We start from the raw sequence: 113,651 nt of genomic DNA, 5'->3' as shown, positions 1-113,651 counted from the left end.
TCTGCCATCAACGCGCCTTCGTTGATCAGCACAAGGTCTACGACGAACTCACCGCGAAACTGGCGAAGCACGGCGCGACGTTCACCGCGCTCGAAGTGCCGGAAAGCGAAGTCAGCGTGGATGATGCGGTGTCGTCGTATTTGTTCAACAGTCAGTTGTTGTCGCGCGCGGACGGCACGCAAGTGCTGGTGGTGCCGCAGGAATGCCGCGAAAACGCGCGCGTCGCCGCTTATCTCGATGCGCTCGGCACGCGCAAGACGCCCATCGACGAAGTGCTGGTGTTCGATCTGCGCGAGAGCATGAAGAACGGCGGCGGCCCGGCGTGCCTGCGGCTGCGTGTCGTGCTGAACGAAGCGGAGCAGGCGGCAGTCAATCCGAACGTGTGGATGAACGACGCGCTGTTCAACAAGCTCGATACATGGATCGACACGCATTATCGCGATCAACTCGCATCCGCCGATCTCGCCGATCCGCAATTGCTGAACGAATCGCGCACGGCGCTGGATGAATTGACGAAGCTGTTAGGACTGGGCGCGATCTATGACTTCCAACGCTGATCTTCTTCTGGACGATTTTCTGGCGTTTTCGCTGAAGGGCGAGACGCCATCGATCACGCAAGGCACGACGCGCTCCGGCGTGCGATGGACGTGGCAATCGCACGGCATCGCGCTGTTCGAACCGGCGCACGCGCCGACGCATAGCGTGCTCGCATCGGCGGGCATTCATGGCGATGAAACCGCGCCGATCGAAATGCTCTCGCGCCTGGTCGCGGATATCGCCAATGGACGCGCGCCGCTTGCTGCGCGCATGCTCGTGATCCTCGGCAATATCGATGCAATGCGCGGCGGCACGCGCTATATCAACGACGATTTGAATCGCCTGTTCAGCGGCCGATACAAAAGCCTGCCGCAGAGTCACGAAGCACCGCGCGCCGCCGAACTCGAAGCACAGGCGCTTCAATTTTTCGATGGCGCGACGCACGCGAAGTGGCATATCGATATGCATACGGCGATCCGCGCCTCGGTGTTCGAGCAATTCGCGCTGCTGCCGCACACCGGCGCGCCGCTCGCCCGCGCGATGTTCGACTGGCTGCGCGATGCGCGGCTTCAGGCGGTCTTGCTGCATAAGGAAAAGAGCAACACCTTCGTGCACTTCACCGCGCAGCACGCCAACGCGCTCGCCTGCACGCTGGAACTCGGCAAAGTGAGGCCGTTCGGCGAGAACGATCTCGCGCGCTTCGCGGCATCGGATGCGGCTTTGCGGCGTTTGATTGCTGACGAAGCCTTGAAGGAGCAAGCGCCATTGCGCGTGTTCACCGTGGTCGCCCAAATCGACAAACAGAGCGAGCACTTCGTCCTTAACGTCGCCAGCGATGTGCCGAATTTCACCGCGTTTCCATCGGGCACCGAACTCGCGCACGATGGCGCGTATCGGTATCGCGTATCGCACGATGAGGAGCGCATCGTGTTTCCGAATCCGCGCGTGAAGCCGGGATTGCGTGCGGGTCTGATGGTTATCGATACGACCGACGCCACGTTCGCCTCGCTTGCCTGAGTTGTCTTGACGCGACATCCGCTTGCCAATTCCCTTTGCCTGACCGATGCAAGGAGCGCGCTACAATCGCGCCCTTGTCGTTGATGCATCGCATCAAAACGGACGCGCTCATTTGAGCGTGTTTTTTTGTGCCGCGATGCTTCCCATACGACAACACGAAATTACTCGGAAGGAGATTGAAGTCGATGAAACTGCATTGGGTATTTGCCGCGTTCGCCGCGTTTGCCTTGGTCGGCACCGCACATGCCGCTGACAGCACGAAAGAACTACGCTTTGGCGTGGAGGCGTCTTACGCGCCGTTTGAATCGAAGACGCCTGCGGGACAATTGACGGGCTTCGATATCAATATCGGCAATGCGGTGTGCGCGAAGCTGAAGATGAAATGCGTGTGGGTCGAAAATTCCTTCGACGGTCTGATTCCCGCACTCCAGGCGCGCAAGTTCGATGGCATCAATTCGGACATGACGATCACCGACAAGCGCAAACTCGCCATCGACTTCACCGATCCGATCTACACGATTCCCAACCAGTTGATCGCGAAGAAGGGCAGCACGGTTCTGCCGACGGTCGAAGGGCTGAAGGGCAAGCACGTCGGCGTGCTGCAAGGCTCGATTCAGGAGACGTACGCGAAGGCGAAATGGGCGACGGCGGGCATCGATGTGCAGTCGTATCAGGCGCAGGATCAGGTTTATGCGGACCTCGCATCGGGTCGGCTCGATGCGGCGTTTCAGGATGCCGAAGCGGCATCGAAGGGATTTTTGAAGCAGCCGCAGGGCGCGGGGTTTGCGTTCGCGGGACCGGCTGTATCGGATGATAAGTTGCTGGGCTCGGGCGTTGGCTTTGGCGTGCGCAAGAATGATAAGGCGCTGAAGGATGCGCTCAATCAGGCGCTTAAAGAGCTGAAGGCCGATGGGTCCATCGATAAGATGGCGGCTAAGTATTTTGATGTGAAGGTGGTGTTGAAGTAAGTGTCAAAACCCCGTCTTGGCTTTTTGCCAGACGGGGTTTTTGTTTTACATCGACGGCGCAATCACCACCGTCGCCGTCGTTCCCGCCGACAGCAACATCCCGTCCGGCACCTCATCGATCTTCAATCGCACCGGCACGCGCTGCGCCAGTCGCACCCAGCTGAACGTCGGGTTCACATCGGCGAGAAGCTCACGGCTCTGCGGATTGTCGCGATCGTAAATGCCGCGCGAAATGCTTTCGACGTGTCCCTTCAACTCGCCGCCGCTCATCAGCCGAATCTGCGCGCGGTCCCCGATGCGCACATGCGGCAGTTTCGTCTCTTCGAAATAGCCGTAGACCCAGAACGAATGGCTATCGACGATAGCGAGTTTCGCCGTGCCAGCCGTCGCATAGTCACCGCGAAACACGCTCAGATTCGTGACGTAGCCATCGACCGGTGAATACACTTTCGTGCGTTCGAGATTGAGCTTCGCGGCATCCAAAGCGGCCTGCGCCTGTTGCAACTGCGCGGCTGCGGTGGACGCCGTTTGCATCGCGTTATCGCGCTGTTCCTTCGATACCACCTGGCTGTCCATATCCGCCCGGCGAGCGGCATCGGCGCGGCGCATTTTCAGTTCAGCCGCGCGCGCCGCGACATTCGCCTCGGCTTGTTCCACGGCAATCTGATAATGCGACGGATCGATTTCCATCAGCAGATCGCCTTTCTTGACCATCTGATTGTCGTGCACCGGCATCTGCACCACCGCGCCCGATACGTCCGGCGCGACATTGACCACATCGGCGCGCACGCGGCCATCGCGCGTCCAGGGGTCGTCCATGTAATGCACCCAGAGCAGGCGGCCGACGATCAGCGCCGCCGCGAAAATGGCTATCGTCAACACGAAGCCGATGAGTTTGCGAAGCATCATGATTTGCTTTCCTGAATATTCGTATTTCTGCGTATTTATCGATACACCACCAGCCCGATCACGCTGCACACGCACACGAGCAGACTCGCGCGAAACAGCGACGGGTGCCAGACGACGCGATACAACCCTGTCATGGCGAGCAGTCGATCGATCACCCACGTGGCCATCGCGCCGGCGATAAACAGCAGCAGAATGGTCGGCACATAGGCTTCGAGGATCGCGGTATCACGCGGCATGGGGCGCTCCTTCTTGATGCGATACGTTCGATGCGAACGGCGATTCCGGATCGAGCAGCGCCGTGCGAATGAAATGCAGGTGACTGACCACGCGCTGCAAACCTGGCACGTTTTGCGTGTCTGCGATGGCGCGTTCCGTCGCGGCGAGCGCATCGGCGAAACGGGCGGGCTTTGGGCGGTCGAATAACTTGGCGACGGCGTCGAGTGTTTTCTCGACTGAATCGCGCGGCGGTTCGCGGCGCAGATCGATCACCGCGTTGCCGAATTCCAGCACGGCGAACAGCCATTGCAATGCCTCGCGTTGCAAAGCAGGCTGATCGGCGGCCAAAGCGTTGATTTGCGACAGCAGATCACGCGTGCGGCTTTCGAAGTGCGTCGATACACGCGCGGGGCGACCGCTGCGCGCATGCACGACTTCGCGGCGCAGATCGGCGAGCAGCAGACGACGCAGCCACGGCGCATCGGTTGGCAGCAGCACGGCGAAGGCGATCGCGGCGACGATCATCGACAGCACGAGCGCGAGGGCATCGTTCATAAAGCCGGTCGGATCGTAATGAACGAGGTTGTCCGGACCCGCGAGAAAGCAGAAGAAGATGCAATAGCCGATCCCCACGCCCGCCAGCGTACGGCGCGTCGTGAGGTAAGAACCGAGCATCAGCGCGGGCACGAGTGCGGCGCTCATCAGCACGAAGCCGTCCATATGCGGGAACACGCCGAACACCACGAGCATGCCGGTGATCGCGGCGAGCATGGTGCCGACGGCCATTTGCGCCGCCATCACACTCGGTTTCGGCGATGACGACGCCAGCGCGCACACCGCAGCGGCGTTGAGCACCATCGTGCCGCCGCTCGGCCAGGCGCTGGCCATCCAAAACGCGGAAAGCACGAACATCACCACCGCGCCGCGCAGACCGGAAATGCCCGCTGCGAACATGTTGGTCTTCGGCACGTAACGCGCGACCCAGCGTTCGCGTTCATGCGATGGCGCGGCCAGCGACGCATACGTTTCGGCATAGGCGAGCATGTCATCGGCGAAACGGTAGAGCAGTTCGCATGCCGTATCGAATTCGAGCGCAACGAACTCAGCATTCGTTTCGAGCGATGCGCGTTTTACATGAACGCGCTCCGGCAAAGCGGCTTTGTATTCACGCAATTGCTGGGCAGCAAGCGCGGCGTCGGCGGCATTGCGCACGGGTTCGCCACGCACCAGCAGCAACGGCGGCACTTCGCGAAAGAACGGCTCCAGCGCGTCGATCGTCGTCGCCGATGCGCTTGCACGCAGCCGGTTCATCAACTGATGCAGCGCGTGAAAGCGTGTCGATGCGCTCATGAACTCGCTGTTCAAGCGCGCCAGCCGTCCGCTGCGCATCCGCGATTCAGGGTTCTCAAACACCGCGACACTGCGCGCCGCCTCGAAGCCGACGATATCCGCGACAAACGCCAGATTGGTCTTCTCGATCTGCGCGCGTTCCATGTTGCCCGACAGCGCGCGACACACGTAATCGACGAAATGCGTAAAGCGCCGCCGCACGGTATTGCGCACCTGTTCGCCCGCGTGCTGCGGAAACACCAGCGCGCTCACCGCGCCCGCGCACAGAATGCCGAGCGACACTTCGCCCACGCGCGTCAGCGCCGACAGATACGCGCCATCGGGATGCTGCGCCGCCGGAATACCGATCAGCGCCGCCGTGTATCCCGCGAGCACGAAGCCATACGAACGGAAATTGCGATTGCGCGCCGCGCCTGCCGTGCAGACGCCGACCCACAGCGCCGTCGCGGAGAGAAACAGCACGGGCTGCTGCGAGAACAGACTGATCAACGCGAGCATCACGATCAGACCGACCATCGTGCCGCAGAAACGATAAAAGCTTTTCGCGAGCACCATGCCGCTTTGCGGCTGCATCACGACGAAAACCGTCGTCATGGCGGTGCGCGGTTGCTGCATATCGAGCCGCATGGCGATCCACAAGGCGAGCAGGGCGGCGAGCACGGCCTTGAAAATGTAGATCCACGCGAGGCCATCGGTGCGCGCCCAGTCTTGCAGAGACTGAACGAGCGATGCGCGTTTTATCGGGGCAATCGCAGCCATCACTTCACCGCCTTCGCAAACGGCCCGATATGCTTCGCCGGCGCCAGCGATGCCTCTTCCGGCCCGTTCGACGGATCGTCGATTCCACCGCCGAGCGCGGCCGTCAGCGTCGCGTACACGCCCAGACGTTGCGCCCGCACGCGCGCTTCGCCGTCCTGCGCGCGCAGCAATTGCGTCTGCGCGGCGAGCACATTCAGATAATCGGTGAGACCGCGTCGGTAGCCTTCGTTCGCCAGTTCGTAGTTTCGGCGCGCGGCTGCGACCGACCGGCCCGACGCTTCGAGCTGCGTATCGAGCGAATGCACGCGCACGACCTGATCGGCGATGTCCTTCAATGCCGCGACGATCGTGCCGTTGTAGTGATCGACCGCCTGATCGTATTGCGCCGATGCCGCGCCCAATTGCGCACGCAACGCGCCGCCTTCGAAAATCGGCAGGGAGATGGCGGGGCCGAACGTATAGCCGGTCGCCTTGCTCGTGAGGAAGGAGAACAGCGCGCCGCCCGCAAACGCCTGCGTCAGCGATGCAGCCAGGTTGATATTCGGATAAAAGCCCGCCTTGGCGACATCGATCCCGCGCGCCTGTCCCGCCACCACCCATCGCGCCGCCACCACGTCCGGACGATGACCGACGAGATCAGCGGGCAGCGATGTCGGCAAAGGCAGCGGCGTCGCGAGTGACAAAGCGGGACGCGTCAGCGATTCGCCCGCGCCCGGACCTTCGCCTGCCAGCGCCGCCAGTTGATTGCGGGCCAGCGCGATCTCTTCCTTATGGATATCGACCTGACGTTCGTACTCGGGCAGCGGCGTTTCTGCCTGACTCAATTCGAGCTGCGTGCCAAGCCCCCCTTTCAGCCGACGACGCGCGTAATCGGCGACATGCTGTTGCTGCTCGAGCGTCTGCTGCGCGATATCCAGCAGCGCATAAGCCTGCGACAAACCGATATACGCACGCACCACGCCCGTTTCCAGCGATAACCGCGCCGCCCGCGCATCGGCGGCGCGCACATGGGCGACATCGAGCGCGCGTTCGGCGGCGTTGTCATCGCGGCCGAACAGGTCGAGGTTATAGGAGAGCTTGAGGCCCGCGGTGTTGTCCCACGTGGTCGTGCCGCCGTAGTAGCCGGGACCGTAGAAATCGTTCTCGGGCCAGTTGTGGCGCGTCACGGCCATTTCGCCGTCGATATGCGGCAGCAGTTCCGAATGCACCAGCCGCGCGGTTTCGTTGGCTTCGCGCACACGGGCGGCGGCCATCGCGAGCGTCGGATTACCCGCTGTCGCGCGGGCGATCCACGCATCGAGCTGCGGATCGCGATAGGCGCGCCACCAGTCCTGATCGGGCCAGGCGGCGTCGGCATCGGCGGCGCGGATGGCGCTGCCGACATCGAGCGTCGCGGGCGCTTTGATCGCGTCCTGCGGCGCTTCCTTTCCCATGTTCGCGCACCCGGCGATTGTCAACAATGCTGCAAGAACCGCAGCGCACGCAGCGCTTCTGGACACCCGGCCCGTCACGATTCACCCCCAAATTGGAATTAGACTTTAGGGATGGATTATATTTTTGCGTGTATTGTCGAAAAACACGTAAGGATGTAAAGGATTCTTACGGAGACTGTGATAATCGTCGTTACGAAACGTGTAAGAATCCAGCTCAACACTTCTTTGCAACTTGATAAAGCGCTATGGATACGCTTCAAAACATGCGCGTGTTCGTCCGCGTGGTGGAAGCCGGCAGCTTCACAGCCGCCGCGCAGCATCTCAATACGACGACCGCCTACGCTTCGCGCGCGGTGTCCGATCTGGAAGCGCATTTGCGCACGCGGCTGCTCAATCGCACGACGCGGCGGATCGCGCTGACGGAGGCGGGCGAGCGATATCTGCAACGTTGCGAGCAGATTCTGGCCTATGTCGATCAGGCCGAAGCCGAAGCCAGCGATGCCCACGCGCGTCCGTCCGGCAAGCTCAAGGTGCATTCCATGACCAGCTTCGGCCAGCACTACGTCGTGCCGATGATCTCGCGCTATCAGCAGCGTCATTCGTCGGTGCAGGTCGATCTGACGCTGGCTCAGCGCGTACCGGATTTGCTCGACGAAGGCTACGACGTGGCGATCGTGCTTGCGCAGGATTTGCCGGATTCGGGCCTCGTGTCGGCGCGGCTCGGGACCATGTTCAGCATCGTGTGTGCGTCGCCGGCTTATATCGATAAGCATGGCGCGCCGCATGTGCTGAGCGATCTCGTGCGCCACAACTGCCTGCAACTGATTACGCCGACGCTTTCGCCCGACCGCTGGGTGTTCGACGGTCCGAACGGGCAGGAGGAGACCGTGAGTCTCGGCGCGGCATCGTTTACGGTGAATGTGGCGGATGCGATGGTCGCGGCGATCGGCGCGGGCATGGGTATCGGCGTATTGCCGATGTCGTCGGCGTTGCCGGCTTTGCGCGCGGGCACGCTGGTGCGCGTGCTGCCGCAATACACCATGCAGGAATTGAGCGTCTACGCGCTGTATCCGTCGCGCCAGTATCTCGACGCGAAAATCCGCACGTGGGTGGAATTCTTACGCGAAGCCTTGCCCGATACGCTCGCCGCCGATACCGAGTCTTTGAAGGAATTCGTGGCCGTCGCCTGAGTAGTCAAATGAGCGCTCCGATGTGGCGCGCCGCACGCTCCGGCACCTCTGTTACGAAAAAAAGTGCGGCGCAACACTTGCTTACTCCCGGTTTGTCCGTAGCTTGTTACTGTCTGCACATGTTCACTGCATCTTTACCGGGAAAGACACATGGCCACGCCTCTTTTACTCGCACTTGCCGCGCTGATGGTTCTGATCGCCGTGCCCGCTTCGCGCGATCTGTTCAACGCGATGCGCGAACGCAATGACCGCGACGCCAAGACGCGTCTCGTGCCCATCCGTATCGACGACGACCGTCCGCGTCGCCGTTAATTACGCTTCGATTGGCTCGATCAGGCGCGGCTCATCATTGGTCGCGCGATTCACATCCGTCGAGACGCGATGCCACACGAATTGCGATGCCGGCACGCCATCGGATTTGACGAGCTTGTCGAGGTCTTCGGGTGACGCGTCGGGATCGAGCCAGCGTAGTGCGGTCGTCGGCGAGAAGACGAGCGGGCGGCGGTCGTGGACATCGACCAGGCCTTCGTCTGCGGCGGAAGTCACGATAACGAATCCCGCGCCGGGTTCCGCCGCGTCGGTCTCGCGCAGGATGCTGGTGAGTGCGGCGAGGAACATCGGCTCGCCGTCTGCGCGTTGGATGTAATACGGCTGCTTGAAGGGTTTGGATGGCATGGATGCGGCATCGTCCGCGCGCGGCTCGATGCGCCATTCGAACCAGCCATCGGCGGGAATCAGGATGCGCGCTTTCTTCCACAGATTCCGAAAATACGCACTGGTCGATGCCGTCTCCACGCGCGCATTGATGGTCTGCGGCAACTTCTTCTGCAACGCCCACGGCGGGCAATAACCCCAGTGCACCGCGCGGACGGTTTCATCCGGATACACCGCCAGCGGATGCGTGCCTGGCGACAGGTTATAGCCGGGCCGCCTGTCGGCTTCATCGACGAGAACGAATGGATTCTTCAGATGCAGGCGCTGCACGTAATGCTTCGGCATTCGGTACTGGCTGATACGACCGCACATGGGTTGTCCCCCCGATGTCGATAACGATAACGATCAATTCCCGGCCTCAGATCTCCACGACTTTATCCCACGCGAACGCCGGGTTTTCCCACTGATTGCTGCGCTTGTCGAAGTAACCGCGCGGATTGCAGACGATCCGCGCGCCGTTCGCCACGTAATCGAACGATGTATGCGTGTGGCCGTGAATCCATAACGCGACGGGTTCGCGCGCGAGCGACGGTAAATGGTTCACGAATCCGGCTGAGACGACATCGTTCGCGTATCGTGGCGCAAGGCTCTCGCGCAACGGCGCGTGATGCGTGACCACGATGGTCTGACCGGCGAACGGCTTCGCCAGTTCGCTTTCCAGCCACGCGCGCGCCTGATGATGGAGCGCGAGGGAATCGTCGGGCGTGAAGGCGTGGGGTTCGCCTTCCGGTTCCGGCCACGCAAGCTGGATCAACCCTTTGTAGTCGAGCATGACTTTTTCGCACGCGGCTTGAGCGGCGGCGAGTTCGGCATCGGATGCGCCGAATAGGGCGAAGTCCGTCCATAGCGTCGTGCCAAGCACGCGCCACTTGCCGTAGCGATCCACCAGCGTCGTATTGTTCAGAAAGTGCACGTTATCGACACTGCGCGAGGCGTCGTGCATGGCCATTTCCATCGCGCCGAATTCCGCGTCGTAGTACTCGTGATTGCCGGGCACGTAGACCACGGGCACGTCGGAATCGAAATTCTCGGCGGCCCAGCGCGGGCCTTCGGCGTGATTGTGAATGTCGCCCGCGAGCACGATGAGATCGGCTTCAGCGTAGGGAATCGCCAGCGGTTCGTCGTGTTCCAGATGCAGGTCCGACAGCACGCGAATCTTCATTGCGCGTTCTCCTTCCAGCGCACCACCTTGCCCGGATTCATCAGATTGTCGGGATCGAGCGCGGCCTTGATGGTCTGCATCAACCGGATTTCGACGGGCGATTTATAGTGCGCGGCTTCATCCACCTTCAGTTGGCCGATGCCATGCTCCGCGCTGATGCTGCCGCGATGCTTGTGCACCTGGTCATACACCGCGGCATTGACCGGATGCTGGAATTCGTCCAGAAACTGCTTCGGATCGACGCCTTCGGGCGCTTGCACGTTGTAGTGCAGATTGCCGTCGCCGAGATGGCCGAACGTCACCATGCGCGCGCCGGGCGCGGCCTTCGCGACCAACACGTCCGTCTCTTCGATAAAACGTCCGATGCTAGAAATCGGCACCGCGATGTCGTGCTTGATGTTGAGCCCTTCCTCCGCCTGCGCGAGCGGAATATGCTCGCGCAAATCCCAGAACGCCTGCGATTGCGCGAGGCTTTCCGCGACCACCGCGTTTTCCACGATGCCACGTTCCAGCGCCTGTTCCATCAGCCGTTCGAACAGAGCGCGCGCGTGTTCCTCGCTTTCCGCATCGAATAATTCGAGCAGCACGGTCTGCGCGTGCGGCTCGCCGAACGGATAGCGTAACTGCGGATAATGACGACCGACGAGGCGCATCGAAAAGTCGGACATCAGTTCGAAGCCGGTCAACAGCGCGCCTGCGTGATGCTGCGCCATCGACAGAAAATCGAGCGCCGCGTGCGATGAAGCGAGGCCCGCGAGCGCCGTGACTTTTGCAACCGGCGCGGGATGCAGCTTCATCACGGCCGCGGTAATGATGCCAAGCGTGCCTTCCGCGCCGATGTACAGATCGCGCAAGTCGTAGCCCGTGTTGTCCTTGCGCAGACCGCGCAGGCCGTCCCAGATTTCGCCTTGCGGCGTGACGACTTCGAGACCGAGGCATAACTCGCGCGTGTTGCCGTATCGAAGCACGCCGGTGCCGCCCGCGTTGGTGGACAGATTCCCGCCGATCGTGCAACTGCCTTCCGCCGCGAGACTGAGCGGAAACAGGCGCTGTTCGCTTTCGGCGCGCGATTGGATGTCAGCGAGCACGACGCCGGCTTCCACGGTGATGGTGTTGTTATGTGTATCGATACCGCGAATGCGGTTCAGCCGCTTCAGGCTGATGACGACTTGCGCACCGCTCGAATCCGGCGTGCCGCCTCCGACGAGGCCCGTGTTGCCACCCTGCGGCACGATCGCCACGCGATATTCACGCGCGAGTTTGACGAGCGCGGCGACTTCGTTCGTATCGGCAGGAAGGAGCACGCCGCACGCTTCGCCGCGATAGCGCTTGCGCCAGTCGGTGAGAAACGGCGCGGTGTCGTGCACATCGGTCAGAACGTGCGATGCGCCGATGGCTTCGGTACAAGCGGCGATGAATCGGGCTTGGGCAGTCATAGGATGTGTGAGGCTGAGGCGTTGTCAACAGTATCGCGCAGAGTGGCGGCGCGCGAATCTCGGCCGAATGGCATAGGCCGCGCGTTGGGCATTGAATCGTGCTACAAAGCATCACGTCGCGGATGGAAAGACGTGAGAATCGCGCCAGGCTCAGCTTTTTTTCGCACGTGCGTTCATGCGGGCGGCGCGTTTGAAAGGCGCGACGAAAGCGAGCGCGCACACGAAGAACACGAGCGACAGCAGCGCTTCGAGCCAGGCGAGACGCGCGGACAGACCGATATCGGACATGCCGCGCACGATGCCTTCCGCGAGGTAAAGCAGCACGAGCATCGACGCCCATTGCAAGGTGTACACGCTTTTCTTCGCGACGCCCGGCAGCGCGAACGCGAGCGGCACGGCTTTGAGCGCCAGCGCCCACGCGCCGGGGCGCACGGGCGCGAGCCACAGCTCCCACAGGAGCGACAGCGCTATCAGCGCGATCAGGCTTGCAAGTGCGACGCGTGCGTAGATGCGCGTCATGCCGCTTGCGCACCGCGCACGAGGTCGAGCGCAGTACGCGCAAGCCGTGCGCCCAGCGCGACGGCGAGCGCTTTTTCATCGGCGCTGATGCCGGAGCGCGAAGATTCATCGCCGTGGCGCGCGTGATGCGATGCGCCGTAGGGCGTACCGCCGGTTGAAGTCGTGGTCAGGCGCGATTCGGTGTACGGAATGCCGACGATCATCATGCCGTGATGCAGAAGCGGCAGCATCATCGAAAGCAGGGTGCTTTCCTGGCCGCCGTGCAGGCTGCCGGTTGACGTGAAAACGCAGGCCGGTTTGCCCGACAGCGCACCCGACAACCACTGCGGCATGGTGCCGTCGAGAAAGTATTTGAGCGATGCCGCCATATTGCCGAAGCGCGTCGGCGAACCGAGTGCGAGACCGGCGCATTCTTCGAGATCGCGCAGTTCGCAGTAAGGCGGGCCGTCGGCGGGAATGTCGGGCTGGGTGGCTTCGCAAACGGTGGAAACCGGCGGCACCGTGCGCACGCGCGCCTGCATGCCGGGCACGCTGTCCACGCCCTGCGCGATGGCGAGCGCAAGCTCGCGCGTCGCGCCGTGGCGGCTGTAGTAAAGCACGAGGATGTCGTTCATAAGGCTCGATTTGGTGAACGGCTATTATAGGGATTGGGTTCAAATTCGTGGCCGCGCGCCACGATTCGGAGAAGGCCTTTGCAGCAACTTTCCATCGACTTGGCCAGGATTCGTCGTCTGGCCGGTTTCGTCGGTCAGCGTTTCGGCGAGGATCGCGTCGCGCAGGTGGCGGGCAGTCTGACGTTCACGAGCGTCTTGTCGCTGGTGCCGCTGGCGACCGTTGCGTTCGCGCTGTTTACCGCGTTTCCGATCTTCGGTTCGTTTCAATCGTCGTTGCAGGATTTTCTGGCGGTGCATCTGATGCCGCCGCAGATCAACGATCAGATTTTCAAGTATCTGAACCAGTTCGCATCGAAAGCGAAAGGGCTGACCACGGTCGGCATGATCATCCTGTTCGTCACCGCCGTCATGACGATGATGACCGTCGAATCCGCGTTCAACGTGATCTGGCGCGTGAAAAAGGCGCGGCCGCTCGCGCAGCGCGTGCTGGTCTACTGGGCGATCATCACGCTCGGGCCCGCGCTGTTCGGTTGCAGTCTGTCGATCTCGTCGTATGTGTTCGCGCATTCGGTGGCGTTCGCGGGTTCGCATAATTTGCTGCCGCCAATCGCCGAATGGCTGCTCACCGGCGTCTCTTTGCCGATCACCGTGTTCGGCTTCACGATCATTTACGTGTACATGCCAAACTGCAAGGTCGAATGGCGCGATGCGGTGGTCGGCGGTCTGATCGCGGCGATCGCGTTCGAGTTGTGCAAGCGTGGTTTCGGCCTGTATATCCGACGCATTCCGACTTACACCGCTGTGTACGGCGCGTTCGCCGCGATGCCCGTGTTCCTGCTCTGGGTCTATCTCTGCTGGCTGATCGCGCTGGTCGGTGCGATGGTCACGTCGGCGCTGCCCGCGATTCGCATAGGGCAGTTTCATCGGCGGGCGTTTCCGGGCAGCGATTTGCTGGATGCGCTGGAAATTCTCGCGCGGCTGGTTGACTCGCGCGAGGCGGGCAAGCCGGGTTATACGGCGATGGAGCTATCGAAGCTCGCGCGCTGCGATCTCGATACGTCCACGCGTCTGATTGCCCGGCTGGACGCGCTCGGCTGGATCGGCCGATTGGAAGATACGCGCATGCCGCGTTATGTGATGATCGCCAATCCGAATCAAATCACGCTGACCATGCTGTTCGATCAGTTCGTGATCGATCGTGAAGAGTTGGATTATCAGTTGCGGCTCGATGCCGCGCAGATCGATCGCAATGCGCTGATGAGCGCGCTCGATAGCGACACGCTCGACGTCACGCTGACATCGCTGATTGCGGCGCGTGCGGCCGCCCTGACGGATGCGCGCTTGCGCGATGCGCCGCTGACATCGCTACCTGCATCGACTTAAAGCGAAATCAAAGCGAAATCCTGCCGATGCAGATGTCCTTGAACATCACCCAGTCACCCATCAGGCTGTAGAGCGGATGGCGGAACGTGGCGGGCCGGTTCTTCTCGAAGAAGAAATGGCCGATCCACGCAAAGCCGTAGCCGCATACGACGGCGGCGGGCAGCCAGAGCCAGTCGCCGGTGGCGAGCGCCATTGCCAGACAGCCGATCACGCCGAGCGAACCGACGAAATGCAGCCTGCGCGACGTGTCGTTGCGATGCTCGTTCAGATAGAACGGATAGAACTCTGCGAAGTTCGCGAAGTGTTCCTCATGTTCGTGCTTATGTTCGTGGCTGGTGTGGCCCATGACTGCCTCCGACTTTCTTTCATACGCTCGTGACTCATTCTGCGGCGGCGCGGGCGCGCGTGCAAGCGTCGAGCGCGAAGGCAAATAAGGTGTCGAGAACGGCGTCGGGTTGTTCGGACATCAGCGCGTGGCCGCCGTCCAGTTCGGTCGTTTTCACGGATTTGAAGGCATCGATCAAAGCGCGGGCGGCGCGGGGCGGTGTCATGACGTCGCGCTTTCCTGCAATGACCTGGACAGGGCAACGAACGTCGGCGGCGCGCGTGAGTGCGTCGGCGTAAGCGTTGCAGGCGCTGAAATCGGTGTGAAAGAGTTGGGCTTCACCGAGCGCGCTCACGCGTTCCATCAGGCGCTGATTCATGCCTTGCAGCCAGAATCCCGGCGCGGGCGCGGAGGGCTTGGCGGCAAGCGTCGAATGCGACCACTGATTCACCATGTCGATGGCTTGCGGCTCGTGTTCGCGCGCGGCATCGAGCAGGGTGTCGGAGACGTTCATGGGCGCGGCGGTGCAGATCAGCGCGAGGCCCATCGCGCGGTCGGCATAACGCGCGGCGGTATCGAGCGCGATCAAGGAGCCCATGCTGTGGCCGACGAAGATCGCTTTCCCGACGCTCGCCTGATCGAGCACGCCGATCACCCAATCCGCCAATTCACCGATGCTCGCGCGCGCCGGGCCATCGCTGCGGCCGTGCGCGGGAAGATCGAGCGCGAGCACGCCGAATCCGTGATGCGCGAAGTAGCGCGTCTGCAAGGCCCAGACGCTGTGATCGTGCTGCGCGCCGTGGATGAAGACGATGGTCGGCTTCGCGGCATCGAAGGGTTTGCCGCCGGTGTAGGCATACACGTGCTTATCGAGTCCGAGGATCATGCGCGGCTCCCGAGCGTCGCACCGCTTTCCGTGGCCTTTTGCGCCGCTTTCAGACCGCGTTTCAGATCGTCGATCAGATCGTCCGGATCTTCGAGTCCGATCGACAGCCGGATGCGTCCCGGACCGATACCCGCCGCTTCGAGCGCGGCGGCATCCATGCGGAAATGCGTCGTCGAAGCGGGATGGATCACGAGCGAACGCGCATCGCCGACATTGGCGAGATGCGAAAACAGCGACAGCGATTCGATAAAGCGACGCGCCGCCGGCATGCCACCGCGCACATCGAAGCTGAACACCGCGCCTGCGCCGCGTGGCAGCAGACGTTGCGCCAGCGCGTGATCGCGATGCGTCGGCAGTTCGGGATAAGCCACGCCATCGACGGCGGGCGGACTCAGCAGAAAATCGATCACGCGCCGCGTATTCGCCACATGCCGATCCATGCGCAACGGCAAGGTTTCGATGCCCTGAAGCAACTGCCACGCCGCCTGCGGATGCAGACACGCGCCGAAATCGCGGAGTCCTTCGCGTCGCGCGCGCAGCAGGAAGGGCGCGACGGTGCTTTCTTCCGCGAAGACCATGCCGTGGAAGCCATCGTAAGGCTCGGTGAATTCGGGGAAACGGCCGCTCACAGCGAAGTCGAACGTGCCGCCATCGACCAATACGCCGCCGATGGTCGTGCCGTGGCCGCCCAGAAATTTGGTCGCGGAGTGATAGACGAGGTCCGCGCCATGTTCGAACGGCCGCAGCAGATAAGGCGTGGTGAAGGTCGAATCGACCAACAACGGCGCACCATGCTCGTGCGCGATTTCCGCGACGCCCGCGATATCCAGCACATCGAGTCCCGGATTGCCGAGCGTTTCGCCGAAGAAGAGGCGCGTATTCGGCCGCGCCGCCGCGCGCCAGGCATCGAGATCGTGCGGCGGCACGAAAGTCGTCTCGATACCGAAGCGCTTCAGCGTGTAATGCAGCAGATTGTGCGAGCCGCCATACAGCGCAGTCGATGCGACGATATGCGATCCCGCGCCCATCAGCGTGGCGATCGCCAGATGCAGCGCGGCCTGGCCGCTCGCGGTGCCGATCGCGCCCGCGCCGCCTTCGAGCGCCGCGACGCGTTCTTCGAACACCGCGACGGTCGGATTCGAAATGCGCGAATACACGTGCCCGGAGCGCTCCATGTTGAACAGCGCGGCGGCGTGATCGGTATCGCGGAAGGTGAACGATGTGGTCTGATAAATCGGCGTGGCGCGCGCACCGGTGACGGGATCGGGCGCGGCGCCCGCGTGCAGCGCGAGCGTATCGAAACGATTGGCGGGCATGCTGGGGCTTCCGGCGGAGTTCGGTGAATCATCGTAACATCGGGATTGCACTGGAGGACTATCCGGGAAAGCTTTATCCGTTCGGCCTGAGCGGGCGTCGGGCCGGTGAGCGCGCTTTCTTTTTGCGGGCCTTTCCGATAGCATCGAAATAACATTTCTAACCGTTTCGGCATCGGAACAGGCATTTCGCGAGGAGACAGCCATGCGAGTCAGCGACATTCTGAAAGTGAAGGGCAACGCGTTATTCACCGTCACGCCCGATACCCCGCTCGCCGACGCTGTCGATGCCATGGCCGCCCATGACATCGGTTCGCTCGTCGTGATGGAGTATGGCGATCTGGTCGGCATGCTGACCTTTCGCGAGATCATCGTCACGCTGCGTGACAACGGCGGCACGGTCGGCACCACGACCATCCGCAAGATCATGGACGACCACCCGGTCACGTGCACGCCGGAAACCGACGTCAACGAAATCCGCCGCATGATGCTCGAGCATCATGTGCGCTATCTGCCGGTGCTGGAAAAGCGCCAGTTGATGGGCGTGATTTCGTTCTACGACGTGGCGAAGGCGGTGGTCGAAGAACAGGGTTTCGAGAATCGCATGCTGAAGGCGTATATCCGCGACTGGCCGGAAGAGGAGCAGCAGCAGGAAGCGCGCTGAATCTCGCGCTAAATCTGATCGCGGCTTCAACGAAGTATCGAAAAACGCTCCTCGACGGAGCGTTTTTCGCTTCTGGTCCGACAAAAAATGTCTCGTGTCAGACTGGGTTGCACATGGCTCGCGTACCATCCGTTTTGCCGTGTGAGCCAACGCGTTCGCGGCAACTCTGCCACTACCAAAACGATAAAACATGAGTGACCAATCGACGCGCGCCACCCGTCGCGCGCAGGCCGAAAGCGAAGGGCAATTCAGACTCCTGAGCGAACGACGTTTCGCGCCGTTCTTCTGGACGCAGTTTCTCGGCGCAATGAACGACAACGTGTTCAAAGTCGGCTTTACGTCGCTGGTGACGTTTCAGGCCGCGCGCTTTTCCGGTGTCGATCCGAAAACTGCGGCGTTTCTGATCTCCGCGATTTTCATCGTGCCGTTCGTACTGTTTTCCGCGACGTCCGGACAGATCGCCGACAAGTACGATAAAGCCGTGCTCGCGCGCTTCGTGAAGACTTTCGAGATTGTCGTGATGTTGATCGGCGGGGCGGGATTCATGCTGCATAGCGCGCCTTTGCTTTATCTCTGCACGTTCCTGATGGGCGTGCATTCGACCGTCTTCGGACCGGTGAAGTACGCGTATCTGCCGCAGCATCTGAATTCGCATGAACTGGTCGGCGGTAACGGACTCGTGGAAATGGGCACGTTCGTGGCGATTCTGATCGGCACGATCATCGGCGGGGCGGCGGCGGGTGCTTCGGCGTACGGCGCGATGCTGCTCGCGGCCGCGTGTCTCGCGTTTGCGCTGATCGGGCGCGTTGCGTCGAGCTTTATTCCGAAGTCGGAGGCATCGCAGAAGGATTTGCGGATCAACTGGAATCCGGTTTCCGAGACGTGGCGCAATCTGAAGCTCGCGAAGCAGGACCGGACTGTGTTTCTGAGCTTGCTCGGGATTTCGTGGCTGTGGTTCGTCGGCGCGACTTTTCTCACTTCGTTTTTCAATTTCGCGAAGGACGTGCTGAGCGCGAATCCCGATGTCGTAACCATTTTGCTAGCGACGTTTTCCATCGGCATCGGCACGGGGTCGATGTTGTGCGAGACGCTGTCGAAGAAGCGCGTGGAGATTGGATTGGTGCCGCTTGGCTCGATCGGCATCAGCGTGTTTGCGATCGATCTGTTTTTCGCGAGCCATCGGATTGCGCCTGCGGATCACTTGTTGAGCGTGTCGGAGTTTTTGCTCGCGTGGCCGCACTGGCGCATTCTGATCGATCTGTTTTTGCTCGCCATGTTCGGCGGCTTCTACAGCGTGCCGCTCTACGCGCTGATTCAGGCGCGCAGTCAGCCGACGCATCGCGCGCGCATTATCGCGGCAAACAATATCCTGAACTCGTTCTTCATGATCGTTTCGTCGCTGATGGCGCTTGCGCTCACCTCGATGGGCATCGGCATTCCGGGTCTGTTTCTCACCACAGCGCTGCTCAACGTGGTCGTCGCCGTGTATATCTATTCGCTGGTGCCGGAGTTTCTGCTGCGCTTCGTCGCGTGGATTCTGGTGCACACGTTCTACCGCATCCGTCTGCTCGATGCGCAGCGCATTCCGGCGCATGGCGCAGCGGTGCTGGTCTGCAATCACGTCAGTTTCGTCGATGCCGTCGTCATCATGGCCGAAAGCCCACGTCCGATTCGCTTCGTGATGGATCATCGGATTTTCCGCACGCCGGCGCTCGGCCGATTGTTCCGCCGCGTGAAGGCGATTCCGATTGCGCCCGCACATGAAGATGCGCAGATGCTCGAACGCGCTTACGCAGAATGCGCGAAGGCGCTGGAAGAGGGCGATCTGGTCTGCATCTTTCCGGAAGGCAAGCTCACGCGCGATGGCGAGATGAATCCGTTCAAACACGGCATCACGCAAATTCTGAAGCGTCATCCCGCGCCCGTCGTGCCGATGGCATTGCGCGGACTCTGGGGCAGCGTGTTTTCGCGTCACGAAGACGCACAGTGGCCGCGCCCGATGCATCGCGGAGCGATGACGCGTCTGACGCTCGCAGTCGGCGAACCGCTCGCGCCGGAAGAGGCGACGCCGCAGCGCTTGCAGGAAATCGTCACGGCTTTGCGCGGCGCGCGACGCTAGACAGCGCTGGCATAATAGCGGTTTCCCCGACACTTTTTTTCAGGTCGACGCTCATGTCCGGCAACACCCTTGGCACGCTTTTCACCGTCACGAATTTCGGCGAGTCGCACGGTCCCGCGATCGGCTGCGTGATCGACGGCTGCCCGCCGGGCATGGCGCTCACGGAAGCCGATATCCAGATCGAACTCGATCGCCGCCGTCCGGGCACGTCGCGTCACGTCACGCAGCGTCAGGAGCCGGATCAGGTCGAGATTCTTTCCGGCGTGTTCGAAGGTGTGACCACCGGCACGCCCATCGCGCTGCTGATCCGCAATACCGATCAGCGCAGCAAGGACTACGGCAATATCGCGCAGACTTTCCGCCCCGGTCACGCGGATTACACCTACTGGCAGAAGTACGGCGTGCGCGATTATCGCGGTGGCGGCCGTTCATCGGCGCGTCTGACTGCGCCGACGGTCGCGGCGGGCGCGGTGGCGAAGAAGTGGTTGCGTGAGAAGTTCGGGCTGGAAACGCGCGGCTGTATGAGCGCGCTGGGTGAAATCGACATTCCGTTCGTCGATTGGAAGCATGTGCGCGAGAATCCGTTTTTCTCGCCGAACGACGAGATCGTCCCGCAGCTCGAGGAGTACATGGACAATTTGCGTCGCGATGGCGATTCGGTCGGCGCGCGGATCGAAGTGACGGCGACGGGCGTGCCGGTCGGTCTCGGTGAACCGCTTTACGATCGGCTCGATGCCGATATCGCCCACGCGATGATGGGCCTGAACGCGGTGAAGGCCGTCGAAATCGGCGCGGGCTTTGCGAGCGTCGCGCAACGCGGCTCGCAACACGGCGACGAAATGACGCCCGAAGGTTTCGCCTCCAATAACGCGGGCGGCATTCTCGGCGGTATTTCGAGCGGGCAGGACATTACCGTGACCATCGCGATCAAGCCGACGTCGAGCATCCGTACGCCGCGGCAGTCGATCGACAAGGAAGGGACGGCGGCGACCGTCGAAACCTTCGGCCGACATGATCCGTGCGTGGGCATCCGCGCGACGCCGATCGCGGAAGCGCTGCTGGCGCTGGTGCTGATGGATCACGCGTTGCGGCATCGCGCCCAATGCGGCGACGTGGCGGTCGATACACCGAAGATCGCGGCGCAAATGCCGAGCAAATAAAGTTAAAGGGCACCTCGGTGCCCTTTAACTTTTCACGCATCACATATTCGGATAGTTCGGCCCGCCGCCACCTTCCGGCGTCACCCAGACGATATTCTGCGTCGGATCTTTAATGTCGCAAGTCTTGCAATGCACGCAGTTCTGAGCGTTGATTTGCAGGCGCTCGCTGCCGTCATCGGCTTTCACGAACTCATAGACGGCGGCCGGGCAATAACGGCTTTCCGGTCCTGCATACGTACGCAGATTCACGTTCACCGGCACGCTCGGGTCCTTCAGCGTCAAATGCGCGGGCTGATTCTCTTCGTGATTCGTGTTCGAGATGAACACGGACGAGAGACGATCGAACGTGAGCTTGCCATCCGGCTTCGGATAAACAATCGGCTTGCTCTGCGACGCCGGCTTCAACATCTCATGATCGCGATGCTGATGATGCAGCGTCCACGGCACATTGCCGCCCATCAGCTTCTGCTCCAGCCCGACCATAAACGTGCCGAGATACAGGCCCTTGCTCATCCACTGCTTGAAATTGCGCGCGCGATACAGCTCGGTCTTGAGCCATGAACTGTCGAACGCTTCCGGATACGCGGTGAGTTCGTCGTTCTGACGACCGGCTTGCACGGCATCGAACGCGGCTTCGGCGGCCATCTTGCCGGACTTGGTCGCCGCATGACTGCCCTTGATACGCGATGCGTTCAGGAAGCCCGCGTCATCGCCCGCAAGCGCGCCGCCGGGGAACGTGAGCTTGGGCAGCGACATCAGGCCGCCTGCGGTAATGGCGCGCGCCCCATACGAAATGCGCTTGCCGCCTTCGAGAAACGCGCGAATCGACGGATGCGTTTTGTAGCGCTGAAATTCCTCGAACGGCGACAGATACGGATTCGAATAACCCAGTCCGACCACGAAGCCGACCATCACCTGGTTATTGTCCATGTGATAGAGGAACGAGCCGCCGTAGGTGTCAGGATCGAGCGGCCAGCCGGCGGTGTGAATCACCAGACCCGGCTTGTGCTTGACCGGATCGATCTCCCACAATTCCTTGATGCCGATGCCGTACACCTGCGGATCGGCGTTTTGATTCAGCTTGAACTTGTCCATCAGCTGACGGCCGAGATGCCCGCGCGCGCCTTCGCAGAACAGCGTGTATTTCGCGTGCAATTCCATGCCGAGCTGGAAATTCTCGGTCGGCTCACCATCCTTGCCGACGCCCATATTGCCGGTAACGACGCCTTTCACGCTGCCATCGTCGCCATACAGCACTTCGGCTGCGGGAAAGCCGGGGAAAATTTCGACGCCCAGCGCTTCGGCCTGCACGCCAAGCCAGCGCGTGACGTTCGCCAGCGAAATCACGTAATTGCCGTGATTCTTGAAGTTGTCGGGAAGCAGCCAGTTTGGCACTTGCTTCGCGCTGTCCTGCGACAAAAAGAGGAAGCGGTCTTCGGTCACTTCGACGTCCAGCGGCGCGCCTTTTTCCTTCCAGTCGGGAATCAGTTCCGACAGCCCGCGCGGGTCCATGACGGCGCCCGAAAGAATATGCGCGCCGATCTCCGAGCCTTTTTCCAGCACGCATACGCCGATCTCGACGCCTTTCTCTTCCGCCAGTTGCTTCAGGCGGATCGCCGCCGACAGGCCGGCCGGGCCGCCGCCGACGATTACGACGTCGTATTCCATCGACTCGCGGGGACCGTATTGCTCGATGAGGCTCGCCGGGGTCATCAATGCTCCTATGTACCGTTAGAATGGCCTTCTTGGGGATCGCGTATTGTCAGCGAACGACAGGCGGGCCGCAACCGACCCCACCCGTTTTGGCACGATCGTAATATTATTTGCCGCACTGCGGTATCCGTGCCGACGCTAGTGCCGTGAAGGCGTATCCCCACGCGCCTCGCAGGCAGAACCCACCATAAAACGAGGAAGCACAATGGGCCGTTCGATCAACCTGGAAGGCAAGGTTGCGCTGATCACAGGCGCATCCAGTGGACTTGGCAAGCGTTTCGCGCAGGTGTTGTCGCAGGCGGGGGCGAAGGTGGTGCTGGCAAGCCGCCGCACCGAGCGTCTGAAGGAACTGCGCGCGGAAATCGAGTCATCGGGCGGCGCGGCGCATGTCGTCGCACTGGACGTGACCGACTACCAGAGCATCAAGTCCGCGATTGCGCATGCGGAGACGGAAGCCGGTACCATCGATATCCTCGTGAATAACTCGGGCGTTTCGACGCAGCAGAAGCTGACCGAAGTCACGCCTTCGGACTTCGAATTCGTGTTCGGCACGAACGTGCGCGGCGCGTTCTTCGTCGCGCAGGAAGTGGCCAAGCGCATGATCATGCGCGGCAACGGGCCTTCGAAACCGCTGTATCGGATCATCAATATTGCTTCGGTGGCGGGTCTGCGGCCATTTCCGCAACTCGGCATCTATTCGATGAGCAAGGCCGCCGTCGTGCAGATGACCAAGGCGATGGCGCTGGACTGGGGCCGTCACGGCATCAACGTGAACGCGATCTGTCCGGGTTATATCGACACCGAAATCAACCATCACCACTGGAAAACCGAGCAGGGCCAAAAGCTTATTTCGATGCTGCCGCGCCGCCGTGTCGGTTCGCCCGGCGATCTCGACGGTTTGCTGCTGCTGCTCGCGGCGGATGAATCGCAATTCATCAACGGCTCGGTCATTTCCGCGGACGACGGGTTTTCGCTCTAAACCTTATTTGACGTTACGCAATGACCACTTTTCACCCTGTTTTCGAACTCTCGATGCCCATTCGCTGGGGCGATATGGACGCCTTCGGCCACGTCAACAACACCGTCTATTTCCGCTACATGGAACAGGTGCGGATTTCGTGGTTCGAGCAGATTGGCATCGCGGGCGGGAACGGGGAGGGCCAGGGGCCGGTGATCGTGAATGCGTCGATGGAGTTTCTGCGGCAGTTGCATTACCCCGGCGATATCATCGGCCGCATGTCGGTCGGTGCGCCGGGGCGCAGCAGTTTCGAAACGCACTTCGAGCTGGTTCGCGCGGACGATGCGGACACGCTCTATGCGCGTGGCGCGGCCAAGGTCGTGTGGATCGATTACGCGAAGGGCAAGTCGGTGCCCGTGCCGGATTTGCTGCGTGAAATCATCGAAACAGGCCGGCTTGTGACTCAGGTGCCGAGCAGTCGCTGAAGCAGTTCGGTGGCGTTGCCGGTGTCGTACTTGCGCATGAGGCGCGCGCGGTAGATATCGACCGTGCGCGGGCTGATATCGAGCACGCGTCCGATTTGCTTGCTGGTTTTACCCGTAACAAGCTGCGCGGCGATTTCCCGCTCGCGCGGCGTGAGTTCGATTGCTACGCGCCGCGTCGCGCTCAGGTCTTCGAATGTCCAGACGCCGGCGGCGTGGGGCGCGGCGCGGTCCAGCGCGCGGCCTGTGACGTGGCACCAGAACAGATCACCGTCATGGCGCTTCATGATGCGGTCATCGCTATACGTGCCTTGCCCGCTGATGGTCGCTGCAATCCGTTCGCCGATGCGCGCGAATTCGTCCGGCGTCGGATAAAGCACCTCGAACGATTTTCCGATCAGCGCTTCGCGCGCGAAACCGAACATCGCGCAAAGCTGCTCGTTGCAGTCCTCGATGATGCGCTCGCGCGAAAGCACCAGCCCGACGGGCGCGAGATGAAACGCGGTTTGATAGTCCAGTGAGCGCATGGGAATTCGAAGGACCCGGCGCGCTGGAAGATGCGGAACCAAAGCGCGCGGGGAAAGACTTATGTATTTTTGCGTATTGTGCCGGATCAGCCGCGCATCGTAATCTTTTCGCCACATCATATCGGTGCTGACCGCCTTGCCGAAGCAGACGAATAACGGGGCAGGTCGAGCCAATTTCTCGGTTCATTCATGGAAGGGACACACAGATGAACAAGGTCTATCCCAGCGCGAAAGCGGCGCTCGAGGACATCGTCAAGAACGGTCAGACGTTCGCGGTCGGTGGTTTCGGGCTGTGCGGCATTCCCGAAGCGCTGATCGCGGCATTGCGCGATTCGGGCGTGAAGGACATCACCTGCATCAGCAATAACGCGGGTGTCGATGGCTTCGGGCTCGGGCTGTTGCTCGAAACGCGTCAGGTCAAGAAGATGATTTCGTCGTATGTGGGCGAGAATAAGGAATTCGAGCGGCAATATCTGGCCGGCGAACTCGAACTCGAATTCACGCCGCAAGGCACGCTGGCCGAAAAGCTGCGCGCGGGCGGCGCGGGCATTCCGGCGTTCTTCACCAACACCGGCTTCGGCACGGTGATCGCGGAAGGCAAGGAAACGCGTCAATTCGGCGAGAACCATTACGTGCTCGAACACTCGCTGACGGCGGATGTCGGTCTCGTGAAGGCATGGAAGGCCGACAAGTCGGGCAACCTGATCTATCGCCGCACGGCGCGCAACTTCAACCCCATGTGCGCGATGGCCGGCAAGATCACGGTCGCGGAAGTGGAGGAGATCGTCGAAGTGGGCGAACTCGATCCCGATCATATCCATACGCCCGGTATTTTCGTGCAGCGTCTGGTCCTGAATGCGCATCCTGAAAAGCGCATCGAACAACGTATCGTCCGCGCGAAAGGAGCGTAATCATGGCTTGGAATCGTGATCAGATGGCCGCACGCGCGGCGAAGGAATTGCAGGACGGTTTCTATGTGAACCTCGGCATCGGCTTGCCGACGCTGGTGGCCAATCATGTGCCGGACGGCATGGAAGTGTGGCTGCAATCGGAGAACGGGCTGCTGGGTATCGGACCGTCGCCGTATGAAGATGAAGTCGATGCCGATCTCATCAACGCGGGCAAGCAGACTGTGACCACGCTGCCGGGCTCGTCGATTTTTTCATCGGCGGATTCGTTCGCGATGATCCGCGGCGGCCATATCAACCTCGCCATTCTTGGCGCGATGCAGATCAGCAAGTCCGGCGACCTGGCCAACTGGATGATCCCCGGCAAGATGATCAAGGGCATGGGCGGCGCGATGGACCTCGTCGCGGGCGTGAAGAAGGTCGTCGTGCTGATGGAACACGTCGCCAAGGGCGATCAGCACAAGATTCTCGATGCGTGCACCTTGCCGCTGACGGGCGTGGGCGTGGTCGATCGCATCATCACGGATCTCGGCGTGATCGATGTCACCGACAAGGGTTTGAAGCTGGTCGAACTGGCGGATGGCGTATCGGCGGAAGAGATTCAGCAGAAGACGGGCGCGCCGCTGGATGTATCCGGCGTGAAGTGATGCGCTGATTCTTCAGTGCTGATGCGGGCGAGGCTTTCCAAGGCTTCGCCCGTTTTTATTTGCGCCTTGTGAAATTGCGTTTGAGCAGCAAATTTGGAAGGGGTCGTCCGAATGGCTAATGCCCGTTCAGACCCGCGCCAGGCGCTTTACAATCGATCGAACTACTTTCTCACGATCGCGAGGAATTCATTCATGACCGCATCCATCGTCGTCGAAGCGCCGCATTCCGATTTCAGCGAACCGCGCCAGCGATTCGTGCAGTGCGCGAGTCCTGCGGGCTTGCATCGCATCGCTTATACGGAGTGGGGCGATCCGGCGAATCCGCGCGTGCTGTTGTGCGTGCATGGCTTGACGCGCTCGGGCCGCGATTTCGATGCCATCGCGCGTGCATTCGCCGCCGAATATCGCGTGGTGTGTCCGGATGTGGTCGGGCGCGGCCTGTCCGACTGGCTCGCCGATCCGCGTTATTACGGCGTGCCGCAATACGTCGCGGATATGGTCACGCTGATCGCGCGTCTGAACGTGGAAACGGTCGATTGGTTCGGCACGTCGATGGGCGGTCTGATCGGCATGGCGCTCGGCGGACTGCCGAATACGCCGATCCGCAAGATGCTGCTCAATGACGTCGGGCCGCATATCGAACCGATCGCGTTGAAGCGGATCGGCGACTATCTCGGCAAGCCGGCACGTTTTGCATCGCTCGATGAAGGCGTGAGGCACGCGGCGGCGCTGGCGTCGTCCTTCGGCCCGCTGACGGACGAGGAATGGACCGCGATCAACACGCCGCTGCTGCACGAACGCGATGGCGCGTGGACCTTCCGCTACGATCCGGGCATCGCGACACCGTTCACCGCTGCAACCGACGAGCAGAACGCCGCCGGTGAGGCGTATCTCTGGCACGCGCTTGCATCGATCAAAACGCCGGTGCTGGTCGTGCGCGGTCAAAGCTCGGACTTGCTTTCGCGCGAGACCGTGCAATTGATGATCGAAAAAGGGCAGGCCGTCACGGGCGCCGAAGTGCCGAACGCGGGACACGCGCCCGCGTTTTTATCGGCGGATCAGATTGCCGTCGCCACGGGCTTCTTTCTCGGAAAAGACGCGGGCGGGGCATAATATCGGGCTGAGCGCCCGGCGCTTTTATCCCGATTTTCAATTTCAGGAGTCAGGCATTTATGGCAGTCATCCGTCATCACGTCGGCGCACGGCTTTCCGAAATCGCGGTTCACAACGGCACCGTTTATCTCGCGGGCCAGATCGCCGAAGACACCGATCAGGACATCACCGGCCAGACGCGTGAAGTGCTCGGCCATATCGATCGTCTGCTCGGCGAAGCAAACAGCGACAAGGCGCACTTGCTGTCGGTGCAAATCTATATCTCCGACATGGTGCATTTTGCCGGCATGAACGCCGTGTGGGACGCGTGGGTTGCACAGGGCAACACGCCGCCGCGCGCGACCGTCGAGTCGAAGCTGGCGAACCCGGCGTGCCTGGTCGAAATCTGCGTCGTGGCTGCGCAGCGCGATTAATGATCCTGTAGTGGCAACACCAGTGGCAAGACCCGCATGACCGAGTCCGACGACCTCAACGAATCGCATCCGGAGCCGTCCATCGACGACGCGCTCGCGTTCGTGCGCGAGCACGCCAAGGACGTGCGCGTGTCCACGGGCGAACTGCTCGCGGACCACGCGACCGGCACCGCGCGCATCATGCAGACGCTCGATATCGATCCGTACGCGGTCGTCGCTGCGGCCTTGTTCGTGCTCGCGCCGCATCTGGACGATCCGGACAAGGTCATTTCCGAGCGCTTTGGCCCGGAAGTGCAGAAGCTCGTCGCCGATGTACGCAAGCTGTTGCGTTTAGGCTCGCTCAGCTCGCGCGCCACGATGGCGGACTTGCCCGACAACTCGCGCGATGCACAGGCCGCGCGTCGCGCGCAGGTCGAAGCGCTGCGCAAGATGCTGCTGGCGTTTGCGCAGGATATTCGCGTGGTGCTGATTCGGTTGGCGTCGCGTTTGCAGACGCTGCGCTATCACGCCGCGACGAAGACCGAGCCATCACCGGACGTGCCGCGCGAAACGCTCGAAATCTACGCGCCGCTCGCCAACCGGCTCGGCATCTGGCAACTGAAGTGGGAACTCGAAGACTTGTCGTTCCGCTTCGAGGATGCGGTCACGTACAAGCGCATCGCCAAGTTGCTGGACGAGAAGCGCGTCGAGCGTGAATCGTATGTGACGTCGGCCATCGCGCGGCTGCAAAAGGAACTCGATACCGCGCAGATCAAGGCCGAAGTCAGCGGCCGGCCCAAGCATATCTACAGCATCTGGAAGAAGATGCGCGGCAAGCATCTCGACTTCTCCGAACTGAACGATGTGCGCGCGTTTCGCGTGATCGTCGGCGATATCAAGGATTGTTATACGGTGCTGGGCATCGTCCACAATCTCTGGCAGCCGGTGCCGCGCGAGTTCGATGACTACATCTCGCGGCCCAAGCCGAACGGCTATAAATCGCTGCATACGGTGGTCGTCGGTGACGACGGGCGCGCGTTCGAAGTGCAGATTCGTACGCACGAGATGCATCAGTTCGCCGAATATGGCGTGGCTGCGCACTGGCGCTACAAGGAAGCGGGCGCGCGCGGTTACGCGGGCGCGGTGACCGCGAGCGAGAAGTACGACGAGAAGATCGCCTGGCTGCGTCAGTTGCTCGCGTGGAAGGACGATGTCGAAGGCGAGCAGCCCGGCTGGCAACATCTGCGCGATGCCACGCTCGATGACGACCACATCTACGTGCTGACGCCGCAGGCGCGCGTGATCGCGTTGCCGCACGGCGCGACGCCGGTCGATTTCGCGTATCACCTGCATAGCGAACTGGGGCATCGGTGCCGCGGCGCGCGCGTCGATGGTGCGATGGTGCCGCTCAACACGCCGCTGCAGAACGGGCAGACGGTGGAAATCGTCGCGGTGAAAGAGGGCGGGCCGTCGCGTGACTGGCTCAATCCGCAGCTCGGCTATCTGCAAAGCGGGCGCGCGCGGCAGAAGGTGCGTGCGTGGTTCCATTCGGCCGATGCGGCGGAGAACATCGCGGAAGGACGCGCGATCGTCGAAAAGACCTTGCAGCGGGAAGGCAAGACATCGGTCAATCTGGATCAGCTCGCGGCCAAACTCGGCTTCAAGGCAACGGAAGATTTGTATTCGTCCGTCGCCAAGGAAGAGTTCAGCGTGCGCAATATCGAGCACGCCCTCTCCGATACCCCGCCGCCCGAGCCGGAGCCCGAAGCTCCCGAGCAGTTCGAGAAGCGCAGTAGCGGGCAGAGCGTGGCGCATGGGGCATCGACGGGCGTGCTGGTCGTCGGTGTCGATGCGCTGCTGACCCAACTCGCGCGATGCTGCCGTCCCGCACCGCCCGACGCCATCGCCGGTTTTGTCACGCGCGGCAAGGGCATGTCGATCCATCGGCGCGATTGCACGACGTTTCAGCGCATGGCGCAGCGATCGCCGGAGCGCGTGCTCCATACGACGTGGTCCGCCGAGGTGATGAACGGGCGCGGCTCGTCGGTGTATCCGGTGGATCTGTCGGTGGAGTCGGCGGATCGGCAGGGCTTGTTGCGCGATATCTCGGAAGTGTTCGCGCGCGAGAAGATCAATGTGATCGGCGTGAAAAGTCAGAGCCGGCGCAATATCGCCTATATGCAGTTCACGGTGGAAGTGTCGAATGCCGAGCAAATTCAGCGCGCGTGTACGTTGTTGGGCGAAGTGGGCGGGGTGATTCGCGCATCGCGTCGTGCTTAGCTGCGTGCTTCCTTGCGTGCGTGAATTTTGTGAAACTGCGAAATCTTCTGCATTTTTGATCGGCGAACCCTTGCCAAGATTCGAAACACTCCATATAATCTCACTTCTTTCAGGCTCGTAGCTCAGCTGGTTAGAGCACCACCTTGACATGGTGGGGGTCGTTGGTTCGAGTCCAATCGAGCCTACCAACGAAAAGCGAAGTTTCGGCATCCGCCGCAGCTTCAATCCGCGAAATCGCGCAGCAGCGCTGGCGCAAAAGGCGATACGAAAATGGCACGTCGAACGTTGACCGAAACAACTTCGGAGCGACGCTAGTCGAGGACCTAATTCGCCTTCTGCCAATTTGATTCGCGGTATGTGTGAAAAGTGAATGCGGCCCCTCGAATAGCGGGGCCGCATTTTTTTTGGCCCTCGGTTTTCATGGCGAATACCGTGTGGCATTGCTTAAATGAATTCGTCCGGCGTGCGCCGGCGTCCTGGAGAGCGATATGGTTTCGATACGTTTGCCTGATGGATCGGTCCGTCAATACGACCACCCCGTCACTGTCGCGGAAGTTGCGGCTTCGATCGGCACGGGCCTCGCCAAGGCGGCGCTCGCCGGCAAGCTGAACGGCGAACTCGTCGATACCTCGTTCGTCATTGACAAGGACGCGTCACTCGCCATCGTCACCGACAAAGACCCGGAAGGCGTGGATGTCGTGCGCCACTCGACCGCGCACTTGCTGGCCTACGCGGTGAAGGACTTGTTCCCTGAGGCGCAGGTGACCATCGGACCGGTGATCGATAACGGCTTCTACTACGACTTCTCGTATAGCCGTCCTTTCACGCCCGAAGATCTCGAAAAGATCGAGAAGCGCATGCAGGAACTCGTGCAGAAGAACGAGCCGGTGTCGCGTCGTGTCGTCTCGCGCGATGAGGCCGTCGAGTACTTCAAGAGTATCGGCGAGGCGTACAAGGCCGAGATCATTTCGTCGATTCCCGAAAGCGACGAGATTCGCCTGTACTCGCACGGCAATTTCATCGACTTGTGCCGTGGGCCGCATGTGCCGTCCACCGGCAAGCTGAAGGTCTTCAAGCTCATGAAGGTCGCGGGCGCGTACTGGCGCGGCGACTCGAAGAACGAGCAGCTTCAGCGTATCTACGGCACCGCCTGGACCAAGAAGGAAGATCAGGACCAGTACCTGCACATGCTTGAAGAAGCCGAGAAGCGCGATCACCGCAAGCTCGGCAAGCAACTCGACCTGTTTCATTTGCAGGACGAAGCGCCGGGCATGGTGTTCTGGCATCCGAAGGGCTGGTCGCTGTGGCAGCAGGTCGAGCAGTACATGCGCCGTCGCGTGAACGAGGCCGGTTACCTCGAAATCAAGACGCCGCAAGTCATGGACCGTTCGCTGTGGGAGGCGTCGGGTCACTGGCAGAACTATCGTGAAAATATGTTCACGACCGAGTCGGAGAAGCGCGACTACGCCATCAAGCCGATGAACTGCCCGGGTCACGTGCAGGTGTTCAATCACGGACTGCGTTCCTATCGCGATCTGCCGCTGCGTTACGCGGAATTCGGTGCGTGCCACCGTAACGAACCGTCGGGCGCGCTGCACGGTCTGATGCGCGTGCGCGGTTTCGTTCAGGACGACGCGCATATTTTCTGTACCGAAGACCAGTTCATCGCGGAATCCATTGCCTTCAATACGCTGGCGATGAGCGTGTACAAGGATTTCGGCTTCGATCACATCGACATCAAGCTGTCGCTGCGTCCGGAACAACGCGCGGGCACCGATGAAACCTGGGATCGCGCGGAGCAGGGTCTGCGTGACGCGCTGACCGCGTGCGGGCTGAAGTGGGAAGAACTTGCTGGCGAAGGCGCGTTCTACGGTCCGAAGATCGAGTACCACATCAAGGACGCGCTCGGTCGTTCGTGGCAGTGCGGCACGCTCCAGCTCGATATGGTGCTGCCGGAGCGTCTGGGCGCGGAATTCGTCGCGGAAGACAACAGCCGCCGCCGTCCTGTCATGCTTCACCGCGCGATCGTCGGTTCGATGGAGCGTTTCCTCGGCATTCTGATCGAGCACCACGCCGGTGCGATGCCGCCGTGGCTCGCGCCGACGCAAGCCATCGTGCTGAATATTGCTGAAAGTCAGGCAGAATACGCGTCTTCTTTGGCCCAATCGTTGCAAAAACAAGGGCTTAGAGTGGAGTGCGATTTGCGCAATGAGAAGATTAGCTATAAAATACGGGAGCACACGCTGCAAAAGGTCCCGTATTTGCTGGTCGTCGGCGACAAAGAGCGTGAGGCGCAAACCGTAGCCGTGCGTGCTCGTGGCGGTGTCGATCTGGGCGTGATGCCGGTCGACGCATTCCTCGAACGTCTGCAGCAGGAAGTGCGGGCGTTCAAGTAAGTCACTCGCAGCGCGGCTTGTTTTTTAATTTTTAGAGGAACCGTAACATCGCTACTGATAAGTCGTCACATCGCATCAACGGTGAAATTACCGCACCCGAGGTGCGCTTGGTCGGAGTGGACAACGAGCCGCTCGGAATCGTGAAGCTGGCCGAAGCGTTCCGTCAGTCGGAACAGCTCGACGTGGATCTCGTCGAAATCGCGCCGCAGGCGTCTCCGCCTGTTTGCCGGTTGATGGATTACGGCAAGTTCAAGTACTCGGAAGCGAAGAAGCAGCACGAGGCAAAACTGAAGCAGAAGATCGTGCAGGTGAAGGAAGTCAAATTCCGCCCCGGCACGGACGACGGTGACTACAACGTCAAGCTTCGTAACCTCACGCGCTTCCTCGAAGACGGCGACAAGACGAAAATCACGTTGCGTTTCCGGGGCCGCGAAATGGCGCACCAGGAAATCGGCATGCGCATGCTCGAACGCCTGAAGACCGATCTCGATGAATTCGGTCAGGTCGAGCAGATGCCGAAGATGGAAGGGCGTCAGATGATCATGGTGCTTGCGCCGAAGAAGAAGGCCAAGTAACCGCAGTAATTTTGGCAGTGGATCGCGCGCCATCGAATTGGTGGAAGGTGCGGCATTGCCGGCAGGTTCGGAGCGGCGTCATTTCGGTGACGCGGCTCACGAAAAGCAGCGGTTCTTCACCGAGCCGTTTGCACACAAGTGGAGCGTGGGTTTCGAAGGGCGGAAAGCGGTCTGTGTCGAAAGACAGGGATCAACCGCACACCCATGACCATCTAATAAATTGGAGTTGTCATGCCGAAGATGAAGACCAAGAAGAGCGCTGCGAAGCGCTTCGTGGTGCGTCCGGGCGGTACCGTCAAGCGCGGTCAAGCGTTCAAGCGCCACATTCTTACCAAGAAAACCACGAAGAACAAACGCCATCTGCGTGGCGCAACGGCCGTTCATGATTCCGATCTGAACTCCGTCCGCGCAATGCTGCCGTTCGCTTAACCTCAACTTAACTTTAGGAGCGCAATATGCCTCGAGTAAAACGTGGGGTTACCGCACGGGCCCGTCACAAGAAGATCATTCGTCTGGCCAAGGGTTACCGCGGCCGTCGTAATAACGTCTATCGCATCGCCAAGCAGGCGGTCATGCGCGCAGGCCAATACGCCTATCGCGATCGCCGCAACAAGAAGCGTGTGTTCCGCGCACTGTGGATCACGCGTATCAATGCAGCGGTGCGTCAGCACGACATGACCTACAGCGTGTTCATCAACGGCCTGAAGAAGGCTTCGATCGAACTCGACCGTAAGGTGCTGGCTGACATGGCTGTGTTCGACAAGGCTGCTTTTGCTGCGATCGTGAAGCAAGTGAAAGCCGCCGTTGCAGCCTAATTGCGAAATTAGTACTGCGTGGTTCGCCGCTTCGTCGCCGGGTAGTTGAAGGCGGCGAAAAGGCAGAAAACGGGGCTCTCACCGAGCCCCGTTTTTGTTGGTCGGACGGTTTTGTGTGTGGCTTGTGTCGCAACGTGACAGGACACGCCCAAAACCGAACCTCAGTCAGAACTTCGAAAAGATGGGATCAATGGATCTGGACCAGATTGTCGCCGACGCGAAAAGCGCCTTTGCAAACGCCACTGATGTCAACACGCTGGAGAACGAGAAAGCGCGCTTTCTCGGCAAATCCGGCGCGCTGACCGAGTTGCTCAAAGGCTTGGGCAAACTCGATCCGGAAACGAAGAAGACCGAAGGCGCGCGCATCAATCAGGCGAAGCAACAGGTCGAAGCGGCGCTGAACGCGCGTCGTCAGGCGCTCGCCGATGAACTGCTGAACCAGCGTCTCGCGGCGGAAGCCATCGACGTGACGCTGCCGGGTCGCGGCACGGGCAAGGGCACGCTGCATCCGGTGATGCAGACGTGGGAGCGCGTCGAGAAGATCTTCGGCACGATCGGCTTCGACGTGGCCGATGGTCCCGAGATCGAAACCGACTGGTACAACTTCAGCGCGCTCAACAGTCCTGAAAATCATCCGGCGCGTTCGATGCAGGACACGTTTTACGTCGATGCCAAAGACACCGACGGCCGTCCGCTGCTTTTGCGCACGCACACCAGCCCGATGCAGGTGCGCTACGCGCGCATGAACAAACCGCCGATCAAGGTGATCGTGCCGGGCCGGACGTATCGCGTGGACAGCGACGCTACGCATTCGCCGATGTTCAATCAGGTCGAAGGGCTGTGGATCGAAGAGAACATCAGCTTTGCCGATCTGAAAGGCGTCTACACCGATTTCCTCAAAAAGTTTTTCGAGCGCGACGACATTCTCGTGCGCTTCCGTCCGTCGTATTTTCCGTTCACAGAGCCGTCCGCCGAGATCGACATGATGTTCGAGCATGGCAAGAACGCGGGCAAATGGCTGGAGATTTCTGGCTCGGGTCAGGTGCATCCGACCGTGATCCGCAACATGGGTCTGGACCCGGAGCGCTATATCGGCTTCGCGTTCGGCAGTGGGCTCGAGCGTCTGACCATGCTGCGCTACAGCGTGCAGGATCTGCGTCTGTTCTTCGAGAACGATCTGCGATTCCTGCGTCAATTCGCCTGAAGGCCGCGTGTTCGGCCTTCGAAAACGGCTGAACGAGACTCCAAACATTTCGAACGAAGACGAAGACACACATGCAATTCCCCGAATCCTGGCTCCGAAGTTTCGTCGATCCCAAGCTCTCCACGGACGAACTCGCGCATGCTCTGACCATGGCCGGTCTCGAAGTCGAAGACCTGCGTCCGGTCGCGCCGCCGACCACGAAGATCGTCGTGGGCCAAGTGCTCGAAGTGGCCAAGCATCCGAATGCGGACAAGCTCAACGTCTGTCAGGTCGATGCCGGCACGGGCGAGCAATTGAATATCGTGTGCGGCGCGCCGAATGTGGCGCCGGGCATCAAGGTGCCGGTCGCGTTGATCGGCGCGGTGCTGCCGCCGGTCGAAGCGGGCGGCGAGCCGTTCGCCATCAAGCCGACCAAGCTGCGCGGTGTCGATAGCCAGGGCATGTTGTGCTCGGCACGCGAACTGAAGCTGTCGGAAGATCACAGCGGCTTGCTGATATTGTCGGCGGATGCGAAGGTCGGTCAGGACATCCGCGAAGCATTGAACCTCGACGACACCGTGTTCGAAATCAAGCTCACGCCGAACAAGGCGGATTGCTTGTCGGTGTTCGGCGTGGCGCGCGAAACGGCGGCGATCACCGGCGCTACGCTGAAGTCGCCGGAGACGCCCGCCGTCGAAGTGAAGCTCGATGAAAAGCTGCCGGTCAAGATTCTCGCGCCGGACCTTTGCGGCCGTTTCTCCGGTCGTGTGATTCGCGGTGTGAACGCGCACGCGAAGACGCCGCAGTGGATGGTCGAGCGTCTCGAACGCGCGGGTCAGCGCAGCATTTCCGCGCTCGTCGATATCTCGAATTACGTGATGCTCGAACTCGGCCGTCCGTCGCACGTGTTCGATCTGGACAAAATCCACGGCGCGGTCGAAGTGCGCTGGGGCAAGAAGGGCGAATCGCTCAAGCTGCTGAACGGCAACACCGTCGAACTCGATGAAACCGTCGGCGTGATCGCGGACGATCGCCATGTCGAAAGTCTCGCGGGCATCATGGGCGGCGACAGCACGGCGGTATCGCTCGATACGACCAACATCTATCTCGAAGCCGCGTTCTGGTGGCCGGACTCGATTCGTGGCCGCGCGCGCAAGTACAACTTCTCGACGGACGCGGCGCATCGCTTCGAGCGCGGTGTCGATTACGCGACGACCGTCGAGCATCTCGAACGCATCTCGCGCCTGATTCTGGATATCTGCGGCGGCCAGGCCGGTCCGGTCGATGACCAGATCGTCAACGTGCCCGAGCGCCATCCTGTGACCATGCGCGTGGCGCGCGCGCATCGCATTATCGGCGTGGAGATTGGCGCGGAAGAGATCGCGCAGATTTTCACGCGCATGAACCTCGCGTTCGAACGTGATGGCGATAGCTTCAAGGTGACGCCGCCGCCGTATCGCTTCGATATCGAGATCGAGGAAGATCTGATCGAGGAAGTCGCGCGCATTTACGGCTTCGAAAAGATTCCGGCGCGTCCGCCGGTGGCGCGCAGCGAAATGCGTGCGACCAACGAAACCAAGCGCTCGATCCACGCGCTGCGTCACGCCGTGGCCGCGCGTGATTACGCCGAAACCGTCAACTTCAGTTTTGTCGATGCCGCGTGGGAGCAAGACTTCGCGGGCAACGACAACCCGATCAAGCTGCTGAACCCGATCGCGAGCCAGTTGTCGGTCATGCGCACGACCATTTTCGGCAGCCTGATCGAAGTGCTGCGTCACAACCTGAATCGCCGCGCGGAACGTATTCGAGTGTTCGAAGCAGGGCGCGCGTTCCTGCGCGATGCATCGGTGAAGGCGGGCGAGTTGAGCATCGAAGGCTTCGAGCAGCCGAAGATGATCGGCGGTCTTGCCTACGGTCCGGCGCTCGAAGAGCAATGGGGCGCGGCCACGCGCACCGTCGATTTCTTCGACGTGAAGGGCGACGTCGAAGCGCTGTTCGCGCCGGTCGTGCCGCGCTTCGTGAAGGCCGAGCATGCAGCGCTGCATCCGGGGCGCTCGGCGCGTATCGAAGTGGCGGGGCGCGCGGTCGGCTGGATCGGTGAACTGCATCCACGCTGGCTGCAAAAATACGACCTGCCGAATGCGCCGATCCTGTTCGAAATCGAAGCGGACGCGCTGATGGATCGCGCGTTGCCGACGCCTTCGGAAGTATCGAAATTCCCGCCGGTTCGTCGTGATATCGCGCTTGTCGTGGATCAAAACGTGGCGGTTCAGGCGCTCCTCGACGAGCTGGAAAACGCGCGTTCCGAACCCGCCTGCAAGCACGTCACAAGGGTTGCGCTTTTCGATGAATTTCGTCCAAAATCAAATACTTCCGGTGGATTGGGAGCGCATGAGAAAAGTCTTGCCTTCCGTGTAACGTTGCAAGATACTGGCGGCACGCTTCAGGACGAAACGGTCGACACGGCCATCAAAACGCTGGTGGATCGCCTGGCTCGAGTACACGGCGCGCGGTTGCGGGGGTAGGCCTGCAAGTTGGCCCAAGTCTTATCCGTCTTTCGCCGTTTTACCGATATGAACCAAATGAACTCGAGTGATTTCGAAGCCCTTCTTTCGGCGCAGCGTAGCGCCATGAACCGAGATACTGCGACTTCGAACGGCGGCGCATCTGCGGATGCGCCAACGCTCACCAAAGCCGAATTGGCCGAAATGCTGTTCGACCATGTGGGTCTGAACAAGCGCGAAGCCAAGGACATGGTCGAAGCGTTTTTCGAAGTCATCCGTGACGCGCTGGAGAGCGGCGACAGCGTCAAGCTGTCCGGGTTCGGCAACTTCCAGTTGCGCGACAAGCCTCAGCGTCCGGGACGCAATCCCAAGACAGGCGAAGCCATTCCCATTGCGGCGCGGCGGGTCGTCACGTTTCATGCAAGCCAGAAGCTGAAGGCACTGGTCGAAACGGGAGCGGAATCGGGCCTCACGCGCTGATCTCCGCGCTGATCTCGTTTGCTCCCGGAATGCTCCGCGTGCGGAGCTTCTTGCTGTAAGACCGCTGTACTTCAGTCGACATCACTCAATAAGATGGTTGATCGACGATGGAAAAAGTCGTCTTGCCTCCGATCCCCGCCAAACGGTATTTCACGATTGGCGAAGTCAGTGAACTGTGCGGCGTCAAACCGCACGTGCTGCGCTATTGGGAACAGGAGTTCACGCAGCTCAGACCGGTCAAGCGGCGCGGTAATCGTCGCTACTATCAGCACCACGAAGTCTTGCTGATCCGGCGTATCCGGGAGTTGTTGTACGAGCAGGGATTCACCATCAACGGCGCACGCAATCGGCTCGATTCGCAAGGACGGGCGAGTGCGGATGAGGCGGAGATGGAAGAAGGTCACGCGCCCGCGCCTGTGGAAGCGGGTTCTGCTGGCGTCGATGTCGATCAGTTGCGCAAGGACATTACTCAGGTGATAGATCTGTTGGGCGGTTGAGCGCCTTTCGTCTTTTAGAAAATGCCGCGATTCAATCGCGGCATTTTTTTCGCCTGTGCGTTGCGCGTTGCGGGGCAGGTGCGATCGGCGGTCAGTTAGCCTGGCGCGGCTTTCGCGCTTCGTGCCGACGATCCAACCGACCAGTACACGATGCTCGGACCAACGCCGCGCGGCGGATAAGTCCGCCAGTCGTGCGCGCCGTGATGGAAAAAATAGAGCGCGAAAACGCCGCTTTCATTGCGGGCGCATACGCAGACATATCGGCTGCCGCCGGGATAGATGCGGCCGAATCGCGTGACGCGCGGCGTAGTCGCCGATGCGAATCGATAGGCAATTTCAGCGCGCAACGCAGACTGCGTGCGCGTGGCCGGTTTGCGCCTGCTGACGGCAGGAGCGTAGGGAAGCAGAGGCATCGAGCGCCGTTCCTTAGGAATTACTTTAAGAGTAGAGTGCAAACGCCTGAGTTACAAGAATTCTTTCTCGTATTACGGTCTGGTGATTGGAAGACCGCGCGGGGAAAGCAGTGAGCACGTTGCATTCCACCAAATATGGCGCGCGAAAACGACCGGATAAACGTCTAAGTCAGGATTTATCTAAAGTAGTTGAAAGCGACGTCGTTAAACACAGGAGGCAATTTCTCTCTCGAAAATAACGATGAATATTCGACTTTTGCTAGCTTCACTGATCGCGATTGGCTCGCTTTCCGGTTGTTTATCGACCGTGCCGGATATCGATACGCAGCATGCGGGCACGGTGCAAACGCGGACCGCAGTCGCACAGGGCATTCAGCATCCGAAAATCGAAGCCGATGGCGTGTTCGTGAGTCCGTATATCCGCAGCGCGATGATGTCGGCGTTCGCGATGCGCGCGAACTACCTCGGACTTCGCATGGACCCGAACGGCGTGCCGGTCACCATTCACATCACGGGCGCTCGCACACGGTCGGATGCCGCACGTATGGCGTTCAACTTTTTCGATGGCGCGGATTACGTGTCCGGAAGCGTGCAGGTCGGAGATGCGAGCTTCGAGATCGGCGAGGACACGTGGCTGTATTGGTTGCCGACGAATTTCCGAAGCGTCGAGGAAGTGGCGGATGCGGTGGGTAAGCAGGTCGCCAACGGCGTGGCGATTGTCGCGGGCGCGCCGATCAAGGATTGAACGGCTTACGCAATCGGCGAGTTCAAAAGAAAAAGGGCTTAGGCTGTAAAAGCCTAAACCCTTGTTCCATCAAGCTAATTTCTGGTCGGGGCGAGAGGATTTGAACCTCCGACCACCTGCACCCCATGCAGGTACGCTACCAGGCTGCGCTACGCCCCGAAAGAGCGAAAGTATATCAGAGCGAATCGAATAGTAGAACTGCTTCGGCGATTTTTGCGCTCGGCGTCGAAGAATTCACTCGATGCGCCCTCAAAGCGGCAATTCCGATTCCGTGTAAGGCGAGGTCCGAATCACCACGGGCCCGTCTTCGTCGATGGAAGTGCTGGCGGTGGTTCCCGCACGCTTCGCCGCAAAACGCTGCCGCTTACGAAATCGCAATGCCAGCAGCAGCGACAGTACGCACGGAATCACGTAGCTCAGAATGCGACCGGCCCACGCCGTGCGCGACGACATACTCTCGTACTGCGTATGGTCATGAAAACTGGCCGATGCGAACACCATCGTCAGCGTGTAATCGAGCACCATCGCGAGCGAACAGAGCACGAAAAATAACATTGCGCCGTTCCAGATCAGCTTGCCTTGACTGGCGTTGATCGTGCGGCAGATAAACAGCATCACGCCGAGCAGCGCGAGATTGAAAAGTAACGGTATCCAGGGAAAGTCCATGCGTGCCTTTGCCTCGTGTGGAACGACTCGGGTCGAAGTCCGGGAAGAAGCGTGCACCCGGTGACCTGAGACGTGAAGAAATGTCGCGGCCCGTGAACGGAACCGAGAAGCGGGCGCGATCTTCACACGCTGCAAACTGCACTTGAATAAGAGTATTCCTAATCAACTAGTTGGTTTGTCGAGTGACTCGGAAAGAAAGTCGATGAAGGTTCTTACCTTTGTCGTCATGTACTTACGGCTGGTGTAGACGGCATAGAGCGATGGCGCGAACACGTCGTAAGTCGGCAACACTCGCACGAGCGCGCCGGACGCGATTTTCGGCTCGACGATCCACGCCGGCAGATACGCGAGTCCCATTCCGGCGCGCACGAGCTGGAGCGACATCGACGTGTCGTTGGTTTTCAGGACAGCCTGATTCTTCACGGCGAAGCTGCCGTCCGGTCCCGTCAGCGTCACCGATTCGATATTGGTGTACGTCGGCAAGACAAAGCGATGGCGCGCGAGGTCATCTGGATGGCGCGGCTGCCCGCGTCGCTCGATATAAGCGGGCGAGGCGGCCAGCACGAACGGCATCTTGCACAAGGGCCGCACGATCAGCGACGGCGACGGTTCCGACGTCGCGCGAATCGCCATGTCGTAGCCTTCTTCGACCAGATCGACGAAGCGGTTTTCCAGCCGCAAGTCCACCAGCACATCGGGATAACGCGCCTGATACTCCACCAGCAGATCCGCAAATTTGCGATTGGCGAACCAGCCCGGCGCAGTCACCTTGAGCACGCCTTGCGGTTGCGCGGTCTGCACACCGACCGCCGCTTCGGCTGCTTGCAGAATATCCAGCGCCTCGCTGCACTGCTCGTAGTAGACGCTGCCCGCTTCGGTCAGGCTCAGATGCCGCGTCGTCCGATTCAATAGCCGCACGCCAAGTTGCTTCTCCAGATTGGCGACGTGCTTGCTGGTCATCGCGGTCGAAAGGTCCAGGCGCTCGGCCGCTTTCACGAAACTGCCCGCTTCGACGACTTGCCGAAACACGCGCAGACTGGTCAGCGCATCCATCGATTCTTTCCTGTGTGGAAATAAAACGCCAATGTTAGCGTGGTTTATCGACGGATGGTATCTGCATAGACTGCGTGTCAATACTTTTTGGAGTTATCGCGATGTCTACTCAGGCTCAATCCCTGGCTACTTACGCGCAGGCTTTGCTGCGTATCGTGGCGGCTTATCTGCTGTTGACGCATGCATCGGCGAAGCTGTTTCATGTGCCGCATATCGCCATGTTCGATGGCTTGCCGCTGTTCTCGTTGCTCGGCGCGGCGGGCGTTATCGAATTGGTGGGCGGCGTGCTGGTGCTGATCGGTTTCTTCTCGCGCGCGGCCGCGTTCGTGTTGTCGGGCGAACTGGCGTTTGCGTATTTCATCGGTCATGCGCCGAGCGGGAATGTGCTGTTGCCGCTGATGAATCAGGGCGAACCGGCGGTCTTGCTGTCGTTCATCTTCTTGTTTATTGCGGCAGCGGGACCGGGCGCGTGGAGTATCGACGCGCGTCGATAAAAGACTATTTCGGCCATTCGTCGAGCGCGTCGTTGAACAGCGACGCGACGACGCCGCGCAGCCACAACGTGCGCGGATCGTTATGGAACTTGCGATGCCAGTGCTGCCGCAGATCGAATCGCGGCAGCGCGAGCGGCGGCTCGGCGAGCGTGATCGACGCGTGCTCGGCTACATACGCGAAGCCAATCGCGTGCGGCACGGTCGCGATCAGATCGGTACGCGACAAGATGAACGGCAAGCTCATGAAGTGCGGCGTCTCCAGCACCGCGCGACGCCGCACGCGTTCTTTATCGAGAAAATTCTCAAGAATTTCCTGGCTGCGACCTTCTGCGCGGACGACCGCATGTCCGCATTCGCAGAAGCGTTCGAGCGTGAGCGGGGCATCGGCGAAAGGATGGCCGCGCCGCATCAGGCAGATGAAGCGATGCGAGAACAGCCGCTGCTGGAAAAAATTGTTGCCGCTGAGATCGGGAAAATAGCCGACGGCCAGATCGATCTCGCCCGCCTCCAATCCACGCTCGACTTCCCCGTGCGACGCCGACACCGACCGCAAATTCGCATTCGGTGCCTGCTGCGCAAACGCCTGCAACAAGCGAGGCAAAAACACGATCTCCCCGACATCCGATAACGCGATGGAAAACGTATCGGTGCTGGACGCCGGATCGAAATGTTGCGTATCCAGCAATCCCCGTTCGATACGGCTCAGCGCCTCGCGCGCAGCCGGCGCCAAGGCGAGCGCACGCGGCGTCGGTTCCATGCCGCGCGATGTGCGCACGAACAAAGGATCATTGAAATACTCACGCAGCCGCCCGAGCGCCGTGGACACGCGCGGCTGACTCACGCCGAGCCGCTCCGCCGCGCGACTCACGTTCCGCGTTTCCTCGATCGCGACGAGGTACGGAATCAGGTTGAGATCGAGATCAGTCATCGCGTGTTCTCCGATCAAATCAGCACGAAGCCAGCACATTAACCACGCCGCGCCACCATATCCGACACGCGCGTCGCTGCTTCCTGAAGCGGGTCGAGAAAGGCCTTCGCCATCTGCTTCGCGCTTTTGCGCTGCGCATTACCGCTGATGTTCAGCGCGGCGATCACGCGGCCTTGCCGGTCGCGAATGGGCGCGGACATCGAAATCAAGCCTTCTTCGAGTTCCTGATCGACGATCGCCCAGCCCTGACGACGCACCAGCGCGATCGCTTCCTTCAACGCGTCGCGATCGACGACGGTGCGCGGCGTGCGCGCGGTGAGATCGCTGGCGTCGAGCACGGCGTCGAGACGATCGTCGTCGAGCGAGGCGAGCAGCACGCGGCCCATCGACGTGCAGAACGCAGGCAAACGGCTGCCGATCGACAAGTTCTGCGTGATGATCTTGTGCGTCGGCACGCGCAGTACATAGACGATTTCCGCGCCATTCAATACCGCCGCCGAGCAGCTTTCGTGCACTTGCTCGACGAGTTCTTCCATTACCGGTTCGGCGAGATTCCAGAAGGGCATCGACGTGAGATAGGCGAAACCGAGGTCGAGAATCTTCGGCGTAAGCTGGAACAGGCGGCCGTCCGCTTCCACATAACCGAGCGATTGCAAGGTCAGCAAAATGCGACGCGCGCCCGCACGCGTGAGGCCCGTGGCGGCTGCGACATCCGTGAGCGTCTGGGCGGGGCGGGTGGCATCGAACGAACGGATCACGGCGAGACCGCGCGCGAAAGATTGCACGTAGGCGTCGCCGGGACGGGTGTCTGCTGCGTCGGATTCGACTGGAGATGGATTCATGTCTGACAGCGCCGGGAAAGGTGCGACTCCGTATAAACCCGCAATTTGCAATGCCTTCGTTGACACGACAACAAACGCAGGACTACCATGCCGATGTTCGCTAAACGAATCCATGTTCGCATATCGAACATTTCGATGCAAGTGGATTTCAGGCGGAATTCCTCGGAGAAGAACGGCAATGATCAACAAGATTTTCGACACGCTCGCGTCGGCAGTCGCCGATGTCAACGACGGCGCGACCATCATGATCGGCGGTTTCGGCACGGCAGGCATGCCTTCGGAACTGATCGACGCACTCATCGAGCAGGGCGCGCGCGAGCTGACGATCGTCAACAACAACGCCGGCAACGGCGACACGGGCCTGGCCGCGCTGCTGAAGGCCAAGCGCGTGCGCAAGATCATCTGCTCGTTCCCGCGTCAGACAGACTCGTATGTGTTCGACGCGCTGTATCGCGCGGGCGAGATCGAGCTGGAACTGGTGCCGCAGGGCAATCTCGCCGAGCGCATTCGTGCCGCGGGCGCGGGCATCGGCGGATTCTTTACGCCGACGGGTTTCGGCACGAAGCTGGCCGAAGGCAAGGAAACGCGCGAAATCGATGGCAAGCACTACGTGCTCGAAGCGCCGCTGCACGCGGATTTCGCGCTGGTGAAAGCATTCAAGGGCGACCGCTGGGGCAATCTGGTCTATCGTAAAACCGCGCGTAATTTCGGCCCGATCATGGCTAGCGCGGCGAAGACCGCCATCGTGCAGGTCTCGAAAGTGGTGCCGCTGGGCGAACTGGACCCGGAAAACATCGTGACGCCGGGCATTTTCGTGCAACGCGTCGTGGAAGTGCCGCAAGCGGTTCATGCCGCCGAACTCGCAGCTTAAGGACAGACAGCCATGAAGAAACTCACTCGTGACGAAATGGCCAAGCGCGTGGCCGCGGATATTCCCGAAGGCGCTTACGTGAATCTGGGTATCGGCGTGCCGACGCTGGTCGCCAATCACCTCGCGGCGGATCGCGAAATCTTTCTGCACAGCGAAAACGGTTTGTTGGGCATGGGTCCGGCACCGGCGAAGGGCGAGGAAGACGACGAACTCATCAACGCGGGCAAGCAACACGTCACATTGCTTACGGGTGGTGCCTACTTCCACCATTCCGATTCTTTCGCGATGATGCGCGGCGGCCATCTCGACTTCTGCGTGCTCGGCGCGTTTCAGGTCTCGGCCACCGGCGATCTCGCCAACTGGCACACCGGCGCACCCGACGCGATTCCAGCGGTCGGCGGCGCGATGGATCTGGCCATCGGCGCGAAGCAGGTCTACGTGATGATGGAACTGCTGACCAAGCAGGGCGAAAGCAAACTGGTCGCGCAATGCTCGTATCCGGTGACGGGCGTGGATTGCGTCGATCGCGTGTACACCGATCACGCCGTGTTCGATGTCACGCCGGAAGGCTTCGTCGTACGCGAGATGGTGGACGGATTGACGTTCGAAGAATTGCAGAAGCTGGCGCAAGTGCCGCTGCAATACGCGCCAATTTCCGAAGCAGCCTGAGAGATATCCAAGAGAACTGGAGAGACAAAAAATGAAAGAAGCTTTCGTATGTGATGCGATCCGCACGCCCATCGGCCGTTACGGCGGCGCGCTGTCGTCCGTGCGCGCCGACGATCTCGGCGCGGTGCCGCTGCGCGCGCTGGTCGAGCGCAACAAGGAAGTCGATTGGGACGCGGTCGAGGAAGTGATCTACGGCTGCGCGAATCAGGCAGGCGAAGACAATCGCAACGTGGCGCGCATGTCGTCGCTGCTGGCGGGACTGCCGCTCGGCGTGCCGGGCACGACGGTGAATCGGCTGTGCGGTTCGGGCATGGATGCAGTCGGGATCGCGGCGCGCGCCATCAAGTCGGGCGAAGCGAATCTGCTGATCGCGGGCGGCGTGGAAAGCATGAGCCGCGCGCCCTTCGTGCAGGGCAAGGCGACCAGCGCGTTCTCGCGTCAGGCCGAAATCCACGATACGACCATCGGCTGGCGTTTCATCAATCCGTTGATGAAGAAGCTGTACGGCGTCGATTCGATGCCCGAAACCGCTGAAAACGTCGCCGACGATTACAAGGTGAGCCGCGCCGATCAGGACGCGTTCGCCGTGTTGTCGCAGCAAAAGGCGGCGCGCGCGCAGAAGGACGGCACGCTGGCGCAGGAAATCGTCGCGGTGACGATTCCGCAGAAAAAGGGCGATGCGCTGATCGTCGATCGCGACGAGCATCCGCGTGAAACGAGTCTGGAAGCGCTGGCGAAGCTCAAGGGCGTCGTGCGTCCGGACGGCAGCGTGACGGCGGGTAACGCGTCGGGCGTCAACGATGGCGCGGTCGCCATGTTGATCGCGGATGAAGAAAGCGCCAAGCGTCACGGCCTCACGCCGCGCGCGCGCATTCTCGGCCTCGCCACCGCTGGCGTTGCGCCGCGCGTGATGGGCATCGGTCCCGCGCCGGCTTCGCAGAAGCTGTTGAAGCGTCTGGGCATGACCATCGATCAGATGGATGTGATCGAGCTGAACGAAGCGTTCGCCTCGCAAGGGCTCGCCGTGCTGCGCGAACTCGGCGTCGCCGATAACGATCCGCGCGTGAATCCGAACGGCGGCGCGATTGCGTTGGGGCATCCGCTGGGCGCATCGGGCGCGCGGCTGGTGACGACCGCGAGCTATCAGCTTCAGCGCACCGGCGGACGTTACGCGTTGTGCACGATGTGCATCGGCGTGGGGCAGGGTATTGCGGTCATCATCGAACGTGTTTGACGGCATGTTTTCATCGACCGGAAGGTTGACCGATCTCATTTGCGGCAATGCAGCCGCGAACGAGATCTGGTCGCCGCGCGTGACCGTTCAGGCCATGCTCGATGTCGAAGCCGCGTTGGCGCGCGCATCGGCGATGCATGGGGTGATTCCGTCGAACGCGGTGGACGCGATCGTCGCCGCGTGCAAAGCCAACCACATCGACGCCGATGCGTTGATGATCGGCGCGGCCGCGGGCGGCAATCTCGCGATTCCGCTCGTCAAGCAACTCACGGCCGTCGTGAAAGCGAAGGATGCGGAAGCCGCGAAATACGTGCATTGGGGCGCGACGAGTCAGGACATCATCGATACGGGCGTCGTGCTGCAATTGCGCGCCGCACTCGATCTGATCGATGCCGAATTGCTTGCGCTTTCGAACGCGCTCGTCAGGCAAGCCGAACATCACAAGCAAACGCCGATGATCGGGCGCACCTGGCTGCAACAGGCGCTGCCGATCACGCTCGGTCTGAAGTTCGCGCAGTGGCTGGATGCGGTTACGCGGCATCGTGCGCGATTAAGCGAACTGAAAGCGCGCGCGCTCGTGCTGCAATTCGGCGGCGCGGCGGGCACGCTCGCCAGTCTGCGAGACAAGGCGCTTCCGGTCGCGCAATCGCTTGCCGACGATCTCGGGCTTCAACTGCCCGCGTTGCCGTGGCATACGCAACGTGATCGCATCGCGGAAAGCGCGTCGTTTCTCGGCATGTTGAGCGGCACGCTCGGCAAAATCGCCCGCGATATCTCGCTGATGATGCAGACCGAACTCGGCGAAGTGGCCGAACCGGCGGCGGCAGGCAAGGGCGGTTCATCGACCATGCCGCACAAGCGCAATCCGGTCGGTTGTGCGGCGGTTTTGACCGCAGCGACGCGCGCACCGAACCTTGTCGCGACGATTTTCGCGGGCATGGTTCAGGAGCACGAACGCGCGCTCGGCGGCTGGCAGGCGGAATGGGAAGCGCTGCCCGATCTCGCGCGTCTCACGGCGGGCGCGCTGTCGAACATGCTGGCGATCGTGCCGTCGATGGAAATCAACGTCGAACGCCTGAAGAAGAATCTCGACGTCACCAACGGCCTCGTGCTCGGCGAAGCGGTCATGCTCGCGCTCGGCGACGCCATCGGCCGGATGGATGCGCACAAGCTGGTGGAAGGCGCATCGAAGGCGTCGGTGGCGAACGGCACCACGCTGTTCGATGCCCTCGCCGCCAACGAAACCGTCATGCGCCATCTGTCGCGCGATCAACTGCACGCACTGCTCGATCCGGCGAATTACGTCGGCCAGGCGCAAGCTTTCGTCGATGCGGCCATCGCACAATCGAAACAGCACGCGAAACAACAGGAGCGCTAAGAACATGCCATACGCTGCCGTCAACGGCACCCGGATTCACTATCGCATCGACGTCACGACGGGCGAGAATGCGCCGTGGCTCGTGCTGTCCAACTCGCTCGGCGCGGACATTTCGATGTGGTCGCCGAATATCGAGGCGTTCGCGAAGCAGTATCGCGTGTTGCGCTACGACACGCGCGGCCACGGTCATTCCGACGCGCCGCAAGGTCCATACACCATCGACCAGCTTATCGGCGACGTGATCGGGCTGATGGACCATCTGAAAATCGAGCGCGCGAACTATTGCGGCTTGTCGATGGGCGGGCTGACCGGCATCGGACTGGCGGCGCGTCATCCGCAGCGTTTTACGCGCGTCGCGCTGACGAACACTGCTGCGCTGATCGGATCGGATGCCGTGTGGACGCCGCGCGCCGCGAAAGCGCGCGAACCGGGCGGCATGCCCGCCTTGACCGATGCCGTGATCGCGCGCTGGTTCACCGCGCCGTTTATCGAGCGCGAGCAGATCGGGTTGTCGAATATCCGCGACGTGTTCCGTCACACTTCGGGCGACGGCTACGCGTCCAACTGCGAAGCCATCCGCGACGCCGACCTGCGCGACGAAGCCAAGACCATCAAGCTGCCCGTGCTGGTGATTTCCGGCACGCACGATCTATCGACCACGGCGGAGCAAGGGCGCGAACTGGCGGCTTATATCGAAGGCGCGCGTTATGTCGAACTGGATGCGGCGCATCTGTCGAACATCGAAAAGCGCGATGAATACACGCGCACCGTGCTCGACTTTCTGGGAGAACGCTAAATGACCGATGACGAACGCTACGAAGCCGGCATGCAGGTGCGCCGCGCGGTGCTGTCGGATGCGCACGTGGACCGCTCGCTTGCCAATCGCACCGAACTGACGACCGAGTTCCAGAACTTCATCACGCGCTACGCATGGGGCGAAATCTGGACGCGCGAGGGCTTGCCGCGCCACACGCGCAGCCTGATCACTATCGCGATGATGGTGGCGCTCAATCGCAGCGAGGAACTCGCGCTGCATTTGCGCGCGGCCAAGAACAACGGCGTGACGCAGGATCAGATCAAGGAAGTGCTGTTGCAGACGGCGGTGTATTGCGGCGTGCCGGCCGCGAATTCTGCCTTTCATCTGGCGCAGAAGATTTTTGACGAAGAGAGCAAGGCTTAAGCTGCTTTACTTCGAGAAAAGCCGTCGCTCGTGGTTTGCGGGCGACGGCTTTTTGCTTTTCAGAACTAGAACGCGTAGTACGGCCCGTTGCCCGCGGGCGTCACGCGGCCTTCGAGCGCGGTGAATACGCGGCGTCCGAAAAAGAACGGCAAGCCCCAATCGAAGTAACCGTTCGCGCTGCCGGCGAGATTGTTGAACGCAAAGTTGCCGGTCGATATCAGCGTGGTCGATGTGCCGACGTTGAATGCGACCACCGTTGTCGCGCCGCTCGACGAGTTGATGGTCGCGTTCAGCGCCTGTTGCGTGGCGGGGCAATACCACACGCCGCATTTCGTGAGCGTCGTTGAAGGAAAGAACATGCCGTTCGATCCGCTGTCGATAAAGCTCGATGCGTACGCGCTGCCGCTGAAACTCGTCGATACATAGCCCGTCAGCGAGTTCGATTTCAGCACCGTCGCCGAGCCGAGCAGGTTGTTCGCCTGCGACCCGATACCGAAGGTCATGGTCCCGGCCACCGTCGATGCACCCGTCGCCGGAACCGCGGGCAGTTCGATCAGCACGCCGTTGTTATCGGCGGGAAAGTTGGCGATGGGATTGGTCACCTGCTGCGCGGCGGCAAGCGCGCTATTGGTGCAACTGCTGCCGTTGCAGGCGTAGTACCAGCGCGGCATCGCGGTGGACGCGCAGCCCGCGCCGCAATCCGCCGTGAACGGTCCGACGCCGAGAATGCCGTTGCCGCGCAGGCTGGTGGCGTTGAGCATCGGCAGGCCGGATTGGGTGCAGTCGGTCGGGGCGCTGCCGGTGGCGGAATCCGCGATTACTTGTATCGACGTCGATGCGGCGACCTGGCCGGCCATGCGTACATCGGCCTGACGCACCGCGCCCCACGTGTAGCCCGTACCGAACGAAGCGCATTCGCCCGCGCCCGCGCCCGACGCGGTTTGCACCTGCGGCAGCGCAATCGACGAATTCAGCGCCGATGCGAGCACACGCAGACCCTGCGAGCCGGTATCGACCTGAATGTTGTTGATGGTCTGGCAGTTGTTCGTGCCGGGCACGCAAATGGTCACGCTCGTTTGCAGCATGTTGCGCGTGCCGGTGGCCGTGCTTGTGACCTGGACGGCTTGTACGTTCGGCGTCGTCGATTGAGGAACGGTGGTGCTCGTGGTGCTCGCGGCGGTCGGTGCGCTCGCGCTCAAGGGCGCGCTTGCCGTCCCTGGCGCGCTCGCGGAGGCAGGCGCGGCGGGCGCGGGCGTGCTCGTGTTCTGCGTGCTGCCTCCGCCTCCGCCACAGGCAGCGAGCGCGCAGGAGAGGGCGATCATCGAAATAAAGGTGCGGATGGTCATGTCGTTTTCTCCCGCTTTATTGAATATCAGCGGTCGATACACCCGCCGGCAGCGCGCTCACCAGCCACGCGCGTCCGCTGAACTCGCGCAGCCGCATCTGGTTCTCGACCACGAGATCGCCATCCGCGACGCGCGCGGCATGCAGTCCCACCGCGCCCGCCGATGCGCTCGCGCCCGTCGCGAAGCGCTGAAAGTACGTGCCGAGCAGCGATTGCACATCGGGCATCGCGGGGCCGCGCCAGGTCACGGCGTACACCGTGCCGCTCGAATCGACGTATTGATGCACGACGATGCCGTTCGCGTCGGTGGTTTCGCGGTAATTGAGCAGCCCGCCTTGCGCGTGATGCGCGACGGCATCGCTCGAAATGGCGACGGCGTTGAATGTCGAGCCGAGTTGCGCGTGGCAGGCCGTACTCGCCACCAGCGATGCGGCCATCGCCATCCGCAGCAGCGGAGGAATTTGCTTAGGATTTCTTACGATATTCATTGCAGCCCTCGTCCTGTGTGTGAATCTTCTTATTTATGAGATGGCGGATTTTAGGACGAATCCGAACGAAAAAGATGTGCGGGAAAAAGCTGACGCCCGGGCGGCGATGTTGCGAGTTTTGTCAAAAAAGACCAGCAAAAACAGCGTGTTACGAAATTTGAAAGCTGAAATTGCCATCTTCGGAACATGTCATAAATTGTCAATTTGTCGCGAGTGGCATCGAATAAGATAAGACTATCTTTTGAATTATCCTAAGTATAGGCAGACTGCTTTTGCACTTCGCTGGCGAATGGCAGCAAGGCGAATTCGATGCAGCGACATCGTGCGAATTGCGCCGCTTGCCCCTCTTTTTGCACGGCGAAGCGCGGGACCGGTAAAATGCCGGGTTGATCCACGGAAGAACCGCCGTGGCGTTGCGGAAGGACTTTCCAGACATGACAGAATTTCGTGTAACCAAGCGGGTGGCCGCGTTGTTTGCGGTCGCCGGAATCGTGGCAGGCTGCGGTACTTCGTCGTCTGACGCGATCAACTACAAAAGCGATGGCCGCGCGAAAGAGGCGTCTCTCGCGGTTCCCCCCAATTTCCTCGACGAGGCATCGGACCAGCGCTCGCTCGCGCCGCAAGGCGGTCAGGCGACCTTGTCCGGTTTGCAGCAGGTGCAGCAGGTCGCGCCCACCTTGCCGACCGTTGTGCCGCCCGTCTCGGGCATGCATATTCAGCGTGACGGCGCCGAGCGCTGGCTGGTGATCGACGGCAAGACGCCGGATCAGGTCTGGCCGCAAATCCGCCGTTTCTGGCAGGAACAAGGCTTTCTGCTGGTGGTCGATTCACGCGATAAAGGCGTGATGGAAACCGACTGGAACGAAACGCATCCGCAGATTTCCGACGGCCTGATCCGCGACACGCTGTCGAAGGCCACTGGCAACTCGTATGTCACGGCCGAACGCAACAAGTACCGTACGCGTCTGGAAGCCGCGCCGAATGGCGGCACCTATGTGTTCGTCAGCCAGAAGGGCATGCGTGAAGCGCTGACCGGCGTGAACAATGACTCCAGCCAATGGCAGGCGCGTCCGAACGATCCCGCGCTGGAAAACGAATATCTGCGCCGTCTGATGTCCTCGCTGGGTAACACGGATGCAGGCGCGCCGGGCGTGGCGCTGGCGGCGGCGCCTGCGGGCGCATCGTCGGCCAAGCCGGATGCGAAGGCTGCATCGGTGGCGGCGCAGAACGTCGCGAATTCGAGCAGCGGCAAGCTCGGCAGCGACCGTGCGCCGGAGGCGTCGTCGTCGGAAATGACGCTGCCTGAGGCGTATGACCGTGCGTGGCTGCGCGTGGGTATCGCGCTGGATCGTGCGAACTTCACGGTGGACGATCGCGATCGCGCCAAGGGCGTGTACTACGTGCGCTATGTCGATCCGAACGACAAGACATCGGCGGAGCAGGGTTTCTGGAGCCAGGTGTTCCACGGCCGCAAGGAAATGGTCGCCAAGCAATATCAGGTCAACGTGCGCGCTATCACCGAACAGCAGACGCGCGTGGCGATTGTCGATGACAAGGGTCAGCCGGATGCGTCTCCGCAAGCGCGTCAGATCATGGCCTTGCTTGCCGACCAAATCAGTTAATCCATGCGTTAAACGTGATTTAAGCGTCTGCTGTTTTCATCGCGTACAAGCCGCCTCGTTTGCGAGGCGGCTTTTTTTGCGCTTATTTCATCGCATGCGAGTTCTTCGGGAAAGATTTAGAAAGAAACCGTAATGCACGCTAATGCGACGCTCACGCCCGAATTGCGCAGAGGATTCTTTTTTATCGCTCAATGTGCGCAAGAGCTTATAAGAAAGGGCGGTCCAGACAGTACATTGCGTACACCACAGCGGCACACTATTTGTATGCCTACACAAACTGCGGACAGGACACACACAGAACAAACAGAACATGGTTCGCGTATGCGCGAACCCCGGTGGCCCCGTCGCCTATCCTCGTAGGGCGACGGTTTTTGCCCGCGTTCCACAGAACGCGGGCTTTTTCTTTTGGCGACGTCTTTAGCGGCATAAAGCCAAGCGCGAGCAAGCGCGCGGCATTAAAACGGCAACGCGTTTATGCTCTCGCTTCAACTTCTAAAACGAGGAGCATGTTATGTCCGAAATCGCTGTCGTCGCTATTTTCGTTGCAAAGCCGGGTAGGGAAGAAGGACTGCGGCAAGTGCTGGAAGCCAACGTCGAACCGACGCGTAAAGAGAAAGGCGCGCTTCAATACGACTTGCATCGCGATAACGACGAGCCGCGCCGCTTTATCTTCGTCGAACGCTGGGAAAACGAAGCGACGCTCGCGGAGCACGGCAAGTCGGCGCATATCCAGAGCTTCCGCAGCAAGATGCCGGACCTGTGCGAGCACGGCGAAGTGCGCCGTGCGACCAAGATCCTATGAGTGATAACTGAGCGATAACGATAAACAACGCGTCAGTGCGTTTCGTGCGGCACGTCGAGGATCAGGATGATGGTCCAGTCGGCGTCGCCGTCATGGTGATACTGACGCTCCGCGACGATAAACGGCTGCTGCTTGCCCGACGGCCCGAGAAAGAGCACATCGCCTTCCATCGGCAGACATTCGATCGGCGGCAGCGCCAGATAATCGTCCTTGTTCCTGGCATTGCGCGGCATCAGTTTTTCGATCTTGCGCTCTGCTGCTTCGGTCCATTCGATATCGAGCTGGATATTGCTCATGCTGTCGTTCGCACCTGAGTGCGCTCCACGGTTGAATCGTTAAAAAGACGATGCGCAATTTAGCATACGACATGCACGATCCACGGAGCGCCTCGCAATAAGAAAACGGCCCGAAGGCCGTTTTTTCGTGCGTCTTTGCGAAGGTCAAATTTCTTCGTAGAGCGGCAGCGTCAGAAAGTCCGTGAAGCGCTCGGACGTTGACATCTCTTCGAAGATTTTCGCGGCGCGCTCGTATGACTTCAGATCCGTGCCGACGCTCGCCTTCACCTTCTCCAGTTCGTCGATGATGATCTCGCGCACCATCGGCGCGGTGACCTTGCGGCCATCGTCGAGCTTGCCTTTCGGCGAGCGAATCCATTGCCACACTTGCGAGCGCGAGATTTCGGCGGTCGCGGCATCTTCCATCAGATTGTGGATCGGCACGCAGCCATTGCCCGCGAGCCACGCCCCGAGATAGTGGATGCCGACGTTCACGTTATTGCGCAAACCGGCTTCGGTGATCGGCGCTTCGGGGCGGAAGTCCATCAGATCGCTTGCGGCGACTTGCACGTCGGGACGCTGCTTGCCGATCTGATTCGGCTTGTCGCCGAGCACCTTCACGAACTCTTCCATCGCGATCGGCACGAGGCCCGGATGCGCGACCCAGCCGCCGTCGTAGCCGTCTGTGGCATCGCGCGCCTTGTCGGAACGCACGCCGCCCATCGCTTTGTCGTTCGCGGCGGGATCGTTCTTGATCGGAATCAGCGCAGCCATGCCGCCGATGGCGGGCGCATTGCGCTTGTGACACGTCTTCAGCAATTCGAGCGCATAGGCGCGCATGAACGGCACGGTCATGGTGATCTGCGAGCGGTCCGCGAGACAGAAGTCCGGATCGTTCTTAAACTTCTTGATCGCCGAGAAGATGTAGTCCCAGCGGCCCGCGTTGAGGCCGGAACTGTGCTCGCGCAACTCGTACAGAATCTCGTCCATTTCGAACGCGGCGAGAATGACTTCGACCAGCACCGTCGCGCGAATCGTGCCGCGCGGAATGCCCACGCCTTCCTGCGCCGCGATGAAGATATCGTTCCACAGACGCGCTTCGAGATGGCTTTCCATCTTCGGCAGATAGAAGTACGGGCCGCTGCCACGCGCGATCAGTTCCTTCGCGTTATGGAACAGGTACAAGGCGAAATCGAAGATGCCGCCCGACACGCGCTGACCTTCCACGGTCACATGCTTTTCGTCGAGATGCCAGCCGCGCGGACGCACGATAAGCGTGGCAATTTTGTCGTTGAGCTTGTACGACTTGCCGTTCTGTTCCAGCGAAATCGTGCGGCGCACCGCTTCCTTCAGGTTGATCTGGCCGGTGATCTGGTTGCTCCAGTTCGGCGCGTTCGAATCCTCGAAGTCGGTCATGTACGAATCCGCGCCGGAGTTGAGCGCGTTGATGATCATCTTGCGTTCGACCGGACCGGTGATTTCCACGCGACGGCATTGCAGATCGGCGGGTAGCGGCGCGACTTTCCAATCGCCTTCGCGAATCGATTTTGTCGATGCGAGGAAGTCGGGACGCTCGCCTGCATCGAGCCGCCTGGTGCGTTCGACACGCGCTGCAAGCAACTCTTGGCGACGCGCCTCGAATTGCCGATGCAGCGACGCGACGAACGCGAGCGCCTCAGGCGTGAGGATGGACTCGAAGCCCGGCTGAATCTCAGCGCTGATGGCCATGCCGGCGGGAAGGGGGATCGGATGCAACATGTGGTTCTCCTTGGTCGGTCAGACGGTTTTGCGTGTTTTGCTGCTGCTGCGTGGGGTTTGGTTGCCTGCGCTTTCGATAAACGCGATAAGTTCGTTCATGCCGCGTCCCGTGCCGTCCGGCGTCACGCCCAATTGTTCGACGGGCAGCGCCGCACGGTTGATCCAGAACGTCGTGTAGCCGAACCACGACGCGCCCGCGATATCCCATCCGTTCGATGAAACGAACACGATCTCCCGCGCCAATGCATCGAAAGCGCGCGTGCCGAGTGCGTACGCGGCGGCGGCGGGTTTGTAGACGCGGACGGCATCGACGGACAGGACGTGTTCGAACAGGCCCGCCATGCCCGCGCTTTTCACGGCGATATCGAGCATCGGCGGATTGCCGTTCGAGAGAATCGCAAGCGGATAGTTTTCCCGCAGCGTTTTGAGCGCGGGCACGGTGTCGGGGAACGCGGAGAGACACGCGTATTCGTCCATCAGGCGCTTTTCGGCGGTGCTCGTGAGGGCATCGCTGAGCGCGAGGCGCGCGGCGGCGTGGCGCAGCGCGTCGAGCGTCACGTCCCAGAACGGCGCGTATCGATCGCCGAGCGTGCGCAACTGCGTGTATTCGATCTGCTTCTGACGCCAGAGCGCCGAGAGTGCCGCGCCGTTGCCGGGAAACAGTTGCTCGGCGGCAGCGACCACGGAATGAACGTCGAACAGCGTGCTGTACGCATCGAACACGATGGCGCGCGGTGTATCGATATAAGCGGATGTAGATGATGCGGTTGTCGTTATGGCCGACATGGCCTTGCGCTCCATTTAGAGGTCAAATGAATTGTATTCGTGATCACAGTGATGGAAAAAGCGCCCGAAAATCACTTGATCTTTTACTTTTCGATCACTAATCTGTGTCGGAACGATGTCAAACACGATGAAAACGCATGGATCGGTTCAAGCAGATTGAGACATTCGCCTCGGTGGCGGCGAAGGGCAGTTTGTCGGCGGCGGCGCAGGCCGAGGGCATCGCGCCAGCGGTGATCGGGCGCAGGCTCGATGCGCTCGAGGAACGGCTCGGCGTGAAGCTGCTGGTGCGCACCACGCGCCGGATCACGCTGACGTTCGAGGGATCGGCGTTTCTGGAGGACTGCCAGCGCATCATCAACGATATGCAGAACGCCGAGGCGAGCGTATCGGCGGGCGGCGTGAAGGCGAGCGGGCATTTGCGCGTATCGGCGCCGGCGGGGTTTGGACGGCGGCACGTTGCGTCGCTGGTGCCTAAGTTCACGACGCAGCATCCGGATGTATCGGTCAGTCTGGATTTGACCGATCGCATGGTCGATCTGGTCAACGAAGGCTTTGATTGTGCGGTGCGACTGGGGGAACTGCCGGATTCGTCGCTGGTGTCGCTGAAGCTCGGGGAGAATCGGCGGGTGTGTGTGGCGTCGCCTGAGTATCTGGGTAAGCGTGGAAAGCCTGCGGATCTGGCTTCGCTTGCGCATCACAATTGCCTGGCGCTGGGGGCATCGGCGAATCAGCAGCGAGGATGGGTGTTTCAGGAAGACGGCAAGGTCGTGACCATCAAAGTGTCCGGCACGATGGAGTGCTCGGATGGCGCGGTGCTGCACGAATGGTGTCTGGAAGGACGCGGACTGGCGTGGCGATCGTGGTGGGAAGTGGGCGACGATATCGGCGCAGGACGGCTCGTCAGCGTGCTCGATTCATTCGCCGCGCCGCCGATTGGGATACACGCCGTGTTCCCGCAGAGAAGGCATTTGCCGCTGCGCGTGAGGTTGTTTCTTGATTTGCTCAAGCATACGTATCAGACGGCGGGGTATTGGGGGGAATAGGCCGATTGTTTTGGATGACTATGTATGTGAAATTGATTGACGTGCATGGGCAACAATCATGGCGTTTGCGAACGTTCCATATCAATTCCTTCATCCCGTCCCGCCGCCTTACTACAATAAAGTCATCTCGACCTCCGAAGGAGGACGCCATGTTCAAGCACATTCTCGTGCCCACTGACGGCTCCGCGCTGTCGCAGAAGGCGATCGACGGCGCGATCGATCTGGCGCAATCCGTGGGCGCGCGCATCACGGCGTATGCGTGTCTGCCGCAATATCCCTATTCACCGTTCGCCGATGTCGCCGTCGAGCCGCCCGACGATTTCCACGCCCGTGCCGAAAACGAAGCCCGCGAGCATTTGCGCGCCGTCGAGCGCGCGGCGGCGGAGGCTGGCGTCACATGCGACAGCGTGACGAGCGTCGAAGCCGCGCCGTACCTCGGCATTATCGACACAGCCGAGCATCAGGGTTGCGACGTGATTCTGATGGCGTCGCACGGACGTCGTGGCCTCGGAAGTCTGCTGATAGGCAGCGAAACGCAGCGCGTGCTGACGCATACCAAGATTCCGGTCATCGTGTATCGCTGAAAAGCGAGCGGTGGTCCCGAACGGACGAAAAAGGACGAAAAAAAACCGATGCACAGGGCATCGGTTTTCTCTGAAGCTGATCCGAAGCGGCCCGAAAGCCGCCTCGTCAACGCGTCTTAGCTGCCGCGACGCGGTGCGCGCGGGCCGTCATTGCGACGCGCGCCGTAGCCGCCTTCGCCACGATTGCCACCGCGATAACCGCCGCCATCGCCACGGTTGCCGCCGCCTTCGCTGCGATAACCGCCGCCTTCACCGCGATAACCACCACCTTCGCTGCGATAGCCGCCGCCGTCACGCGAACCCGCGTTCGACTTGTTGCCGCCGTAGCCGCCAGCATTGCCCGGACCATAGCCACGGCCGCTGCTGCTGCCGCCGCCATTGCCGCCGAAACGACGACCACCGCCGTTACCACCGCCCGGACGGCCGCGTCCACCGCCGAAACCAGCCTTCGGCGGCGCCTTGCGCGGCTCGAAGCCTACAACGACGTTCACCGGCAGCGGTGCACGCACGAAACGCTCGATACGCTTCAGCGCGCCCATTTCAGCATGATGCACCAGGCTCACCGCGATACCGCTACGGCCCGCACGACCCGTACGGCCGATACGGTGCACATAATCTTCCGCGAACTTCGGCAGATCGTAGTTGAACACGTGCGTGATGCCCGGAATATCGATACCACGCGCCGCCACGTCCGTTGCGACCAGCACGCGCACACGGCGCTCGCGCAGCGCGCGAATGGTGCGGTTACGCGCGCCTTGCGGGAGATCGCCGTGCAGCGCGGCGGATTCGAAACCCGCATCGGCCAGACGGTTCGCGATCAGATCGGCATCGCTCTTGGTGGCCGTGAAAACGATGGCTTGATCGAGTTCGTCAGCGCGCAGCAGATGGTCGAGCAGACGATCCTTGTGATCGCGGTCATCGACGTAATGCACGGTTTGCGCGATGTTGCTCTTCGCTTCGAGCTTCTGAACGATCTCGATACGCTCCGGATCCTTCAGCAGGCGGCCGGTCAGCGACGAAATCTTGCCGTCGATGGTTGCCGAGAACAGCAGCGTCTGACGCGAAGCGGGCGTCGCATCGACGATTCGTTCGATGTCTTCGATAAAGCCCATGTCCAGCATACGGTCGGCTTCGTCGAGCACGAGCATGCTCAGATTCGAAAGATCGATACGGCCGCGCTCCAGATGGTCGATCAGACGACCCGGCGTAGCGACGAGAATTTCGGGGTTCTTGGCGAGCAACATCAGTTGCTGACCATACGCCACGCCGCCGAGAATGCTGACGGTGCGCAGACGGCGCAGGTGCTTGCCGTACGTGGTCGCGGCGGCGGTCACTTGCATGGCCAGTTCGCGCGTGGGCGTGAGCACGAGCAGTTGCGGACGCGCAACCGGCATCGGGCGACGGCCCGGCTTGGCGTTCGGGTCACGCGGCTGACTCTTCTGCGCGTCCAGCTTCTGCAACTGCGCGAATTTTTCGATGGCAGGCAGCATGAATGCCGCCGTCTTGCCCGAACCGGTCGGGCTGGAAACGAGCAGATCGCGTCCGGCGAGCGCGGCGGGAATTGCGCGCTGTTGCACGGGCGTCGGGTTTTGATAGCCGGCTGCGGTCAGCGCCGAGACGATTTCGGCGGAAAGGCCGAGCGATTCGAAAGAGGGACCTGCGGGTGCGGCGGGCGTGGCGGCTACTGCGGGTGCTGCGGGTACATCGGCGGCCGGCGCGTTGCCGAGCGCTTGTGCTGCAATGTTGTCCAACGGGCTGGGGGTAAAGCTCGAAGTCATGTCGATCCTTGAAACAAGAAATAAGGCGTCGGCGCCAATCGGCATACCCAAGTCGTTGGATTCAGCGAGCGAAGAAACAGCGAGCAAATCGAAAAACGGGGGCAACTCGCGCGAACGGGCGGCGAGAATCTTTGTTAGAAGCTGTATCGGATACGCGAGACCCCGAAGGTCCCGACATCAGCCTGATGCTTGACAGACCGCGAAACGTACATTGCTCTGGGATCAGGCAATGCCGCGGCTCAGCAGGGAAGGGACAGTTTCTAAACTGGATTGGAGCAAAACGCTACGAAGCGCCTATCTGCGCCGCATTCCTCCCGAAGAACCGGGTCAGAACACAGACAATTAAGCGCTAAATCCGAATTATATCGGAAATTGCTGCGTCGCGCCACGTTTTGACGCATCGCGCGCCATCTGCGTGCCACTTGGGGCAAGAAGACGGCACGCTTTCACTTTTTCGATGCAGAAATGCGCCGGTTCAGCTCGCTTCGCCGCGCTTGAGCGATTCGACCAGTTCCACGTAGCGCTGCTTGGCGTCGCCGGCGGGCGTGCCTTTGAGGGCGGCCCAGGCTTCGTATTTGTACTTGCCGACGATATCGGTGAAGCCGGGCTTGTCGCCGTTCACATCGCCGCTGCTGCCTTGCTTGAACAGCGCGTAGAGACGCAGCAACGTCAGGTTGCCGGGACGTTCGGGCAATTCCGTCACGTCGGTCTGGGCCTGGGTGAATTGCTGATCGATATCGGTCATGCATGCTCCTTCTTAATGAGATGGATGAACGATCTTAGCAAGCGATCGGCGCGCGGCCGTCGAAGCTTTCCTCGAAACGAGGCGATGGTTGACCGCGCGCGCGTGCTGATCGGCGTCAAAGCAGGGCGGGTCCCGCATTACAATACGCGCTATGACACGCACCGTTCTGCTCGCCCTCGATACCTCGACGGAGTTCTGCTCCGCCGCGCTCCTGCTCGCCGATTCCGTCTCCGCACCGCCGTCTTCCGCGCCTCAGTACGAGAGCGGGCCGATCCGCGTCTGGTTCCGCCATGAAGCGACTGGCGCGGTATCGAGCGCACGCGTTCTGCCGATGGTGCGCGAACTGTTCGATACCGCCGGTCTCGTCCTCGCCGATTGCGACGCCATCGCGTTCGGCGCGGGTCCGGGCTCGTTCACCGGCTTGCGCACCGCGACGGGCGTCGCGCAAGGTCTGGCCTTCGGGCTGAACGTGCCGGTGGTGCCCGTGAGCACGCTGCTCGCGTGCGCCGAAGCTGCGCGTCTGCATGACGCATCGCTGCCGGCGCGCGTGTTGGTTGCGCTGGACGCTCGCATGGACGAGGTCTACTGGGCCGACTATCTCTTCGACGATGCCGACGATGCTCAGGGCGAGTGGCGCACACTGCATCCCGCATCGCTTGATGCGCCGGGCGCGTTGCCTTTGCCCGATGCGCCGTTCGTGCTCGCAGGCAACGCCGCCGCCGCATTCGGCGATCGCTTGCCGGTGGCTGCTGCAGCATCCGTCGTCGATCATGAAGCGCTGCCGCACGCGTTGCCGGTCGCGCTGGTCGGCTTGCGCGTGCTGCGGGCGGGACACGCGGTCGCGCCCGAACTGGCCGCGCCGGAATACATCCGCAACAAGGTCGCTCAGACCACCGCCGAACGCATGCAGGCCCGCGAGGAGGCGACTCGGTGAGCGGCGTGCTGCTCGCGGATCGGTATCTCACGCCGATGACCGAAACCGATCTCGACGAAGTCGCCGCCGTCGAAAAGCTCGCCTATGAGTTTCCGTGGAGCCGTGGCAACTTTCAGGATTCGCTGCGCAACGGTTATTACGGCGTGTGCTTGCGTCATGTGACGGGCACGCTGATCGGCTATTGCGTGTTGATGCCGGTCGTCGATGAAATGCACTTGCTGAACTTATGCGTCGCGCCTGCCGCGCAGCGTGCGGGCGCGGGGCTGACTTTGCTGCGTGAAGCGGTGCGGATCGCGCGATCGGAACGGCTCGAAGGCGTGTTGCTCGAAGTGCGGCCGTCGAATCCGCGCGCCATCCAGCTTTATGAACGATTCGGCTTTGAGGCCATCGGGCGTCGCAAGAACTATTACCCCGCGCGGCATCGCATGCGCGAGGACGCAATCGTCATGCGTCTGACGTTTTCGAAGGAGAGTGCGCATGGCGCTCGATGACATGCTGGTGGAAGAGTTGGGGATCGGGCCGGTCTGGGTTCGGCGTGGCGTGGCGCGCGAAGTCGTCGCCGATGTGAAGGTGGAAGCTGTAGCGCCTGTCGCTGAAGTTGCGGAGCCTTCTGCGGTCGAAACGCCGCAGCCAACGCCAAAGCCCGCATCCGACCTCGACACGCCGCCCTTCGAAGCCTACGACGATCTTCCCTGGACCGACGAAGCCCCGCTTCAAATCGAACCGGCGATGGCCGCGCCGTCTGACGTCCACACGCTCGACTGGGACGCACTCGCCGCACGCGTATCGACTTGCGAGCAATGCCGCTTGTGCGAGCGCCGCACGAACACGGTGTTCGGTGTCGGTGACCGCGAAGCGGATTGGATGCTAATCGGTGAAGCGCCCGGCGAGAACGAGGACAAGCAGGGCGAACCGTTCGTCGGACAAGCGGGCAAGCTGCTCGACAACATGCTGCGTGCGCTCGGGCTGTCGCGCGAATCGAACGTGTATATCGCCAACGTGATCAAGTGCCGCCCGCCCGGCAACCGCAATCCCGATCTCGATGAAATCGCGCGTTGCGAGCCGTATCTGCAACGGCAAGTCGAACTGGTGAAGCCGAAGGTGATCGTCGCGCTCGGCCGTTTCGCGGCGCAAAGCCTGCTGAAAAACGAAGCCAGCATTTCGTCGATGCGCGGCCGCGTGCACGAGTATCGCGGCGTGCCGGTGGTGGTCACGTATCACCCGGCGTACTTGCTGCGCAGCCTGCCGGAAAAAGCCAAGGCATGGGCCGATCTGTGCCTCGCGCGCGGCGCTTATCGCGATGCGCTCAGCGCGCTCGGCGTCGAGCCATCGGCGGAACAGGGCAAAGGAAAGGGCGCGCGCTGATGACCGGACTCGCGCGGATCGTCGATCGTTTCGAGGACGTCACCGTGCGAGACCTGGCCTGGTTGCTGTTCGCGCCGGACTTGCTGCGCGCGGATCGTGCTGGCATGCCGCTCGCGCATCCCTTCGCCGATGACACCGCTCGCGACGCCGCGCTCACCTGGCTCCACGCTCTCGACGCCATGCCCGATGCGCTCCACGCGCGCGTCCGCAATCCCAAATCGACGCGTCTGGGCATCTACGCCGAAAGCCTGCTCGAATTTTTCCTCGCCAACGGGCCGTCGCTGCGGCTGCTGGCAGCGAATGTGCCGCTGCGGCAGGGCAAGCGCACCATCGGCGAATGCGATTTTTTGCTGGAATCGAACGACGGCGCGCGTCTGCATTGGGAACTCGCGGTCAAGTTCTATCTGCATATCGGCGATGGTGTCAGGCAGGCGGCGCGCTTGTCGGACTACGTGGGGCCGAATCTTCAGGATCGCTTCGATGTGAAGCACGCGCGCCTGCTCACGCATCAAATGTCGATGACCACGCGTCCCGAATTCGATGCGCTCGATCTCGCCGGCCCCTGGCGCGCGCAGCTCTACATGAAAGGCCGGCTTTTCTATCACGATGCTCACACCGAACCCGCGCCCGAACTCGGCGGCGATCATCTGCGCGGCTGGTGGATGACGGCATCGGAATGGCGCGCGTCGCATGATGTCACGACGCGACGCGAGCAGAAGCGCGCGTGGGTCGTGCAGCCGCGCATGGCGTGGCTGGCGTCGCGATCGATCGATGCGAAGGACGCGGAACGCTTGATCGACGACGCGCCTTTATTGAGCGCGCGCCTTGCCGAAAGCGTGTTGCCGACGATGGTCGCCGTCTACCAACGCGACGGCGACGAGAACCGCTGGTCCGAAGAATCGCGCGGTTTTATCGTGCCGGACGACTGGCCGGAACGCGCGCGCGCCTATGCAGCCGCCGCGCTCACCACCACCTGAAAAAGTGGTGCACCGGCCCGACGCCGCTGCCGACTTGCAAACGCGCACTCGCTTCGATCGCGCCGGTCAGATAGCGCTTGGCCTCGGCGGTTGCCGTGGCGAGATCGCCGCTCTGCGGAATCAGCGCCGCAATCGCCGATGACAACGTGCAGCCCGTGCCATGCGTATTCGGCAGCGGCACGCGCGCGCCGCCCAGCCTGAGCGCGCCGCCATCTTCGATCAGCCAGTCCGGACTATCCGACGAGGCGAGATGCCCGCCTTTCACGAGCACGGCCTTTGCACCGAGCGCACGCAAGGCTTCGCCCTGACGCACCATCGCGTCTTCATCGGCGGCGGATTGAGTGCCGAGCAAGGCCGCCGCTTCGGGCAGATTCGGCGTGACGAGCGTGGCGAGCGGCAGCAGTTCATCGCGCAAGGCAGCGACGGCTTCCGGTGCCAGCAACGCGTGATTGCTTTTCGAAATCATCACCGTGTCCAGCACGATATGCGCGGGCCGATACCGCCGCAGCGCTTCCGCCACGGCGCGCACGATGCCCGCGTTCGCCAGCATGCCGATCTTCACGGCATCGATACGAATATCGTCGAACACGGCGTCGAGTTGCGCGGTGATGAACGCGGGTTCGGGCGCGTGCACGGCCGTTACGCCGCGCGTGTTCTGCGCGGTCAGCGCCGTGATGACACTCGCGCCGTACGCGCCGAGCGCGGAGAACGCCTTGAGGTCCGCCTGAATGCCCGCGCCACCGCCCGAATCGGAACCGGCGATGGTGAGCACGTTGGGAATGGAGGTCATGGATCGGTCAGGTTCGGGATTGCGCGATGGTCGCGGCGAGCGACGCGGCGGCATCGCGCGGATTCGGAGATTTACAGATGGCGGAAACGACGGCAAGACCGGCGGGCTTCGCGCGCAGCACGTCGGCGGCGTTGTGCGACTGGATGCCGCCGATCGCTACGGTCGGAAAACGCGCGCGCCGCACGATCGAAGCCAGTCCGTCGATACCAATGGGCGTCGACGCATCCGACTTGGTCGGCGTCGCGTAGACCGGACCCGCGCCGAGATAATCGACGATGCCATCGAGCTGATCGGCCGCTTCGGTTTCATCGAGCGTCGAAACGGACAGGCCGATCAGCGCATCCGGCCCGAGCAGCCGACGCGCGATATCGACGGATAAATCGCGTTGGCCGACATGCACGCCGTCCGCGCCGACCGCAAGCGCGACATCGATGTGATCGTTGATGACGAAGGGCACACGATGCGCCCGCGCAATCGGCAGCACCTCACGCGCGAGATCGAACCACGCGCGCTTGTGCCATTCCGGCGCGCGCAGTTGCACGAGCGTCGCGCCGCCTTCGAGCGCGTTTCGCGCAACCGCGATGGCCGCATCGTGCCCGCCGCATTGAACCGGATCGAGCACGAGATAAAGCGAAAGATCGAACGATGTGCGCATGTCAGGCAACGTCCCGTTGCACGAGCGTTTTCTCGAACGCGGCTTCATCGACGGATGCCAGCCGGTCGAGATAAGCGACCGCGAAGGAACCGGGCAGCGCGGCATCGCGCGCGGCGAGTTCGCCGGCGATAGTCGAATACGCGATGGCGGCGACCGTCGCGCTCCAGTATTCATCGCGCGATGCCGCCGTGCCGACGAACGCCGCGACCGTCGCCGATAACGCGCAGCCGACGCCCGTCACGCGCGTCATCAAGGGCGATCCGTTGGAGAGCGCGATCGTGCGGCGGCCATCGGTGATGTAATCGGTCGGGCCGGTGACCGCGACCACGGCCTGCGTTTTCAGCGCGAGCACTTGCGCGGCGTCGAGCGCGGCATCGGTGGCGGCGGTGCTGTCCACGCCGCGCCCGCTGGCCGCGCCGCCCGACAAGCTGATGATCTCCGATGCGTTTCCGCGTATCACCGAAGGTTTCGCATCGAGTAGATCGAACGCGAATTCGGTGCGGAAGGCGAGCGGGCCGACCGCGACGGGATCGAGTATCCACGGCTTGTGTGCGCCGTTGGCGGCATCGACGGCGGCACGGATGGCGTGCGCTTGCGGCAGATCGAGCGTGCCGAGATTCACCGACAACGCGCTCGCAATCGGCGCGAATTCGCCGACTTCCTCGCGCGCGACGACCATCGCGGGCGCAGCGCCTACGGCGAGCAGTACGTTCGCCGTGAAATTAGTGACGACGAGATTCGTCAGGCAATGCACGAGCGGCGCTTGAGTGCGCACGCGCGTGACGAAAGAGTAGAGATCGGCGGATGGAATCATCAAAAAATCTTAGCCCATCCGGAACGGAAACGTGCCCAGAAGCAGCCAATACCCGCATTAAGCGATCAGTGATGCGCCTCGCCAATCAGCGCGACCGAATCGAACGCGCGCTGATTGGCCTGATGGCGGCGCATGACGAAGTACATCATCAGGCACACGAAGGAGCCGAACATGACGATGACGAACTGGATCGGCATATCCAGCCAGACGAGCACGGCGTAGAGGCACAGCATGATCAGCACGGACAGATTTTCGTTGAAATTCTGCACGGCGATGGAATGACCCGCCGAAAGCAACACATGCCCGCGATGCTGAAGCAGCGCGTTCATCGGCACGACGAAGAAGCCGGACAGTCCGCCGACGACCATCAGGAACAGATAGGCAATCAGCAGATAGCCGGGGAAATGCAGTTTGCCGACGTAGACGCCCCAATGCGCCGGAAACAGATGCCGCGTATAGAACGCCATCAACATCACCGCGATTCCCATCATGATGCCCACGGGCAACACGGACAGCGACCGCTTGAGCGGCACGCGCGCCGCCGCGAGCACCGCGCCCACGGCCACGCCGACCGCGATCACGGCCTGCAGAATCGCCGCCTGCGACAGCGTCATGCCGAGCGACACTTCCGCCCACTTGAGCACGATGAATTGCAGCGTCGCGCCCGCGCCCCAGAACAGCGTGGTCACGGCGAGCGAAATCTGGCCGAGCTTGTCGCGCCAGAGCACGAGAAAGCAATCGGCGAAATCGGTGATGAGTTTGATGGGCCGCGTTTCCTGCTTCGGATAACGCGCGCCGGTGTCCGGAATGCGCAGGTTGAAGATCGCGGCGACCACGTACATCGCCATGATGACGAGCATCGCGGCTTCGGACGGCGTGTGAATGCGCGGAATGTTCAGCGACAGCAAATGACTGGCGATATGCGGACTGATCAGCGCGCCGCCCATCACCGTGCCGAGAATGATCGAACCGACTGTAGTCCCTTCAATCCACCCGTTCGCCGCAACCAGCCGTTCAGGCGGCAGAAGCTCGGTGAGAATCCCGTATTTGGCAGGCGAATATGCCGCCGCGCCGAATCCGACGATGCCGTACGCCAGCAACGGATGCGCGCCGAACAGCATGGTGATGCAGCCGACCACCTTGATGGAATTGGTCACGAACATCACGTGACCCTTGGGCCGGGAATCTGCGAAAGCGCCGACGAAGGCCGCGAGAATGACGTACGACAGCACGAAGAACAACTTCAGCAGCGGCGTCATCCAATTCGGGGCGTGAAGATCTTTCAGCAGTGCAATAGCAGCGATCAGGAGCGCGTTATCGGCCAGCGATGAGAAAAACTGCGCGGCCATGATGGTGTAAAAACCTTTTTTCATCTGATCCGAAGCTTTCCTCACTGCGGGTGATCCGCCCCGGATGCTTGCTGTGCCGCCTGTCTTGCATCCGGGCTTATGCCGTTCGAAATGGGTTGTGCGCACGGCTTTATAACACGAAAATAGGCGCATTCTGACTAGCAGTATTCTCGACCGCGCGAGAAAACACACGATCGTGCAAGATTTTCCTCATAAGATACTGATTCACAAGGCGTCTCCGAAGGCCTCGTTTTACTGATTCCGACGGTCCGCTGTAACGGTTTTTCCACCAAACGCTCATGCCTCGCCCCCTTTCCGCCACCATTCACACTGCCGCACTCGCTAACAATCTGTCGGTCGCGCGCAAATACGCGCCGAAGTCCAAGATCTGGGCCGTCGTCAAAGCCAATGCGTATGGCCACGGACTTGCGCGAGCGTTCCCCGGATTACGTGCAACGGACGGCTTCGGTCTTCTCGACCTCGAAGAAGCCGCGAAGTTGCGTGAATTGGGCTGGGCCGGCCCGATTCTTCTGCTCGAAGGCTTTTTCCGTCCAACCGATATCGACGTGATCGACCGCTACAGCCTCACCACGGCGGTCCATTGCGACGAGCAATTGCGCATGCTGGAAATGGCGCGGCTGTCCAAACCGGTGAATATCCAGTTGAAGATGAACAGCGGCATGAACCGGCTCGGATACACGCCGGAGAAGTACCGTGCGGCGTGGGAGCGGGCGCGGGCGTGTCAGGGCATCGGTCAGATTACGCTCATGACCCATTTTTCGGATGCCGATAGCGAACGTGGCATCGCGCATCAACTTGCGGCGTTTGAGCGGGGCGCGGAAGGGATTGCAGGTGCGCGCAGCCTGTCGAACTCGGCGGCGGTGCTGTGGCATCAGGACGCGCATTTCGACTGGGTGCGGCCCGGCATCATTCTTTATGGCGCGTCGCCGTCGGGCGTGACCGCCGATATTGCCGATACGGGGTTGAAGCCCGCCATGACGCTGCATTCCGAGATCATCGCGGTGCAGACGGTGGAAGCGGGGCACAGCATTGGCTATGGATCGACTTATACGGCGGGCAAGCCGATCAAGATCGGCGTGGTCGCGTGCGGTTATGCGGACGGTTATCCGCGCGTCGCACCCGAAGGCACGCCGGTTATCGTCGATGGCGTGCGTACGAAACTCGTCGGCCGCGTGTCGATGGATATGCTCACCGTCGATCTGACGCCGTGCCCGAATGCGGGCATGGGCACGCGCGTGGAACTGTGGGGCGCGAATCTGCCCATCGACGATGTAGCGCTGTCCTGCGGCACGATCGGCTACGAGCTGATGTGCGCGATTGCGCAGCGCGTGCCGGTGCGCGCCGAATAACGAACAACAAAACTAACCAAGGCAATACCAATACGTGGCAAAAGCAGCGAAAGCAAAGACGTTGTTCGTCTGTAGTGAATGTGGCGCGCAGTCGCCCAAGTGGACCGGCCAGTGTGTCGCGTGTCATGCGTGGAATACGCTGATCGAATCGGTGGAGCAGGCGCCTTCGGCGCATCGCTTTCAGGCGCTGGCCAAGAGTTCGTCGGTGCAGAAACTGGCCGATATCGAAGCGGCGGATGTGCCGCGCTTTACCACCGGCGTCGGCGAATTCGATCGCGTGCTGGGCGGCGGGCTGGTGCCGGGCGGCGTGGTGCTGATCGGTGGCGATCCGGGTATCGGCAAATCGACCTTGTTGTTGCAATCGCTCGCGGAGATCGCGCGTGACCGGCCCGCGCTGTATGTGAGCGGCGAGGAGTCCGGCGCGCAGATCGCATTGCGGGCACAACGGCTCGGATTGATCGGCGGCGCGGCGGAACTGGCGCTGCTGGCGGAAATCCAGCTCGAAAAGATTCAGGCGACGATCGACGAACAGCGGCCCGAAGTCGCCGTTATCGACTCGATCCAGACCATCTACTCAGAAGCACTGACGTCCGCGCCCGGTTCGGTCGCGCAGGTGCGGGAGTGCGCGGCGCAACTCACGCGCATCGCCAAGCAGACGGGCACGTCGATCATCATGGTCGGTCACGTGACGAAAGAAGGCAGCCTCGCGGGGCCGCGTGTGCTGGAGCATATAGTGGATACCGTGCTGTACTTCGAAGGGGATACGCACTCGTCGTTTCGCCTCGTGCGCGCGTTCAAGAACCGCTTCGGCGCGGTCAATGAACTCGGCGTGTTCGCCATGACGGAGAAGGGTTTGCGCGGTGTGGCGAATCCATCGGCGCTGTTTCTATCGCAACACGAACAGAGCGTCGCGGGTTCGTGCGTATTGGTTACGCAGGAAGGCTCGCGGCCTTTGCTGGTCGAAGTACAAGCACTCGTCGATACGGCCCATGTGCCCAATCCGCGCCGGCTCGCGGTCGGTCTCGAGCAAAACCGGCTGGCCTTGTTGCTGGCGGTGCTGCATCGGCATGCGGGCATCGCGTGCTTCGATCAGGACGTGTTTCTCAACGCAGTGGGCGGCGTGAAGATCACCGAACCGGCCGCCGATCTGGCCGTGCTGCTCGCCATCCATTCGTCGATGCGCAACAAGCCGCTGCCCAAAGGGCTCATCACTTTTGGCGAAGTCGGGCTGGCGGGCGAGATTCGGCCGTCGCCGCGTGGGCAGGATCGGCTGAAGGAAGCGGCGAAGCTGGGCTTTTCGGTCGCGCTGATTCCGAAGGCCAACGCGCCGAAACAACCAATCGACGGGCTGAACGTGATCGCGGTGGATCGGATCGAGGAAGCGATCGATCGCGTGCGTGAATTGGAATAAAGACGCTAGGCGGATCGGACCCTTCGTAATCGGTCGTAAAAATCGCGTTGCGCAATGTAACCCAATTAAGGCGTCGTTTTCTTATCCTTTCATCGCTACGGAACTGGTCAACTGTGCCGAGGCTCTCAGACAGGCGCAGTGATCAGACGGATCGAGAGGACCACGCTTTGAAACAAGCCAAATCAAGCCGGCAAATGCCCGCGTTCCATTTACGCGGATGCCGCGTGTCCGCGCCGCTCCAGCAGCCCTGGGGCAGCGGATGCCGCATCGTGGAATGGATCGACGGGGAAGGGCAGATTTCGCGCCGCGTCGTATCGGCGGATGTGACGGAAGACGAAGTCGTTGCGACCATTCGACATCATGTGGAAGGACGCAAACACGTGCTGATCGATGACGAACGTCAGCCGCGTCAGACTTTGCCGCGTCGCTGAAATAGCGGGTGCTGCGCGGCTTCGGCCGGCGTAAGCACGGGTGCTACGCAGCAATCCAGCGGTTCGAGCAGCGCGACCCATTCGTCGCGCGTGCGCTCGCGGATGATCGCGGCGAGTTGTGCCGAGAGTTGCGCGGCATCGTCGCCGCCGATCGCTTGTCCGAGCGTCCAGTGGCGCGCGGCCCATTCGGGGCGTCCCAGCGCGTCGCATAGCGTTCGCCAGAATTTGTGCTCCAACGCGCCCACCGCGATAAACCGATCATCCTTCGTGCGATACACGTCGTAGCAGGGCACGCCGCCATTCAGCATTCCCGCGCCTGCACGCGTGCTGCCGTGATCGCCGTTTTCCAGTGCGATATGCGCCATGACGTTGTGCGCGTGCACCGCATGCGTCATCGATACATTGAGAGAGCGCCCGTCGCCGCCACGCGCGACATGCCATAGCGCGGCGAGCATTTCCATCACCGCGGCCAATGCGCCGCCGAGCAAATCGGCCAACTGAAAATTCGGCGCGATCGGTGTGCCGTCGCGCGCGGCGAGTTGATCGAGCACGCCCGAATACGCGATGTAGTTCAGATCGTGGCCTGCTTTCTCAGCGAACGGCCCTTCGTCACCAAAGCCCGTAATCGCGCAATAAACCAGCTTCGGGTTCACCGCGCGCAGCACGTGGTAACCGACACCCAGCCGCGCCATCACCGAAGGCCGAAAGCTCTCGACCAGCAAATCCGCATCGCGCGCGAGCTCGACCAATTGCGCGCGGCCTTGCTCCGACTTCAGATCCAGCGTCATCGACCGCTTGCCGCGATTGACGATCCGATAAAACGCGCTCGGTGTATCGCTGAGCTTGTCGGCTTCGCTTTGCAACATGGTGCGCGCGTAATCGCCTTCACCGGGCGCTTCGATCTTGAGCACGTCCGCGCCGAGTTCCGCGAGCCGCAGCGTGGCGACCGGACCGGGCAGCAGGCGCGTCAGATCGAGCACGCGCAGGCCGGAGAGGGCGTGCGTCGTCAACCGATCTGCTCCAGTTCTTCGTGCGTTTCGAGCCATTCCATTTCGAGCGTTTCGAGCCGCGCGTTGACTTCACCCTGACGACGAATCGTCTCAGTCAGCTTCGACTTCTGCGCGGCTTCGTAACTCGCGGGGTCGGCGACGAAGGCATCGAGCGCGGATTTCTCCGCGTTCAGCTTCTCCATCTCCTTTTCGATTTTCGCGATACGCGTCTGCAACGGCTTCTTCAGATGCGAAAGCTTCTGCCGTTCCTGCGCATCCAAACGCCGCTGATCCTTGCGATTGATTCCGGCATCGACCGCGGAGGAATCGCTGGCCGCTTCCTTCGCTGCCGCACGCGTTTCGGCAGCGTGTTGCAGCAGCCAGTCGCGATAATCGTCGAGGTCGCCATCGAACGGATTCAGGCGATGTTTCGCCACCAGCATGAACGTGTCCGTGGTCGCGCGCAGCAGATGCCGGTCGTGCGACACCAGAATCAGCGTGCCTTCGAACTGCGCGAGCGCCATCGTCAGCGCGTGACGGGTTTCGAGGTCGAGGTGATTGGTCGGCTCATCGAGCAGCAGCAGATTCGGCTTCTGCCAGATGATGAGCGCGAGTGCCAGCCGCGCCTTTTCGCCGCCGGAGAAAGGCGCGATCTTCGCGGTCGCCATCTCGCCGGAGAAGTTGAAACTGCCGAGGAAATCGCGCAATTCCTGTTCGCGCGTGTCCGGCGCGAGGCGCGCGAGATGCTGAAGCGCGGAATCGTCGGGACGCAGCGTTTCCAGTTGATGCTGCGCGAAATAGCCGATTTGCAAGCCCTTGCCCTGACGCACCGTGCCCGACAGCGAATCCAGCGTGTGCGCCAGCGTCTTGATAAGCGTGGATTTACCTTGACCGTTCGCGCCCAGCAATCCGATCCGCTGGCCGTTCTGAATCGACAAGGTCACGCCTTCGACGATCGGAATTTCGCGTCCATCGTCAGCGTGATAGCCGCAGCGCACGCCTTCCATCACCATCATCGGATTAGGTGCGGCGTCGGGTTCGCGGAACTCGAAAGTAAACGGCGAAGTCGCGTGCGCGGGTGCGATCAGCTCCATCTTTTCCAGTGCCTTCACGCGGCTTTGCGCCTGCTTGGCCTTGGTCGCCTTCGCCTTGAACCGGTCGATAAAGCTTTGCAGATGAGCGACCGTACGCTGCTGCTTCTCATACGCGCTCTGCTGCAAAGCGATTTGCTGCGCGCGCGTGATTTCGAACTGGCTGTAGTTGCCGCCGTAGCGTTTGACCGTCCGATTTTCCAGATGCAGCGTGACATTGCAGATTGCATCGAGAAACTCGCGATCGTGCGAAATCACCACCAGCGTGCCGGGATAGCGCCCGAGCCAATCTTCGAGCCAGACGATCGCGTCGAGGTCCAGGTGGTTGGTCGGTTCGTCGAGCAGCAGCAAGTCGGACGGGCACATCAGCGCCTGCGCGAGATTCAGGCGCATGCGCCAGCCGCCCGAAAAGCTCGTGACCGGCTCGCGCGTTTGTTCGAGCGTGAAGCCCAAACCGAGCAGCAGCGTTTCGGCGCGCGCGGGCGCGGTGTAGCCGTCGGCATCGGCGAAAGCGGCGTGGGCTTCGGCTTCGGCGGCGCCGTCGTGCGCGGCGGATGCGTGCGCGATGCGTGCTTCGATGGCGCGCAGATGCGTATCGCCGTCGAGCGTGTAGTCGAGCGCCGTGCGATCCACCGCCGGCGTTTCCTGCGCGACATGCGCGATGCGCCACGACGGTGGCATCGAAAAATCGCCGCCGTCCGCGTGCAATTCGTTGCGCAGCACGGAAAAGAGCGTCGATTTGCCCGCGCCGTTCGCGCCGACGAGACCGGCTTTCTCGCCCGGATTGAGCGTGAAGCTGGTGTCTTCGAAAAGCGGCTTGGTGCCGCGGGACAGGCTGAACTGGTTGAAGCGGATCACGTCGTGCGCTGGTTCGGAGGGAAAGCGCTATTTTAGACCGGACCGATTGCCGCGCAGGGATCGTCCGTTCGGCTAATGGCGGAGTATCGTGCGCGGCGGTACGATGCTTTTTTTCGAACCGGAGCGAGCATGAGCGCGAATCCCGACAGCATCTACGGCTTCACGGCCGAATCACTCGATGGCAAAACCGTCAGTCTCGACGCCTTCCGCGACAAGGTCGTGCTGATCGTCAACGTGGCGAGCGAATGCGGATTCACGCCGCAATACAAAGGCTTGCAGGAGTTGTACACGCAGTTCGCAGCGCGCGGCTTCGACGTGCTCGGCTTTCCGTGCAATCAGTTCGGCAAGCAGGAACCGGGCGATTCGGCGCAGATCGGCAGCTTTTGTGAGAAGAATTTCGGCGTGACGTTTCCGATGTTCGCCAAGATCGAAGTCAATGGCGCGAACGCGCATCCGCTCTACAAGTTTCTGAAGGACAAGGAGCCGGGCATGCTCGGCATCGAAGCCATCAAGTGGAATTTCACCAAGTTTCTGGTCGATCGAAACGGTCAGGTGGTCAGGCGTTACGCGCCGACCACCAAGCCCGACGCGATTGTGGATGACATCGAAAAGCTGCTCTGAACGCGGTTAGAGAATCGGCGAGAAGAGGCGGGCGACGTGCATCGCCATGCGGCGGAAGAAGGACGCGCCGCGATAGTCTTCGCGATCGATCTCGAAGGACTGCGCGAAGTCGGCAAGCAGCATCGCTTCCACTTCGCGCGCGAAGTCTCGATCGACGGTCAGCACGGTGATCTCGAAGTTCAGCCGGAACGAGCGATTGTCGAGATTCGCGCTGCCGACGGACGCGGCGATGTCATCGACGAGGACGACTTTCTGATGCAGAAAACCCGGCTTGTAGCGGAAGATACGCACGCCAGCCTGAACGAGGTCATACGCGTACAACTTCGACGCCGCGAACACCACGCGATGATCGCGGCGGCTCGGAATCAGCAGACGCACATCCACGCCGCGCATCACGGCGAGACGCAACGCGGAGAACACGGCTTCATCGGGAATCAGATACGGCGACGTGATCCAGATACGCTCGCGCGCCGCGTTGATCGCCTCGACGAAAAACAGCGAGCAGGTTTCCTGTTTATCGGCGGGGCCGCTGGACAGCACCATGCAGTGCATGTTCTCGTCGGAATGCGGTGCGGGACCGAGTTCGGGCAGGCGTTGCGTCGCCCAATACCAGTCTTCGGTGAAGACGAACTGAATGCTCGCAATGGCCGGTCCGCGCACTTCCACATGCGTGTCGCGCCACGGTGAAAGGCGCGGATTGCCGCCGAGATATTCGACGCCCACGTTATGCCCGCCGATAAACGCGCGCTTGCCATCCACCACCACGATCTTCCGATGATTCCGGAAGTTGATTTGAAACCGGTGCACGAATTTGCGTTTGGCCGCGAACGGATGCGCCTCGACGCCACCCGCGCGCAACGCGTTCACATAGCGATGCGGCAAGTCGAAACTGCCGATGCTGTCGTAGAGAAAATAGACCCGCACGCCCGCTTTCGCGCGCTCGATCAGCCGCTCCTTCAGCAGTTCGCCTAAAGAATCCGCCCGCACGATAAAGAACTGCACGACCACGTAATGCTCAGCCGCTTCGATGGCTTCGAGAATGGCGTGGAAAGTAGCATCGCCATTGACAAGCACGCGCACGGAATTGCCGCGCAGAAACGGCATGCCCGAGAGCCGTTGCAAGGTGCGGATGGTCGGATTGCCGAGATACGCGGCCGGTCCCGGCGCAAGCTCGCCGCGCGCGCCGGAGGCATCGACTAAAGCGGTATCGCTGCGGGCGGTCGAATCCCATTCGGCGGGCTTCGAGCGATTGCGCAGGATTTCGAGTTCGAGCCGCCGTTCATCGATATAACCGGCGAACTTGCTGCGCCCGAGGAACAGATACGGAATGAGCGTGAAGTAGGGCATCGCGACGAGCGATACCGCCCACGCGACCGCGCCCTGCGAAGTGCGCGTATTGATGATGGCGTGAATGGCGGCGATCACGCCGAGCACGTGCGCGGCCATCACGAGCGTGCCGACGTGGAGCCAGTCTGATGCTTGCATATGACGCGATCGGAGTTGGAATGTGTCCGCGACGCACAAGCCGCGGACATCGATCCGTCATATTACCGAACCATTGCGGTCGCGGCGTTTCAGGAGACGAGTTGTGACGTTATCCGGCTTAGCCGGGCAAGTCGGCGGCTTGAATCAGGAACACGTTGTCGTCGCCCGCGCTGGTCGAGAGCCACACGAGATCGAGACCGCCGAAGGCCGCTTCCACATTCGCGCGCTCGTTGCCGATTTCGACCACCAGCACGCCGTCCTCCGTCAGCCACTTGCCCGCTTCACGCACGATGCGCCGCACCACGTCCATGCCATCCGCGCCGCCCGCGAGCGCCAGTTCCGGCTCATGGCGATATTCTTCCGGCAAGGCCTGCATCGCGCCCGCGTTCACATACGGCGGATTGGTGATGATGACCTCGTACTTCGTGGTCGGCAGCGGCGCGTACAGGTCGCCTTCGTACAGCTTCACGCGCTCGTCCAGCTCGTAATCATCGACATTGCGGCGCGCCACTGCCAGCGCATCGGCGGAAATATCGACGGCGTCGATATCGGCGTTCTCGAAGGCTTGCGCGGCGAGAATCGCCAGACACCCGGAGCCGGTGCACAGTTCGAGCACGCGCGAAACGTGATCCGGATCGGCCACATACGGCTGCAAGCCATCCTGCAACAATTCGCCGATAAACGAACGCGGCACGATCACGCGTTCATCGACATAAAAGCGATGGCCGTGCATCCACGCTTCGTGCGTGATGTACGCGGCCGGCACGCGCTCGGTTGCGCGGCGCTCGATCACTTTCATGACGGCATCGATTTCGTCGTCGAGCAGGCGCGCGTCCATGAACGGTTCGAGCGTGTCGAGCGGCAGATGCAGCGTATGCAGGATCAGATACGCGGCTTCGTCATAGGCATTGGACGAGCCGTGGCCGAACGAAAGACCGGCTTGCGTGAAGCGCGAGACGCCGAAGCGCAGCAGGTCGCGCACGGTGGAAAAGGGCAGCGCCATCGAAGGCTCCTTGTATTTATCGAAGTTGTCGGTTGAAGTCAGGCGATCAATTGTTCGAGCACGCGTCGATACACATTCTTCAGCGGCTCGATAAATCGCACTTCGACATGTTCGTCGATCTTGTGGATCGTGCCGTTCGGCGGACCAAATTCCACAACCTGATCGCAGATGCGCGCAATAAAGCGGCCATCCGATGTGCCGCCCGTCGTGGACAGTTCGGTCTGCACGCCGGTTTCATCGCGGATGGCCTTTTCTAGCGCCTCCGACAGCGCGCCGCGCGGCGTCAGAAACGGCAGTCCGCTGACGATCCACTTCAGATCGTAGTCCAGCTTGTGCTTGTCGAGAATGGCGTGCACGCGGCTTTGCAGACTTTCCACCGTGCTCGCGGTCGAGAAGCGAAAGTTGAACATCAGATCGGCGTGGCCGGGAATGATATTGGTCGCGCCCGTGCCCGAGTGCAGGTTCGACACCTGCCAGGTGGTCGGCGGGAAATATTCGTTGCCATCGTCCCATTTTTCGGCGACGAGATCGGCCAGTGCGGGCGCGAGCAGATGCACCGGATTCTTCGCCAGATGCGGATACGCGATATGCCCCTGCACGCCCTTGACGACGAGCTTGCCGGTCATGGAACCGCGACGGCCGTTCTTGACCATATCGCCGAGCGTCACGCTCGAAGTCGGTTCCCCGACAATGCAGTAATCCAGCCGCGTGCCGCGCGCCTGAAGCGCTTCGACGACCTTGATGGTGCCATCGGTGGCGGGGCCTTCTTCATCGCTCGTGATCAGAAACGCGATGCTGCCGCGATGCTGCGGATTCGCCGCGACGAACTCTTCGCTCGACACCACGAACGCCGCCAGCGATGCCTTCATATCCGCCGCGCCGCGCCCATACAGCTTGCCTTCGCGATGCGTCGGCGTGAACGGCGGCGAGGTCCATTGTTCGAGCGGGCCGGTGGGAACCACGTCGGTGTGTCCGGCGAAGGCGAGCAGTTTGGCCGCATCGCCGTCGGTGCCGCGCTTGACGGCCCACAGATTGGTGACGCCGCCCGATTCAATCGTTTCGCATTCGAAGCCGATGCGCGCGAGGCGCTCGATCATCAGCGATTGGCAAGCCTGATCGTCGGGCGTGACGGATGCGCGTTCGATCAGCGCTTCGGTAAGAGAAAGGGTGCCGGACATAGTTTTTCCACTGCGATAAAAAATGCCGGCACGCGGGCCGGCTTTTTCAAAGTGCTTGCGATGACCGTCGGATCAACAGCCATCGCCGCGACTCAGGCGAAGATCGTTTCGTACTGCTCGGCCGAAAACCCGAGCGACTTCACGCGGCCGTTCACGACCACCACCGGCCGCTTGATGATCGACGGCTTGTGGATCATCAACGCGATCGCGCCGGAAGTCGTGTCGGCTTCGGCCTTGTGGACGTCGGACAGACCGCGCCACGTCGTGCCGCGCTTGTTGATAAGCTGATCCAGCGGCACGTCTTTCAGCCAGTCCTGAACCAGTTGCTGATTCACGCCAGCCTTCTTGAAGTCGTGAAACTCGAACGGCACGCCGTGTTCTTCCAGCCACACGCGCGCTTTTTTCACGCTGTCGCAGTTCGGAATGCCGTACACGACGGTCGTCGGGGTAGAGCCGCGCGCCACGTTCAGTCGCCTCGCAGCAGTTCGTTCAGGCCGACCTTCGCGCGGGTCTTGGCATCGACCTTCTTGACGATGGCCGCGCAGTACAGGCTGTGCGAACCGTCCTTCGAAGGCAGATTGCCCGCGACCACCACCGAGCCTGCCGGAATGCGGCCATACGTGACTTCACCGGTTTCGCGGTCGTAAATCTTGGTCGATTGACCCAGATACACGCCCATCGAAATAACCGAGTTTTCTTCGACGATCACGCCTTCCACCACTTCCGAGCGCGCGCCGATAAAGCAGTTGTCTTCGATGATGACCGGATTGGCCTGCAACGGCTCCAGCACGCCGCCGATGCCCACGCCGCCCGACAAGTGCACGTTCTTGCCGATCTGCGCGCACGAACCGACGGTGGCCCACGTATCGACCATCGAGCCTTCATCGACATAAGCGCCGATATTGGTGTACGAAGGCATCAGCACCACGTTCTTCGCGATGAACGATCCGCGACGCGCAATCGCCGGCGGCACCACGCGGAAGCCGCCCGCCGCGAAATCTTCAGCGGTGTAGTTGGCGAACTTCGAGGGCACCTTGTCGTAGAACTGGGAGTAGCCGCCAGCGGGCATCGGCGCATTGTCTTCCAGACGGAACGACAGCAGCACGGCCTTCTTCAGCCATTGATTGACGACCCATTCGCCGTCACGCTTTTCCGCGACGCGCATCTGGCCTTTGTCGAGTTGCTCGATGGCATGCGCGACCGCATCGCGGACTTCGGCGGGCGCGGCCTTGGCGGACAGATTCGCGCGGTCTTCCCACGCCTGATCGATGATGCTCTGGAGTTGTTGCGACATAGTTGGCTTCAAAGATGGAGAGATGATCGGCAGCGCTCTTACTTCGTGAGCGTGCGGCAGAATTCGACGATGCGACGCGCCCCTTCGACGCATTCCTCGGTTTCAGCCACGAGCGCAATGCGCACGAAGCCTTCGCCGGGATTGCTGCCGTGCGCCTGACGCGCGAGAAAGGAGCCGGGCAGAACCGTCACATTATAGTCGGCGTACAGGCGGGCGGCGAACTCGGTATCGGTGAGTCCGGTGCCCGAAACGTTGGCCCAGAGATAGAACGCGGCATCGGGCAGACGCACGTCGAGGACTTCGGCGAGCATCGGCGTGACCGTTTCGAACTTCTTCACGTACTTCGCGCGGTTCTCGCGTACGTGCGTTTCGTCCTGCCATGCGACGACGCTCGCACGCTGAAACACCGTCGAGAGCGCTGCGCCGTGATACGTGCGATACAGCAGGAAGTCTTTCAGGATCGCCGCATCGCCCGCGACGAAACCGGAGCGCATGCCCGGCACGTTCGATCGCTTCGACAGGCTCGACAGCATGATCAGCCGATCGAAGCCGCGCCCGAGCAGTTTGGCCGCTTCGAGTCCGCCGAGCGGAGGCGTGGCTTCATCGAAATAAATCTCGGAATAGCATTCGTCGGACGCGATCACGAAGCCGTGCTTGTCCGACAACGCGAACAGTTCGCGCCAGTTGTCGAGCGTGAGCACCGCGCCGGTCGGGTTGCCCGGCGAGCACACGTAGAGCAATTGCGTGCGCGCCCAGATGTGCTCCGGCACCGCCGAATAATCGCAGGCGAAGTTGCGCGATGGATCGCTATTGACGAAGTAAGGCTCCGCGCCCGCGAGGTACGCCGCGCCTTCGTAGATTTGATAGAACGGGTTCGGACAGAGTACGATGGGCGGTTCCGCCGCATCCGACTTGCTGCTGTCGATAACGGTCTGCGCCAGCGCGAACAAGGCTTCGCGCGAACCCGCGACCGGCAGCACTTCCGTCAACGGATCGACCGATGGCAGGCCGTAACGCTGCTTCACCCACGTCGCGATCGCCTCGCGCAGCGGCTCGCTGCCGAGCGTGGCCGGATAGCTCGCCATGCCGTCGAGCGCGTTAATGACGGCATCGCGAATCAGCGCGGGCGTCGGATGTTTCGGCTCGCCGATGCCGAAGCTGATCGGCGAAAAATCCGCGCGCGGCGTGATGCCCTTGAACAGCAGGCGCAGCTTTTCGAATGGGTACGGCTGAAGTTTCTTGAGAAGTGGATTCACGGCGTGACCGGTAATCGATGAACAGGCAGAACGTTGCGCCGCTTTTGTCATGCATCAGCGCAAAACGTCGAAAAATCGCGCGATAAGCCGTCGATTATAGCGCGCAGTCTCAAAATTCCCGCGCGGGCCGGTGAGCAACACGAAGGACGAAATATCGAATGAATAAGCTGAAACCAAAGATGGGAGACACGCGGTGAGCAACCGCTTCGAACAGGCATTGCCGACGCTCGCGATCATGCTGGGCGCATCGGTGTGGGGCGTGGTGTGGTATCCCATGCGCATGCTCGCCGCAATGGGCCTGAGCGGCACGGCCGCGAGCGCCGCCACCAGCGGCGCGGCCTGTCTCTTTATGCTCGTCTGGAAGCGACGCTCGATTCCGTCGATCACACCGCATCGCTTGTTGATCGCGCTCGGGCTGGCGGCGGGCGTGACGAGTATCGGCTTCGTGTGGGGCGCGATCCACGGTCAGGTGATGCGCGTGCTCCTGCTGTTCTATCTCACGCCTGCGTGGACCGCGATCTTCGCGCACTTCATCCTGCGCGATCGCCTCGCGCGCGCCGATGCGTTGCTATCGCTGCTTTCGCTCGCGGGCGCGGTGACCATGCTGTGGTCGCCCGAACTCGGCCTTCCTTTACCCGCCGATCTCGCCGAATGGGCCGGTCTGATGGGCGGCATGGGCTTCGCGATGAGCAACGTGCTGGTCGTGCGTATCTCGCGCGAATTGCCTGCGATGAAAGCCGAGATGCGCACCGCCGTGATCTTCGGCGGCTCCGCGATCGTCGCATCCATCGTGACGCTGTTCGAGCCGATGCCCACGCCTCCGGGCGCGTCGCAACTCGGCACAGTGGCGTTTATCGTGATCGGTTTGGGCGTGGTGCTCGCGACCAACAATATGATCGTGCAGATCGGATTGGCGCGCGTACCGGCCAATCGGGCATCGATCATCATGTTGTTCGAACTCGTGGTGACGGCCCTGTCGTCGTGGCTGTTCGCGGGCGAAGTGCCGGGTCCGCGCGAGTGGGCGGGTGGTGCGTGCATTGTGGCGGCGTGCGTGTTGTCGGCGTGGGTGCATCGACAGACGGCGGCGTCTGCGGCTCAATCGAACGATGAGCCGGAAAGCAAAAAGAAATCGAGACGTGCGATGGTATGATGCCGTTCAAGATATAAGCGGTAGAACATGATTGACGGGCCGCACTGCGGCTCGTCTGCTATTCATCCTTCGTAATTCACTTCCAACAGCGATATCGCCGTGCGTCTGACCTCGATAAAACTCGCTGGCTTCAAGTCCTTCGTCGATCCCACGCATTTTCAGGTTCCCGGCCAGCTCGTCGGCGTGGTCGGACCGAATGGCTGCGGCAAGTCAAACATCATCGATGCCGTGCGCTGGGTGCTCGGCGAATCGCGCGCCTCGGAACTGCGCGGCGAGTCGATGCAGGACGTGATCTTCAACGGCTCGACGGCGCGCAAGCCCGGCAGCCGCGCAAGCGTCGAACTTATTTTCGATAACGCCGATGGCCGCGCCGCCGGTCAGTGGAGCGCTTACGGCGAGATCGCCGTGAAGCGCGTGCTGACGCGCGATGGCACATCGAGCTATTACATCAACAATCTGCCCGCGCGACGCCGCGACATTCAGGACATTTTCCTGGGCACCGGTCTCGGGCCGCGTGCGTACGCGATCATCGGGCAGGGCATGATCGCGCGGATCATCGAGGCGAAGCCGGAAGAGCTGCGCGTGTTTCTCGAAGAGGCCGCGGGGGTATCGAAATATAAGGAACGGCGGCGCGAAACCGAAAACCGTCTGCACGATACGCGTGAGAATCTGACGCGCGTGGAAGATATCGTCCGCGAACTATCGACGAATCTGGAGAAGCTCGAAGCGCAGGCGGTGGTCGCGACCAAATACAAGGATTTGCAGGCCGAAGGCGAAGAGAAGCAGCGCCTGTTGTGGCTGCTGCGCAAGAACGAAGCGGGCAATGAAGCCGAGCGCCAGCAGCGCGCCATTCGTGAAGCGCAGATCGAACTCGAAGCGCAGACCGCGCGTCTGCGTGAGGTGGAAGCGCAACTGGAAACGCTGCGCGTCGCCCATTACAGCGCAAGCGATGCCATGCAGGGCGCGCAAGGCGCGTTGTACGAAGCGAATGCCGAAGTGAGCCGGCTGGAAGCGGAGATTCGTTTTATCGTCGAATCGCGCAATCGTGTGCAGGCGCAGATCGCGGCGCTGACGGCGCAGCGCGAGCAGTGGAATGCGCAGGCGCAGAAGGCGCACGAGGAAATCGAAACGGCCTCCGAAGCACTGGCCGAAGGCGAGGAAAAGGCCGCGATCGCGCAAGAGAATGCGGCTGCGAAACATGATGCGCTGCCCGCACTCGAAGCCCGTTATCGCGATGCGCAAGCGAAGCTGAACGAGGAGCGTGCGGGTATCGCGCAGGCAGAGCAGGCGTTGAAGCTGGAAGCGGCGCATCAGCGCAACGCGGATCAGCAGCTTCAGCAACTGCAGCAGCGTCAGGAGCGTTTGAAGAACGAAGCAAGCGGTCTCGATGCGCCGGATGAAGTGCAGCTCGAAGAGCTACGTATGCAGCTTGCCGAGCACGAAGAAATTCTGAGCGAAGCGCAGGCGCGTCTTTCCGATGCGCAGGAAACCGTGCCGCGTCTGGACGGCGAACGTCGCGCGGCGCAGGAGCGCGTGCAGAAGGAAAGCGCGCAGATCCATCAGCTCGAAGCGCGTCTGACCGCGCTGAAGGCGCTTCAGGAAAGCGTCCAGACCGAAGGCAAAATTCAGCCGTGGCTCGACAAACATGAACTCGGCGCGCTGCCGCGTCTGTGGAAGAAGCTGCATGTCGAAGCGGGTTGGGAGGCGGCGCTGGAGTCGGTGTTGCGCGAGCGTCTGAACGGGCTGGAAGTTTCGAATCTCGACTGGGTCAAAGCTTTCGCGTCCGACGCGCCGCCCGCCAAGCTCGCGTTCTATTCGCCGCCCGTCGCGGGCAAGCCGCTGGAGACGCCGCAAGGTTTGCGCACGCTGCTGTCGCTGGTGAAGATCGACGATCCGGGTTTGCGTGCCGTGCTGAACGACTGGCTCGGCCAGGTCTACGTCGCCGACGATCTCGCGCAGGCACTGGCATCGCGTACGCAGTTGCCGGATGGCGGCGCGTTCGTTGTGAAGGCGGGACACGTCGTCACGCGTGTGGGCGTGCAGCTTTACGCGGCCGATTCCGAGCAGTCGGGCATGCTGGCTCGGGCGCAGGAAATCGACAACTTGCAGAAGCAAGTGCGCGCGCAGGCTTTGCTGTCCGATGAAGCCAAGGCCGCCGCCGTTCGCGCCGATGCCGCGCACACACAAGCATCGCAAGTGCTCACCGATGCGCGCGGCACTGCCGAACGCGCCACGCAACGCGTCCACGCCTTACAGATGGATGTGCTCAAGCTCGCGCAGGCACACGAACGCTATACGCAGCGCAATACGCAGATCGGCGAGGAACTCGAAGAGATCGCCGCGCAGGTCGAGGAACAGCGCGCGCTGCGTGCCGAATCCGAAGCCGCATTCGAGCGTCACGATGCCGATATCGCGCAATTGCAGGCGCGCTTCGAAGATAACCAGCTTGCGTTCGAATCACTCGATGAGGAATTGACGGGCGCGCGTCACGAACTGCGCGAACTCGAACGCGCCGCCAGCGATGCGAATTTCGCCGCGCGTGGCCTTGCCGCGAAGATCGAAGAGTACAAGCGCAATATCGATACGGCGCACGACCAGAGCGAGCGCATCGCGGGCGCGCTCGAAGATGCGCGCGCGGAACTCGAAACCATCAACGAGCAGACCGCGCAAACCGGCTTGCAGGATGCGCTCGAAGTGCGCGCGGCACGGGAAGAATCGCTGCATGTGGCGCGCGTCGAACTGGACGATCTGACCGCGCGTTTGCGTCAGTCGGACGAGCAGCGTTTGCTGGCCGAACGCTCGCTGCAACCGCTGCGCGACAAGATCAACGAATTGCAGTTGAAGGAACAGGCCGCGCGGATCAGTGGCGAACAGTTCGTCGAACAGTTGCAGGCGGCGGGTGTGGACGAGGCCGAATTGCAGGCCAAACTCACGCCGGATATGAAGCCGTCGTATCTGCAAGGCGAAGTCACGCGCCTGAACAATGCGATCACTGCGCTCGGTCCCGTCAACATGGCTGCGCTCGAAGAACTCGCGGCGGCCACCGAACGCAAACACTTCCTTGACGCGCAATCGGCCGATCTGAACGACGCCATCGGCACGCTGGAAGATGCCATCGCCAAGATCGATCAGGAAACACGCGCACTGCTGCAAGACACGTTCGACGAAGTGAACAAACACTTCGGCGAACTGTTCCCGCGACTGTTCGGTGGTGGTCAGGCCAAACTCATCATGACCGGCGACGAAATTCTCGACGCCGGTGTTCAGGTGATGGCGCAGCCGCCCGGCAAGAAGAATTCGACTATTCACCTGTTGTCCGGCGGCGAGAAAGCGCTCACCGCAACGGCGCTCGTGTTCGCGATGTTCCAGTTGAATCCGGCGCCGTTCTGTCTGCTGGACGAAGTGGACGCGCCGCTCGACGACGCCAATACCGAACGCTTCGCCAACCTCGTTCGCGCGATGTCGGCCAAGACGCAGTTCTTGTTTATTTCGCACAACAAGATTGCGATGGAAATGGCGCAGCAATTGATCGGTGTGACGATGCAGGAGCAGGGCGTGTCGCGGATCGTCGCGGTGGACATGGAATCGGCGGCGGGATTTGCGCAGAATGGTTGACGTTCGCTGGGCCTGACGTCGCAGTAGCTTCAAACGAAACGACGAGAAACGACGAAACAAAGGGCAGCGCAGGCGCGGAGTGCGCGCATCGAGCAGGCGACGGCGAAGCAGCCGGAACGCGGCGATGCGCGCGACAGATCGCGCGGCGCTTCACAACCTGAAAAGAACATGGAGCATGCATGGACGAGTTGACACTCGGTTTGATCGGAGCGGGTGCCGTGGTGGTGGGCGGCGTGGTGGTGTACAACGCGTGGCAAAACGCCAAGGTGCGCCGCAGAATGCCGCGCCCGATGCCCGACGAAGCGGCGGATGCGCTCGCGCGTCAGGAGCATGAGGACGAGCAGCAGCCGTTTATCGAGCCGGTGCGCCAGCCGCGTCCGGCGGCGGCCGGTGGTGATGAAGAACGCGAATCGCGCGTGGAGCCGAGTTTTGGCGCGGTGAGCGCGGCGGCGGTCGTGCCGCCCGTTGCACCTGCCGATACGGCGCTCGACGTGCAGGCCGAAGCCACGACGCCCGATGAACCCGAACGCATCGAAGAAACAACGGACGACGAGCGCACGGAACCCGTGATGCCCGCCGCCACGACGATTTCCTCCGCGCCGCCCGCGGCGGTGGATAGGCGTATCGACTGCGTGGTGCCGATTCGGCTTGGCAGCGCGGTGGCGGGTGATCGCGTGATGCCGCTTGCGCAGAAATTGCGTCGCGCGGGCACCAAGCCGGTGACGATCGAAGGCAAGCCGGAAGGCGAAAGCACGTGGGAGCTGCCGCGCAGCGGCGTGCGTTACGAAGAGTTGCGCGCAGCCGCGCAACTGGCGAACCGCAGCGGGCCGCTGAACGAACTCGAATTCTCCGAGTTTGTGACCGGCGTGCAGCGTCTGGCTGATGCCGTCGATGGCATGCCCGAATTCCCCGACATGATGGAAACCGTTGGCATGGCGCGCGAACTCGACGGCTTCGCCGCGCAATGCGACGCGCAACTGTCCATCAACATTCTGTCGGACGGCGCGCCGTGGTCGGCCAATTACGTGCAGGCGGTGGCATCGCAAGATGGTTTGCTGCTTTCGCGCGACGGCACGCGCTTCGTCAAGCTCGACGCGAAGCAAAACCCCGTCTTCATGCTGCAATTCGGCGATACCAACTTCCTGCGCGACGACCTGACGTACAAGGGCGGCCAGATGATCACGCTGGTGCTCGATGTGCCCGTCGCCGATGAAGACATTCTGCCGTTCCGTCTCATGTGCGATTACGCGAAGTCGCTGTCCGAACGGATCGGCGCGCGCGTGGTGGACGATCAGCGCCGCCCGCTGCCGGAGTCGTCGCTGCTGGCCATCGAAAAGCAATTGATGACGCTGTACGCGAAACTTGAACAGGCAGGCATGCCCGCCGGTTCGCCTGCTACGCGCCGCTTGTTCAGCCAATAGTCATAGGCTCGGCGCAAAGCGCTCCGGGATTGAAGATTGCGCCCCACGCCGGGGCGCTTTCTTTTGCGCGCGCGCAAACACACGCCTAGGCCATTCGGCCGATGCCACGATTTACCGATCTTCTGAGACAATCGAACGGTCGGTACCGATTTTCCTTATCCAACGCATTCATAGTCGAATCGAAGCCGCATGTCCGCCAAGTCCGCAAAAACGAAAGCCGAATCCGCCGCCGCCCGCCAGTCGGGCGCTGCCGTGCCCAGCGCCGACCGACCGGCCGAGCGCGCGGCCTGGCTGCGCTCGGAACTGGAACGGGCCAATTACGCGTATTACGTGCTCGATCAACCCGATCTGCCCGATGCCGAGTACGACACGCTCTTCAAAGAGCTTCAGGCGATCGAAACGGATCATCCGGACCTCATCACGCCCGATTCGCCGACGCAGCGGGTAGGCGGCGAAGTCGCGGACGGCTTCACGCCCGTCGTCCACGATGTCCCGATGCTCTCGCTCAATAACGGTTTCGCCGATGAAGACATCGCCGCGTTCGACAAGCGCGTATCCGACGGCCTCGGCATTGCGCCGGTCGAGTACGCGTGCGAGCTGAAGTTCGACGGCCTGGCCATCTCCCTTCGATACGACGACGGCAAGTTCGTACAAGCCGCCACGCGCGGCGACGGCGCGACGGGCGAGGACGTGACCGCCAACGTGCGTACCATCCGCTCGATTCCGTTGACGCTGAAGGGCAAGAACATCCCGAAGCGGCTCGATGTGCGCGGCGAAGTGCTGATGTTTAAACGCGATTTCGAGCGCCTCAACCAGCGCCAGCGCGACAACGAACAACGCGAGTTCGCCAATCCGCGTAACGCGGCGGCGGGCGGATTGCGCCAGCTCGATCCGAAGATGACGGCGCAGCGTTCGTTGTCGTTCTTTGCGTATGGCATCGGCGTGCTCGAAGGCGCGGACATGCCCGCGACGCATTCGGCCATGCTCGACTGGTACAAGGAAATGGGCCTGCCGGTGAACGCGGAACGCGCCGTGGTGGAAGGCGCGGACGGCTTGCTCGGCTTCTTCCGCAAGACCGGCGAGAAGCGCGAAAAGCTCGCGTACGACATTGACGGCGTGGTCTACAAGGTCAACAAACGCGACGAACAGGACAAGCTCGGCTTCGTCTCGCGCGCGCCGCGATTCGCGCTCGCGCACAAGTTTCCGGCGCAGGAAGCGCTGACGCAATTGCTGGCCATCGACGTGCAGGTCGGACGCACGGGCGCGATCACGCCGGTCGCGCGGCTCGCGCCGGTGTTCGTCGGCGGCGCGACGGTGGCGAATGCAACGCTGCACAACGAAGACGAAGTGCGGCGCAAGGATATCCGCATTGGCGATACGGTGACGGTGCGCCGCGCAGGCGATGTGATTCCCGAAGTCGTCGGCGCGATTCTGGATCGCCGTCCCGATGATGCCCGCGAATTCGTCATGCCGACCGAATGCCCGGTGTGCGGCTCGAAGATCGAGCGTCTGCCAGATGAAGCGATCGCGCGTTGCACGGGCGGGCTGTTCTGTCCGGCGCAGCGCAAGCAGGCGCTGTGGCATTTCGCGCAGCGGCGCGCGCTGGATATCGACGGATTGGGCGAGAAGATCATCGATCAATTGGTCGATGAAAATCTCGTGCGCACGCCCGCCAATCTCTTCAGTCTCGGCTTTTCGACACTCGCCGCCCTGGACCGTTTCGCCGATAAATCCGCGCAAAACCTGCTCGATTCGCTCGAAAAAGCCCGCACGACCACGCTCGCGCGCTTTATCTATGCGCTCGGCATTCGGCACGTAGGAGAATCGACGGCGAAGGATCTGGCCAAACATTTCGGCTCGCTCGATCCGATCATTGCCGCGTCCGTCGAAGAATTGCTGGAAGTCAACGATGTCGGCCCGATCGTGGCCGAAGCCATCCACAATTTTTTCAGCGAAGAGCACAACCAGCACGTGATCGAGCAATTGCGCGCGAAGGTATCGTGGCCGGAAGGACCGCCCGCGCCCAAGGCGCCGCAAGGCGTGCTGGCCGGCAAGACCGTGGTGCTGACGGGCACGTTGCCGTCGCTGTCGCGGGAAGATGCAAAGGAGATGCTGGAAGCGGCGGGCGCGAAGGTCGCCGGTTCCGTATCGAAAAAGACCGACTACGTGGTGGCGGGCGCGGAAGCGGGCAGCAAGCTCGCGAAAGCGGAGGAACTCGGGGTTCCCGTTCTCGACGAAGACGGCATGAAGAAGCTTTTGGAAGGAGTCACTCCATGATCCGCGAAATCCTGAAAATGGGCGATCCGCGCCTTTTGCGCGTCGCCGCACCGGTCGAGCATTTCGACACGCCCGAACTGCACGAACTGGTGCGCGATATGTTCGACACCATGCGCGATGCCAACGGCGCGGGACTGGCCGCGCCGCAAATCGACGTCGATTTGCAGGTGGTGATCTTCGGTTTCGGTCACAACGAGCGCTATCCGGATGCGCCGTCCGTGCCGGAAACCGTGCTGATCAATCCGATCATCACGCCCAACGGGCACGACATGGAAGAGGGCTGGGAAGGCTGTCTGTCCGTGCCGGGTCTGCGCGGCGCGGTGCAGCGCTTTTCGATGATTCGCTACCAGGGCTTCGATCAGTACGGCAACGCGATCGAACGGCTCGCGGAAGGGTTTCATGCGCGCGTGGTGCAGCACGAGTGCGATCATCTGATCGGCAAGCTCTATCCGATGCGGATCACCGACTTTTCGAAGTTCGGTTACACGGATGTGCTGTTTCCGGGGCTGGATGCGGTCAGCGACGACTGACGCATCTTTTGCTGACGTGCCGGAGAGAAAAGCCGCTCGAATGGGAGCGGCTTTTTTCTTACGCGAAGGTTTTGAGATTACCGCTGACGTCGGGCTGACGGAACAGCGCCACGTGTTCGGGATTGGCTGAGGCTTGCAGGCGGCCATCCGGCAGGCGCGCGACGACCATTTCGCCGACGCCCGGGCTCATCACGACGACTTCATCGCGCAGTGCGAGCAGTGCTTCGAGCCGTCGTCGGCCGCTGACGATTTCGAGACCGGTGGATGTCTCGCGGACGATGATTTCAACTGACATGGCGTTTCTCCTCGATACCGTTCAAAGCCGTGGCCGCTGTGTCGTGCATCGTGTTTCAGGTGCATGACTGACTAACGGACCGTTGTCTCATTTTCTTTAAACAAAATGAGATGAACAAATATTTCCGTTATGTGCGACGAGATATAAGCGATTTCGGTAGATTTTGCGTGGCATTTTTGCGACGCAACAGGCGCGAGGCGCGCATCGTCACCCGTTTGGGCAACGATGCGGCATGTGGGATCAGAAGCTTTCGTCAGGCGCGAGATAGCGCCATTGACCTTGCGGCAGCGCGCCGAGCGTGACGTGACCCATGCGAATTCGCTTCAGGCCGACGACGTCCAGCCCGACCAGTTCGCACATGCGTCGGATCTGGCGCTTCTTGCCTTCGCGCAGCACGAAGCGCAATTGCTCGCCGTTTTGCCAACTGACTTGCGCGGTTTTGAGCGGCACGCCGTCGAGCTCGAGGCCGTGACGCAGCAGCGCGAGCTTTTCCGCGGGGAAATGTTTATCGACATCGACCGTGTGCTCGCCCAGACGCACGCGCACGAGGTATTCCTTGTCGACTTCCGAATGCCCGCCAATCAATTGTTTGGCGATGCGTCCGTCCTGCGTCAGCACGAGCAGACCAGTCGAGTCGATGTCGAGCCGTCCTGCGGGCGCGAGCGTGCGCAAATGGTTTGGCGTGAACTTGATGTGCGAACGGTCTTCTTCCCAGCGATTCGCCGGATTGATGAGCACCACGGCAGGTTCGTAGCCGTCTTCCGCCTGACCCGACACGTAGCCGACCGGCTTGTGCAGCAGGATCGTCACCTGTTGCGACTGCGCCGAGCGCGCGGCCGGCAGGATGTCGATCTCCGCCGTCGGGTTGATGCGCGTGCCGAGTGTGTCGGTTACGACGCCATCGACGAGCACCCAGCCTTTTTCGATCCACTCATCGGCTTCGCGACGCGAGCAGAGGCCGAGTTCGGACATGACCTTTGAGAGGCGCACGAGGCCGTCGCGCGGCGGGTGTTTGTGGGCGGATTCTTCGCGTGGCGGCGGGGTTTGGGCGGCGGGTTGGTCGTCGCGTTTGAGGCTGCTGCGCTCGCCGCGCGAATCTTCGCCGCGCGGTTTGAACGAGCGGCGTTCATCGCCAGCGCCGCGCGCGGCAGGGCGGCGATCGAAGTTGCTGCGCTCGCCGCGCGAATCATCGCCACGCGGTTTGAATGAGCGGCGTTCGTCGCTAGCGCTACGATCGGATGGGCGACGATCGAAACTGCCGCGTTCACCACGCGAATCATCACCACGCGGTTTGAATGGGCGACGGTCGTCGCCTTCGCCGCGCGTTGAAGGACGGCGATCGAAGCTGCCGCGTTCGCCGCGTGAATCGTCGCCGCGTGGCTTGAACGAACGACGGTCGTCGCCTTCGCCGCGCGTTGAAGGACGACGGTCGAAGCTGCCGCGCTCACCACGCGAATCATCGCCGCGCGGTTTGAATGAGCGGCGTTCGTCGCCTTCGCCGCGCGTCGATGGACGACGATCAAAGCTGCCGCGTTCACCACGCGAATCATCGCCACGCGGTTTGAACGAGCGGCGTTCCTCGCCTTCACCGCGCGTTGACGGGCGACGATCGAAGCTGCCACGTTCAGCACGCGAATCATCGCCACGCGGTTTGAACGAACGGCGTTCATCGCCAGCGCCACGATCCGACGGCCGACGATCAAAGCCGCCGCGTTCACCACGCGAATCATCGCCACGCGGTTTAAACGAACGGCGTTCATCGCCAGCGCCACGATCCGACGACGGCCGACGATCAAAGCTGCCACGCTCACTACGCGCATCATCGCCACGTGGTTTGAACGAACGGCGTTCATCGCCTTCGCCGCGCGTGGAAGGCCGACGATCGAAGCTGCCGCGCTCACCACGCGCATCATCGCCACGCGGTTTAAACGAGCGGCGTTCATCCCCCGCACCTCGCTCAGAGGGACGACGATCAAAGCTACCACGCTCACCACGCGCTTCGTCCCCACGCGACTTGAACGCCCGCCGCTCATCCCCCGCACCACGCTCAGAAGGCCGGTGCTCGGCGCTGCTTCGCTCCCCACGCGCTTCCTCCCCGCGCGGCGGCGCGGGCGCTCTCACAGGCTTACGCCCCGTAGCAGTACCGGAACGAACCGGCGATCGCGTCTCGGAAGAGGGACGCGGATGTTTGGCTGTCAGTTTGACGCGCATAAATTCTCAGGCTGCGATCGCGCGCAGCAGTTCGGTTTCGACCTGGATCTGGGTGCGGTTCGACGACAGGCTGCGCCCATCGAGCAAAAACACGTCTTCGACACGCTCGCCGAGCGTATTGATGCGCGCCGCCTGCACGCCGATCCGGTGTTGCGCGAGCACGCGCGCGATCGAATAAAGAAGGCCCTGCCGGTCGTTCGCCGACACGGACAGGATGTAGTACTGGCCACGCTCGTCGGGGCGCAAATCCACGCGCGGCGTGACCGGGAAAGTGCGCACCAGCCGCGATACGCGTCCCTTGGACGGCTCGGGCAAAATGCGCTCGTCGGTCAGCAGCGCGGCAAGCTGCTGTTCGACCAGATTGGCGATATCGCGATAACTCCCGTCGTGATCCGGATGGGCGACGAGAAAATTATCGAGCGCGTAGCCGTGACGCGTGGTCGTCACGCGGGCATCGAGCACCGAGAGGCCGTTGCGATCGAAATAGGCGCAGATGCCGGCGAACAGATCCGGCCGGTCCTTCACGTACACCAGCACCTGCAGCGCCGCGCCAATCGGCGAGGGCCGCGCGCGCACGATCGGTTGATCGCTTTCGACATGGCGATACAGCACGCGCGTCTGCCAGGCGATATCGGCGGGATCATGACGCAGGAAATAACCGACGTCGAGGCGATCCCACAATTGTTTCTGCGCGCCCTCGGGCACGGTTTCCAGTCGCAGCAGCGCAAGCGCCGCTTCCTGCCGCGACTGAAGCTCGGAGTGCATATCCGGCCGCGCACCGCCCAGCACAGCAAGCGTCGCGCGATACAAATCTTCCAGCAGCTTGCCTTTCCAGTTGTTCCAGACCTTGGGCGACGTGCCGCGAATATCCGCCACGGTCAGCAGATACAACGCGGTCAATCGACGCTCGGTCCCGACGACCGAAGCAAATTGCTTGATGACTTCGGGATCGCTCGTGTCCTGCTTTTGCGCGACATGGCTCATCGTCAGATGTTGCTGGACGAGCCATACGACCAGATCACTGTCTTCCTGACCGATATCGTGCTCGCGGCAGAAGCGGCGGGCATCGGCCATGCCGAGAGTCGAGTGATCGCCGCCGCGCCCTTTGGCGATATCGTGAAAAAGCGCGGCCACGTACAGCACCCACGGCCGATCGAAATGGCCGATCAACTGACTGCAGAACGGATACTCGTGCGCGTGCTCCGCAATCGCGAATCGACGCAGATTGCGCAGCACCATCAGAATGTGCTGATCGACCGTATAGACGTGATACAGATCGTGCTGCATCTGCCCGACAATGCGCCGGAAATTCAGCAGATAGCGCCCGAGCACGCTCGTCTGGTTCATCAGCCGGAACGCATGCGTGATGCCTTCGGGCTGCTTCAGAATCTCCATGAACAGCCGCCGATTCTCGGGATCGCGCCGCCAGTCGCGATCCATCAGATCGCGCGCGTTGTAAATCGCCCGCAGCGTGCGCGCGGAAAATCCCTTGATACCGCGCGTCTGTTCGTACAGCAGAAAGGCTTCGAGAATGGCGTGCGGTTCGCGCTCGAACACTTCGTCATCCGCAATTTCCAGCATGCCCTGTTTCTCGACGAAGCGATCCGAAATCACGCGCGTAATGCCGCTCGTCGATGGGAAAAGCTGCGCTTCCACGTTCTGAATCAGAATGGTCGCGAGTTGCGTGACGGCTTTTGCCGCCCAGTAATAGCGGCGCATCAACTGCTCGCTGGCGCGCTTGGCGGTAGTCGCCTCGAAGCCGAAACTCTCGGCGAGCGGCGTCTGCAAATCGAACACCAGAATGTCCTGCCGACGCTTCGCGATCACATGCAGCCGCGCGCGCAGCGTCTTCAGAAAACTCTCGTTGCGGCGCAGTTCCCGCGCTTCACGTTCGGTAATCAGACCGCGCAGATCGAGTTCGCGCCAACTGCTGCCGAACCCCGCCGCACGCGCGATCCACAAAATAAGCTGCAAATCGCGCAGGCCGCCCGGACTTTCCTTGATATTCGGCTCCAGGCTATACGGCGTGTCCTGAAACTTCGCGTGACGCTGCCGCATTTCCAGCACTTTCGCCTGGAAAAACGCGTGCGGATCGAGCGTTTCCTGATAACGCGTGCGAAAGCGCCGGAACAGGTCCGCATCGCCGCAGATGCGCCGCGCTTCGAGCAGCGACGTCTGAACGGTAATATCGTTCGCCGCCTCGCCGATACACTGTTCCACCGACCGCACGCTACTGCCGATATCCAGCCCCAGATCCCATCCCATGCCGATAAACCGTTCGATACGCCCGTTCAGCGTTGCATCGCCATCCGAATCGGATACGGATTCGGGCAGCAGCACGAGAATATCGACATCGGAATAGGGCGCAAGCTCGCCGCGCCCATAACCGCCGACCGCGACCAGCGTGGCGCTGTCGGGCATGTCGCACGCGGTCCACGCGCCTTTGAGGGCGTCGTCGGTGGCGCGGCCGAGCGCGTGCATCAGCGGCTCGACGCTCGATGCGGTCTGAAAGCGTTCCAGCAGCGCCGTCTTCGACGCCTTGTAGGCGGCGCGCAGCGTTTCACAGGGCGAGGCGACGGCGGCAGTGCTGCTCATGGATCGACGTGAAAGGCTTGAAGGGCGAGGAGAGGAGTGCGCGCCGGCTGATACCGCCGACGCGCAAGGAAACGCGGACTCAGGAGGCGGTCGCCGCGATCAAATTCGAAGGCGCCTGCGTGCCGGCGGAAACGGTCAGCACGTCGTAGCCAGTCGGCGTGACAAGCACCGTGTGCTCCCACTGCGCCGACAGACTGCGGTCGCGCGTCTTGACGGTCCACTGATCGGGCATGGTGCGGATTTCGCGGCGGCCCGCGTTGATCATCGGTTCGACGGTGAAAATCATGCCCGCCTGCAATTCGATGCCCGTGCCCGCGCGCCCGTAATGCAGCACTTGCGGCTCTTCATGAAACACTTGTCCGATGCCGTGCCCGCAATATTCGCGCACCACGCTGTAACCCTGCGACTCCGCGTGCTTCTGAATCGCCGCGCCGATATCGCCGAGATGCGCGCCCGGCCGCACCTGATCGATGCCGAGCCACATGCAATCGAACGTCGTCTGCACCAGCCGTTTGGCCAGAATCGACCCTTCACCGACGATGAACATCCGGCTCGTATCGCCAAAATAGCCGTTCTTGATCACCGTGATGTCGATATTCAGCGCGTCGCCGTTCTTGAGCACTTTCTCGCCCGGGATACCGTGGCAGATCACGTCGTTGACGGAAATGCAGGTAGCTTTCGGATACGGCGGATAACCCGGCGGCTGATAATTCAGCGGTGCGGGGACCGTGCCTTGCTCCTTCACCATAAACTCGTGGCACAGACGATCGAGTTCTTCGGTCGTCACGCCCGGCGCGATATGCGGCGTGATGAAATCGAGCACTTCGCTGGCGAGCCGGCAGGCGACGCGCATTTGCGCGATATCGTGATCGTTTTTCAGCGTAATTGACATGACTCTGGCTCGAAATTCGTGTAAGCGGCCGTGAACCGCGAATTCGGCATTATCGCACCTAAGCAATGGGGCCGCAGCGGGATTCGCCGTCCGTCCAGGTGGGTCGTCCAGGTGGGTCGTCCGTAGGTCGGTCATATGGCCGGCACGTTTTTCTACGTGTTTCCGACTGACACGCGGCTTGAGCCAGTCAATCCTCACATGCTATACTCATTGGCTAAGTCCTAATCCATATTGCCGTCACGATTTCCTCGGACAATCGAGTGCAACTCGTCGTTGGCCAGTGAAAGGACTTGGAACGAAGCGAAATCAATCAGCGATTTCGCATGGAAGTCGAAACTCAAGCCGGCAGCACCCAGGGTGTCTCGCGCAACGTCTGACGTGAAGCGGGATGCGGCAGCCGGCTTAAGACCCAACCCTCGCGGAGAATTTCATGGCAGTCACAATGCGTCAAATGCTGGAAGCCGGTGTCCACTTCGGTCACCAAACGCGCTTCTGGAATCCCAAGATGGCCCCGTACATCTTCGGTCATCGCAACAAGATTCACATCATCAACCTCGAAAAGACCCTGCCGCTCTACAACGACGCGCTGAAGTATGTGCGCCAGTTGGCAGCGAACCGCGGCACGATCCTTTTCGTTGGCACGAAGCGCCAGTCGCGCGACACCATCGCTCAGGAAGCAGCGCGTTCGGGTATGCCGTTCGTCAATGCACGCTGGCTCGGCGGCATGCTGACCAACTTCAAGACGCTGAAGGTATCGATCAAGCGCCTGAAGGACATGGAAGCAGCGCTGGAATCGGGTGAAACCGAGCGTATGAGCAAGAAGGAAGCGCTTCTGTTCGAACGCGAAATGGTCAAGCTGCAAAAGTCGATCGGCGGCGTGAAGGACATGGGCGGCATTCCGGACGCGATCTTCGTGATCGACGTCGGCTACCACAAGATTGCCGTGACGGAAGCCAAGAAGCTGGGCATTCCGGTTATCGCCGTGGTCGATACGAACCACTCGCCGGAAGGCATCGACTACGTCATTCCGGGTAACGACGACGCATCGAAGGCAGTGGCGTTGTACGCAGAAGGCGTGGCAGACGCGATCCTCGAAGGTCGCGCGAATGCGGTGAACGAAGTCGTGCAAGCCGTCCGTAGCGGCGAAGGCGACGAGTTCGTCGAGGTCAACGCAGAGGCGTAATCGAGCCTGCGGCCGACAAAAAAGGGGGCTTTGCGAAAGGCCCCTTTTTTTTAGCCGCGTTTTGATCGAAGCCACAGAAGTGCCAATTTTCCTGCCGTGGGCGAGTGTCAAAGCCGGCGGCACGTATCAAACAGACTCAAGGAGCGAATGATGGCGGCAATTACCGCAAGCATGGTGGCAGAACTGCGCGCGAAGACCGATGCGCCGATGATGGAATGCAAGAAGGCGCTGACGGAAGCCGACGGCGACATGGCGCGCGCGGAAGAACTGCTGCGCGTGAAGCTCGGCAACAAGGCGAGCAAGGCAGCATCGCGCGTGACGGCTGAAGGCATCGTCGCGGCGCACGTGGAAGGCGGCGTGGGCGCGCTGGTCGAACTGAACTGCGAAACCGACTTCGTGGCCAAGAACGACGACTTCCTGGCATTCGGCAAGACCATCGCTGAACTGGTCGCCAAGAGCAACCCCGCTGATGTGGCTGCACTGTCGGCACTGCCGCTGGAAAGCTCGACGGTTGACGCCGTGCGTCTGGCGCTGGTCGGCAAGATCGGTGAAAACCTGTCGATTCGTCGTTTCGTGCGTTTCGAGTCGGCTAACAAGGTTGCCTCGTACCTGCACGGCACACGTATCGGCGTGTTGGTCGAATTCACGGGCGCTGACGAGCAAGTCGGCAAGGACGTCGCCATGCACGTCGCCGCGATGAAGCCGGTCTCGCTGTCGTCGAACGACGTGCCGGCCGACCTGATCGCCAAGGAACGCAGCATCGCCGAACAGAAGGCCGCCGAGTCGGGCAAGCCGGCTGAAATCGTCGCCAAGATGGTTGACGGTTCGGTACAGAAGTACCTGAAGGAAGTGTCGCTGCTGAACCAGCCGTTCGTGAAGAACGACAAGCAGACCATCGAGCAATACCTGAAGGCAGGCAACGCATCGGTGCAGAAGTTTGCGCTGTTCGTGGTCGGCGAAGGCATCGAGAAGAAGCAGGACGACTTCGCGGCTGAAGTGGCGGCGCAAGTCGCTGCGGCAAAGCAGTCGTAAGTCAGTCATAAGGCGCTTCGTGTTGTGATAGCGAACGCCGTGCAGTAAAGCGGCTTTGAATCGAGCAACGGGCGCGTCAGATTCGGGTTATCCCGTAGCTGCCGTGCCCGTCGCCTCAAGCGGGCCGCTTGCAGTAAATATTGTTTCACCCCTACAGTTCTACGTTGTTGCAACCCTCCTCGGCGCGATCGGAAACTCAATATGCCCACAGCCTACAAACGCGTACTCCTTAAACTCTCCGGCGAAGCCCTCATGGGCGACGATGCCTTCGGCATCAATCGCGCAACGATCGAAAGGATGGTGGCGGACGTCGCGGAAGTGGTGCGAATGGGCACGCAACTGGCCGTCGTGATCGGCGGCGGCAACATCTTCCGCGGTGTCGCGGGCGGCGCGGCCGGTATGGATCGCGCAACCGCCGATTACATGGGCATGCTCGCCACCATGATGAACGCGCTCGCGCTGCAGGACGCCATGCGTCACGCGGGCATCGAAGCGCGCGTGCAGTCGGCGCTGCGCATGGATCAGGTCGTCGAACCGTATATCCGTCCGCGCGCCATCCGCCAGCTGGAAGAAGGCAAGGTCGTGATCTTCGCGGCCGGCACCGGCAACCCATTCTTCACCACGGATACCGCAGCTGCGCTGCGCGGTTCGGAAGTCGGCGCTGAAGTGGTCTTGAAAGCAACCAAGGTCGATGGCGTATACTCCGCCGACCCGAAGAAAGATCCGGACGCCACGCGTTACAGCACGATCAGCTTCGACGAAGCGATCGGCCGCAATCTGCAAGTGATGGACGCCACCGCATTCGCGCTGTGCCGCGACCAAAAATTGCCGATTCGCGTGTTCTCGATCAACAAGCCCGGTGCGCTCAAGCGCATCGTGCAGGGCGACGACGAAGGTACGCTCGTCCACGTGTAAACTCTCGCGGTATCGGGCGCGGCGCGCGGGGTGAACGCTCATGCGCGGAACGCGCCGTCATCGCAGGTAAAACCCAGGTTTGGAGGTTCAAATGAGTGTGGCTGACATTAAAAAGGGCGTCGATCAGAAGATGCAACGGTCGATCGAAGCATTCAAGGCCGATCTCGCCAAGATTCGCACGGGCCGCGCCCACACGGGCTTGCTCGATCATATCCAGGTCGATTACTACGGCTCGAACGTGCCTATCTCGCAAGTGGCGAACATGACGCTCGTCGATGCCCGCACGATCGGCGTGCAGCCGTGGGAAAAGAAGATGGTCGCGGTCGTCGAAAAGGCGATTCGTGAGTCGGATCTCGGCCTGAACCCGGCTACGCAAGGCGATCTGATCCGCGTGCCGATGCCCGCGCTGACCGAAGAACGCCGTCGCGAACTCACCAAGGTCGTGAAGAGCGAAGGCGAAACCGCCAAGGTCGCCGTGCGCAATCTGCGCCGCGACGCCAACGAGCAACTGAAGAAGCTCGTCAAGGACAAGGAAATCTCGGAAGACGACGAGCGCCGCGCCAGCGACGACGTGCAGAAATCGACCGACAAGTCGGTTGCCGAGATCGACAAACTGGTCCAAACCAAAGAAGCCGAAATCATGACGGTGTGAGGCCGTAGATACGGTTCCGCCGGCCCGATGCGCTTATAGTCGGGCTGGCTCTCACTCCCTCAGATTCCAAGATTCAGCGGCCATGACCTATACCAGCTCCACCGTTACCGTGCCCGATGTCGCGGCTGTTCCGCGCCACGTCGCGACCATCATGGACGGCAACGGCCGTTGGGCGACCGAACGGCGCCTGCCGCGCGTCGCCGGTCATACGCGCGGCGTCGATGCGGTACGCGCCACCGTCGAAAGCTGTGCGCGGCGCGGCGTCGAATTCGTCACGCTGTTTGCGTTCAGTTCGGAAAACTGGCGTCGCCCGACCGAGGAAGTCTCGTTCCTGATGCGTCTGTTCGTGACCGCGCTGGAGCGCGAGATCGGCAAGCTGCACGCCAACGGCATCCGTTTGCGTGTGGTCGGCGACATCGCCATGTTCGACGACAAGATTCGCGCGCTCATTCAGCGCGCCGAAACCAAGACCGCGCGCAATACGCGTCTGACGCTGACCATCGCCGCTAACTATGGCGGGCGCTGGGACATCATGCAGGCCACCAAGAAGCTGATCGCCGAATCGCTCGAAAAGGGCGTACCGGTGCGCGTGGACGACGAGTCTTTCGCCCAGCATCTGTGCATGGCGTACGCACCCGAGCCGGATCTCTTTATCCGCACGGGCGGCGAGCAGCGCATCAGCAACTTTTTGCTGTGGCAGCTCGCGTACACCGAGTTCTATTTCACCGATACCTACTGGCCCGATTTCGACGCCGCCGCGCTGGACCGCGCGATCGGCTCGTATGGCGGCCGTGAGCGCCGCTTCGGGCGCACCAGCGCGCAACTCGCATCTCAATCGCAGAAGGCCGACACCCTTTCATGCTAAGAACCCGTGTCATCACGGCGATCGTCCTGCTGGCCGTACTCGTGCCGATCACGCTGTTCGCGCCGATCGGCGCCTTCGGAGCGTTGATCGGATTCGTCGTGGTGTTCGCCGCGTGGGAGTGGGGGCGGCTGCTCAAGCTCAACGGCGCGGGACCGGTCGCGTATGCGCTGGTGGCGGGCATCGCGTTGATTCTGAGCGCGTTTCTTGGCGTGCGCTCCAACGCGCTGTATCAGATGGCCGGGATTTTCTGGGTGCTGGCCGGGCCGTATGCGCTGATCCGCAAGCCCACGCTCTCGGCGGGCGCATGGCGCGCGTTCCTGCTTTTTGCGGGTATCGTGGTGTTTCTGGCCTGCTGGCATGCCGTCGTCGATGCGCGCGCTCAGGGCGTTGCGTTCGTGCTATCGCTACTGCTAGTAGTCTGGCTGGCTGATATAGGCGCATACTTCGCCGGAAAAGCGCTCGGCCGCCACAAACTGGCTCCGTCGATCAGCCCGGGCAAGACTTGGGAAGGCGCCATCGGCGGATGGGCTGCCGTGATCGTGATCGGCACGCTCGCTGCCGCCACCGGCTTTTATGCGCCTACCGTATTCACGCAGTTGGTCAGCCATCTCGGCTGGGATCGCGCCTTCGTCGCGCTGTCCGTGCTGGTCGCGTTCAGCGTGGTCGGCGACCTGTTCGAATCGCTGTTGAAGCGCCAGGCGGGTGTCAAGGATTCGAGCGGATTGCTGCCGGGCCACGGCGGCGTGCTCGACCGCATCGACGCATTGTTGCCTGTATTGCCGATCGCATTGCTCATGCTCGGCTGATCGGCTAGAGAAGAATCTATGCAAAAACGTCTCACTCTGCTCGGCTCCACGGGCTCGATCGGCGATAGCACGCTCGACGTCGTGGCGCGGCATCCGGACCGTTTCTCGGTCTATGCGCTCACCGCACATCGCAACGGCGACAAGCTCGTCGAGCAATGCCTGCGATTTCAGCCGGAAGTCGCCGTCGTCGGCGATGCCGATACGGCTTCACGCGTCGCCGCTGCGTTGCGCGCTCAGGGCTGCAAAACGGAAGTGGCGCATGGCGAAGCAGCGCTTGTCGAAGTGGCGCGCGCATCGCAATGCGATACGGTGGTTGCCGCGATCGTCGGCGCGGCGGGCCTCGCGCCTACGCTTGCCGCCGCGCGTGCCGGCAAACGCATTCTGCTGGCGAACAAGGAAGCGCTGGTCATGTCCGGCCAGATTTTCATGGATGCGGTTCGCGACAACGGCGCGATCCTGCTGCCGGTCGATAGCGAACATAACGCCGTATTCCAGTGCCTGCCGCCTTGCGCCGACAAGGAAGCGAAGATGCACGGTGGCGTCTCGAAGATCATCCTGACTGCATCGGGCGGGCCGTTCCGCACGCGCGAGCCATCCACTTTGGTCGATGTCACGCCCGAGCAGGCCGTCAAGCATCCGAACTGGGCGATGGGCCGCAAAATTTCCGTCGATTCCGCCACGATGATGAACAAGGGCCTCGAAGTGATCGAGGCGCATTGGCTGTTCGATCTTCCCGGCAAACAAATCGAAGTGCTGATCCATCCGCAGAGCGTGATCCATTCGATGGTCTCGTACGCGGACGGTTCGGTGCTCGCGCAACTCGGCAATCCCGATATGCGTACGCCGATCGCGCACGCGCTGGCGTTTCCGGATCGCGTGGATTCGGGCGTCGCACAGCTTGATCTCGCGCAGATCGCGCAGCTCACGTTCGAAAAGCCCGACTTCAAGCGCTTCCCGTGCCTCGCGCTCGCCATTCAGGCGATGGAAGCGGGCGGTATCGCCAGTGCGGCGCTGAATGCGGCTAACGAGATCGCGGTCGATGCGTTCCTCGAACGCCGTATCGGCTTTATGGCGATCGGCGATGTCGTCGATCGTGTTCTGAACGCGCTGCCCAATACCAGCGCCGCGCAACTCGACGACGTGCTCGCCGCCGACGCGAGCGCGCGCCGTCTCGCATCCGGTTTCGTCACCGAGCTGACTGCGAGCGCGCCGGGCGCCGAACCCATCGCCCATTGAGGCTGACATGAACTTTCTGACCGAAATCGTCGCCTTCGTCGTAGCGATAGGCGTCCTCGTCGTCGTCCACGAATTCGGTCATTACAGCGTCGCGCGAATGTGCGGCGTGAAAGTGCTGCGTTTTTCCGTGGGCTTCGGCAAGCCGCTTGTGCGCTGGGTCAGCAAGAAAACCGGCGTCGAATGGACCATTGCGGCGCTGCCTTTGGGCGGCTACGTGAAGATGCTCGATGAGCGCGAAATCGATCCCGAAAGCGGGCAGTCGATTCCGCCCGAAGATCTGCCGCGCGCGTTCAACCAGCAGAACGTGGCCAAGCGTATTGCGATCGTCGCGGCGGGCCCAATTGCCAATTTTCTGCTCGCGATCGTTCTGTTCTCGGCGGTGTTCGCGGGCGGCGTGACAGAGCCGTCAGCCATCCTTTCGGCGCCAGCGCCCGACACACTTGCCGCGCGCGCGGGCTTCGAAGGCGGCGAAACCATCGTCTCGATTCGCGATGCGTCCGGCGGCGACACGCACCCGATTCGTTCGTGGTCCGATCTTCGCTGGAAAATTCTCGACGCTTCGTTCGATCATCGGCGGATCGTGCTGACGGCGAAAACGCACGACGGAACCTACGACTTTCCCGTCAGCGTCGCCGGCATCAACGATGCCGACTCCGAGCAGGACTTCATGGACACGCTCGGTTTCACGCCGGGCGGCGGCACGCTGACGGTTGCGGGCGTGGAAGCGGGCAGCGCTGCGCAGAAGGCGGGCCTTGCGCCCGGCGACAAGCTGCGCGCGATCGATGGCCGCACCGTCGATAACGCCACCAGCTTCATCGATTATGTGAAGGCGCACGCGGGCAAGCCGGTGACGCTGACCATCGACCGCGCCGGGAAAACGCGGAGCGTGACGCTCACGCCCGATCTGAAACACGATGCCGCCACGGGCAAGGAAGTCGGCCGGATCGGCGCTGCGCTCGGCAATCAGCTGCCGACGGTTCAGGTGCGCTACGGTCCGATCGAAAGCCTGCGCCTGGGCGTGAACCGCACGTGGGACATCAGCATGTATTCGCTGCGCATGTTTGGCCGGATGATCGTCGGCGAGGCATCGCTCAAGAATCTGTCGGGGCCGGTGACCATCGCAGACTATGCGGGCAAGAGCGCGCGGCTCGGTCCGGCGGCCTTCGTATCGTTTCTCGCCCTCGTCAGCATCAGTCTTGGTGTGTTGAACTTGTTACCGATTCCGGTTTTGGACGGTGGGCATCTGTTATATTATTTGGTTGAGGCTGTTACCGGCAAAGCGGTGTCCGATCGCTGGCAGCTGGTTCTGCAAAGAGCGGGCCTGGTTTGCATCGTCGCGTTGTCGATGATTGCCTTGTTCAATGACCTCGCTCGTCTGATCCGTTTTTGATCCACGTTGATAAATTCTGGCGTCGCTTATGGTGTGCATGAAGGTGTGCATGAAGCGACCGCCGGAACGAATGCAGCTTTAAATACTGGGGAAGCACGTTGTTCAAACCTCATCGCTTTGTTCCTAAGTCGGCCGTGGCCGCGGCACTCGCCGCAACGGGCATGGCGGCGCACGCCACCACGCCGTTCGTCGTTCAGGATATCCGGATCGAAGGTCTTCAGCGCATCGAACCGGGCTCCGTGTTCGCGTATCTGCCGATCAAGCAAGGCGACACCTTCACCGACGACAAGGCCTCCGAAGCGATCCGCGCGCTCTACGCAACGGGCTTCTTCAACGACGTTCAGGTTGCGACCGAAGGCAACGTGGTCGTCGTGCAGGTGCAGGAACGTCCCGCCATATCGGCCATCGACTTCGCAGGCTTGCACGAGTTCGACAAAGACACCATCACCAAGGCGCTGCGCTCGGTGGGTTTGTCGCAAGGCCGTTCCTACGACAAGGCGCTGCTCGATCGCGCCGAACAGGAACTCAAGCGCCAATACCTGACGCGCGGCTACTATGCGGCCGAAGTCACCACCACGGTGACGCCAGTGGACCGCAATCGCGTGGCCATTTTGTTCACGGTGGCCGAAGGTCCGAGCGCGAAGATTCGCCAGATCAACTTCGTCGGCAACAAGGCCGTGAGCAGCAGCACGCTGCTCGGCGAAATGCAGTTGTCCACGCCGAACTGGTTCTCGTGGTACACGAAGAGCGATCTGTACGCCAAGGAAAAGCTCACGGGCGACCTTGAGAATGTGCGTTCGTACTACCTGAATCACGGCTATCTGGAGTTCTCGATCGACTCCACGCAGGTGTCGATCTCGCCGGACAAGAAGGACATGTATCTGACGGTCGCCGTGCATGAAGGCGAGCCGTACAAGGTCAACAGCGTGAAGCTCGCCGGCAATCTGCTCGATCGTCAGGCTGAGTTGCAGAAGCTCATCACGGTCAAGCCGGGTCAGTTGTTCTCGGCGGAAAAGCTGCAGGCCACGACCAAGGCCATCGTCGATAAGCTCGGTGAATATGGCTACGCGTTCGCGCAGGTCAATGCGCAACCGGAAATCGATCAGGTTCATCACTCCGTCGATCTGACGCTGCAAGTCGATCCGAGCCGCCGCGTGTATGTGCGTCGCGTGAATATCGTCGGCAATACGCGTACGCGTGACGAAGTGGTCCGCCGCGAAATGCGTCAGCTCGAAAGCTCGTGGTTCGATTCGAGCCGTCTGGCGCTGTCGAAGGATCGTATCAACCGTCTGGGTTACTTCACGGACGTGGACGTCACCACCACGCCGGTCGAAGGCACGAACGACCAGGTCGATGTGGACGTGAAGGTCGCGGAAAAGCCGACCGGCGCGATCACGCTGGGCGCGGGCTTCTCTTCGACGGATAAGGTGGTGCTCTCAGCCGGCGTCTCGCAGGACAACGTGTTCGGCTCGGGCACGTCGCTGTCGGTGAACGTGAACACCGCGAAGACGTACCGTACGTTGACAGTTACGCAGGTCGATCCGTACTTCACCATCGACGGGATCAAGCGGATTACGGACGCGTACTACCGCACGTACGAGCCGCTGTATTACTCGACAGATTCCAGCTTCAAGATCGTGACGATGGGCGCGGACACCAAGTTCGGTATCCCGTTCTCGGAACAAGATACGGTGTTCTTCGGTGTCGGCGCCGAGCAGAACACCATGGACGTGGACAGCAACACGCCGCAGTCCTATCAAAACTACGTGCAGCAGTTCGGTCGCGTGGTGAACAACTACCCGCTGACGGTAGGCTGGTCGCGCGATAATCGCGATAGCGCGCTGGTGCCGAGCCGTGGTTACTACGTGCAGTCGAACGCCGAGTACGGCACGCCGATCGGCAACACCACGTACGCCAAGTTCGACGCGCAGTTCCAGTATTACTACTCGTTCGCGCGCGGCTTCGTGCTGGGCTTCAACCTGCAGGGCGGTTACGGCAAGGGCCTCGATGGTCAGACGTTCCCGATCTTCAAGAATTACTACGCGGGTGGTATCGGTTCGGTGCGCGGTTACTCGCCGAGTTCGTTGGGTCCGCGCGACGCGAAGACGGGTGATCCGATCGGCGGTTCGCGTATGGCGGTCGGTAATATCGAATTGACATTCCCGCTGCCGGGCACGGGTTATGACCGCACGCTGCGCGTCTTCACCTTCCTCGATGCCGGTAACGTCTGGGGCGATCCGGGTCAGGGCGGTACCAGCAGCGGCGCGAACGGTCTGCGCTACGGCTACGGTCTGGGTCTCGCGTGGATTTCGCCTATTGGCCCGCTCAAGCTGAGTTTGGGTTTCCCGCTGCAGAAGCACGAAGGCGACCAGTATCAGAAGTTCCAGTTCCAGATCGGTACGGCGTTCTGACGCGCCGAACGAATGCGAACTCCAATTATTTCGATGTGACGTGAGGAAGACTTTGCGAACCGGTAAGCTTTCGAAACACATGGCGCTGGCGCTTGCGTTGTCGATGTTTCTCGGCCTGGGCGCGGCGGCGAACGCCAGCGCTCAGGAAGCGCGTATCGCGGCGGTCAATTCGGACCGTATTCTGAGAGAGTCGGCAGCCGCGAAGGCCGCGCAATCGAAGCTCGAACAAGAGTTTTCCAAGCGCGACAAGGCCTTGCAGGACATGGCGCAGCGTCTCAAGTCGATGTCGGACAACATCGACAAGAACGGTGCGTCGATGGCGCCCACGGATCGCGCCGCACGTCAGCGCGATCTCGCTCAGCTTGACGCGGATTTTCAGCGCAAGCAGCGCGAGTTTCGTGAAGACCTGAATCAGCGCCGCAACGAGGAACTCGCGGCGGTGCTGGATCGGGCGAACAAGGTCATCAAGCAGATCGCGGAGCAGCAACACTACGATCTGATCGTGCAGGAAGCGGTGTATGTGAGCCCGCGTATCGACATTACGGATCAGGTGCTCAAGGCGCTGGCCGCGTCGGGCGCGAACGGGGCCGCTGGTACGAGTGGCGGCAGCGGCACCAGCCCGAACTGACGAGGAGTGGTGACAGGCATGGCATCAGGCATGGCGATCTCGCTCGACGAGCTGGTGAAGCGCTTCGGCGGCGAAGTGGTCGGCCAGGGCGCGCATTGCGTCGGCGGGCTGGCGCCGCTGGACAAGGCGGGGCCGGATCAGCTCGCGTTTCTCGCGAATCAAAAATATCTGCCGCAGGTTGAGAGCACGCGCGCCGGCGCCGTGCTGATTTCGCCTGCGGATCTCGACAAACTCACGCGGCGCGACGGCAGTAACTTCATCGTCACGCCGAATCCTTACGCTTACTTCGCGCGCGTGGCGAAGGCTTTCATCGATCTGGCGACGCCGAAAGCCACGCCCGGCGTGCATCCGAGCGCATATGTCGATCCGGCTGCGAAAGTCGCGGCGAGCGCGGTGATCGGGCCGCACGTGACGGTGGAAGCGGGCGCGGTGATCGGCGAACGCGTCAAGCTGGACGCGGGCGTGTCGGTTGGCCGTGGCGTGAAGCTTGGCGGCGACGTGCATCTGTATCCGAACGTCACGATTTATCACGGCTGCAAGCTCGGCGCGCGCGTGATCGTGCATGCGGGCGCGGTGATCGGCGCGGACGGTTTCGGCTTCGCGCCGGATTTCGTCGGCGAAGGCGAGGCGCGCACGGGTTCGTGGGTGAAGATTCCGCAGGTCGGCGCAGTGGATATTGCCGAGGACGTGGAGATCGGCGCGAACACCACGATCGATCGCGGCGCGATGGCGGATACCGTCATCGAAGAAAGCGTGAAGATCGACAATCTCGTGCAGATCGGGCACAACTGCCGCATCGGCGCGTACACGGTGATCGCCGGGTGCGCGGGCATCGCGGGCAGCACCAGTATCGGCAAGCATTGCATGATCGGCGGGGCGGTGGGTATCGCCGGTCACGTGACGCTGGCAGACTATGTGATCGTGACCGCGCAGTCGGGCGTATCGAAGTCGCTGACCAAGCCCGGCATGTACACCAGCGCGTTCCCGACCATGCCGCACGGCGACTGGAATCGCAGCGCCGCGCTGTATCGCAATCTCGATAAATTACGCGACCGCATTAAGGCGCTGGAGACGGCTTTGAGCGAGCGCGATGGCGCAGGCAAGGACGAGTAAGTCCGAAACCGCGGCGTCGAATAACAGTTTCCCAAGGCGGGCGCGCAAACGAGCAGCGCCCGCCGTTCAATTTCCGCGCCAGAAGCGCGCGCGAGCAGAACGACCATGAGCACAGAAAAAATCAATCTCGACATTCACAAGATCCTCACGCTGCTGCCGCATCGGTATCCGATCCTGCTCGTGGACCGCGTGCTCGAACTCGAGCCGCACAAGAGCATCAAAGCGCTGAAGAACGTGACGATCAACGAGCCGTTCTTCCAGGGTCACTTTCCGACGCGCCCGGTCATGCCGGGCGTGCTGATTCTCGAAGCGCTCGCGCAGACCGCGGCGCTTCTGACCTTTGCCGAAGAACCCGAGCCGCACGATCCGAGCACCACGCTGTACTACTTCGTCGGTATCGACGGAGCGCGTTTCAAGCGGGTGGTGGAACCGGGCGACCAGTTGATCCTCAATGTGGATTTCGAGCGGTACATGCGAGGCATCTGGAAGTTCAAGGCGCGCGCCGAAGTCGATGGCGTAGTGGCCTGCGAAGCCGAACTCATGTGTACCGTGAAGAACACGGCTGCCTGAACACGTTCGTGTTCAGAAAACCGCGTTCATCGTAACGAGTAGCACGAACAAGCAGAGGCGAGGCCGCATGAGCAAGATTCACCCCACCGCGATCATCGAGCCGGGCGCGCAGCTCGACGAATCCGTCGAGATCGGACCGTACGCGGTTATCGGTGCGCACGTTGTCGTCGGCGCGGATACGACCGTTGGTTCGCATAGCGTGATCGAAGGTCATACGACCATCGGACGCGAGAACCGTATCGGCCATTACGCGTCGATCGGCGGACGGCCGCAGGACATGAAGTATCGCGACGAGCCGACGCGTCTCACCATCGGCGATAGAAACACCATTCGCGAATTCACCACGCTGCATACGGGCACGGTGCAGGATCAGGGTCTGACGTCGATTGGCGATGACTGCTGGATCATGGCGTACGTGCACGTCGGCCATGACTGCCGGCTGGGCAACAACGTCATCATGTCGAGCAATGCGCAACTGGCCGGGCACGTGACGGTCGGCGATCACGCGATCGTTGGCGGCATGTCGGGCGTGCATCAGTTCGTGCGGATCGGCGCGCATTCGATGCTGGGCGGCGCGTCCGCGCTGGTTCAGGACGTGCCGCCGTTCGTGATCGCCGCAGGCAACAAGGCAGAGCCGCACGGCATCAACGTCGAAGGATTGCGTCGGCGCGGCTTTTCGCCGGATGCGATTTCGGCGCTGCGTCAGGCGTATCGCATCGTCTACAAGAGCGGTTTGTCGCTCGAAGAAGCGAAGGTGCAGCTCAAGGATCTGGGCGCGGCAGGCGGCGACGGCGATGCACCCGTCAAGGCGTTCACCGACTTTATCGCCCAATCGCAGCGCGGCATCATTCGCTGACACGCCGCACGATGACGCTGACTACACTTCCGCCGCGCGTCGCAATGGTCGCGGGCGAGCCTTCTGGCGACCTGCTCGCGGCCTCGATGCTCGACGGTCTTCACAAAGTGTTGCCCGAAGGCACGCGTTATAGCGGCATTGGCGGGCCGCGCATGAAGGCTGCGGGCTTCGAAGCCCACTGGCCGATGGACAAGCTGTCCGTGCGCGGCTATGTCGAAGCGCTGAAGCATATTCCCGAAATTCTCGGCATCCGCAACGAAATCAAGCGGCAATTGCTGGCGGAACCGCCTTCGGTGTTCGTCGGCGTGGACGCGCCCGATTTCAACTTCGGGCTTGAGCAGCCGCTGCGCGAAGCGGGCATTCCGACGGTGCATTTCGTGTGTCCTTCGATCTGGGCGTGGCGCGGCGGGCGTATCAAGAAGATCGCCAAGGCCGTGGATCACATGCTGTGCGTGTTCCCGTTCGAAACGGCGATTCTCGAAAAAGCGGGCGTGGCGGCGAGTTACGTCGGCCATCCACTCGCCGATGAAATTCCGCTGGAGCCGGATACGAACGGCGCGCGGCGTGAACTCGGCATCGCGGAAGGTGGACCGGTGATCGCCGTGCTGCCGGGCAGCCGTCGTTCGGAAATCGAACTGATCGGCCCGACCTTCTTCGACGCGATGGAAATCATGCAGCGGCGTGAGCCGACGGTGCGTTTTCTGATGCCTGCTGCCAACGCCGCGTTGCGCACGCTGCTGCAACCGCTGGTGGACGCGCATCCGAATCTCTCGCTGACCATCACCGATGGCCGCGCGCAAACCGCCATGACCGCCGCCGACGCGATTCTCGTCAAAAGCGGCACGGTCACGCTGGAAGCCGCGCTGCTCAAGAAGCCGATGGTCATCTCGTACAAGGTGCCCTGGCTGACGGGCCAGATCATGAAACGGCAGGGCTATCTGCCGTACGTGGGTCTGCCGAACATTCTCGCGGGCCGCTTTGTCGTGCCGGAAATTCTTCAGCATTTCGCCACGCCCGAAGCGCTCGCCGACGCCACGCTGCAACAGTTGAACGACGACGCCAACCGCCGTACGCTGACGGAGATCTTCACCGACATGCATATCGCGCTGCGTCAGAACACGTCGCAGAAGGCGGCGGAAGCCGTGGCGCGGGTGCTCGACACGCGGAGGCCGCGCTGATGGCATCGACGGCGAAAAACTCGGCTCAGTGCGGACTGGACTTCAGTTCGCCGTTCGACATCATCTGCGGTGTCGATGAAGCGGGGCGCGGTCCGCTGGCGGGTCCGGTAGTCGCCGCAGCCGTGATCTTCGATCCGGCCAAGCCGCGCATCAACGGTCTCGACGACTCAAAGGCACTGAGCGCGAAGCGGCGCGAGGAGTTGTACGAAAAGATCGTCGATCGGGCGCTGGCGTTTTGCATTGCATCGGCGAGTGTCGAAGAGATCGACACGATCAATATCCTGCACGCGTCGATGTTGGCGATGAAGCGCGCGGTCGAAGGTTTGTCCGTCGCGCCGACGCTGGTGAAAGTGGACGGCAATCGCTGCCCGACACTGTCGATTCGCAGCGAAGCCGTCATCGGCGGCGACGCGCTGATCAAGCAGATTTCGGCGGCGTCGATTCTCGCCAAGGTCACGCGCGACCGCATGCTGGTCGAACTGCACGAATCCTTTCCGATGTACGGCTTTGCCACGCATTCGGGCTACGGTACGCCGCAACATCTGAAGGCGCTCAAGCAGCATGGGCCGTGCGAGCATCATCGGCGGTCGTTTGCGCCGGTGCGCGAGGCGCACGCGCTGTTCTTCGGCTCGGTGTTGCCGGTCATCGCGCCGGAAGTCATTCAGGCGGCTTCGTCGGTCGAAGACGATCCCGACGCGCTCGCTTTCTAGTCAAACGTGAAACCGATCACCTCGCGGGACAACCCGCTCTACAAGCGCCTGAAGGCGCTGGCCGGCTCGACGGCGCAGCAGCGTCGCAGCGGGCATGCGCTGCTCGAAGGGCTGCATCTCGCCGCCGCTTATCTGGATACAGCCGGTCAGCCGGAAACATGCGTGGTCACCGAAGGCGCGCTGACGCATGAGGAAGCGCGCGCGATTGTCGGGCGGATCGAAGAGAAGCGCGTGGTCGTGTTGCCGGATGCGTTGTTCGGGCAGCTATCGAGCGTCGTGCATGGCGTCGGCATGTTGCTGCTGGTCGAGAAGATCGATTCGCGGATGCCCGAGCGCATCACCGAAACCTGCGTGATTCTCGACGGCGTTCAGGACGCGGGCAACGTCGGTTCGATTCTGCGCAGCGCGGCGGCGGCGGGCATCAAGCGCGTGTTCTGCGCGCCGGGGACGGCTTACGCGTGGTCATCGAAAGTGCTGCGTTCCGGAATGGGCGCACATTTTCTGCTCGATATTTTCGAGGACGTCGAAGCGGATGGTTTGATCGCGCGACTCGACGCGCCCGTCACCATCACCGATTCGCACGGCGCGACCGCGATTTACGACTGCGATCTTTCAGGCGCGCTGGCGTGGGTCTTCGGCAATGAAGGCGCGGGCGTATCGCAGATATGGCGCGATGCCGTGACGTATCGCGTGACGATTCCGCAGCCGGGCGGTATGGAATCGCTCAATGTGGCAGCTGCGGCGGCGATCTGTCTGTTCGAGCAGTGCCGCCAGCAGCGTCGATAAACGCTCAGTAGTAGGAAGGCCGCTCCGGCTTCACCTCTTGCAGAATCGTCGTGGCGATTTCTTCGATGGACTTGTGTGTCGAAGACAGCCACTTGACGCCTTCGCGCTTCATCATCTGTTCGGCTTCGTTGATCTCGTAGCGGCAATTTTCCAGCGCCGCGTACTTGCTGCCGGGCCGCCGTTCATTGCGAATCTCCGACAGACGCTGCGGATCGATCGATAAACCGAACATCTTTTCCCGATGCTCAAGCAAGGGCGTAGGCAGCTTGCCGCGTTCGAAGTCTTCCGGAATCAGCGGATAGTTGGCGGCTTTCACGCCGTACTGCATCGCCAGATAAAGGCTGGTCGGCGTTTTGCCGCTACGCGATACGCCTACCAGAATCACATCCGCGTCCGCCAGATTCCGATTCGACTGGCCGTCGTCGTGCGCGAGCGAGAAGTTGATCGCCTCGATCCGGTTCTTGTATTCCTCGGTGTCGGCGTTCTGGTGAACGCGGCCCATCGCGTGCGTGGATTTGATCTCCAACTCATGCTCAAGCGGCTCGATGAAGGTCTGGAACATATCCAGCACGAGCGCATTGCACCCCTTGACCACTTCGTTCGATGCGCTGTCCACCAGCGTGGTGAACACGATCGGTCGTCGCCCATCGAGCGCGACGGCTTCGTTGATCTTCTCGACCGTCGCATAAGCCTTGTCGATGGAATCGACGAAGGGCACGCGCACGAGCCGGAACTTTTGGTCGAACTGAGCGAGGATCGAATGCGCGAAGGTTTCGGCAGTGATCCCGGTCCCGTCGGAAACGATGAATACGGAAGGCGGCATCGGTGAAAAGGGGATCGAGTTGGAGCGAAGGTGTTCAAACCGTACAAACGATAACGCCTGAGCGCGGTCGCTGTAAAAACCTGTGTTAAGGTGGCTGACCGCTGCGTGTGCGCCTGCGAACGAACAGGCGTCAAACACCTCGGTTTTGCCGTCGAACAACTGTCTTGCCTGAGCAAATATGAAATTCGGCAAGGTAGAATAGCGGCAACCTGTTCGATAAGCAATTGCGGACAAATTGATTCAGATTTTCGTCAAATCGCGGTCGGTTCGTGGCTTTTCTCCGCTGGAATCCACGGTTTCGAGCAGATTTCCTGACGTCGTCGTTTCTTTTTGATCGCGCCTCACATTCACCTCAGAGGCGCGGCTCCCCGAAGGCTTATCAAACAGGTTGTGCGAGATGCGCGGACGCTTCCAATGAGCGTGCGCGCGTATAAGCCCACTCGTGCGATCGTGAATTTCATCCACCTTAGGGGCTTGTATGACTAACGCAGTCAATGTTGCGAACGATGTCGCAAAGGATCAGGCGTATGTAGTTCCATTCGAGCAGTTGCGAATGACCGACGTGGAAATCGTCGGGGGCAAGAACGCGTCGCTCGGCGAAATGATCAGCCAGCTTTCCGAAGCCGGCGTTCAGGTGCCGACGGGTTTCGCCACGACCGCGCTCGCCTTTCGCGACTTCCTCAATCACAACGATCTGACGGACCGCATCGCCAAGCGTCTCGAATCGCTCGACGTCGATGACGTGAAGGCGCTCGCAGAATGCGGCAAAGAAATCCGCCAATGGATCGTTGACGCGCCGCTGCAACCGCGTCTCGAAGACGAAATCCGCCGTCAGTTCGATATCCTTCAGAACGGCTCGCCCGACGAGCTTTCGTTCGCCGTGCGTTCGTCCGCGACCGCCGAGGATTTGCCCGACGCGTCGTTCGCGGGCCAGCAAGAAAGCTATCTGAATGTGGTCGGCATCGAAGATGTGCTCGATCGCATGAAGCACGTGTTCGCGTCGCTGTATAACGACCGCGCGATTTCGTATCGCGTGCACAAGGGCTTTACGCACGCTGAAGTGGCGTTGTCGGCGGGCGTGCAGCGTATGGTGCGTTCGGACGTCGGCGCGGCAGGCGTGATGTTCACCATCGACACGGAATCGGGCTTCAAGGAAACCGTGTTCATTACCGCGAGCTACGGTCTGGGCGAAACCGTGGTGCAGGGCGCGGTGAATCCGGATGAGTTCCACGTTTTCAAGCAGACGCTCGAACAGAACAAGTACCCGATCATCCGCCGTTCGATCGGCTCGAAGCTGGTCAAGATGGAATTCACGCAGCCGGGCGAACCGGGCCGTGTGAAGACCGTCGATGTGCCGCATGAGCAGCGCAATCGCTTCTCGATCACGGACGAAGACGTCATTACGCTGGCGAAGTACGCCGTCATCATCGAAAAGCACTACGAGCGTCCGATGGACATCGAGTGGGGCAAGGACGGCCGCGATGGCAAGATCTTCATTCTCCAGGCGCGTCCGGAGACGGTGAAGAGCCAGGCATCGGGCAAGGCGGAAATGCGCTTCAAGCTCAAGGGCCAGTCGAACGTGCTGACCACGGGCCGTGCAATCGGCCAGAAGATCGGCGCGGGTCCGGTGCGTGTGATTCATGACCCGTCGGAAATGGAACGCGTGCAACCGGGCGACGTGCTGGTCGCCGATATGACCGACCCGAACTGGGAACCGGTGATGAAGCGCGCATCGGCGATCGTGACCAATCGCGGCGGGCGCACCTGCCACGCGGCCATCATCGCGCGTGAACTGGG

110 protein-coding genes and 2 tRNA genes (2 of these 112 running past the window's edge) are annotated in these 113,651 nt (G+C 61.6%); 67 read left to right on the top strand and 45 right to left on the bottom strand.

The annotated features are described in order from the left end of the window. From astB to P7F28_RS05660, 3 genes are all read left to right on the top strand, one after another. A protein-coding gene (astB, locus tag P7F28_RS05670; protein ID WP_277183503.1) for an N-succinylarginine dihydrolase crosses the window boundary here: on the top strand, window positions 1-557 show its end. Its footprint begins 784 nt before the window's first position; the window shows 557 of its 1,341 coding nt (coding positions 785-1,341); its start codon lies beyond the left edge, outside the window; it ends in the stop codon at window positions 555-557. After that, window positions 541-1,554 carry a succinylglutamate desuccinylase gene (astE, locus tag P7F28_RS05665; RefSeq protein WP_277183502.1) on the top strand — a complete coding sequence of 338 codons (1,014 nt, stop codon included), beginning with the start codon at window positions 541-543 and terminating at the stop codon, window positions 1,552-1,554. Before astB ends, astE begins: the two co-directional genes overlap by 17 nt. Before the next feature lie 185 nt (window positions 1,555-1,739). Then, complete coding sequence (locus tag P7F28_RS05660) at window positions 1,740-2,522, top strand: ABC transporter substrate-binding protein (protein WP_277183501.1); 783 nt, start codon at window positions 1,740-1,742, stop codon at window positions 2,520-2,522. 45 nt (window positions 2,523-2,567) lie between these two features. On the opposite strand, the gene P7F28_RS05655 is transcribed toward P7F28_RS05660, so the two are convergent. From P7F28_RS05655 to P7F28_RS05640, 4 genes are read right to left on the bottom strand one after another with little or no spacing between them, the layout of a single operon-like run. Then, window positions 2,568-3,431 (bottom strand): HlyD family secretion protein, encoded by an 864-nt coding sequence (locus P7F28_RS05655; protein WP_277183500.1) that lies wholly within the window; start codon window positions 3,429-3,431, stop codon window positions 2,568-2,570. A gap of 35 nt (window positions 3,432-3,466) precedes the next feature. Further along, entirely contained in the window at window positions 3,467-3,667 is a 201-nt protein-coding gene (locus P7F28_RS05650) for a DUF1656 domain-containing protein (protein WP_277183499.1), read from the bottom strand. Next, window positions 3,657-5,756 carry an FUSC family protein gene (locus P7F28_RS05645; protein WP_277183498.1) on the bottom strand — a complete coding sequence of 700 codons (2,100 nt, stop codon included), beginning with the start codon at window positions 5,754-5,756 and terminating at the stop codon, window positions 3,657-3,659. The genes P7F28_RS05650 and P7F28_RS05645 overlap by 11 nt, the downstream gene beginning before the upstream one ends. Beyond that, on the bottom strand, window positions 5,756-7,267 hold the full coding sequence (locus tag P7F28_RS05640) for an efflux transporter outer membrane subunit (protein WP_277183497.1): 1,512 nt from the start codon (window positions 7,265-7,267) through the stop codon (window positions 5,756-5,758). The genes P7F28_RS05645 and P7F28_RS05640 overlap by 1 nt, the downstream gene beginning before the upstream one ends. 167 nt (window positions 7,268-7,434) lie before the next feature. Here P7F28_RS05640 and P7F28_RS05635 point away from each other — a divergent pair, with 167 nt between their 5' ends. After that, complete coding sequence (locus P7F28_RS05635) at window positions 7,435-8,379, top strand: LysR family transcriptional regulator (protein ID WP_277183496.1); 945 nt, start codon at window positions 7,435-7,437, stop codon at window positions 8,377-8,379. A gap of 150 nt (window positions 8,380-8,529) precedes the next feature. After that, a complete protein-coding gene (locus P7F28_RS05630; protein WP_277183495.1) occupies window positions 8,530-8,691 on the top strand; it encodes a hypothetical protein in 162 nt (53 codons plus the stop codon). Here P7F28_RS05630 and P7F28_RS05625 read toward each other — a convergent pair whose 3' ends face one another. The 5 genes from P7F28_RS05625 to wrbA all read right to left on the bottom strand — a co-directional run bounded on the left by P7F28_RS05625 (window position 8,692) and on the right by wrbA (window position 12,824). Continuing rightward, window positions 8,692-9,405, bottom strand: coding sequence for an SOS response-associated peptidase (locus tag P7F28_RS05625; protein ID WP_277183494.1), 714 nt, complete (start codon window positions 9,403-9,405; stop codon window positions 8,692-8,694). Between the two features lie 46 nt (window positions 9,406-9,451). Further along, the gene (locus tag P7F28_RS05620; RefSeq protein ID WP_277183493.1) at window positions 9,452-10,255 is read right to left on the bottom strand and encodes a metallophosphoesterase; all 804 of its coding nucleotides are present in this window, start codon (window positions 10,253-10,255) and stop codon (window positions 9,452-9,454) included. Beyond that, window positions 10,252-11,691, bottom strand: a complete 1,440-nt coding sequence (locus P7F28_RS05615) for an FAD-binding oxidoreductase (protein WP_277183492.1) — start codon at window positions 11,689-11,691, stop codon at window positions 10,252-10,254. The genes P7F28_RS05620 and P7F28_RS05615 overlap by 4 nt, the downstream gene beginning before the upstream one ends. Window positions 11,692-11,841: 150 nt before the next feature. Beyond that, window positions 11,842-12,210 carry a DUF2069 domain-containing protein gene (locus P7F28_RS05610; protein ID WP_277183491.1) on the bottom strand — a complete coding sequence of 123 codons (369 nt, stop codon included), beginning with the start codon at window positions 12,208-12,210 and terminating at the stop codon, window positions 11,842-11,844. After that, complete coding sequence (wrbA, locus tag P7F28_RS05605) at window positions 12,207-12,824, bottom strand: NAD(P)H:quinone oxidoreductase (RefSeq protein ID WP_277183490.1); 618 nt, start codon at window positions 12,822-12,824, stop codon at window positions 12,207-12,209. Before wrbA ends, P7F28_RS05610 begins: the two co-directional genes overlap by 4 nt. 78 nt (window positions 12,825-12,902) lie before the next feature. On the opposite strand from wrbA, the gene P7F28_RS05600 reads away from it, so the two are divergent. Then, window positions 12,903-14,207: a YihY family inner membrane protein gene (locus P7F28_RS05600; protein ID WP_277183489.1), complete on the top strand. Its 1,305-nt coding sequence runs from the start codon at window positions 12,903-12,905 to the stop codon at window positions 14,205-14,207. A 7-nt stretch (window positions 14,208-14,214) separates the two neighbouring features. On the opposite strand, the gene P7F28_RS05595 is transcribed toward P7F28_RS05600, so the two are convergent. The 3 genes from P7F28_RS05595 to P7F28_RS05585 are packed head-to-tail and all read right to left on the bottom strand — an operon-like array spanning window position 14,215 to window position 16,734. Beyond that, entirely contained in the window at window positions 14,215-14,553 is a 339-nt protein-coding gene (locus tag P7F28_RS05595; RefSeq protein ID WP_277183488.1) for an Mpo1-like protein, read from the bottom strand. A gap of 34 nt (window positions 14,554-14,587) precedes the next feature. Next, entirely contained in the window at window positions 14,588-15,418 is an 831-nt protein-coding gene (locus P7F28_RS05590; protein ID WP_277183487.1) for an alpha/beta fold hydrolase, read from the bottom strand. Next, on the bottom strand, window positions 15,415-16,734 hold the full coding sequence (locus P7F28_RS05585) for an O-acetylhomoserine aminocarboxypropyltransferase (RefSeq protein WP_277183486.1): 1,320 nt from the start codon (window positions 16,732-16,734) through the stop codon (window positions 15,415-15,417). The genes P7F28_RS05590 and P7F28_RS05585 overlap by 4 nt, the downstream gene beginning before the upstream one ends. A 202-nt stretch (window positions 16,735-16,936) precedes the next feature. Between P7F28_RS05585 and P7F28_RS05580 the strand changes: the two genes are divergently transcribed. The 3 genes from P7F28_RS05580 to aroC all read left to right on the top strand — a co-directional run bounded on the left by P7F28_RS05580 (window position 16,937) and on the right by aroC (window position 20,674). Continuing rightward, complete coding sequence (locus tag P7F28_RS05580; RefSeq protein WP_277183485.1) at window positions 16,937-17,395, top strand: CBS domain-containing protein; 459 nt, start codon at window positions 16,937-16,939, stop codon at window positions 17,393-17,395. A 190-nt stretch (window positions 17,396-17,585) separates the two neighbouring features. Next, window positions 17,586-19,514: an MFS transporter gene (locus tag P7F28_RS05575; protein ID WP_277183484.1), complete on the top strand. Its 1,929-nt coding sequence runs from the start codon at window positions 17,586-17,588 to the stop codon at window positions 19,512-19,514. A gap of 53 nt (window positions 19,515-19,567) precedes the next feature. After that, window positions 19,568-20,674 carry a chorismate synthase gene (gene aroC / locus P7F28_RS05570; protein WP_277183483.1) on the top strand — a complete coding sequence of 369 codons (1,107 nt, stop codon included), beginning with the start codon at window positions 19,568-19,570 and terminating at the stop codon, window positions 20,672-20,674. Window positions 20,675-20,713: 39 nt separating this feature from the next. Here the strand turns inward: aroC and P7F28_RS05565 are convergent, their stop codons facing one another. Continuing rightward, window positions 20,714-22,387, bottom strand: a complete 1,674-nt coding sequence (locus P7F28_RS05565) for an electron transfer flavoprotein-ubiquinone oxidoreductase (RefSeq protein WP_277183482.1) — start codon at window positions 22,385-22,387, stop codon at window positions 20,714-20,716. Between the two features lie 205 nt (window positions 22,388-22,592). On the opposite strand from P7F28_RS05565, the gene P7F28_RS05560 reads away from it, so the two are divergent. Together P7F28_RS05560 and P7F28_RS05555 are read left to right on the top strand one after the other, a co-directional pair. Beyond that, window positions 22,593-23,366: an SDR family oxidoreductase gene (locus P7F28_RS05560; RefSeq protein ID WP_277183481.1), complete on the top strand. Its 774-nt coding sequence runs from the start codon at window positions 22,593-22,595 to the stop codon at window positions 23,364-23,366. A gap of 20 nt (window positions 23,367-23,386) precedes the next feature. Next, window positions 23,387-23,830, top strand: a complete 444-nt coding sequence (locus tag P7F28_RS05555) for a thioesterase family protein (RefSeq protein ID WP_277183480.1) — start codon at window positions 23,387-23,389, stop codon at window positions 23,828-23,830. Here P7F28_RS05555 and P7F28_RS05550 read toward each other — a convergent pair. Beyond that, entirely contained in the window at window positions 23,809-24,354 is a 546-nt protein-coding gene (locus tag P7F28_RS05550) for a LuxR C-terminal-related transcriptional regulator (RefSeq protein WP_277183479.1), read from the bottom strand. The two genes, P7F28_RS05555 and P7F28_RS05550, sit on opposite strands and share 22 nt — an antisense overlap. Before the next feature lie 206 nt (window positions 24,355-24,560). Between P7F28_RS05550 and P7F28_RS05545 the strand changes: the two genes are divergently transcribed. The 14 genes from P7F28_RS05545 to P7F28_RS05480 all read left to right on the top strand — a co-directional run bounded on the left by P7F28_RS05545 (window position 24,561) and on the right by P7F28_RS05480 (window position 38,144). After that, on the top strand, window positions 24,561-25,265 hold the full coding sequence (locus tag P7F28_RS05545) for a CoA transferase subunit A (protein WP_277183478.1): 705 nt from the start codon (window positions 24,561-24,563) through the stop codon (window positions 25,263-25,265). 2 nt (window positions 25,266-25,267) lie between these two features. Beyond that, window positions 25,268-25,909 carry a CoA transferase subunit B gene (locus P7F28_RS05540; RefSeq protein WP_277183477.1) on the top strand — a complete coding sequence of 214 codons (642 nt, stop codon included), beginning with the start codon at window positions 25,268-25,270 and terminating at the stop codon, window positions 25,907-25,909. Window positions 25,910-26,101: 192 nt separating this feature from the next. After that, the gene (locus tag P7F28_RS05535; protein ID WP_277183476.1) at window positions 26,102-27,022 is read left to right on the top strand and encodes an alpha/beta fold hydrolase; all 921 of its coding nucleotides are present in this window, start codon (window positions 26,102-26,104) and stop codon (window positions 27,020-27,022) included. Between the two features lie 59 nt (window positions 27,023-27,081). Then, window positions 27,082-27,435, top strand: coding sequence for a RidA family protein (locus P7F28_RS05530; protein WP_277183475.1), 354 nt, complete (start codon window positions 27,082-27,084; stop codon window positions 27,433-27,435). A 36-nt stretch (window positions 27,436-27,471) separates the two neighbouring features. Further along, the gene (locus P7F28_RS05525; RefSeq protein WP_277183474.1) at window positions 27,472-29,694 is read left to right on the top strand and encodes a bifunctional (p)ppGpp synthetase/guanosine-3',5'-bis(diphosphate) 3'-pyrophosphohydrolase; all 2,223 of its coding nucleotides are present in this window, start codon (window positions 27,472-27,474) and stop codon (window positions 29,692-29,694) included. A gap of 111 nt (window positions 29,695-29,805) precedes the next feature. Then, a tRNA-Val gene (locus P7F28_RS05520) sits at window positions 29,806-29,882 on the top strand. A 300-nt stretch (window positions 29,883-30,182) separates the two neighbouring features. Further along, entirely contained in the window at window positions 30,183-32,090 is a 1,908-nt protein-coding gene (gene thrS / locus P7F28_RS05515) for a threonine--tRNA ligase (RefSeq protein WP_277183473.1), read from the top strand. A gap of 47 nt (window positions 32,091-32,137) precedes the next feature. Then, window positions 32,138-32,665, top strand: coding sequence for a translation initiation factor IF-3 (infC, locus tag P7F28_RS05510; protein ID WP_277183520.1), 528 nt, complete (start codon window positions 32,138-32,140; stop codon window positions 32,663-32,665). A gap of 231 nt (window positions 32,666-32,896) precedes the next feature. Then, complete coding sequence (gene rpmI, locus P7F28_RS05505) at window positions 32,897-33,094, top strand: 50S ribosomal protein L35 (RefSeq protein WP_004191477.1); 198 nt, start codon at window positions 32,897-32,899, stop codon at window positions 33,092-33,094. Between the two features lie 26 nt (window positions 33,095-33,120). Next, window positions 33,121-33,480, top strand: coding sequence for a 50S ribosomal protein L20 (gene rplT, locus P7F28_RS05500; RefSeq protein WP_008350196.1), 360 nt, complete (start codon window positions 33,121-33,123; stop codon window positions 33,478-33,480). Between the two features lie 190 nt (window positions 33,481-33,670). Beyond that, a complete protein-coding gene (gene pheS / locus P7F28_RS05495; RefSeq protein ID WP_277183424.1) occupies window positions 33,671-34,684 on the top strand; it encodes a phenylalanine--tRNA ligase subunit alpha in 1,014 nt (337 codons plus the stop codon). A 71-nt stretch (window positions 34,685-34,755) separates the two neighbouring features. Continuing rightward, a complete protein-coding gene (gene pheT / locus P7F28_RS05490) occupies window positions 34,756-37,188 on the top strand; it encodes a phenylalanine--tRNA ligase subunit beta (protein ID WP_277183423.1) in 2,433 nt (810 codons plus the stop codon). A 48-nt stretch (window positions 37,189-37,236) separates the two neighbouring features. Then, window positions 37,237-37,647: an integration host factor subunit alpha gene (locus P7F28_RS05485; RefSeq protein ID WP_277183422.1), complete on the top strand. Its 411-nt coding sequence runs from the start codon at window positions 37,237-37,239 to the stop codon at window positions 37,645-37,647. Between the two features lie 107 nt (window positions 37,648-37,754). Continuing rightward, entirely contained in the window at window positions 37,755-38,144 is a 390-nt protein-coding gene (locus P7F28_RS05480) for a MerR family transcriptional regulator (RefSeq protein WP_277183421.1), read from the top strand. Between the two features lie 95 nt (window positions 38,145-38,239). Here P7F28_RS05480 and P7F28_RS05475 read toward each other — a convergent pair whose 3' ends face one another. After that, window positions 38,240-38,557: a hypothetical protein gene (locus tag P7F28_RS05475; RefSeq protein WP_277183420.1), complete on the bottom strand. Its 318-nt coding sequence runs from the start codon at window positions 38,555-38,557 to the stop codon at window positions 38,240-38,242. A gap of 241 nt (window positions 38,558-38,798) precedes the next feature. On the opposite strand from P7F28_RS05475, the gene P7F28_RS05470 reads away from it, so the two are divergent. Next, window positions 38,799-39,302, top strand: a complete 504-nt coding sequence (locus P7F28_RS05470) for a hypothetical protein (RefSeq protein WP_277183419.1) — start codon at window positions 38,799-38,801, stop codon at window positions 39,300-39,302. An 82-nt stretch (window positions 39,303-39,384) separates the two neighbouring features. Here P7F28_RS05470 and P7F28_RS05465 read toward each other — a convergent pair. The 3 genes from P7F28_RS05465 to P7F28_RS05455 all read right to left on the bottom strand — a co-directional run bounded on the left by P7F28_RS05465 (window position 39,385) and on the right by P7F28_RS05455 (window position 41,021). Then, window positions 39,385-39,461, bottom strand: a tRNA-Pro gene (locus P7F28_RS05465). Between the two features lie 90 nt (window positions 39,462-39,551). Next, entirely contained in the window at window positions 39,552-39,968 is a 417-nt protein-coding gene (locus tag P7F28_RS05460) for a hypothetical protein (protein WP_277183418.1), read from the bottom strand. A 162-nt stretch (window positions 39,969-40,130) separates the two neighbouring features. Continuing rightward, window positions 40,131-41,021 (bottom strand): LysR family transcriptional regulator, encoded by an 891-nt coding sequence (locus tag P7F28_RS05455; protein WP_277183417.1) that lies wholly within the window; start codon window positions 41,019-41,021, stop codon window positions 40,131-40,133. Between the two features lie 101 nt (window positions 41,022-41,122). Here P7F28_RS05455 and P7F28_RS05450 point away from each other — a divergent pair, with 101 nt between their 5' ends. Beyond that, a complete protein-coding gene (locus P7F28_RS05450; protein WP_277183416.1) occupies window positions 41,123-41,515 on the top strand; it encodes a DoxX family protein in 393 nt (130 codons plus the stop codon). A gap of 4 nt (window positions 41,516-41,519) precedes the next feature. On the opposite strand, the gene P7F28_RS05445 is transcribed toward P7F28_RS05450, so the two are convergent. Together P7F28_RS05445 and P7F28_RS05440 are read right to left on the bottom strand one after the other, a co-directional pair. Next, complete coding sequence (locus P7F28_RS05445) at window positions 41,520-42,443, bottom strand: LysR family transcriptional regulator (RefSeq protein WP_277183415.1); 924 nt, start codon at window positions 42,441-42,443, stop codon at window positions 41,520-41,522. A 38-nt stretch (window positions 42,444-42,481) separates the two neighbouring features. Beyond that, window positions 42,482-43,285: an IclR family transcriptional regulator gene (locus P7F28_RS05440; RefSeq protein WP_277183414.1), complete on the bottom strand. Its 804-nt coding sequence runs from the start codon at window positions 43,283-43,285 to the stop codon at window positions 42,482-42,484. Window positions 43,286-43,463: 178 nt separating this feature from the next. Here P7F28_RS05440 and P7F28_RS05435 point away from each other — a divergent pair, with 178 nt between their 5' ends. Genes P7F28_RS05435 through pcaC form a run of 6 tightly spaced genes read left to right on the top strand, consistent with a single transcriptional unit; the run spans window position 43,464 to window position 48,617 of the window. Next, window positions 43,464-44,156: a 3-oxoacid CoA-transferase subunit A gene (locus P7F28_RS05435; RefSeq protein WP_277183413.1), complete on the top strand. Its 693-nt coding sequence runs from the start codon at window positions 43,464-43,466 to the stop codon at window positions 44,154-44,156. A gap of 12 nt (window positions 44,157-44,168) precedes the next feature. Then, complete coding sequence (locus tag P7F28_RS05430; RefSeq protein ID WP_277183412.1) at window positions 44,169-44,825, top strand: 3-oxoacid CoA-transferase subunit B; 657 nt, start codon at window positions 44,169-44,171, stop codon at window positions 44,823-44,825. 31 nt (window positions 44,826-44,856) lie between these two features. After that, complete coding sequence (gene pcaF, locus P7F28_RS05425) at window positions 44,857-46,059, top strand: 3-oxoadipyl-CoA thiolase (RefSeq protein WP_277183411.1); 1,203 nt, start codon at window positions 44,857-44,859, stop codon at window positions 46,057-46,059. A 4-nt stretch (window positions 46,060-46,063) separates the two neighbouring features. Beyond that, window positions 46,064-47,437, top strand: a complete 1,374-nt coding sequence (locus tag P7F28_RS05420) for a 3-carboxy-cis,cis-muconate cycloisomerase (RefSeq protein ID WP_277183410.1) — start codon at window positions 46,064-46,066, stop codon at window positions 47,435-47,437. 4 nt (window positions 47,438-47,441) lie between these two features. Continuing rightward, window positions 47,442-48,233: a 3-oxoadipate enol-lactonase gene (gene pcaD, locus P7F28_RS05415; protein WP_277183409.1), complete on the top strand. Its 792-nt coding sequence runs from the start codon at window positions 47,442-47,444 to the stop codon at window positions 48,231-48,233. Beyond that, entirely contained in the window at window positions 48,234-48,617 is a 384-nt protein-coding gene (gene pcaC / locus P7F28_RS05410; protein WP_277183408.1) for a 4-carboxymuconolactone decarboxylase, read from the top strand. Between the two features lie 65 nt (window positions 48,618-48,682). Here the strand turns inward: pcaC and P7F28_RS05405 are convergent, their stop codons facing one another. After that, complete coding sequence (locus P7F28_RS05405; protein ID WP_277183407.1) at window positions 48,683-49,963, bottom strand: DUF3443 domain-containing protein; 1,281 nt, start codon at window positions 49,961-49,963, stop codon at window positions 48,683-48,685. A 16-nt stretch (window positions 49,964-49,979) separates the two neighbouring features. Next, window positions 49,980-50,450 (bottom strand): DUF2844 domain-containing protein, encoded by a 471-nt coding sequence (locus tag P7F28_RS05400; RefSeq protein ID WP_277183406.1) that lies wholly within the window; start codon window positions 50,448-50,450, stop codon window positions 49,980-49,982. Between the two features lie 434 nt (window positions 50,451-50,884). On the opposite strand from P7F28_RS05400, the gene bamC reads away from it, so the two are divergent. Then, window positions 50,885-52,072 carry an outer membrane protein assembly factor BamC gene (bamC, locus tag P7F28_RS05395; RefSeq protein ID WP_277183405.1) on the top strand — a complete coding sequence of 396 codons (1,188 nt, stop codon included), beginning with the start codon at window positions 50,885-50,887 and terminating at the stop codon, window positions 52,070-52,072. A 511-nt stretch (window positions 52,073-52,583) separates the two neighbouring features. Then, complete coding sequence (locus P7F28_RS05390) at window positions 52,584-52,874, top strand: putative quinol monooxygenase (protein ID WP_277183404.1); 291 nt, start codon at window positions 52,584-52,586, stop codon at window positions 52,872-52,874. A gap of 32 nt (window positions 52,875-52,906) precedes the next feature. Here the strand turns inward: P7F28_RS05390 and P7F28_RS05385 are convergent, their stop codons facing one another. The 3 genes from P7F28_RS05385 to P7F28_RS05375 form a co-directional block, all read right to left on the bottom strand. Next, the gene (locus P7F28_RS05385; protein ID WP_277183403.1) at window positions 52,907-53,170 is read right to left on the bottom strand and encodes a DNA-binding protein; all 264 of its coding nucleotides are present in this window, start codon (window positions 53,168-53,170) and stop codon (window positions 52,907-52,909) included. Window positions 53,171-53,314: 144 nt separating this feature from the next. After that, complete coding sequence (gene aceB, locus P7F28_RS05380; protein WP_277183402.1) at window positions 53,315-54,907, bottom strand: malate synthase A; 1,593 nt, start codon at window positions 54,905-54,907, stop codon at window positions 53,315-53,317. An 18-nt stretch (window positions 54,908-54,925) separates the two neighbouring features. Further along, window positions 54,926-55,693 (bottom strand): haloacid dehalogenase type II, encoded by a 768-nt coding sequence (locus P7F28_RS05375; protein ID WP_277183401.1) that lies wholly within the window; start codon window positions 55,691-55,693, stop codon window positions 54,926-54,928. A gap of 137 nt (window positions 55,694-55,830) precedes the next feature. Here P7F28_RS05375 and P7F28_RS05370 point away from each other — a divergent pair, with 137 nt between their 5' ends. Continuing rightward, window positions 55,831-56,736 (top strand): LysR family transcriptional regulator, encoded by a 906-nt coding sequence (locus P7F28_RS05370; RefSeq protein WP_277183400.1) that lies wholly within the window; start codon window positions 55,831-55,833, stop codon window positions 56,734-56,736. A 149-nt stretch (window positions 56,737-56,885) separates the two neighbouring features. After that, a complete protein-coding gene (locus tag P7F28_RS05365) occupies window positions 56,886-57,320 on the top strand; it encodes a universal stress protein (RefSeq protein WP_277183399.1) in 435 nt (144 codons plus the stop codon). 116 nt (window positions 57,321-57,436) lie between these two features. Here P7F28_RS05365 and P7F28_RS05360 read toward each other — a convergent pair whose 3' ends face one another. Both P7F28_RS05360 and P7F28_RS05355 read right to left on the bottom strand, forming a co-directional pair. Further along, a complete protein-coding gene (locus P7F28_RS05360) occupies window positions 57,437-59,098 on the bottom strand; it encodes a DEAD/DEAH box helicase (RefSeq protein WP_277183398.1) in 1,662 nt (553 codons plus the stop codon). Between the two features lie 475 nt (window positions 59,099-59,573). Then, entirely contained in the window at window positions 59,574-59,843 is a 270-nt protein-coding gene (locus P7F28_RS05355) for an acyl-CoA-binding protein (protein ID WP_277183397.1), read from the bottom strand. 151 nt (window positions 59,844-59,994) lie between these two features. Between P7F28_RS05355 and tsaB the strand changes: the two genes are divergently transcribed. From tsaB to P7F28_RS05335, 4 genes are read left to right on the top strand one after another with little or no spacing between them, the layout of a single operon-like run. After that, window positions 59,995-60,777: a tRNA (adenosine(37)-N6)-threonylcarbamoyltransferase complex dimerization subunit type 1 TsaB gene (gene tsaB / locus P7F28_RS05350; protein WP_277183396.1), complete on the top strand. Its 783-nt coding sequence runs from the start codon at window positions 59,995-59,997 to the stop codon at window positions 60,775-60,777. Next, entirely contained in the window at window positions 60,774-61,268 is a 495-nt protein-coding gene (gene rimI, locus P7F28_RS05345) for a ribosomal protein S18-alanine N-acetyltransferase (RefSeq protein WP_277183395.1), read from the top strand. Before tsaB ends, rimI begins: the two co-directional genes overlap by 4 nt. Then, entirely contained in the window at window positions 61,255-62,142 is an 888-nt protein-coding gene (locus P7F28_RS05340; protein WP_277183394.1) for a uracil-DNA glycosylase, read from the top strand. The genes rimI and P7F28_RS05340 overlap by 14 nt, the downstream gene beginning before the upstream one ends. Beyond that, window positions 62,142-63,119: a DUF1853 family protein gene (locus tag P7F28_RS05335; protein ID WP_277183393.1), complete on the top strand. Its 978-nt coding sequence runs from the start codon at window positions 62,142-62,144 to the stop codon at window positions 63,117-63,119. Before P7F28_RS05340 ends, P7F28_RS05335 begins: the two co-directional genes overlap by 1 nt. On the opposite strand, the gene thiD is transcribed toward P7F28_RS05335, so the two are convergent. From thiD to lplT, 4 genes are all read right to left on the bottom strand, one after another. After that, window positions 63,106-63,909, bottom strand: a complete 804-nt coding sequence (gene thiD, locus P7F28_RS05330) for a bifunctional hydroxymethylpyrimidine kinase/phosphomethylpyrimidine kinase (RefSeq protein ID WP_277183392.1) — start codon at window positions 63,907-63,909, stop codon at window positions 63,106-63,108. The two genes, P7F28_RS05335 and thiD, sit on opposite strands and share 14 nt — an antisense overlap. Before the next feature lie 7 nt (window positions 63,910-63,916). After that, entirely contained in the window at window positions 63,917-64,564 is a 648-nt protein-coding gene (thiE, locus tag P7F28_RS05325) for a thiamine phosphate synthase (protein WP_277183391.1), read from the bottom strand. 1 nt (window position 64,565) lies between these two features. Continuing rightward, window positions 64,566-65,375 carry a hydroxyethylthiazole kinase gene (gene thiM, locus P7F28_RS05320; protein ID WP_277183519.1) on the bottom strand — a complete coding sequence of 270 codons (810 nt, stop codon included), beginning with the start codon at window positions 65,373-65,375 and terminating at the stop codon, window positions 64,566-64,568. A 68-nt stretch (window positions 65,376-65,443) separates the two neighbouring features. Next, window positions 65,444-66,751, bottom strand: coding sequence for a lysophospholipid transporter LplT (gene lplT / locus P7F28_RS05315; protein ID WP_277183390.1), 1,308 nt, complete (start codon window positions 66,749-66,751; stop codon window positions 65,444-65,446). A gap of 275 nt (window positions 66,752-67,026) precedes the next feature. On the opposite strand from lplT, the gene alr reads away from it, so the two are divergent. The 3 genes from alr to P7F28_RS05300 all read left to right on the top strand — a co-directional run bounded on the left by alr (window position 67,027) and on the right by P7F28_RS05300 (window position 69,939). Beyond that, complete coding sequence (gene alr, locus P7F28_RS05310) at window positions 67,027-68,097, top strand: alanine racemase (RefSeq protein ID WP_277183389.1); 1,071 nt, start codon at window positions 67,027-67,029, stop codon at window positions 68,095-68,097. Window positions 68,098-68,131: 34 nt separating this feature from the next. Further along, entirely contained in the window at window positions 68,132-69,508 is a 1,377-nt protein-coding gene (gene radA / locus P7F28_RS05305; protein ID WP_277183388.1) for a DNA repair protein RadA, read from the top strand. A gap of 194 nt (window positions 69,509-69,702) precedes the next feature. Continuing rightward, window positions 69,703-69,939 (top strand): DUF2866 domain-containing protein, encoded by a 237-nt coding sequence (locus tag P7F28_RS05300; RefSeq protein WP_277183387.1) that lies wholly within the window; start codon window positions 69,703-69,705, stop codon window positions 69,937-69,939. Here the strand turns inward: P7F28_RS05300 and P7F28_RS05295 are convergent. Both P7F28_RS05295 and P7F28_RS05290 read right to left on the bottom strand, forming a co-directional pair. After that, complete coding sequence (locus P7F28_RS05295) at window positions 69,918-70,949, bottom strand: CaiB/BaiF CoA-transferase family protein (protein WP_277183386.1); 1,032 nt, start codon at window positions 70,947-70,949, stop codon at window positions 69,918-69,920. The genes P7F28_RS05300 and P7F28_RS05295 overlap by 22 nt on opposite strands. Next, entirely contained in the window at window positions 70,946-72,877 is a 1,932-nt protein-coding gene (locus tag P7F28_RS05290) for an ATP-binding cassette domain-containing protein (protein ID WP_277183385.1), read from the bottom strand. The genes P7F28_RS05295 and P7F28_RS05290 overlap by 4 nt, the downstream gene beginning before the upstream one ends. A gap of 129 nt (window positions 72,878-73,006) precedes the next feature. On the opposite strand from P7F28_RS05290, the gene P7F28_RS05285 reads away from it, so the two are divergent. Next, on the top strand, window positions 73,007-73,498 hold the full coding sequence (locus P7F28_RS05285; protein WP_277183384.1) for a glutathione peroxidase: 492 nt from the start codon (window positions 73,007-73,009) through the stop codon (window positions 73,496-73,498). A gap of 6 nt (window positions 73,499-73,504) precedes the next feature. On the opposite strand, the gene cls is transcribed toward P7F28_RS05285, so the two are convergent. The 6 genes from cls to dapC all read right to left on the bottom strand — a co-directional run bounded on the left by cls (window position 73,505) and on the right by dapC (window position 79,714). Continuing rightward, on the bottom strand, window positions 73,505-74,983 hold the full coding sequence (cls, locus tag P7F28_RS05280) for a cardiolipin synthase (protein ID WP_277183383.1): 1,479 nt from the start codon (window positions 74,981-74,983) through the stop codon (window positions 73,505-73,507). Window positions 74,984-75,101: 118 nt separating this feature from the next. After that, complete coding sequence (gene prmB, locus P7F28_RS05275) at window positions 75,102-75,986, bottom strand: 50S ribosomal protein L3 N(5)-glutamine methyltransferase (RefSeq protein WP_277183382.1); 885 nt, start codon at window positions 75,984-75,986, stop codon at window positions 75,102-75,104. A gap of 38 nt (window positions 75,987-76,024) precedes the next feature. After that, the gene (dapE, locus tag P7F28_RS05270; RefSeq protein WP_277183381.1) at window positions 76,025-77,164 is read right to left on the bottom strand and encodes a succinyl-diaminopimelate desuccinylase; all 1,140 of its coding nucleotides are present in this window, start codon (window positions 77,162-77,164) and stop codon (window positions 76,025-76,027) included. 92 nt (window positions 77,165-77,256) lie between these two features. Then, the gene (locus tag P7F28_RS05265; RefSeq protein ID WP_277183380.1) at window positions 77,257-77,628 is read right to left on the bottom strand and encodes an ArsC family reductase; all 372 of its coding nucleotides are present in this window, start codon (window positions 77,626-77,628) and stop codon (window positions 77,257-77,259) included. A 2-nt stretch (window positions 77,629-77,630) separates the two neighbouring features. Further along, window positions 77,631-78,458 carry a 2,3,4,5-tetrahydropyridine-2,6-dicarboxylate N-succinyltransferase gene (dapD, locus tag P7F28_RS05260; RefSeq protein WP_277183379.1) on the bottom strand — a complete coding sequence of 276 codons (828 nt, stop codon included), beginning with the start codon at window positions 78,456-78,458 and terminating at the stop codon, window positions 77,631-77,633. A 38-nt stretch (window positions 78,459-78,496) separates the two neighbouring features. After that, a complete protein-coding gene (gene dapC / locus P7F28_RS05255) occupies window positions 78,497-79,714 on the bottom strand; it encodes a succinyldiaminopimelate transaminase (protein ID WP_277183378.1) in 1,218 nt (405 codons plus the stop codon). A 235-nt stretch (window positions 79,715-79,949) separates the two neighbouring features. Between dapC and P7F28_RS05250 the strand changes: the two genes are divergently transcribed. From P7F28_RS05250 to def, 5 genes are all read left to right on the top strand, one after another. Further along, complete coding sequence (locus P7F28_RS05250) at window positions 79,950-80,864, top strand: DMT family transporter (protein WP_277183518.1); 915 nt, start codon at window positions 79,950-79,952, stop codon at window positions 80,862-80,864. Window positions 80,865-80,963: 99 nt separating this feature from the next. Next, window positions 80,964-84,479 (top strand): chromosome segregation protein SMC, encoded by a 3,516-nt coding sequence (smc, locus tag P7F28_RS05245; protein WP_277183377.1) that lies wholly within the window; start codon window positions 80,964-80,966, stop codon window positions 84,477-84,479. A gap of 179 nt (window positions 84,480-84,658) precedes the next feature. Further along, window positions 84,659-85,900, top strand: a complete 1,242-nt coding sequence (locus P7F28_RS05240; RefSeq protein ID WP_277183376.1) for a cell division protein ZipA C-terminal FtsZ-binding domain-containing protein — start codon at window positions 84,659-84,661, stop codon at window positions 85,898-85,900. Window positions 85,901-86,089: 189 nt separating this feature from the next. Continuing rightward, on the top strand, window positions 86,090-88,177 hold the full coding sequence (gene ligA / locus P7F28_RS05235) for an NAD-dependent DNA ligase LigA (RefSeq protein ID WP_277183375.1): 2,088 nt from the start codon (window positions 86,090-86,092) through the stop codon (window positions 88,175-88,177). After that, window positions 88,174-88,707: a peptide deformylase gene (gene def / locus P7F28_RS05230; protein WP_277183374.1), complete on the top strand. Its 534-nt coding sequence runs from the start codon at window positions 88,174-88,176 to the stop codon at window positions 88,705-88,707. Before ligA ends, def begins: the two co-directional genes overlap by 4 nt. 58 nt (window positions 88,708-88,765) lie before the next feature. Here the strand turns inward: def and P7F28_RS05225 are convergent, their stop codons facing one another. The 5 genes from P7F28_RS05225 to map form a co-directional block, all read right to left on the bottom strand. Next, entirely contained in the window at window positions 88,766-89,002 is a 237-nt protein-coding gene (locus tag P7F28_RS05225) for a hypothetical protein (RefSeq protein WP_277183373.1), read from the bottom strand. 240 nt (window positions 89,003-89,242) lie between these two features. Then, on the bottom strand, window positions 89,243-89,974 hold the full coding sequence (locus P7F28_RS33710; RefSeq protein WP_306805770.1) for an rRNA pseudouridine synthase: 732 nt from the start codon (window positions 89,972-89,974) through the stop codon (window positions 89,243-89,245). After that, entirely contained in the window at window positions 89,893-90,945 is a 1,053-nt protein-coding gene (locus P7F28_RS33705) for a hypothetical protein (RefSeq protein WP_306805769.1), read from the bottom strand. The genes P7F28_RS33710 and P7F28_RS33705 overlap by 82 nt, the downstream gene beginning before the upstream one ends. 274 nt (window positions 90,946-91,219) lie before the next feature. Continuing rightward, a complete protein-coding gene (locus tag P7F28_RS05215; RefSeq protein ID WP_277183371.1) occupies window positions 91,220-93,808 on the bottom strand; it encodes a [protein-PII] uridylyltransferase in 2,589 nt (862 codons plus the stop codon). 79 nt (window positions 93,809-93,887) lie between these two features. Further along, a complete protein-coding gene (gene map, locus P7F28_RS05210) occupies window positions 93,888-94,835 on the bottom strand; it encodes a type I methionyl aminopeptidase (protein WP_370467238.1) in 948 nt (315 codons plus the stop codon). Window positions 94,836-95,130: 295 nt separating this feature from the next. On the opposite strand from map, the gene rpsB reads away from it, so the two are divergent. The 16 genes from rpsB (at window position 95,131) to P7F28_RS05130 (ending at window position 111,031) form a co-directional block, all read left to right on the top strand. Beyond that, entirely contained in the window at window positions 95,131-95,883 is a 753-nt protein-coding gene (gene rpsB / locus P7F28_RS05205; RefSeq protein WP_277183369.1) for a 30S ribosomal protein S2, read from the top strand. 150 nt (window positions 95,884-96,033) lie between these two features. Beyond that, on the top strand, window positions 96,034-96,915 hold the full coding sequence (gene tsf / locus P7F28_RS05200) for a translation elongation factor Ts (protein WP_277183517.1): 882 nt from the start codon (window positions 96,034-96,036) through the stop codon (window positions 96,913-96,915). Window positions 96,916-97,116: 201 nt separating this feature from the next. Next, window positions 97,117-97,830, top strand: a complete 714-nt coding sequence (gene pyrH, locus P7F28_RS05195) for a UMP kinase (RefSeq protein WP_277183368.1) — start codon at window positions 97,117-97,119, stop codon at window positions 97,828-97,830. Between the two features lie 91 nt (window positions 97,831-97,921). Then, entirely contained in the window at window positions 97,922-98,482 is a 561-nt protein-coding gene (gene frr / locus P7F28_RS05190; protein WP_277183367.1) for a ribosome recycling factor, read from the top strand. An 82-nt stretch (window positions 98,483-98,564) separates the two neighbouring features. Then, window positions 98,565-99,347, top strand: a complete 783-nt coding sequence (gene uppS, locus P7F28_RS05185) for a polyprenyl diphosphate synthase (protein ID WP_277183366.1) — start codon at window positions 98,565-98,567, stop codon at window positions 99,345-99,347. Continuing rightward, on the top strand, window positions 99,341-100,153 hold the full coding sequence (locus P7F28_RS05180; protein WP_277183365.1) for a phosphatidate cytidylyltransferase: 813 nt from the start codon (window positions 99,341-99,343) through the stop codon (window positions 100,151-100,153). The genes uppS and P7F28_RS05180 overlap by 7 nt, the downstream gene beginning before the upstream one ends. Before the next feature lie 18 nt (window positions 100,154-100,171). After that, a complete protein-coding gene (locus P7F28_RS05175) occupies window positions 100,172-101,389 on the top strand; it encodes a 1-deoxy-D-xylulose-5-phosphate reductoisomerase (protein ID WP_277183364.1) in 1,218 nt (405 codons plus the stop codon). Window positions 101,390-101,396: 7 nt separating this feature from the next. Then, a complete protein-coding gene (gene rseP / locus P7F28_RS05170) occupies window positions 101,397-102,779 on the top strand; it encodes an RIP metalloprotease RseP (RefSeq protein ID WP_277183363.1) in 1,383 nt (460 codons plus the stop codon). Between the two features lie 98 nt (window positions 102,780-102,877). After that, entirely contained in the window at window positions 102,878-105,190 is a 2,313-nt protein-coding gene (gene bamA, locus P7F28_RS05165; protein ID WP_277183362.1) for an outer membrane protein assembly factor BamA, read from the top strand. Between the two features lie 79 nt (window positions 105,191-105,269). Next, a complete protein-coding gene (locus P7F28_RS05160; protein ID WP_277183361.1) occupies window positions 105,270-105,818 on the top strand; it encodes an OmpH family outer membrane protein in 549 nt (182 codons plus the stop codon). 18 nt (window positions 105,819-105,836) lie between these two features. Continuing rightward, the gene (gene lpxD / locus P7F28_RS05155; protein ID WP_370467237.1) at window positions 105,837-106,931 is read left to right on the top strand and encodes a UDP-3-O-(3-hydroxymyristoyl)glucosamine N-acyltransferase; all 1,095 of its coding nucleotides are present in this window, start codon (window positions 105,837-105,839) and stop codon (window positions 106,929-106,931) included. Between the two features lie 105 nt (window positions 106,932-107,036). Then, entirely contained in the window at window positions 107,037-107,501 is a 465-nt protein-coding gene (fabZ, locus tag P7F28_RS05150) for a 3-hydroxyacyl-ACP dehydratase FabZ (RefSeq protein WP_277183360.1), read from the top strand. Window positions 107,502-107,568: 67 nt separating this feature from the next. After that, complete coding sequence (gene lpxA / locus P7F28_RS05145; RefSeq protein WP_277183359.1) at window positions 107,569-108,357, top strand: acyl-ACP--UDP-N-acetylglucosamine O-acyltransferase; 789 nt, start codon at window positions 107,569-107,571, stop codon at window positions 108,355-108,357. 11 nt (window positions 108,358-108,368) lie between these two features. Beyond that, window positions 108,369-109,535, top strand: coding sequence for a lipid-A-disaccharide synthase (gene lpxB, locus P7F28_RS05140; RefSeq protein ID WP_277183358.1), 1,167 nt, complete (start codon window positions 108,369-108,371; stop codon window positions 109,533-109,535). After that, window positions 109,535-110,245: a ribonuclease HII gene (gene rnhB / locus P7F28_RS05135; RefSeq protein WP_277183357.1), complete on the top strand. Its 711-nt coding sequence runs from the start codon at window positions 109,535-109,537 to the stop codon at window positions 110,243-110,245. Before lpxB ends, rnhB begins: the two co-directional genes overlap by 1 nt. A gap of 6 nt (window positions 110,246-110,251) precedes the next feature. Then, complete coding sequence (locus tag P7F28_RS05130; RefSeq protein ID WP_277183356.1) at window positions 110,252-111,031, top strand: RNA methyltransferase; 780 nt, start codon at window positions 110,252-110,254, stop codon at window positions 111,029-111,031. A gap of 4 nt (window positions 111,032-111,035) precedes the next feature. Here the strand turns inward: P7F28_RS05130 and P7F28_RS05125 are convergent, their stop codons facing one another. Continuing rightward, a complete protein-coding gene (locus P7F28_RS05125; RefSeq protein ID WP_277183355.1) occupies window positions 111,036-111,854 on the bottom strand; it encodes a pyruvate, water dikinase regulatory protein in 819 nt (272 codons plus the stop codon). A 478-nt stretch (window positions 111,855-112,332) separates the two neighbouring features. Here P7F28_RS05125 and ppsA point away from each other — a divergent pair, with 478 nt between their 5' ends. Next, window positions 112,333-113,651, top strand: partial view of a phosphoenolpyruvate synthase gene (ppsA, locus tag P7F28_RS05120; protein ID WP_277183354.1) — the 5' portion only. The gene runs 1,099 nt beyond the window's last position; the window shows 1,319 of its 2,418 coding nt (coding positions 1-1,319); its start codon is at window positions 112,333-112,335; the stop codon falls past the right edge of the window.

Origin of the sequence: Caballeronia sp. BR00000012568055 (assembly GCF_029439455.1) — a bacterium.
In the GTDB taxonomy this organism is placed as follows: Bacteria; Pseudomonadota; Gammaproteobacteria; order Burkholderiales; family Burkholderiaceae; genus Caballeronia.
Note: the sequence above shows the minus strand (reverse complement) of the source record. Positions and strands in the feature narration are given on the sequence as shown.

What these genes read in the sequence shown, in the direction of transcription:
- astE (WP_277183502.1), top strand. Translation starts at nt 541, where the DNA reads ATGACTTCCAACGCTGATCTTCTTCTGGACGATTTTCTGGCGTTTTCG.
- P7F28_RS05660 (WP_277183501.1), top strand. Translation starts at nt 1,740, where the DNA reads ATGAAACTGCATTGGGTATTTGCCGCGTTCGCCGCGTTTGCCTTGGTC.
- P7F28_RS05655 (WP_277183500.1), bottom strand. Translation starts at nt 3,431, where the DNA reads ATGATGCTTCGCAAACTCATCGGCTTCGTGTTGACGATAGCCATTTTC.
- P7F28_RS05650 (WP_277183499.1), bottom strand. Translation starts at nt 3,667, where the DNA reads ATGCCGCGTGATACCGCGATCCTCGAAGCCTATGTGCCGACCATTCTG.
- P7F28_RS05645 (WP_277183498.1), bottom strand. Translation starts at nt 5,756, where the DNA reads ATGGCTGCGATTGCCCCGATAAAACGCGCATCGCTCGTTCAGTCTCTG.
- P7F28_RS05635 (WP_277183496.1), top strand. Translation starts at nt 7,435, where the DNA reads ATGGATACGCTTCAAAACATGCGCGTGTTCGTCCGCGTGGTGGAAGCC.
- P7F28_RS05630 (WP_277183495.1), top strand. Translation starts at nt 8,530, where the DNA reads ATGGCCACGCCTCTTTTACTCGCACTTGCCGCGCTGATGGTTCTGATC.
- P7F28_RS05625 (WP_277183494.1), bottom strand. Translation starts at nt 9,405, where the DNA reads ATGTGCGGTCGTATCAGCCAGTACCGAATGCCGAAGCATTACGTGCAG.
- P7F28_RS05620 (WP_277183493.1), bottom strand. Translation starts at nt 10,255, where the DNA reads ATGAAGATTCGCGTGCTGTCGGACCTGCATCTGGAACACGACGAACCG.
- P7F28_RS05615 (WP_277183492.1), bottom strand. Translation starts at nt 11,691, where the DNA reads ATGACTGCCCAAGCCCGATTCATCGCCGCTTGTACCGAAGCCATCGGC.
- P7F28_RS05610 (WP_277183491.1), bottom strand. Translation starts at nt 12,210, where the DNA reads ATGACGCGCATCTACGCACGCGTCGCACTTGCAAGCCTGATCGCGCTG.
- wrbA (WP_277183490.1), bottom strand. Translation starts at nt 12,824, where the DNA reads ATGAACGACATCCTCGTGCTTTACTACAGCCGCCACGGCGCGACGCGC.
- P7F28_RS05595 (WP_277183488.1), bottom strand. Translation starts at nt 14,553, where the DNA reads ATGGGCCACACCAGCCACGAACATAAGCACGAACATGAGGAACACTTC.
- P7F28_RS05590 (WP_277183487.1), bottom strand. Translation starts at nt 15,418, where the DNA reads ATGATCCTCGGACTCGATAAGCACGTGTATGCCTACACCGGCGGCAAA.
- P7F28_RS05585 (WP_277183486.1), bottom strand. Translation starts at nt 16,734, where the DNA reads ATGCCCGCCAATCGTTTCGATACGCTCGCGCTGCACGCGGGCGCCGCG.
- P7F28_RS05580 (WP_277183485.1), top strand. Translation starts at nt 16,937, where the DNA reads ATGCGAGTCAGCGACATTCTGAAAGTGAAGGGCAACGCGTTATTCACC.
- P7F28_RS05575 (WP_277183484.1), top strand. Translation starts at nt 17,586, where the DNA reads ATGAGTGACCAATCGACGCGCGCCACCCGTCGCGCGCAGGCCGAAAGC.
- aroC (WP_277183483.1), top strand. Translation starts at nt 19,568, where the DNA reads ATGTCCGGCAACACCCTTGGCACGCTTTTCACCGTCACGAATTTCGGC.
- P7F28_RS05565 (WP_277183482.1), bottom strand. Translation starts at nt 22,387, where the DNA reads ATGACCCCGGCGAGCCTCATCGAGCAATACGGTCCCCGCGAGTCGATG.
- P7F28_RS05560 (WP_277183481.1), top strand. Translation starts at nt 22,593, where the DNA reads ATGGGCCGTTCGATCAACCTGGAAGGCAAGGTTGCGCTGATCACAGGC.
- P7F28_RS05555 (WP_277183480.1), top strand. Translation starts at nt 23,387, where the DNA reads ATGACCACTTTTCACCCTGTTTTCGAACTCTCGATGCCCATTCGCTGG.
- P7F28_RS05550 (WP_277183479.1), bottom strand. Translation starts at nt 24,354, where the DNA reads ATGCGCTCACTGGACTATCAAACCGCGTTTCATCTCGCGCCCGTCGGG.
- P7F28_RS05545 (WP_277183478.1), top strand. Translation starts at nt 24,561, where the DNA reads ATGAACAAGGTCTATCCCAGCGCGAAAGCGGCGCTCGAGGACATCGTC.
- P7F28_RS05540 (WP_277183477.1), top strand. Translation starts at nt 25,268, where the DNA reads ATGGCTTGGAATCGTGATCAGATGGCCGCACGCGCGGCGAAGGAATTG.
- P7F28_RS05535 (WP_277183476.1), top strand. Translation starts at nt 26,102, where the DNA reads ATGACCGCATCCATCGTCGTCGAAGCGCCGCATTCCGATTTCAGCGAA.
- P7F28_RS05530 (WP_277183475.1), top strand. Translation starts at nt 27,082, where the DNA reads ATGGCAGTCATCCGTCATCACGTCGGCGCACGGCTTTCCGAAATCGCG.
- P7F28_RS05525 (WP_277183474.1), top strand. Translation starts at nt 27,472, where the DNA reads ATGACCGAGTCCGACGACCTCAACGAATCGCATCCGGAGCCGTCCATC.
- thrS (WP_277183473.1), top strand. Translation starts at nt 30,183, where the DNA reads ATGGTTTCGATACGTTTGCCTGATGGATCGGTCCGTCAATACGACCAC.
- rpmI (WP_004191477.1), top strand. Translation starts at nt 32,897, where the DNA reads ATGCCGAAGATGAAGACCAAGAAGAGCGCTGCGAAGCGCTTCGTGGTG.
- rplT (WP_008350196.1), top strand. Translation starts at nt 33,121, where the DNA reads ATGCCTCGAGTAAAACGTGGGGTTACCGCACGGGCCCGTCACAAGAAG.
- pheS (WP_277183424.1), top strand. Translation starts at nt 33,671, where the DNA reads ATGGATCTGGACCAGATTGTCGCCGACGCGAAAAGCGCCTTTGCAAAC.
- pheT (WP_277183423.1), top strand. Translation starts at nt 34,756, where the DNA reads ATGCAATTCCCCGAATCCTGGCTCCGAAGTTTCGTCGATCCCAAGCTC.
- P7F28_RS05485 (WP_277183422.1), top strand. Translation starts at nt 37,237, where the DNA reads ATGAACCAAATGAACTCGAGTGATTTCGAAGCCCTTCTTTCGGCGCAG.
- P7F28_RS05480 (WP_277183421.1), top strand. Translation starts at nt 37,755, where the DNA reads ATGGAAAAAGTCGTCTTGCCTCCGATCCCCGCCAAACGGTATTTCACG.
- P7F28_RS05475 (WP_277183420.1), bottom strand. Translation starts at nt 38,557, where the DNA reads ATGCCTCTGCTTCCCTACGCTCCTGCCGTCAGCAGGCGCAAACCGGCC.
- P7F28_RS05470 (WP_277183419.1), top strand. Translation starts at nt 38,799, where the DNA reads ATGAATATTCGACTTTTGCTAGCTTCACTGATCGCGATTGGCTCGCTT.
- P7F28_RS05460 (WP_277183418.1), bottom strand. Translation starts at nt 39,968, where the DNA reads ATGGACTTTCCCTGGATACCGTTACTTTTCAATCTCGCGCTGCTCGGC.
- P7F28_RS05455 (WP_277183417.1), bottom strand. Translation starts at nt 41,021, where the DNA reads ATGGATGCGCTGACCAGTCTGCGCGTGTTTCGGCAAGTCGTCGAAGCG.
- P7F28_RS05450 (WP_277183416.1), top strand. Translation starts at nt 41,123, where the DNA reads ATGTCTACTCAGGCTCAATCCCTGGCTACTTACGCGCAGGCTTTGCTG.
- P7F28_RS05445 (WP_277183415.1), bottom strand. Translation starts at nt 42,443, where the DNA reads ATGACTGATCTCGATCTCAACCTGATTCCGTACCTCGTCGCGATCGAG.
- P7F28_RS05440 (WP_277183414.1), bottom strand. Translation starts at nt 43,285, where the DNA reads ATGAATCCATCTCCAGTCGAATCCGACGCAGCAGACACCCGTCCCGGC.
- P7F28_RS05435 (WP_277183413.1), top strand. Translation starts at nt 43,464, where the DNA reads ATGATCAACAAGATTTTCGACACGCTCGCGTCGGCAGTCGCCGATGTC.
- P7F28_RS05430 (WP_277183412.1), top strand. Translation starts at nt 44,169, where the DNA reads ATGAAGAAACTCACTCGTGACGAAATGGCCAAGCGCGTGGCCGCGGAT.
- pcaF (WP_277183411.1), top strand. Translation starts at nt 44,857, where the DNA reads ATGAAAGAAGCTTTCGTATGTGATGCGATCCGCACGCCCATCGGCCGT.
- P7F28_RS05420 (WP_277183410.1), top strand. Translation starts at nt 46,064, where the DNA reads ATGTTTTCATCGACCGGAAGGTTGACCGATCTCATTTGCGGCAATGCA.
- pcaD (WP_277183409.1), top strand. Translation starts at nt 47,442, where the DNA reads ATGCCATACGCTGCCGTCAACGGCACCCGGATTCACTATCGCATCGAC.
- pcaC (WP_277183408.1), top strand. Translation starts at nt 48,234, where the DNA reads ATGACCGATGACGAACGCTACGAAGCCGGCATGCAGGTGCGCCGCGCG.
- P7F28_RS05405 (WP_277183407.1), bottom strand. Translation starts at nt 49,963, where the DNA reads ATGACCATCCGCACCTTTATTTCGATGATCGCCCTCTCCTGCGCGCTC.
- P7F28_RS05400 (WP_277183406.1), bottom strand. Translation starts at nt 50,450, where the DNA reads ATGAATATCGTAAGAAATCCTAAGCAAATTCCTCCGCTGCTGCGGATG.
- bamC (WP_277183405.1), top strand. Translation starts at nt 50,885, where the DNA reads ATGACAGAATTTCGTGTAACCAAGCGGGTGGCCGCGTTGTTTGCGGTC.
- P7F28_RS05390 (WP_277183404.1), top strand. Translation starts at nt 52,584, where the DNA reads ATGTCCGAAATCGCTGTCGTCGCTATTTTCGTTGCAAAGCCGGGTAGG.
- P7F28_RS05385 (WP_277183403.1), bottom strand. Translation starts at nt 53,170, where the DNA reads ATGAGCAATATCCAGCTCGATATCGAATGGACCGAAGCAGCAGAGCGC.
- aceB (WP_277183402.1), bottom strand. Translation starts at nt 54,907, where the DNA reads ATGTTGCATCCGATCCCCCTTCCCGCCGGCATGGCCATCAGCGCTGAG.
- P7F28_RS05375 (WP_277183401.1), bottom strand. Translation starts at nt 55,693, where the DNA reads ATGTCGGCCATAACGACAACCGCATCATCTACATCCGCTTATATCGAT.
- P7F28_RS05370 (WP_277183400.1), top strand. Translation starts at nt 55,831, where the DNA reads ATGGATCGGTTCAAGCAGATTGAGACATTCGCCTCGGTGGCGGCGAAG.
- P7F28_RS05365 (WP_277183399.1), top strand. Translation starts at nt 56,886, where the DNA reads ATGTTCAAGCACATTCTCGTGCCCACTGACGGCTCCGCGCTGTCGCAG.
- P7F28_RS05360 (WP_277183398.1), bottom strand. Translation starts at nt 59,098, where the DNA reads ATGACTTCGAGCTTTACCCCCAGCCCGTTGGACAACATTGCAGCACAA.
- P7F28_RS05355 (WP_277183397.1), bottom strand. Translation starts at nt 59,843, where the DNA reads ATGACCGATATCGATCAGCAATTCACCCAGGCCCAGACCGACGTGACG.
- tsaB (WP_277183396.1), top strand. Translation starts at nt 59,995, where the DNA reads ATGACACGCACCGTTCTGCTCGCCCTCGATACCTCGACGGAGTTCTGC.
- P7F28_RS05340 (WP_277183394.1), top strand. Translation starts at nt 61,255, where the DNA reads ATGGCGCTCGATGACATGCTGGTGGAAGAGTTGGGGATCGGGCCGGTC.
- P7F28_RS05335 (WP_277183393.1), top strand. Translation starts at nt 62,142, where the DNA reads ATGACCGGACTCGCGCGGATCGTCGATCGTTTCGAGGACGTCACCGTG.
- thiD (WP_277183392.1), bottom strand. Translation starts at nt 63,909, where the DNA reads ATGACCTCCATTCCCAACGTGCTCACCATCGCCGGTTCCGATTCGGGC.
- thiE (WP_277183391.1), bottom strand. Translation starts at nt 64,564, where the DNA reads ATGCGCACATCGTTCGATCTTTCGCTTTATCTCGTGCTCGATCCGGTT.
- lplT (WP_277183390.1), bottom strand. Translation starts at nt 66,751, where the DNA reads ATGAAAAAAGGTTTTTACACCATCATGGCCGCGCAGTTTTTCTCATCG.
- alr (WP_277183389.1), top strand. Translation starts at nt 67,027, where the DNA reads ATGCCTCGCCCCCTTTCCGCCACCATTCACACTGCCGCACTCGCTAAC.
- P7F28_RS05300 (WP_277183387.1), top strand. Translation starts at nt 69,703, where the DNA reads ATGCCCGCGTTCCATTTACGCGGATGCCGCGTGTCCGCGCCGCTCCAG.
- P7F28_RS05285 (WP_277183384.1), top strand. Translation starts at nt 73,007, where the DNA reads ATGAGCGCGAATCCCGACAGCATCTACGGCTTCACGGCCGAATCACTC.
- cls (WP_277183383.1), bottom strand. Translation starts at nt 74,983, where the DNA reads ATGCAAGCATCAGACTGGCTCCACGTCGGCACGCTCGTGATGGCCGCG.
- prmB (WP_277183382.1), bottom strand. Translation starts at nt 75,986, where the DNA reads ATGGCGCTGCCCTTTTCCACCGTGCGCGACCTGCTGCGCTTCGGCGTC.
- dapE (WP_277183381.1), bottom strand. Translation starts at nt 77,164, where the DNA reads ATGTCCGGCACCCTTTCTCTTACCGAAGCGCTGATCGAACGCGCATCC.
- dapD (WP_277183379.1), bottom strand. Translation starts at nt 78,458, where the DNA reads ATGTCGCAACAACTCCAGAGCATCATCGATCAGGCGTGGGAAGACCGC.
- P7F28_RS05250 (WP_277183518.1), top strand. Translation starts at nt 79,950, where the DNA reads ATGCTGGGCGCATCGGTGTGGGGCGTGGTGTGGTATCCCATGCGCATG.
- P7F28_RS05240 (WP_277183376.1), top strand. Translation starts at nt 84,659, where the DNA reads ATGGACGAGTTGACACTCGGTTTGATCGGAGCGGGTGCCGTGGTGGTG.
- ligA (WP_277183375.1), top strand. Translation starts at nt 86,090, where the DNA reads ATGTCCGCCAAGTCCGCAAAAACGAAAGCCGAATCCGCCGCCGCCCGC.
- def (WP_277183374.1), top strand. Translation starts at nt 88,174, where the DNA reads ATGATCCGCGAAATCCTGAAAATGGGCGATCCGCGCCTTTTGCGCGTC.
- P7F28_RS05225 (WP_277183373.1), bottom strand. Translation starts at nt 89,002, where the DNA reads ATGTCAGTTGAAATCATCGTCCGCGAGACATCCACCGGTCTCGAAATC.
- P7F28_RS33710 (WP_306805770.1), bottom strand. Translation starts at nt 89,974, where the DNA reads ATGTCCGAACTCGGCCTCTGCTCGCGTCGCGAAGCCGATGAGTGGATC.
- P7F28_RS33705 (WP_306805769.1), bottom strand. Translation starts at nt 90,945, where the DNA reads ATGAACGCCGCTCGTTTAAACCGCGTGGCGATGATGCGCGTGGTGAGC.
- P7F28_RS05215 (WP_277183371.1), bottom strand. Translation starts at nt 93,808, where the DNA reads ATGAGCAGCACTGCCGCCGTCGCCTCGCCCTGTGAAACGCTGCGCGCC.
- map (WP_370467238.1), bottom strand. Translation starts at nt 94,835, where the DNA reads ATGACCGACCTACGGACGACCCACCTGGACGACCCACCTGGACGGACG.
- rpsB (WP_277183369.1), top strand. Translation starts at nt 95,131, where the DNA reads ATGGCAGTCACAATGCGTCAAATGCTGGAAGCCGGTGTCCACTTCGGT.
- tsf (WP_277183517.1), top strand. Translation starts at nt 96,034, where the DNA reads ATGGCGGCAATTACCGCAAGCATGGTGGCAGAACTGCGCGCGAAGACC.
- pyrH (WP_277183368.1), top strand. Translation starts at nt 97,117, where the DNA reads ATGCCCACAGCCTACAAACGCGTACTCCTTAAACTCTCCGGCGAAGCC.
- frr (WP_277183367.1), top strand. Translation starts at nt 97,922, where the DNA reads ATGAGTGTGGCTGACATTAAAAAGGGCGTCGATCAGAAGATGCAACGG.
- uppS (WP_277183366.1), top strand. Translation starts at nt 98,565, where the DNA reads ATGACCTATACCAGCTCCACCGTTACCGTGCCCGATGTCGCGGCTGTT.
- P7F28_RS05180 (WP_277183365.1), top strand. Translation starts at nt 99,341, where the DNA reads ATGCTAAGAACCCGTGTCATCACGGCGATCGTCCTGCTGGCCGTACTC.
- P7F28_RS05175 (WP_277183364.1), top strand. Translation starts at nt 100,172, where the DNA reads ATGCAAAAACGTCTCACTCTGCTCGGCTCCACGGGCTCGATCGGCGAT.
- rseP (WP_277183363.1), top strand. Translation starts at nt 101,397, where the DNA reads ATGAACTTTCTGACCGAAATCGTCGCCTTCGTCGTAGCGATAGGCGTC.
- P7F28_RS05160 (WP_277183361.1), top strand. Translation starts at nt 105,270, where the DNA reads ATGGCGCTGGCGCTTGCGTTGTCGATGTTTCTCGGCCTGGGCGCGGCG.
- lpxD (WP_370467237.1), top strand. Translation starts at nt 105,837, where the DNA reads ATGGCATCAGGCATGGCGATCTCGCTCGACGAGCTGGTGAAGCGCTTC.
- fabZ (WP_277183360.1), top strand. Translation starts at nt 107,037, where the DNA reads ATGAGCACAGAAAAAATCAATCTCGACATTCACAAGATCCTCACGCTG.
- lpxA (WP_277183359.1), top strand. Translation starts at nt 107,569, where the DNA reads ATGAGCAAGATTCACCCCACCGCGATCATCGAGCCGGGCGCGCAGCTC.
- lpxB (WP_277183358.1), top strand. Translation starts at nt 108,369, where the DNA reads ATGACGCTGACTACACTTCCGCCGCGCGTCGCAATGGTCGCGGGCGAG.
- rnhB (WP_277183357.1), top strand. Translation starts at nt 109,535, where the DNA reads ATGGCATCGACGGCGAAAAACTCGGCTCAGTGCGGACTGGACTTCAGT.
- P7F28_RS05125 (WP_277183355.1), bottom strand. Translation starts at nt 111,854, where the DNA reads ATGCCGCCTTCCGTATTCATCGTTTCCGACGGGACCGGGATCACTGCC.